At 72.4% G+C, this 111783-nt stretch carries 101 protein-coding genes and 7 pseudogenes (2 of these 108 running past the window's edge); 50 read left to right on the plus strand and 58 right to left on the minus strand.

From position 1 onward, the window contains the following. Together ACFWA7_RS02890 and ACFWA7_RS02895 are read left to right on the plus strand one after the other, a co-directional pair. Positions 1–447, plus strand: partial view of an NmrA family transcriptional regulator gene (locus ACFWA7_RS02890; RefSeq protein WP_385820480.1) — the 3' end only. It extends 456 nt beyond the left edge of the window; 447 of the gene's 903 nt are visible here — the last part of the coding sequence; its start codon lies off the left edge, out of view; it ends in the stop codon at positions 445–447. A gap of 225 nt (positions 448–672) precedes the next feature. Beyond that, the gene (locus tag ACFWA7_RS02895; RefSeq protein ID WP_385533281.1) at positions 673–1551 is read left to right on the plus strand and encodes a sigma-70 family RNA polymerase sigma factor; all 879 of its coding nucleotides are present in this window, start codon (positions 673–675) and stop codon (positions 1549–1551) included. Positions 1552–1586: 35 nt separating this feature from the next. On the opposite strand, the gene ACFWA7_RS02900 is transcribed toward ACFWA7_RS02895, so the two are convergent. Next, entirely contained in the window at positions 1587–1898 is a 312-nt protein-coding gene (locus ACFWA7_RS02900) for a 4a-hydroxytetrahydrobiopterin dehydratase (RefSeq protein ID WP_371655595.1), read from the minus strand. A 78-nt stretch (positions 1899–1976) separates the two neighbouring features. On the opposite strand from ACFWA7_RS02900, the gene ACFWA7_RS02905 reads away from it, so the two are divergent. Further along, entirely contained in the window at positions 1977–2990 is a 1014-nt protein-coding gene (locus ACFWA7_RS02905) for an NAD-dependent epimerase/dehydratase family protein (RefSeq protein WP_385533275.1), read from the plus strand. A gap of 7 nt (positions 2991–2997) precedes the next feature. Here ACFWA7_RS02905 and ACFWA7_RS02910 read toward each other — a convergent pair whose 3' ends face one another. After that, positions 2998–4110 (minus strand): sensor histidine kinase, encoded by a 1113-nt coding sequence (locus ACFWA7_RS02910; RefSeq protein ID WP_385533272.1) that lies wholly within the window; start codon positions 4108–4110, stop codon positions 2998–3000. Between the two features lies 1 nt (position 4111). After that, a complete protein-coding gene (locus tag ACFWA7_RS02915) occupies positions 4112–4873 on the minus strand; it encodes a response regulator transcription factor (protein WP_385820483.1) in 762 nt (253 codons plus the stop codon). 116 nt (positions 4874–4989) lie between these two features. Between ACFWA7_RS02915 and ACFWA7_RS02920 the strand changes: the two genes are divergently transcribed. Genes ACFWA7_RS02920 through ACFWA7_RS02930 form a run of 3 tightly spaced genes read left to right on the plus strand, consistent with a single transcriptional unit; the run spans position 4990 to position 7036 of the window. Next, positions 4990–5709, plus strand: a complete 720-nt coding sequence (locus tag ACFWA7_RS02920) for a glycosyltransferase family 2 protein (RefSeq protein ID WP_385533267.1) — start codon at positions 4990–4992, stop codon at positions 5707–5709. Then, entirely contained in the window at positions 5706–6380 is a 675-nt protein-coding gene (locus tag ACFWA7_RS02925) for a DUF2064 domain-containing protein (protein ID WP_385820485.1), read from the plus strand. Before ACFWA7_RS02920 ends, ACFWA7_RS02925 begins: the two co-directional genes overlap by 4 nt. After that, entirely contained in the window at positions 6377–7036 is a 660-nt protein-coding gene (locus ACFWA7_RS02930; RefSeq protein ID WP_385820487.1) for a class I SAM-dependent methyltransferase, read from the plus strand. The genes ACFWA7_RS02925 and ACFWA7_RS02930 overlap by 4 nt, the downstream gene beginning before the upstream one ends. A 65-nt stretch (positions 7037–7101) precedes the next feature. Here ACFWA7_RS02930 and ACFWA7_RS02935 read toward each other — a convergent pair whose 3' ends face one another. From ACFWA7_RS02935 to ACFWA7_RS02945, 3 genes are read right to left on the minus strand one after another with little or no spacing between them, the layout of a single operon-like run. Next, positions 7102–7791, minus strand: coding sequence for a putative Ig domain-containing protein (locus ACFWA7_RS02935; RefSeq protein ID WP_385820489.1), 690 nt, complete (start codon positions 7789–7791; stop codon positions 7102–7104). Between the two features lie 34 nt (positions 7792–7825). Then, positions 7826–8230 (minus strand): hypothetical protein, encoded by a 405-nt coding sequence (locus ACFWA7_RS02940; protein WP_385820491.1) that lies wholly within the window; start codon positions 8228–8230, stop codon positions 7826–7828. Continuing rightward, positions 8230–9390 (minus strand): molybdopterin-dependent oxidoreductase, encoded by a 1161-nt coding sequence (locus ACFWA7_RS02945; RefSeq protein ID WP_385533255.1) that lies wholly within the window; start codon positions 9388–9390, stop codon positions 8230–8232. The genes ACFWA7_RS02940 and ACFWA7_RS02945 overlap by 1 nt, the downstream gene beginning before the upstream one ends. Positions 9391–9562: 172 nt before the next feature. Between ACFWA7_RS02945 and ACFWA7_RS02950 the strand changes: the two genes are divergently transcribed. Beyond that, entirely contained in the window at positions 9563–10945 is a 1383-nt protein-coding gene (locus ACFWA7_RS02950) for a glycosyltransferase 87 family protein (protein WP_385820612.1), read from the plus strand. Between the two features lie 3 nt (positions 10946–10948). After that, positions 10949–11752: a helix-turn-helix domain-containing protein gene (locus tag ACFWA7_RS02955; protein ID WP_385533252.1), complete on the plus strand. Its 804-nt coding sequence runs from the start codon at positions 10949–10951 to the stop codon at positions 11750–11752. On the opposite strand, the gene ACFWA7_RS02960 is transcribed toward ACFWA7_RS02955, so the two are convergent. Continuing rightward, positions 11742–12122 carry a nuclear transport factor 2 family protein gene (locus ACFWA7_RS02960; RefSeq protein ID WP_385533249.1) on the minus strand — a complete coding sequence of 127 codons (381 nt, stop codon included), beginning with the start codon at positions 12120–12122 and terminating at the stop codon, positions 11742–11744. The genes ACFWA7_RS02955 and ACFWA7_RS02960 overlap by 11 nt on opposite strands. Before the next feature lie 154 nt (positions 12123–12276). Here ACFWA7_RS02960 and ACFWA7_RS02965 point away from each other — a divergent pair. Together ACFWA7_RS02965 and ACFWA7_RS02970 are read left to right on the plus strand one after the other, a co-directional pair. Continuing rightward, a pseudogene (locus tag ACFWA7_RS02965) lies at positions 12277–12937 on the plus strand (beta-galactosidase); the annotation flags it as partial. A 265-nt stretch (positions 12938–13202) separates the two neighbouring features. Then, positions 13203–14279 (plus strand): type III polyketide synthase, encoded by a 1077-nt coding sequence (locus ACFWA7_RS02970; RefSeq protein WP_385533247.1) that lies wholly within the window; start codon positions 13203–13205, stop codon positions 14277–14279. Positions 14280–14292: 13 nt separating this feature from the next. On the opposite strand, the gene ACFWA7_RS02975 is transcribed toward ACFWA7_RS02970, so the two are convergent. From ACFWA7_RS02975 to ACFWA7_RS03005, 7 genes are all read right to left on the minus strand, one after another. After that, a complete protein-coding gene (locus ACFWA7_RS02975) occupies positions 14293–15891 on the minus strand; it encodes an alpha/beta fold hydrolase (RefSeq protein WP_385820493.1) in 1599 nt (532 codons plus the stop codon). A 156-nt stretch (positions 15892–16047) separates the two neighbouring features. Further along, positions 16048–16194: a hypothetical protein gene (locus ACFWA7_RS02980; protein ID WP_385533241.1), complete on the minus strand. Its 147-nt coding sequence runs from the start codon at positions 16192–16194 to the stop codon at positions 16048–16050. A 62-nt stretch (positions 16195–16256) separates the two neighbouring features. After that, positions 16257–16589: a hypothetical protein gene (locus tag ACFWA7_RS02985; RefSeq protein WP_385533238.1), complete on the minus strand. Its 333-nt coding sequence runs from the start codon at positions 16587–16589 to the stop codon at positions 16257–16259. A gap of 74 nt (positions 16590–16663) precedes the next feature. Beyond that, positions 16664–16855: a hypothetical protein gene (locus ACFWA7_RS02990; protein WP_385820622.1), complete on the minus strand. Its 192-nt coding sequence runs from the start codon at positions 16853–16855 to the stop codon at positions 16664–16666. Between the two features lie 73 nt (positions 16856–16928). Then, a complete protein-coding gene (locus ACFWA7_RS02995) occupies positions 16929–18326 on the minus strand; it encodes an amino acid permease (protein WP_385533232.1) in 1398 nt (465 codons plus the stop codon). 634 nt (positions 18327–18960) lie between these two features. Further along, positions 18961–19455, minus strand: a complete 495-nt coding sequence (locus ACFWA7_RS03000) for a GNAT family N-acetyltransferase (RefSeq protein ID WP_385533572.1) — start codon at positions 19453–19455, stop codon at positions 18961–18963. Between the two features lie 56 nt (positions 19456–19511). Further along, complete coding sequence (locus ACFWA7_RS03005; protein ID WP_385533229.1) at positions 19512–20528, minus strand: hypothetical protein; 1017 nt, start codon at positions 20526–20528, stop codon at positions 19512–19514. A 463-nt stretch (positions 20529–20991) separates the two neighbouring features. Here ACFWA7_RS03005 and ACFWA7_RS03010 point away from each other — a divergent pair, with 463 nt between their 5' ends. The 5 genes from ACFWA7_RS03010 to tgmC all read left to right on the plus strand — a co-directional run bounded on the left by ACFWA7_RS03010 (position 20992) and on the right by tgmC (position 24317). Next, positions 20992–21360: a hypothetical protein gene (locus tag ACFWA7_RS03010; RefSeq protein WP_385533226.1), complete on the plus strand. Its 369-nt coding sequence runs from the start codon at positions 20992–20994 to the stop codon at positions 21358–21360. Beyond that, positions 21357–21722, plus strand: coding sequence for a hypothetical protein (locus tag ACFWA7_RS03015; RefSeq protein ID WP_385533223.1), 366 nt, complete (start codon positions 21357–21359; stop codon positions 21720–21722). The genes ACFWA7_RS03010 and ACFWA7_RS03015 overlap by 4 nt, the downstream gene beginning before the upstream one ends. A 209-nt stretch (positions 21723–21931) precedes the next feature. Further along, positions 21932–22243, plus strand: coding sequence for a putative ATP-grasp-modified RiPP (gene tgmA, locus ACFWA7_RS03020; protein WP_385820496.1), 312 nt, complete (start codon positions 21932–21934; stop codon positions 22241–22243). After that, positions 22240–23190 (plus strand): ATP-grasp ribosomal peptide maturase, encoded by a 951-nt coding sequence (gene tgmB, locus ACFWA7_RS03025; RefSeq protein ID WP_385820498.1) that lies wholly within the window; start codon positions 22240–22242, stop codon positions 23188–23190. Before tgmA ends, tgmB begins: the two co-directional genes overlap by 4 nt. After that, complete coding sequence (gene tgmC / locus ACFWA7_RS03030) at positions 23187–24317, plus strand: ATP-grasp peptide maturase system methyltransferase (protein WP_385820500.1); 1131 nt, start codon at positions 23187–23189, stop codon at positions 24315–24317. Before tgmB ends, tgmC begins: the two co-directional genes overlap by 4 nt. A gap of 94 nt (positions 24318–24411) precedes the next feature. On the opposite strand, the pseudogene ACFWA7_RS03035 reads toward tgmC, so the two are convergent. Beyond that, positions 24412–26537: pseudogene (locus ACFWA7_RS03035) on the minus strand (phage holin family protein). A gap of 96 nt (positions 26538–26633) precedes the next feature. After that, positions 26634–27038, minus strand: a complete 405-nt coding sequence (locus ACFWA7_RS03040; protein ID WP_385533209.1) for a hypothetical protein — start codon at positions 27036–27038, stop codon at positions 26634–26636. 270 nt (positions 27039–27308) lie between these two features. Here ACFWA7_RS03040 and ACFWA7_RS03045 point away from each other — a divergent pair, with 270 nt between their 5' ends. Next, positions 27309–28079, plus strand: a complete 771-nt coding sequence (locus tag ACFWA7_RS03045; RefSeq protein WP_385533206.1) for an MBL fold metallo-hydrolase — start codon at positions 27309–27311, stop codon at positions 28077–28079. Further along, complete coding sequence (locus ACFWA7_RS03050; RefSeq protein ID WP_385533569.1) at positions 28079–28735, plus strand: DedA family protein; 657 nt, start codon at positions 28079–28081, stop codon at positions 28733–28735. The genes ACFWA7_RS03045 and ACFWA7_RS03050 overlap by 1 nt, the downstream gene beginning before the upstream one ends. A gap of 83 nt (positions 28736–28818) precedes the next feature. On the opposite strand, the gene ACFWA7_RS03055 is transcribed toward ACFWA7_RS03050, so the two are convergent. Further along, positions 28819–30033 carry an aminotransferase class I/II-fold pyridoxal phosphate-dependent enzyme gene (locus ACFWA7_RS03055; protein WP_385533203.1) on the minus strand — a complete coding sequence of 405 codons (1215 nt, stop codon included), beginning with the start codon at positions 30031–30033 and terminating at the stop codon, positions 28819–28821. Positions 30034–30160: 127 nt separating this feature from the next. Next, entirely contained in the window at positions 30161–30868 is a 708-nt protein-coding gene (locus tag ACFWA7_RS03060; RefSeq protein WP_385820502.1) for an ANTAR domain-containing response regulator, read from the minus strand. Between the two features lie 70 nt (positions 30869–30938). Here ACFWA7_RS03060 and ACFWA7_RS03065 point away from each other — a divergent pair, with 70 nt between their 5' ends. After that, positions 30939–32141 carry a PAS domain-containing protein gene (locus ACFWA7_RS03065; protein ID WP_385820504.1) on the plus strand — a complete coding sequence of 401 codons (1203 nt, stop codon included), beginning with the start codon at positions 30939–30941 and terminating at the stop codon, positions 32139–32141. On the opposite strand, the gene ACFWA7_RS03070 is transcribed toward ACFWA7_RS03065, so the two are convergent. After that, the gene (locus tag ACFWA7_RS03070; RefSeq protein WP_385533194.1) at positions 32053–32886 is read right to left on the minus strand and encodes an RNA polymerase sigma factor SigF; all 834 of its coding nucleotides are present in this window, start codon (positions 32884–32886) and stop codon (positions 32053–32055) included. The two genes, ACFWA7_RS03065 and ACFWA7_RS03070, sit on opposite strands and share 89 nt — an antisense overlap. Before the next feature lie 250 nt (positions 32887–33136). Here ACFWA7_RS03070 and ACFWA7_RS03075 point away from each other — a divergent pair, with 250 nt between their 5' ends. Further along, the gene (locus tag ACFWA7_RS03075; protein ID WP_385820506.1) at positions 33137–33616 is read left to right on the plus strand and encodes a CBS domain-containing protein; all 480 of its coding nucleotides are present in this window, start codon (positions 33137–33139) and stop codon (positions 33614–33616) included. Between the two features lie 6 nt (positions 33617–33622). Here the strand turns inward: ACFWA7_RS03075 and ACFWA7_RS03080 are convergent, their stop codons facing one another. Further along, positions 33623–34213: a TIGR03086 family metal-binding protein gene (locus tag ACFWA7_RS03080; protein WP_385533188.1), complete on the minus strand. Its 591-nt coding sequence runs from the start codon at positions 34211–34213 to the stop codon at positions 33623–33625. Positions 34214–34287: 74 nt separating this feature from the next. On the opposite strand from ACFWA7_RS03080, the gene ACFWA7_RS03085 reads away from it, so the two are divergent. Further along, positions 34288–35883, plus strand: coding sequence for a bifunctional phosphatase PAP2/diacylglycerol kinase family protein (locus tag ACFWA7_RS03085; RefSeq protein ID WP_385820508.1), 1596 nt, complete (start codon positions 34288–34290; stop codon positions 35881–35883). Positions 35884–35901: 18 nt separating this feature from the next. Here the strand turns inward: ACFWA7_RS03085 and ACFWA7_RS03090 are convergent, their stop codons facing one another. After that, the gene (locus tag ACFWA7_RS03090) at positions 35902–36660 is read right to left on the minus strand and encodes an MBL fold metallo-hydrolase (RefSeq protein ID WP_385820510.1); all 759 of its coding nucleotides are present in this window, start codon (positions 36658–36660) and stop codon (positions 35902–35904) included. Positions 36661–36887: 227 nt separating this feature from the next. Here ACFWA7_RS03090 and ACFWA7_RS03095 point away from each other — a divergent pair, with 227 nt between their 5' ends. After that, positions 36888–37697, plus strand: coding sequence for a class I SAM-dependent methyltransferase (locus tag ACFWA7_RS03095; RefSeq protein ID WP_385533179.1), 810 nt, complete (start codon positions 36888–36890; stop codon positions 37695–37697). A gap of 24 nt (positions 37698–37721) precedes the next feature. Then, positions 37722–38069 carry a VOC family protein gene (locus tag ACFWA7_RS03100; protein WP_385533176.1) on the plus strand — a complete coding sequence of 116 codons (348 nt, stop codon included), beginning with the start codon at positions 37722–37724 and terminating at the stop codon, positions 38067–38069. A gap of 121 nt (positions 38070–38190) precedes the next feature. On the opposite strand, the gene ACFWA7_RS03105 is transcribed toward ACFWA7_RS03100, so the two are convergent. The 4 genes from ACFWA7_RS03105 to ACFWA7_RS03120 form a co-directional block, all read right to left on the minus strand. Next, positions 38191–40161 (minus strand): DUF5107 domain-containing protein, encoded by a 1971-nt coding sequence (locus tag ACFWA7_RS03105; protein ID WP_385820512.1) that lies wholly within the window; start codon positions 40159–40161, stop codon positions 38191–38193. Positions 40162–40294: 133 nt separating this feature from the next. After that, positions 40295–40903, minus strand: a complete 609-nt coding sequence (locus ACFWA7_RS03110) for a GNAT family N-acetyltransferase (RefSeq protein ID WP_385533170.1) — start codon at positions 40901–40903, stop codon at positions 40295–40297. A gap of 65 nt (positions 40904–40968) precedes the next feature. After that, the gene (locus ACFWA7_RS03115; RefSeq protein ID WP_385820514.1) at positions 40969–41406 is read right to left on the minus strand and encodes a YdeI/OmpD-associated family protein; all 438 of its coding nucleotides are present in this window, start codon (positions 41404–41406) and stop codon (positions 40969–40971) included. Between the two features lie 64 nt (positions 41407–41470). Continuing rightward, positions 41471–41719 carry a lipopolysaccharide assembly protein LapA domain-containing protein gene (locus tag ACFWA7_RS03120; protein ID WP_385533164.1) on the minus strand — a complete coding sequence of 83 codons (249 nt, stop codon included), beginning with the start codon at positions 41717–41719 and terminating at the stop codon, positions 41471–41473. Between the two features lie 205 nt (positions 41720–41924). Between ACFWA7_RS03120 and ACFWA7_RS03125 the strand changes: the two genes are divergently transcribed. Beyond that, on the plus strand, positions 41925–42665 hold the full coding sequence (locus tag ACFWA7_RS03125) for a GntR family transcriptional regulator (protein WP_385820517.1): 741 nt from the start codon (positions 41925–41927) through the stop codon (positions 42663–42665). Positions 42666–42697: 32 nt separating this feature from the next. Beyond that, positions 42698–43789: an adenosine deaminase gene (locus ACFWA7_RS03130; protein ID WP_385533158.1), complete on the plus strand. Its 1092-nt coding sequence runs from the start codon at positions 42698–42700 to the stop codon at positions 43787–43789. A gap of 30 nt (positions 43790–43819) precedes the next feature. Here ACFWA7_RS03130 and ACFWA7_RS03135 read toward each other — a convergent pair whose 3' ends face one another. Genes ACFWA7_RS03135 through ACFWA7_RS03150 form a run of 4 tightly spaced genes read right to left on the minus strand, consistent with a single transcriptional unit; the run spans position 43820 to position 48952 of the window. Then, complete coding sequence (locus tag ACFWA7_RS03135) at positions 43820–44767, minus strand: LD-carboxypeptidase (protein WP_385820519.1); 948 nt, start codon at positions 44765–44767, stop codon at positions 43820–43822. Continuing rightward, positions 44764–46785, minus strand: coding sequence for a prolyl oligopeptidase family serine peptidase (locus ACFWA7_RS03140; protein ID WP_385820521.1), 2022 nt, complete (start codon positions 46783–46785; stop codon positions 44764–44766). The genes ACFWA7_RS03135 and ACFWA7_RS03140 overlap by 4 nt, the downstream gene beginning before the upstream one ends. Positions 46786–46800: 15 nt before the next feature. Continuing rightward, positions 46801–48126 carry a M20/M25/M40 family metallo-hydrolase gene (locus tag ACFWA7_RS03145; protein WP_385533149.1) on the minus strand — a complete coding sequence of 442 codons (1326 nt, stop codon included), beginning with the start codon at positions 48124–48126 and terminating at the stop codon, positions 46801–46803. Beyond that, complete coding sequence (locus ACFWA7_RS03150) at positions 48119–48952, minus strand: M55 family metallopeptidase (protein ID WP_385820523.1); 834 nt, start codon at positions 48950–48952, stop codon at positions 48119–48121. Before ACFWA7_RS03150 ends, ACFWA7_RS03145 begins: the two co-directional genes overlap by 8 nt. Before the next feature lie 178 nt (positions 48953–49130). Here ACFWA7_RS03150 and ACFWA7_RS03155 point away from each other — a divergent pair, with 178 nt between their 5' ends. After that, a complete protein-coding gene (locus tag ACFWA7_RS03155) occupies positions 49131–49982 on the plus strand; it encodes a lytic polysaccharide monooxygenase (protein ID WP_385820525.1) in 852 nt (283 codons plus the stop codon). Between the two features lie 67 nt (positions 49983–50049). Here the strand turns inward: ACFWA7_RS03155 and ACFWA7_RS03160 are convergent, their stop codons facing one another. The 4 genes from ACFWA7_RS03160 to ACFWA7_RS03175 form a co-directional block, all read right to left on the minus strand. Next, positions 50050–50775, minus strand: coding sequence for a class I SAM-dependent methyltransferase (locus ACFWA7_RS03160; RefSeq protein WP_385533140.1), 726 nt, complete (start codon positions 50773–50775; stop codon positions 50050–50052). Positions 50776–50880: 105 nt separating this feature from the next. Further along, the gene (locus tag ACFWA7_RS03165) at positions 50881–53322 is read right to left on the minus strand and encodes a SpoIIE family protein phosphatase (protein ID WP_385533138.1); all 2442 of its coding nucleotides are present in this window, start codon (positions 53320–53322) and stop codon (positions 50881–50883) included. 134 nt (positions 53323–53456) lie between these two features. Beyond that, positions 53457–55925: an MFS transporter gene (locus tag ACFWA7_RS03170; RefSeq protein ID WP_385533136.1), complete on the minus strand. Its 2469-nt coding sequence runs from the start codon at positions 55923–55925 to the stop codon at positions 53457–53459. Positions 55926–56236: 311 nt separating this feature from the next. Beyond that, positions 56237–56680: an SRPBCC family protein gene (locus ACFWA7_RS03175; protein ID WP_385533133.1), complete on the minus strand. Its 444-nt coding sequence runs from the start codon at positions 56678–56680 to the stop codon at positions 56237–56239. A 165-nt stretch (positions 56681–56845) separates the two neighbouring features. On the opposite strand from ACFWA7_RS03175, the gene ACFWA7_RS03180 reads away from it, so the two are divergent. From ACFWA7_RS03180 to ACFWA7_RS03190, 3 genes and pseudogenes are all read left to right on the plus strand, one after another. Then, positions 56846–57886, plus strand: coding sequence for an Rv2578c family radical SAM protein (locus ACFWA7_RS03180; protein WP_385820527.1), 1041 nt, complete (start codon positions 56846–56848; stop codon positions 57884–57886). A gap of 47 nt (positions 57887–57933) precedes the next feature. Continuing rightward, positions 57934–58335, plus strand: coding sequence for a RidA family protein (locus ACFWA7_RS03185; RefSeq protein WP_385533127.1), 402 nt, complete (start codon positions 57934–57936; stop codon positions 58333–58335). A 23-nt stretch (positions 58336–58358) separates the two neighbouring features. Next, a pseudogene (locus ACFWA7_RS03190) lies at positions 58359–58757 on the plus strand (GNAT family N-acetyltransferase); the annotation flags it as partial. Positions 58758–58837: 80 nt separating this feature from the next. Here the strand turns inward: ACFWA7_RS03190 and ACFWA7_RS03195 are convergent. After that, positions 58838–59413, minus strand: a complete 576-nt coding sequence (locus ACFWA7_RS03195) for an adenylosuccinate lyase (RefSeq protein ID WP_385820529.1) — start codon at positions 59411–59413, stop codon at positions 58838–58840. 369 nt (positions 59414–59782) lie between these two features. Here ACFWA7_RS03195 and ACFWA7_RS03200 point away from each other — a divergent pair, with 369 nt between their 5' ends. The 9 genes from ACFWA7_RS03200 to pssA all read left to right on the plus strand — a co-directional run bounded on the left by ACFWA7_RS03200 (position 59783) and on the right by pssA (position 70631). Next, positions 59783–61564: a 3-hydroxyacyl-CoA dehydrogenase family protein gene (locus ACFWA7_RS03200; RefSeq protein WP_385820531.1), complete on the plus strand. Its 1782-nt coding sequence runs from the start codon at positions 59783–59785 to the stop codon at positions 61562–61564. A 115-nt stretch (positions 61565–61679) separates the two neighbouring features. Next, entirely contained in the window at positions 61680–62495 is an 816-nt protein-coding gene (locus tag ACFWA7_RS03205; RefSeq protein WP_385533119.1) for a TetR family transcriptional regulator, read from the plus strand. A gap of 392 nt (positions 62496–62887) precedes the next feature. After that, positions 62888–64225, plus strand: a complete 1338-nt coding sequence (gene ccrA, locus ACFWA7_RS03210; RefSeq protein ID WP_385533116.1) for a crotonyl-CoA carboxylase/reductase — start codon at positions 62888–62890, stop codon at positions 64223–64225. A 14-nt stretch (positions 64226–64239) separates the two neighbouring features. Beyond that, positions 64240–66252 (plus strand): protein meaA, encoded by a 2013-nt coding sequence (locus ACFWA7_RS03215; protein ID WP_385820533.1) that lies wholly within the window; start codon positions 64240–64242, stop codon positions 66250–66252. Further along, positions 66249–67208 (plus strand): HpcH/HpaI aldolase/citrate lyase family protein, encoded by a 960-nt coding sequence (locus ACFWA7_RS03220; protein WP_385533111.1) that lies wholly within the window; start codon positions 66249–66251, stop codon positions 67206–67208. Before ACFWA7_RS03215 ends, ACFWA7_RS03220 begins: the two co-directional genes overlap by 4 nt. A gap of 4 nt (positions 67209–67212) precedes the next feature. Continuing rightward, a complete protein-coding gene (locus ACFWA7_RS03225; protein ID WP_385533108.1) occupies positions 67213–67740 on the plus strand; it encodes a MaoC family dehydratase in 528 nt (175 codons plus the stop codon). A gap of 2 nt (positions 67741–67742) precedes the next feature. Continuing rightward, positions 67743–68948, plus strand: a complete 1206-nt coding sequence (locus ACFWA7_RS03230; protein ID WP_188272373.1) for an acyl-CoA dehydrogenase family protein — start codon at positions 67743–67745, stop codon at positions 68946–68948. Positions 68949–69133: 185 nt separating this feature from the next. Then, a complete protein-coding gene (locus ACFWA7_RS03235) occupies positions 69134–69790 on the plus strand; it encodes a phosphatidylserine decarboxylase (protein ID WP_067166206.1) in 657 nt (218 codons plus the stop codon). Further along, on the plus strand, positions 69777–70631 hold the full coding sequence (gene pssA, locus ACFWA7_RS03240) for a CDP-diacylglycerol--serine O-phosphatidyltransferase (RefSeq protein ID WP_385533103.1): 855 nt from the start codon (positions 69777–69779) through the stop codon (positions 70629–70631). The genes ACFWA7_RS03235 and pssA overlap by 14 nt, the downstream gene beginning before the upstream one ends. 274 nt (positions 70632–70905) lie before the next feature. On the opposite strand, the gene ACFWA7_RS03245 is transcribed toward pssA, so the two are convergent. Further along, positions 70906–72060 carry a glycerate kinase gene (locus ACFWA7_RS03245; protein ID WP_385820535.1) on the minus strand — a complete coding sequence of 385 codons (1155 nt, stop codon included), beginning with the start codon at positions 72058–72060 and terminating at the stop codon, positions 70906–70908. 207 nt (positions 72061–72267) lie between these two features. Between ACFWA7_RS03245 and ACFWA7_RS03250 the strand changes: the two are divergent. The 6 genes and pseudogenes from ACFWA7_RS03250 to ACFWA7_RS03275 all read left to right on the plus strand — a co-directional run. Further along, positions 72268–72684, plus strand: a pseudogene (locus ACFWA7_RS03250) (BCCT family transporter); the annotation flags it as partial. Beyond that, a pseudogene (locus ACFWA7_RS03255) lies at positions 72660–73038 on the plus strand (NUDIX domain-containing protein); the annotation flags it as partial. The pseudogenes ACFWA7_RS03250 and ACFWA7_RS03255, both read left to right, overlap by 25 nt. Before the next feature lie 74 nt (positions 73039–73112). Continuing rightward, complete coding sequence (locus ACFWA7_RS03260) at positions 73113–73514, plus strand: CU044_2847 family protein (protein ID WP_385539530.1); 402 nt, start codon at positions 73113–73115, stop codon at positions 73512–73514. 3 nt (positions 73515–73517) lie between these two features. Then, positions 73518–75767: a trypsin-like peptidase domain-containing protein gene (locus ACFWA7_RS03265; protein ID WP_385539528.1), complete on the plus strand. Its 2250-nt coding sequence runs from the start codon at positions 73518–73520 to the stop codon at positions 75765–75767. Next, positions 75764–76717, plus strand: a complete 954-nt coding sequence (locus ACFWA7_RS03270; RefSeq protein ID WP_385820537.1) for an AAA family ATPase — start codon at positions 75764–75766, stop codon at positions 76715–76717. Before ACFWA7_RS03265 ends, ACFWA7_RS03270 begins: the two co-directional genes overlap by 4 nt. Positions 76718–76719: 2 nt before the next feature. Next, positions 76720–80103, plus strand: a complete 3384-nt coding sequence (locus ACFWA7_RS03275) for an SAV_2336 N-terminal domain-related protein (RefSeq protein ID WP_385820539.1) — start codon at positions 76720–76722, stop codon at positions 80101–80103. Positions 80104–80122: 19 nt separating this feature from the next. On the opposite strand, the gene ACFWA7_RS03280 is transcribed toward ACFWA7_RS03275, so the two are convergent. The 14 genes and pseudogenes from ACFWA7_RS03280 to ACFWA7_RS03345 form a co-directional block, all read right to left on the minus strand. Beyond that, positions 80123–80620 carry a methylated-DNA--[protein]-cysteine S-methyltransferase gene (locus ACFWA7_RS03280; protein WP_385820541.1) on the minus strand — a complete coding sequence of 166 codons (498 nt, stop codon included), beginning with the start codon at positions 80618–80620 and terminating at the stop codon, positions 80123–80125. Between the two features lie 11 nt (positions 80621–80631). Then, complete coding sequence (locus tag ACFWA7_RS03285; protein WP_385820614.1) at positions 80632–82101, minus strand: DNA-3-methyladenine glycosylase 2 family protein; 1470 nt, start codon at positions 82099–82101, stop codon at positions 80632–80634. Between the two features lie 622 nt (positions 82102–82723). Then, entirely contained in the window at positions 82724–83254 is a 531-nt protein-coding gene (locus ACFWA7_RS03290) for an O-acetyl-ADP-ribose deacetylase (RefSeq protein ID WP_385820543.1), read from the minus strand. Next, positions 83251–84666 carry a phytoene desaturase family protein gene (locus tag ACFWA7_RS03295; protein WP_385820545.1) on the minus strand — a complete coding sequence of 472 codons (1416 nt, stop codon included), beginning with the start codon at positions 84664–84666 and terminating at the stop codon, positions 83251–83253. Before ACFWA7_RS03295 ends, ACFWA7_RS03290 begins: the two co-directional genes overlap by 4 nt. A gap of 141 nt (positions 84667–84807) precedes the next feature. Further along, complete coding sequence (locus ACFWA7_RS03300) at positions 84808–85644, minus strand: inositol monophosphatase family protein (protein ID WP_385539518.1); 837 nt, start codon at positions 85642–85644, stop codon at positions 84808–84810. A gap of 69 nt (positions 85645–85713) precedes the next feature. Next, a pseudogene (locus tag ACFWA7_RS03305) lies at positions 85714–86132 on the minus strand (gamma-glutamyltransferase); the annotation flags it as partial. 4 nt (positions 86133–86136) lie between these two features. Continuing rightward, positions 86137–86289, minus strand: a pseudogene (locus ACFWA7_RS03310) (cytosine permease); the annotation flags it as partial. Positions 86290–86391: 102 nt separating this feature from the next. Further along, positions 86392–87390 carry a TIGR03842 family LLM class F420-dependent oxidoreductase gene (locus ACFWA7_RS03315; protein ID WP_385539516.1) on the minus strand — a complete coding sequence of 333 codons (999 nt, stop codon included), beginning with the start codon at positions 87388–87390 and terminating at the stop codon, positions 86392–86394. Between the two features lie 16 nt (positions 87391–87406). Next, positions 87407–88813: a dihydropyrimidinase gene (gene hydA / locus ACFWA7_RS03320; RefSeq protein WP_385539514.1), complete on the minus strand. Its 1407-nt coding sequence runs from the start codon at positions 88811–88813 to the stop codon at positions 87407–87409. A 124-nt stretch (positions 88814–88937) separates the two neighbouring features. Next, complete coding sequence (locus tag ACFWA7_RS03325) at positions 88938–90221, minus strand: aspartate aminotransferase family protein (protein WP_385820547.1); 1284 nt, start codon at positions 90219–90221, stop codon at positions 88938–88940. After that, positions 90218–91060 carry a nitrilase-related carbon-nitrogen hydrolase gene (locus ACFWA7_RS03330; protein WP_385539511.1) on the minus strand — a complete coding sequence of 281 codons (843 nt, stop codon included), beginning with the start codon at positions 91058–91060 and terminating at the stop codon, positions 90218–90220. The genes ACFWA7_RS03325 and ACFWA7_RS03330 overlap by 4 nt, the downstream gene beginning before the upstream one ends. 118 nt (positions 91061–91178) lie before the next feature. Further along, complete coding sequence (locus ACFWA7_RS03335) at positions 91179–91700, minus strand: HAD family hydrolase (protein ID WP_385820549.1); 522 nt, start codon at positions 91698–91700, stop codon at positions 91179–91181. Positions 91701–91746: 46 nt separating this feature from the next. Then, complete coding sequence (locus ACFWA7_RS03340) at positions 91747–93126, minus strand: hypothetical protein (RefSeq protein ID WP_385539507.1); 1380 nt, start codon at positions 93124–93126, stop codon at positions 91747–91749. 179 nt (positions 93127–93305) lie between these two features. After that, positions 93306–94547 carry an alginate lyase family protein gene (locus tag ACFWA7_RS03345; RefSeq protein ID WP_385820551.1) on the minus strand — a complete coding sequence of 414 codons (1242 nt, stop codon included), beginning with the start codon at positions 94545–94547 and terminating at the stop codon, positions 93306–93308. Between the two features lie 158 nt (positions 94548–94705). Between ACFWA7_RS03345 and ACFWA7_RS03350 the strand changes: the two genes are divergently transcribed. Then, positions 94706–94957 carry a helix-turn-helix domain-containing protein gene (locus tag ACFWA7_RS03350; RefSeq protein WP_101390849.1) on the plus strand — a complete coding sequence of 84 codons (252 nt, stop codon included), beginning with the start codon at positions 94706–94708 and terminating at the stop codon, positions 94955–94957. Between the two features lie 136 nt (positions 94958–95093). Here ACFWA7_RS03350 and ACFWA7_RS03355 read toward each other — a convergent pair whose 3' ends face one another. After that, a complete protein-coding gene (locus ACFWA7_RS03355; RefSeq protein WP_385539503.1) occupies positions 95094–95561 on the minus strand; it encodes a winged helix-turn-helix transcriptional regulator in 468 nt (155 codons plus the stop codon). 140 nt (positions 95562–95701) lie between these two features. Here ACFWA7_RS03355 and ACFWA7_RS03360 point away from each other — a divergent pair, with 140 nt between their 5' ends. From ACFWA7_RS03360 to ACFWA7_RS03370, 3 genes are all read left to right on the plus strand, one after another. Continuing rightward, the gene (locus ACFWA7_RS03360) at positions 95702–96871 is read left to right on the plus strand and encodes a thiolase family protein (protein ID WP_385820553.1); all 1170 of its coding nucleotides are present in this window, start codon (positions 95702–95704) and stop codon (positions 96869–96871) included. A 71-nt stretch (positions 96872–96942) separates the two neighbouring features. Beyond that, on the plus strand, positions 96943–97710 hold the full coding sequence (map, locus tag ACFWA7_RS03365) for a type I methionyl aminopeptidase (RefSeq protein WP_385539499.1): 768 nt from the start codon (positions 96943–96945) through the stop codon (positions 97708–97710). Between the two features lie 199 nt (positions 97711–97909). Then, a complete protein-coding gene (locus ACFWA7_RS03370; protein WP_385539497.1) occupies positions 97910–98566 on the plus strand; it encodes a DUF4360 domain-containing protein in 657 nt (218 codons plus the stop codon). Positions 98567–98639: 73 nt separating this feature from the next. Here ACFWA7_RS03370 and ACFWA7_RS03375 read toward each other — a convergent pair whose 3' ends face one another. Together ACFWA7_RS03375 and ggt are read right to left on the minus strand one after the other, a co-directional pair. Further along, positions 98640–99347, minus strand: a complete 708-nt coding sequence (locus ACFWA7_RS03375; protein WP_385539495.1) for a glycoside hydrolase family 75 protein — start codon at positions 99345–99347, stop codon at positions 98640–98642. A 167-nt stretch (positions 99348–99514) separates the two neighbouring features. Next, positions 99515–101311, minus strand: coding sequence for a gamma-glutamyltransferase (gene ggt, locus ACFWA7_RS03380; RefSeq protein ID WP_385820555.1), 1797 nt, complete (start codon positions 101309–101311; stop codon positions 99515–99517). A 104-nt stretch (positions 101312–101415) separates the two neighbouring features. On the opposite strand from ggt, the gene ACFWA7_RS03385 reads away from it, so the two are divergent. Further along, positions 101416–102159, plus strand: a complete 744-nt coding sequence (locus tag ACFWA7_RS03385; RefSeq protein WP_385820557.1) for a hypothetical protein — start codon at positions 101416–101418, stop codon at positions 102157–102159. On the opposite strand, the gene ACFWA7_RS03390 is transcribed toward ACFWA7_RS03385, so the two are convergent. The 6 genes from ACFWA7_RS03390 to ACFWA7_RS03415 form a co-directional block, all read right to left on the minus strand. After that, on the minus strand, positions 102098–103354 hold the full coding sequence (locus tag ACFWA7_RS03390) for a cytochrome P450 (RefSeq protein WP_385820559.1): 1257 nt from the start codon (positions 103352–103354) through the stop codon (positions 102098–102100). The genes ACFWA7_RS03385 and ACFWA7_RS03390 overlap by 62 nt on opposite strands. A gap of 66 nt (positions 103355–103420) precedes the next feature. Continuing rightward, positions 103421–103912, minus strand: coding sequence for a hypothetical protein (locus ACFWA7_RS03395; RefSeq protein ID WP_385539489.1), 492 nt, complete (start codon positions 103910–103912; stop codon positions 103421–103423). Further along, positions 103909–105378, minus strand: a complete 1470-nt coding sequence (locus tag ACFWA7_RS03400) for an ATP-binding protein (RefSeq protein WP_385820561.1) — start codon at positions 105376–105378, stop codon at positions 103909–103911. Before ACFWA7_RS03400 ends, ACFWA7_RS03395 begins: the two co-directional genes overlap by 4 nt. Then, positions 105375–106058: a response regulator gene (locus tag ACFWA7_RS03405; protein ID WP_385539485.1), complete on the minus strand. Its 684-nt coding sequence runs from the start codon at positions 106056–106058 to the stop codon at positions 105375–105377. The genes ACFWA7_RS03400 and ACFWA7_RS03405 overlap by 4 nt, the downstream gene beginning before the upstream one ends. 98 nt (positions 106059–106156) lie before the next feature. After that, positions 106157–107797 (minus strand): murein biosynthesis integral membrane protein MurJ, encoded by a 1641-nt coding sequence (gene murJ, locus ACFWA7_RS03410; protein WP_385820563.1) that lies wholly within the window; start codon positions 107795–107797, stop codon positions 106157–106159. Continuing rightward, entirely contained in the window at positions 107794–108951 is a 1158-nt protein-coding gene (locus tag ACFWA7_RS03415; protein ID WP_385820565.1) for a lipid II:glycine glycyltransferase FemX, read from the minus strand. Before ACFWA7_RS03415 ends, murJ begins: the two co-directional genes overlap by 4 nt. Positions 108952–109172: 221 nt before the next feature. On the opposite strand from ACFWA7_RS03415, the gene ACFWA7_RS03420 reads away from it, so the two are divergent. Together ACFWA7_RS03420 and ACFWA7_RS03425 are read left to right on the plus strand one after the other, a co-directional pair. Continuing rightward, complete coding sequence (locus tag ACFWA7_RS03420; protein ID WP_385820567.1) at positions 109173–110423, plus strand: Ig-like domain-containing protein; 1251 nt, start codon at positions 109173–109175, stop codon at positions 110421–110423. A gap of 109 nt (positions 110424–110532) precedes the next feature. Next, positions 110533–111783: the 5' portion of an alpha/beta fold hydrolase gene (locus ACFWA7_RS03425; protein WP_385820569.1), read on the plus strand. The gene runs 336 nt beyond the window's last position; the window shows 1251 of its 1587 coding nt (coding positions 1–1251); the start codon lies at positions 110533–110535; its stop codon lies beyond the right edge, outside the window.

Genomic DNA, 111783 nt, shown 5'->3' on the forward strand with positions numbered 1-111783 from the left:
AACTTCAGCGAGGGCGCGATGACGGAGGGCGTGCTCGCGGGCGAGATCCCGTTCCCGGCGGGCGAGACGGCCGAGCCGTGGGTGGACGCCGACGACATCGCCGACGTCGTCGTCAAGGCCCTCACCGAGGACGGGCACGCGGGGCTTGTTCATGAGTTGACGGGTCCTCAGCTGCTGACCCTCGCCGAGGTCGCGGCGGAACTGTCGGCCGCGACCGGCCGGGCGGTGCGGTATGTGCCGATGTCCGGGGCGCAGTACGCGGAACTGCTGGTGCAGTACGGTCTCGACGAGGGGGAGGCGCGGTGGCTCGCGGAGCTGTTCACGACGCTGCTCGACGGGCACAACTCCTCGACCACGGACGGCGTCAAGCGCGTCCTGGGCCGTGAGCCCAGGGCGTTCGCGGACTTCGCGCGGGACGCGGCGGCGGCCGGCGACTGGCAGGGCTGAGCCCGGCGTCGAGCACGCCTCCAGTACCCCTCCAGCGCCTCACCACCCGCCTCAACTGTTGATCTCAGGCCAAGTGGCCGAAACTTGCCGTGACCAACACCACGCCCTCCGTGAGCGTCCGATTACCGCAATCGGGGCCTGCCGTCGGGTAGCCGCCATTCCTTCGGACTAGGTTTTCGTCTGTCACCGCATTGACGACACGCCGCAACGAAGGAAGCTGAACCGATGGACGAGAACGAATCCCTGGCGGAGCGTTTCGAGGAGAACCGCCCGCGCCTGCGGGCGGTCGCCTACCGGATGCTCGGCTCACTGAGCGAGGCGGAGGACGCCGTCCAGGAGGCCTGGTTGCGGGCGGCCAGCTCCAGCGAGGGTGTGGAGAACCTGAGCGGCTGGCTGACCACGGTCGTCTCGCGGGTCTGCCTCGACATGCTGCGCTCGCGCCAGGCCCGGCGGGAGGATCCGCTCGACGTCCATGTGCCCGACCCGATCGTGGACCGCCCGGACCGGGTGGACCCCGAGCACGAGGCGCTGCTGACCGACTCGGTCGGGCTCGCCCTGCTCGTCGTCCTCGACACCCTGGCCCCGGCCGAGCGGCTGGCGTTCGTACTGCACGACATGTTCGGCGTGCCGTTCGAGGAGATCGCGCCGATCGTGGACCGCGCCCCGGCGGCCACCCGGCAGCTGGCCAGCCGGGCCCGCCGCCGGGTGCAGGGCCGGGCCGTCCCCGACCCGGACCTGAACCGGCAGCGCAAGGTCGTCGACGCGTTCCTCGCGGCGGCGCGCGGCGGCGACTTCGAGGGCCTGCTCGCCACGCTCGACCCGGACATCGTGCTCCGGGCCGACTACGGGCCGGGCTCGCTCACCCCGTCCAAGACGGTGCTCGGCGCCCACGCCGTGGTCCAGAACGCGCTGTCCTTCGCCCAGTACGCCCAGTTCGCCCGTCCGGCGCTGGTCAACGGCGCCATGGGGGTGGTCAACGCCCCGGAGGGCCGGACGATGGCGGTGCTCGGCTTCACCGTCCGGGACGACCGCATCGTCGAGATCAACATCCTCGCCGACCTGGAGCGCCTGGCCGCTGTCGACGTGGCGGCGCTCGACGCCTGACCCCGGCGCCTCCCGGGGCCGTGAGCCCCGGGAGGTCAGCCCGCGCCGTGGCCGGAGGCGATCGCCTCGACGCGGTGGGCGAGCTCGAAGTCCTTCTCGGTCACCCGGCCGCCCGCGTCGTGGCTGTTCACGGTGAGCGCCACCGTGTTGTAGCCGAGCGTCAGGTCCGAGTGGTGGTTCAGCTCGTCCTGGATCTGGGCGATATGGATGACCATCGCGGTGGCCGCGAAGTGCGAGGCGAGCCGGTAGGTGCGGGCGAGGCGCTCCTCGCCGTCCGGGACCGACCAGCCCGGCAGTTCGCGCAGGCGGTCCTCGATGTCCTTCTGCGACAGCGGCTCAACGGGCATGGCCGGACTCCTTACGAGGTGGTGACGGTGCGGGGTGGAGCGCGGCATCTCCGGCTCCGTCTCCGTAGCGTCGCCCTTATGCGTGTACTTGTCACGGGAGGCGCGGGCTTCATCGGCTCGCAGATCGTCTCGGCCCTCTCCGCCCGGGGCCATGAACCAGTCGTCCTGGACCGCGCGGTCCGGCCCGGCGACGACGTCCGCGACCGGGAGGCGGTCACCAGGGCGCTGCGCGGCGTGGACGCCGTCTGCCACCAGGCCGCGATGGTCGGCCTCGGCACGGACTTCTCCGACGCGCCCGACTACGTGGCGTGCAACGACCTCGGCACGGCGGTGCTGCTCGCCGTGATGGCCGAGGGGGGCCCGCGGGACCTGGTGCTCGCCGGGTCGATGGTGGTGTACGGGGAGGGGCACTACGAGTGCCCGCGCCACGGCCCCGTACGCCCCGGGCCCCGGCCGTACGAGGAGCTGGCGGCCGGGCGCTTCGAGCCGCTGTGCCCGCGCTGCGGCGCGGAGCTGGCGCCGGGCCTGGTCGGTGAGGACGCGCCCGCGGACCCGCGCAATGTGTACGCCGCGACCAAACTGGCCCAGGAGCATCTGACGGCCGCCTGGGCGCGGGCCACCGGCGGCCGTGCGGTGTCGCTGCGCTACCACAACGTGTACGGGCCGGGGATGCCCCGCGACACCCCGTACGCGGGGGTCGCCTCGTTCTTCCGCTCGGCCCTCGCGCGCGGCGAGGCGCCCCGGGTCTTCGAGGACGGCCGCCAGCGCCGGGACTTCGTCCACGTACGCGATGTGGCCGAGGCGAACGCGGTGGCCCTGGAGGCCCTGCACGAGCGCCCGCCGGGGACCCTCACCGCGTACAACACGGGCAGCGGGACCCCGCACACGGTGGGCGAGATGGCCGAGGCGCTGGCCGGGGCGTACGGCGGGCCCGCGCCGGTGGTGACGGGCGAGTACCGGCTCGGGGACGTCCGCCACATCACGGCCGACTCGGCGCGGCTGCGGGAGCAGCTCGGCTGGCGGCCGGCGGTGGGGTTCGCGGAGGGGATGGCGGAGTTCGCACGGGCGGAGCTGCGCCCGGCCACCGGCTGACGTTTCGTCAGGAACGGGCCGCCGGGAGGACCAGTTCGAAGCGGCAGCCGCCGTGCACGTTGTGGACGGCGGCGCTGCCCGCGTGGGCCTCGACGATGCCCCGCACGATCGCGAGGCCCAGGCCCGCGCCGCCCGGCGGGGTGCGCGCCTCGGTGCCGCGCCAGCCGGTGTCGAAGACGCGGGTCAGATCGTCGTCGGGGATGCCGCCGCAGCCGTCCGTCACCGAGAGCACCACCGACTCCGCGCGCGCCTCGGCCGCGACCGCGACCGTGCCGTCCGCCGGGGTGTGCCGGATCGCGTTGACCAGCAGGTTGGCCAGGACCCGGGTCATCTCCTTGCCGTCCACCTCGACCGGGACCGGCTCGACACGCTCGCCGACCAGCCGTACGCCGTGTTCGCGGGCGAGCGGGTCGGCGCCCGCCAGCGCGTCCCCGACCAGGTCGTGGACGGACATCCGGGCCGGGTTGAGGGTGAGCGCGCCGGCGTGGATGCGGGAGAGCTCGAAGAGGTCGCCCACCATGCCGTTGAGTCGCTCGACCTCGGTGCGGATCTGCCGGAAGTAGCGCTCGGGGTCCTTGGCCATGCCGTCCTCCAGGGCCTCGGCCATCGCCCGCAGCCCCGCGAGCGGGGTGCGCAGATCGTGCGAGATCCAGGCGACGAGCTCGCGGCGGGAGGTCTCCAGAGCGCGTTCGCGCTCGCGGGAAGCGGAGAGCTTGGCGCTGGTGGCGGCCAGCTCGCGGCTGAGCGCGGCGAGTTCGGCGGTGGCCGGGCCCGCGGGCGCGGCAAAGCTGCCGCCGTCGCCGAACGAGCGGGTGGCCAGGGCGAGTTGACGGCTGCTGGCGACGACCCGGTGGCCCAGGATGAGCGCGGTGGCGAGCGAGACGGCCGCGGCCATCGCGATGACCAGGGTGACGACCTTCAGGTCGTGCGAGGACAGGAACATCTCCCAGGCCACCGCGAGCGTCCCGGCGAGCATCGCGCTGACCGCGACGGCGGCCACCACGGCGAGCGAGGCGGTGACCGAGCGGTGGCGCAGCAGACGCAGCGCGAGGGCCCCGAGCAGGCCCGCGGCGGCGGCGCCCAGGAACGCGTACACGGCGATGAGCAGGACATCGCTCACGTCAGACCTCCTCTCCGGCGAGGCCCGTGCCTTGCGGCTCACCCTCGCCCTCACCCGCGCCCTCGCCCGCGCTCTCCGCCTCGAAGCGGTACCCGACGCCCCACACCGTCCGGATGAGCCTCGGCTTCGCCGGGTCGTCCTCGACCTTGCCGCGCAAGCGCCGCACATGGACGGTGACGGTGGACAGGTCACCGAACTCCCAGCCCCACACATCACGCATCAGCCGCTCGCGGGTGACGGCCTCGCCCGGGTGGCTCATCAGATAGGCGAGGAGGTCGAACTCCCGCAGGGTCAGGGCGAGTTCGGCGCCCTGCTTGGCGGCGCGGCGGGCGGCCGGGTCCAGGACGAGGCCCGCGCGCCGCACCGGCGGTCCCGGCCGGGCGGCGGCGGCCCGGCCGCGGCGCAGTACGGAGTCGACGCGCAGCACCAGCTCGCGCGGGCTGAACGGCTTGGTGACGTAGTCGTCGGCACCTATCTCCAGGCCCAGGACGCGGTCGTCCTCGTCGCCGCGCGCGGTGAGCATGATGACCGGTACGGGGCCGGTGCTCCGCAGCGTGCGGCAGACCTCCAGGCCGTCCATGCCCGGCAGCATCAGGTCGAGGACGACGAGATCGGGCCATCGCGCACCGGCCGCGCGCAGGGCGGCGGGGCCGTCGCCGACGTGCTCGACCTCGTACCCGGCGCGTTCGAGGTAGCCGGTGACCACCTCGGCCACCGTCGGGTCGTCGTCGACGACGAGGATGCGGGACTGGGCGTTGTGCATGGCGACAGCGTCGCATCCGGCGGGTCCCCGCGTCGCCACCCGGATGGCCGACCCGGGACGACGTCCCTGTTTCGTAAGAACCCGAAGTCCCGATTTGTCCGCCGCGCCTTCGTACCGTGAGGGGCGTGACCGACTCGATCCCCACGACGGTGGACGTCGTACTGCCCTGCCTCGACGAGGCCGGGGCGCTGCCCTGGGTGCTGGCCAGGATCCCCGAGGGCTGGCGGGCCGTCGTCGTCGACAACGGCTCGACGGACGGCTCGGCCGAGATCGCCCGCGCGCTCGGCGCGACCGTGGTGCACGAGGACCGGCGCGGCTTCGGCGCGGCCTGCCACGCCGGGCTGCTCGCGGCCCGGGCCGAGTACGTGTGCTTCTGCGACTGCGACGGCTCGCTCGACCCCGGACTCCTCGCGCCCTTCGTACGGGAGGTGGCCGCCGGTGACGCCGACCTCGTCCTGGGGCGGCGCAGGCCCACCGCGCGCGGGGCCTGGCCACCGCACGCGCGCGCCGGGAACCTGGCCCTGTCCAGGATGCTGCGCCGCCGCACCGGGCTGCGCCTGCACGACCTGGGCCCGCTGCGGGCGGCCCGGCGCGCGCCGCTGCTCGCGCTCGGCGTCGCGGACCGGCGCAGCGGCTATCCGCTGGAGATGGTGGTGCGCGCGGCGGACGCCGGATGGCGGGTGCGCGAGCACGACGTGCCGTATCTGCCGCGCACCGGCAAGTCGAAGGTGACCGGCACCTGGCGGGGCACCTGGCAGGCCGTACGGGACATGCGCGCGGTGCTCGCCCTGCCGCCCGGGCCGTCGCTCCCCGCCACGGCGGCGGGTGCCCGGTGACGGGGCGGGGCGCGCCGGTCACCCTCCTGGTGATCGCCAAGGCGCCGGTGCCGGGCCGGGTCAAGACGCGGCTGACCCCGCCGTACTCCCCGGAGGAGGCCGCGCGGATCGCCGAGGCCGCGCTCGCCGACACGCTGGACGTGGTGCTCGCCGCACCGGCCCGGCGCCGGGTGCTCGTCCTCGACGGGGCGCCCGGTCCGTGGCTCCCGCCGGGCATTGAGGTCGTCCCGCAGTGCGCGGGCGGCCTGGACGAAAGGCTGGCGGCGGCCTTCGCGCTCGATCCGGGTCCGGCCCTGCTCATCGGCATGGACACCCCGCAGGTGAGCCCGGCCCTGCTGGCGCCCGCCCTGGCCGGCTGGGGGCCCGGCGAGGCGTGGTTCGGCCCGGCGGCCGACGGCGGCTTCTGGTCGCTCGGCCTGACCGCCCCCGACCCCGCGCTGCTTCGCGGGGTGCCCATGTCCGTCCCCGAGACGGGCGCGGTCCAGCGTCGGCGGCTCGTGGGCGCGGGGCTCACCGTGCACGAGCTGCCGCCGCTGCGGGATGTCGACACCGCGGCCGACGTGGGTGAGGTCGCGGCGCTCGCGCCGGGCGGCCGGTTCGCGCGGGCCGTGGCCGCGTGCGCGGGCGGCTCCTTCACGGCGGTCGCCGGGGCGCGGGGCGACGCGCGATGACCACGACCGCCGTGCCCGCCGCACTCGCCTGGCGGGCCGATCCGTACACCGCCGCCCTGCGCAGCGGGCGAGGGCCGCTGTTCCTGCACCGCCAGGACGGGTGGCTGCTGCCCCTTGAGGTGGAGCGGTGGTGTGCGGCGCCGGACCCGGCCGACCTGACCGTGCTGCGGCGGTGCCGGGGCGCCGCGCTCGACATCGGGTGCGGACCCGGGCGTCTGGTGGTGGCGCTGGCCTCGCTCGGTACGGCCGCGCTCGGCGTCGACGTGAGCCCCGAGGCCGTCCGCCGCACCCAGCGCTCCGGCGGCAGCGCCCTGTGCCGGTCGGTCTTCGACCCGCTGCCCGGCGAGGGCCGCTGGCAGACCGTGCTCCTGCTCGACGGCAACGTCGGCATCGGCGGCGACCCGGCCGCGCTGCTCGCACGGGCGGCCCAACTGGTGCATTCCGATGGGCAGTTGATCGTGGAGGCGGCGCCCTTCGACGTGGACGAGCGCGTGGAGGTGCGGGTGGCCGACGGCCGGGGCGCCTTCGGGTCGGGCTTCCCCTGGTCGCGGCTCGGCACCGCCGCGCTGCTGCGGTACGCGCACGCCACCGGCTGGCGGGCGGCCGAGCGGTGGACGGCCGCCGGGCGCCCGTTCGTCGTGCTGCGCCGGACGTGAGTGCGGGGGCGCGGGCCCGGACTCTGGGTGGGAGTCCGGGCCCGGCCCCTTTCACCGTGGGGGGATCAGCTGAGGTTCAGCGCCGTGTCGTCGACGACGAACGACGTCTGCAGGCTGGAGTCCTCGGTGCCGTTGAACTTGAGGGTCACCGTCGACCCGGCGAGCGACGACAGGTCGAAGGTCTTCAGCGCGTAACCGGAGTTCTTGTTGAGGTTGGAGTAGCTGGCCAGGGTGGTCGAGCCGGCCGTCACCGTCAGCTTGTCGTAGGCGGTGGAGGTGGTCGACTCGCCGGTGTCGATGTGCAGGTAGTACGTCAGCGTGGCGTGGCAACCCTGCGGGATGGTCACCGTCTGGGAGAGCGAGTCGGTGTGCGTCGACCCGTAGCCGTCCAGCCAGGCCTTCCATGAGCCGGAGTGCGCGGGCTCGCTGCTGCTGTTGTCGATCACGCCCGCCGTGGCCGACCAGGGCGCGGCCGAGCCGGTCTCGAAGCCGGGGTTGCCGAGCAGCTGGGCGGGCCGGCAGCCGCCGCCGGGCTGGGTGACGGTCCAGCTGAACGAGGTGCTGCCGGTGGCGGTGGTGGTGTCCCGGGCGGTGACGGTGACGCCGGAGGTGCCGGCGGCCGTCGGGGTGCCGGAGATCAGGCCGGTCGAGGAGTTGATGGACAGGCCCGCCGGGAGACCCGTGGCGCTGTACGTCAGACTCTGGCGGTCGCTCCCCCGAGTTCTCGGCTTCGCTCGAACAGGGGGGACCCCCATCCGGCGGAGCCGCGCTTGTCACAGCCCCGCGCCCCTAACGGGGCCCCCGGCGTCGCCCGGCCTGCACTCGCCTGACGACCAGCACCAGCCCTGTCGCGATCGCGACCACCCCCAGCAGCACCAACCAGTTGCGCACGTAATCCAGCGGCAGCACCGTCGCATTGTTGTGCGGGCCGGGGCGCAGGATGTCCGGGAGGGCGATCGCCGTGAGGCAGCCGGCGGTTACCAGGGCTGCCCGCAGCGGGCCGCGCACCCCGGGGCGGGCCGCCGCCACGCCCAGGCCGACGAGCAGCACCAGCGGTGCGATCAGCCCGTCGTGCAGCACGATCGCCCCGACCAGCCACACCGCCACGTCCCACGGTGACTGCGCCCACACCAGCGACACCCCGAGCCCCATGGTGGCGACCCCGAGCGCGCCCACCGCGTACCGTCCCACCATCACCGCACCTCCAGTCGCGTGACCCACTTGGTCTGGAGCACCCCGGGCCGGTTGGGGGCGATGACGCGGGCCGGGTAGCCGTGGTCGGGGGTGAGCACCTGCCCGTTGAGCCGCAGCGCGAGGAGGGTGAGCGGGTCGCGCGCGTAGGTGCGGCCCATGTCCATCACGCGGTACGCGCCGTGCTGTTCGAGCGAGACGACCCGCAGCGCGGACCCGGGCGCCCCGGCCCGCTCCGTGAGGTCCTTGATCCGTACACCGGTCCAGTGCGCGTTCTTGCTCCACCCCTCGACGCACGCGATGGGCAGCTCCACCTCGTACTGGGGCAGCGCGGCCAGTTCGTCGAGCGTCAGCTCGTACGGGCGCGGCCCCAGCACCGTCAGCCGCCAGGCCGCCGTGTCCACCCGGGTCGTCCCCGCGGCCGCCGCCGTGCGGTTGACGGGCAGGCCAAGCGGGCCGTGGCCGGGGTGGCGGGGTGCCAGCAGGTCGAGGTCCGCCAGCGGGGTGAGGGACTGGCCGACGGTCGTCACGGTGACCGCACCCACCGCCACCGCGAGCCCGGTGAGCAGCGAGCGCCGGTCGGGCGCGCTCTCCGGCTCCGTCGGCAACGCGCGCGTGGCGGCCGAGCGCCGCCACCAGTACGCCTTGATGTCCGGCCACTTCACCGCCAGGTGCAGCAGCAGAGCGCCGGTGAGGAGCCAGCCGACCGCGAAGTGGACGGGAACGAAGCTGAACGGCCACGGGTACCACTGCACGGTGTTGAGCAGCCCGGTCAGCAGCTCGAAGACCGCGCCCGCGACGAGCACCGCCACCGAGAGCCGCTCCAGCGCATGCCGTACGCCGTTGAGCGCGGGCCACACGAACAGCTTCGGGTAGACGGTCCACAGCTTGCCGAAGAGCAGCGGGATCGCGGCGATGCCCACCCCCACGTGCAGGCCCTGGTTCAGCCGGTATCCCCAGCTGGGACGGGCGGGCAGGTCGTCAGCCAGCCAGCCCGGCGGGTGCTGGAGGTAGTGGCTCAGCACGCCGGTGACCATGCAGACCAGCATGGCCACGCCGAGCAGCCTGCCGATCGCCGTCGCCGTGCGCCTGTCGTGCAGCCCGCCCCTGAAGGACGGCAGCAGCGCCGACGGCGGCGGGGGAAGCGGGAGTCGTGACTTCATGTCTCCATGACATCCCCGGAGCGCCCTGAACAGGGCTCCTGACACCTTACGGTTCACGGACGCGTCGTGCGCTGGGCCGTCCGGGCACCTGTCGGCCTGCGAATGTGGACGGGTGATCGCTCCGCGTACCACCACCGCCCCGGCCGCCCCGCCGGCCGACGCACCGGCCGCCCTGCGCCGCTCGGCCCCGACGGCCGTGCTGCTGGCCGCGCTGACCGCCGTGCTCGTCCTGACGGTCGTCGAGGACGGCTACTACTTCCACCCGGGCACGCTCTCCTGGTGGTATCTGGCCTGCTGGCTGCTGTTCGCGGCGGCCGCCCGGTCGCTGCGCCGGGCCCCGGCCCGCCACCGGACCGGTCTGGTCCTGGCGGGCGGGGTGCTGGTCGCGGCGACCGGCCTGGCGGCGCCGCCGACCACCAGCACGGACATGTTCCGCTACGCCTGGGACGGCCGGGTGCAGGCGGCCGGGATCTCGCCGTACGACCACGCCCCCGCGGACCGGGAGCTGGCCGGGCTGCGCGACGACTGGCTGTTCCCCAGGGGCGCGGCGTGCGAGGGCCCGGACCGGGCCCGGTTCGGCGAGCCGGACCGCTGCACCCGCCTCAACCGCCCCAAGGTGCACACCATTTACCCGCCGGTGGCCGAGGCGTACTTCCTCGGCGTCCACGGGCTCTCCCCCGTCGCCGCCCGCCACAAGCCGCTCCAGCTGGGCGGCGCCGTGCTCGCCGTCGCCACCACGGGCGTCCTGCTGCTGGTCCTGCGGCGGCGCGGGGACGACGTGACACGGGCGGCGTACTGGGCGTGGTGCCCGGCGGTGCCGATCGAGGCGGTGAACAACGCGCACGTGGACGGGCTGGCGGTGCTGTTCGCGGTGGCGGGGCTCGGCGCGGTCGCGGTCCGCCGCCGGGCGGCCGGGGGCATGCTGATCGGCGCCGGGACCGCGGCGAAGATGCTGCCCGCCGTGGTGCTGCCGGGTGCCCTCGCGGGCGTGCTGGCGGGGCGCCGCCCGGACTGGCGGCGCGCGGCGACCGTCCTCGTCCCGGCCACCGTGTGCGTGGCGCTCTCCTACCTCCCGTACGTCCTCGTCTCGCACGCGTCCGTCTTCGGCTATCTGGGCGGGTACGCGGAGGAGGAGGGGTACGACGACGCGTCCGCCCGCAGCCGTTACGGGCTGCTGCGGCTGGTCCTCCCGGACTCCTGGGCACTGCCCGCGGCACTCGCCCTGGTGGGGCTCGTCGTCCTGTACGTGCTGCGCCGGGGCGATCCGGAGCGCCCCTGGAGCGGCGCCCTGCTGGTCCTCGGCTGGGCGTTCTGCCTGATGACGCCCGGCTATTCGTGGTACGCGCTGCTGCTCGTCGCGCTGGTGGCCCTGGACGGCCGCTGGGAGTGGCTGGCGGTCGCCGCCGCGGGAGCCGTCTGTTACGTGACGGCGTGGGCGATGCCGCACTCCTTCGACATCGTCAGGACGAGCGCGTACGCGGTGGCGACGGCGATCGTGCTGGCCGGGTGGGGGGTGCGGCGCCGGGCGCTGTCAGAGGCCCGGGTTAGTGTCTGAGGTATGACGACAACTGCCGCGATCGACACGGGAGTAGGGCCGATGCTGCGCGGCTGGCGCGAGCAGCGCAGGATCAGCCAGCTGGAGCTGGCCCTGCGCGCCGACTCGTCCGCGCGGCACATCAGTTTCATCGAGACCGGCAGGTCGCGCCCGAGCCAGGAGATGATCCTGCGCCTCGCCGAGCACCTGGAGGTGCCGGTCCGCGAGCGCAACGCCCTGCTGCTGGCGGCCGGCTACGCACCGCAGTTCGCGGAGACGTCCCTGGACGACCCGTCCATGGGCGCCCTGCGCGAGGCCATGGAGCGGCTGCTGCGGGGGTACGAGCCGTTCCCCGCGCTGATAGTCGACGGCACGTATACGGTCCTCGCGGCGAACCGGGGCATCGCGATGCTCGCCGAAGGGGTGCCCGAGCGGCTGCTCGCTCCCCCGCTCAACGCGATGCGTCTGACCCTCCACCCGCAGGGCCTGGCGCCGCGCATCCGCAATCTGCGCCAGTGGCGCGGCCATCTGTTCGAGCAGATGGAGCGCCAGATCGCCCTGATGCGCTCGGACGCCCTGCGCGAGCTGTACGAGGAGGTCGCGGCGCACCCCGTGCCCGAGGCGGCGGACGAGGACACCTCCGACCACGCCGTCTTCCCCTTCGCGCTCCCGCTGCGCATCGAACACCGGGGCACGGTCCTGTCGTTCATATCGACGATCGCCACGTTCAACACACCGATGGACGTGACCGTCTCCGAGCTGGCCATCGAGACGTTCCTGCCGGCCGACCCGGAGACGTTCGCCTACCTCCAGTCGTTCACACCGTAGGCGGTACGCGGTCGAGGAATCCGGCCACGGTGGCGACCCGGCCGTCCTCGGCGAGCGTGATCACATCGGACCCGGCGACCGGCGCGGACCCGTCCGCGACCGAGACCAGCTCCCAGCGGAACCGGGCCAGGTCGTGGTGCCCGTCGACGGCCCCGTCCAGGCGGAACTCGAAGCCGGGGAACTGGGCGTGGGCCCCGCCGATCACCGCGGCTATGGCCTCGTGCCCGGTGACGTCGGCCAGCGGGTCGGTGTAGCTGCCGTCCGCGCTCCAGGCGGCCTCGACGGCCTTGGCCAGCTCCTCGGCCGAGCCGGTGGCGTTCCACGCCTCGAAGTAGCGGGCGACGGCGGTCTCGTAGCGGTTGTCGGACATGGAAATCAGCCTCCGGAAAGGACGGGAATCAAGGACTCAAACGGTGGTGGAACCGGGCCCCGGCCGGAGTGCGCCGCCCGGGACCCGATGGCTCCACCTTGCCCTGCGGGGGTGGTGGGGGTCGATTACGTGCGAGGTAATGCGGCCCGCCGCGGCCCTCGGCGCCATGGCGGTCACCGGGTTGCGCCTCGACGTATGGCGCGCGCGCCCACCGACAACGACGAAGGCGCGCCCTGGCAGCCCGATCTGCGGCACGGGCCGCGCTGGCGCGAGTTGGGGCTGTTCCGTATGCAACACCGTCCGGGCGCGGCGGAGTTGACCGGGGACGCGCTGGTCGTGCGCACCCGTGTGGCCCCGGCGGCTGCCCGAGGTGGTGCCCGTGAGGCCGAACCGGATGCCGAGCCGGGGCAGCGGCACCCGCCACTCACCCTACGGTGTGACCTCGGCGGTCGGACTGTGGCAGACGGATGCGGACGCCCTCCAGACACCGTACGTCCGGCCGCAGGAGAACGGGGCCCGGGCCGGCGTCCGTTGGGCGGAGATCGGGGGGCTGCGCGTCGAGGGCGACCCGGAGTTCTGGTTCACCGCACGGCGCTGGACGACCGAACAGCGCGATGAGGCACGGCACTTGACCGGTCTCGTCCCGGGCGACACGGTCTGGGTCCCGCTCGACCACCGCCAGCACGGCATCGGCTCCCAGTCGTGCGGCCCGGGTCCAGCTTCCACAGCACCAACTCCACCCGGAACCGTCAGGGTTCACCTTCACCTTCACCTTCACCTTCACCTTCTCCGAACCCTGCGAACTCTCCGACTGACAGGGCGGACGAGATCGCGCGCGGGCGACCCCGGGTCGCCCGCGCGCCTCGCGCTGCCCGGGCCTCCTCCGTCCCCCGTTCGGCCGTACCGCGTCACCCGAGTGAGCTACCCGCTCCGGAATCTCCCTCTAATCGGTTAATTACCCCGATCAAGAACATGCGCATGACCATGCTCGGGGATACCTGACAGGCACACGACCGCACACCCCTGGAGCACCCGCGTGGAAACCGCAGGCGTCTGCCCGGCAGGAGACAAGGAAGTTCCATGGCCACCCTGTGCCGCCCCTCAGTAGCCGTACCCGACCATGTGATCACGCAGGAGGAGACGCTCGCTCTCGCCCGTGAGACGCATGCCGACCATCCCCAGCGGGACCTCGTCCTGCGCCTCATCCAGAACACCGGGGTCCGTACCCGCCACCTCGTGCAGCCGATCGAGGAGACCCTGCTCCACCCCGGCTTCGAGGAACGCAATCTGCTGTACGAGACGGAGGCCAAGGCCCGGGTGCCCGATGTCGTCAAGCAGGCACTGGTCCACGCCGAGGTGGAGGCCAAGGACATCGACCTGATCGTCTACGTCTCCTGCACCGGCTTCATGATGCCTTCGCTGACCGCCTGGCTGATCAACACCATGGGGTTCAGGAGCGACACCCGGCAGCTGCCGATCGCCCAGCTCGGCTGCGCCGCCGGAGGCGCGGCGATCAACCGCGCGCACGACTTCTGCACGGCGTATCCGCGCTCCAACGTACTGATCGTGTCCTGCGAATTCTGCTCGCTCTGCTACCAGCCGACCGACATCGGCGTCGGCTCGCTGCTCTCCAACGGTCTCTTCGGCGACGCGATCTCGGCGGCCGTGGTGCGCGGTGAGGGCGGCACCGGGATGCGGATCGAGCGCAACGGCTCGCACCTGGTGCCCAACACCGAGGACTGGATCTCGTACGCCGTGCGCGACACCGGGTTCCACTTCCTGCTCGACAAGCGCGTCCCGGGCACCATGGAGATGCTCGCTCCCGCACTCAAGGCGCTGGTGGCGCAGCACAGTTGGGAGATCCCGCAGATGGACTTCTTCATCGTCCACGCGGGCGGGCCGCGCATCCTGGACGACCTGTGCCACTTCCTCGACCTGCCGCCGGAGATGTTCCGCTTCAGCCGGGCCACCCTCACCGAGCGCGGCAACATCGCCAGCTCCGTGGTCTTCGACGCGCTGGCCCGGCTCTTCGACGAGGGCGGCGCGGCGGACGGGGCGGGCGGGCTCATCGCGGGCTTCGGCCCCGGGATCACGGCCGAGACGGCGATCGGGCGATGGGCCACAGCGGCCCCGATGGCGGCGGCGATGAGCAACTGACCACCCGCCGCGTTCAGTGCTCCGGGGGCGTCTCGCGGGCGCAGGACGTCCCCTCGGCGGGCAGTACGCCGTCGAGCAGGAAGGCGTCCGCCGTGTCGCGGACGCACTGCGAGGCCGTGTACCCGCCGTGCCCCTCGCCCTCGTAGCTGAGGACCACGCCTTTGCCCAGGTGGCGGGCGGTCTCCGCCGCCCACCGGTACGGAGTGGCGGGGTCGCCCCTGGTGCCGATGAGCAGCACGGGCGGCGCGCCGGTCTTGTCTATCTTGCGGATGTAGTCCGTACCGGCGGGCCAGCCCGTGCAGGAGATCGCCGCGCCCACCTGGTCCGGGCCGAACATCGGGGAGGCCTTGGCGAACTTCTGCTCCAGTGAGGCGAGTTCGGCGGCCGGGTCCTTGGCGCGCACCGGGTCGTCGGCGCAGTTGACCGCGAGGAGCGCCTCGCGGCTGTTGTCGTCGTCGGCGCGGTCGCCCTGCGCGTCCTCCCCCGCGAACTGCTTGTTGATCTCGTCGAGGACGGCCGGGTCCCCCTTGTCGTGGAGGGTGGCGATGCCCTGAGCGAGGGCCGGCCACAGCTGCTCGGCGTAGAGCGAGTTGGTGATCGCGGTACGCAGGTCGCCGGAGGTGAAGTCGGCGCCGGAGGCGGTTCTGGCGCTCTTGCGGTCGAGCTGGGCGACGGTCGCGTCCAGCGTGCTGGTCGCCTTGGCGGTGCTGGCGCCGAGCGGGCACACGGCACCCTGGGCGGCGCAGTCGGACAGGAAGGTGTCCAGGCCCTTCTGGAACGCCGTGGCCTGGGCGAGCGCCGACTGCGCCGCGTCCGCCGTCAGCGAGTCCACGGCGTCCAGGACCATGCGCCCGGTCCGCTTGGGGAACTGGGCCGCGTAGACCGCGCCGAGCCGGGTGCCGTAGGAGATGCCGAAGTAGTTCAGCTTCTTGTCGCCGAGCGCCTGGCGCAGCACGTCCAGGTCGCGCGAGGCGTTGACGGTGCCCACGTGCGGCAGCAGCTCGCCGGTGACCTTGCGGCACTCCTGGGCCACCGCCTTCAGCTCGTCGACGAGCTGGCTCCGGCCCTCGGCGTCGTCGGCCGGGGCGCCGTCCGAGGAGCTCTCGATGTCCTGCTCGGCCTTGGCGCCGCAGTGCACGGGTGCGCTGCGGCCCACTCCCCGCGGGTCGAAGCTCACCAGGTCGTACGCCGCGGCGAGCCGCGCGGTGTCCGCCGTGAAGCTGCCGAGGCCCTTGAGGCCGGACTCGCCGGGGCCGCCGAAGTTGAAGACGAGCGAGCCCTTGGGGGCGGTCGCGGAGGCCGCGCCGCCCGGCGAGGCTGTGCCCGCCTCCGTGCCCGTGCCGGTGGGGCCCTCGCCCGACTCGGCCGCCCGTACGCGGGCCACCGCCAGCGCGATCGTGCCGGCCTCGGGCCGGGCGTAGTCGACGGGCACGGTCAGCTCGGCGCACTCCATGCCCTTGGGGGCGTCCTTGACCGTGCAGCCGCCCCAGGTCAGGTGCTGGGTGTAGAAGCGGGTCAGATCAGGCTTGCGGCCGCCCGCCGCGGCCGGGACCGTCAGGGCGAGCAGCGCCATCGCCGCACCGGCGGCGCCCGCTGTCGTACGTCCGCGCATGGCAGACCTTTCGGTCGGGGTGCCCCCGCAGCAAACGTAAGCCGCCGAACGGAGTACCGCACGACGGATCGCCCACCGTCCTCACTCTCTGTGAGAACACCAGGTCACCAGGGCGGCGGCCGGATCCCGTCCACCGCCCTGCCGTGGCGGCCCCGGCTACTTGCCGTGCGGGTCCGCCGGGGGTCGGCGCTGCTCCTCTCCGGGGTCGGGGACCTCGCGTTCGGGGGTCGCGGGGGCCGGTCGGATCCGGGCGGCCTCGGCGCGCAGCATCGCGTTGAGCGCCGCGAAGGGGTCGATGGGCATGGCTGAACCACCTCGCTGTGCTGGTGAGTTGAGTACCGCTGAGCTCGCTGAGCACGGAACTCTCAGCAGCGCAGCACCACACAGCGCGTGGCATCGGGGGAAGTGGGCCGCACCCGGCCCGGCCCGCCGGGCCCGCGGAGGACGGGCCGGGGCGCCATCCGTACGGAACGGGCGCCCGGCGCCGGGCGGCTCGCGCGGGCCGCCGCCGGTGGCGCGGGCGCACCCTCGTCCGGCTGCTCCTCGCCCACCGGGCCCGGCACCGCCGACGACACGGCCGCCCGGTCCGGGGCGGGCGGACCCGCCGTCTCCGCCCCCGGCGCCGCCCCGAGCAGCGCGGCCACCACGAGCAGCACCACGACGGCGCGGCGCAGGGCGGCGAGGGGAACGGGCGGCATGCCTGAACCCTGCCCGTAAAAGCCCATGACCTGCCCGGATCCGGGCGAGATCCCCCCTCCCGGGTGAATGCCCGTCAGCGCACCCGGAACTCCGGCCCCTTGGGGGTGAACGGCAGCGCCCCGCCCTGCGGGTGCCGGACCGCAGGACGGTTCCGCCGCGTCCGCGCACCCGTACCCGCCCGGCGATCCCGGCCGGGGGAAGGAAGCGCGCGTCGCGGATCGGTGGCGATCCGGTCGTAGACCTCCTCGGCCGACAGCCCCTTCAACCCCGGGTCCTACAGCAGCCCTTCGGGCATCTGCCCACGCCCGCCTCGGCGGCCGGCCGTTGATGACACTCGCTTACACGCGGGCGCTCTCCCGTACGGACTGCTCGGGGAGTTCCGCCGCGTCCTCCCGCGCACGCTGCTTGCGGGCCGCGAGGACCGCGTACACCAGCACGCCCGCGAAGAGGAACAGCACGCCCTGGTAGACCGCCGCGTAGCCGGAGCCGGCGACCAGCCACAGCGAGAAGGCGGCGGCGAGGGAGGCGAGCAGTCCGTCGCGGATCAGGCGGCCGCGGTGGACCCGGTCGGCGCGGCCGGAGGCGAGGAAGTAGATCTGGGCGGCGGTCGACAGGAGGTAGGGGACGGTCGCCGTGAAAGTGGTGACCAGGACCAGCATCTCGAAGACGCCCTTGGCGCCCGCCGTGTAGTTGTAGACGGTCAGCGACGAGGCGAGGACGACCGTGACCAGGACGCCGACGGTGGGCACGCCCCGGCTCTTGCGGGCGAAGGCCTTGGGGAACAGCCCGTCCCGGGCCGCGGCGTACGGGGTCTGGGCGCTCAGCAGCGTCCAGCCGTTGAGGGCGCCGACCATGGAGACCAGCGCGGCGACCGCGACCGCGGTGCCGCCCCAGGTGCCGCCGAACATGGCGTCGACGGCGTCGGTGAACGGCGCGGTGGAGGTCACCAGGCGGTCGTGCGGCACGGTGCCGAAGACCGAGAGGGTGCCCAGGAGGTAGATCACGGCGGCGCCGATGGTGCCGAGGATGGTGGCGCGGCCGACGTTGCGGCGCGGGTCGCGGACCTCTCCCGCGCTGACCGCGGCCGACTCGACGCCGAGGTAGCTGAAGAGCAGGATCGCGGCCGAGGCGGAGACGGCGCCCATCGCGCTGTGGTCGTCGGCCTGGAGCGGGCCGAGGTTGGCCGGGTCGAAGAAGAAGAGCCCGCCGACCGCGACGAGCAGCAGCGGCGCGAACTTCAGTACGGTGGAGACCAGTTGCACCGCGCCCACGTAGCGGGTGCCCGCGAGGTTGGCGAGCGCGGGGAGCCACTGGAGCGTCAGCGCCGCCGCGATGGTCGCCGCCTTGTTCCCGTGCACGGGTATCAGTACGTCGAGGTAGCCCACGGCCGCCACGGCGAGCGCCGCGTTGGAGACCCAGGTGGTGATCCAGTACGACCAGGCGGCGAGGAACCCGGCGAAGTCGCCGAACGCCTCGCGCGCGTAGACGTAGGGTCCGCCGGTCTGCGGCAGCCGCTCGGCGAGGCGCCCGAAGACCAGCGCCAGCGCGATCGCGCCGACGGTCAGGACCGCGAAGGCGAGCAGACTGATGGTGCCGAAGGGGGCGACCGACGCCGGCAGCAGGAAGATCCCGCCGCCGATGATGTTGCCCATGACCAGAGCGGTCGCTACTGGGAGGGACATCCGAAACGTGTATGGCTTGGAAACTTGCAGGTCAGGGGACGTTTCGGGCGTCATGGGTCGCCTCGTGAGCATGGCGGGGTGGTGCCTCTCGTGGTGCCGATCGTCCGATTGGTGCCGGACGCCTGCATATGGTCCGTGACGTTCGCCCCTGGCTCAAGTTGCCGTGGATTCTCTCGCGCGACCCCGCGCGGACGCTGGATCATCCGCTACATGGGTGGTCCTGCACGGAGATTCGACGCCGGACCTCGCCTACGTGTTTCGGAACACACCTGTAGTCACAAAGGACCGACGTCCCTACCGAAGTGGGACCAAGGTAAGAAAGCCGGCAGGCATGTTCCATGCACCACCTGTACCGCAGCGCGTCATCATGTCGGCGCGCCTGAGTCGCGACGGCGACAAGTCCACCTCCATCGAGCGGCAACTGAACGTTCTCCGGACGTGGGCTATCGACTGGCAAGCCCGTCGAGGATCACGACACCGGCGAGTACAAGCTCTTCATGGACGAACCTCACCTCGCCTACGGGGAGTGGTCAGCCGTCCTGGAGGTCCTGAAGGGCAAGGAGAAGAAGCCGACCCGGCAGAGGAATGAGGCCGCCCTGCTGTCCACGGTGTCTGGCTGCGGGAACTGCCTCGGGCCCCAGTACCGGAACCGGGACACGGTTCACAGCCGGGGCAAGGTCTACCGACCTCAGAGGGACCTACGGGTACTCCGCGCCATGCACACCAACCAGGGAGACTCGGGTGCTGGCTGCACCACTCCGATTTCCTCGTAACCCCAGCCTTCGTAGAGCCTCATCACCTTCCCGTCACCTGCCGCGGGGTTCACCATCAGCGTGGTGTGCGGCTCGACTCGATGCCTCATAAGCTCGTCGTGCATCTGGCGGGAGACCCCTATGCCGCGCCACGACGGGACGACACCGATCTCCTTCACTGCAATCGCGTCCTTGGCCGTGTAGCGGCCCGGAGCTGGAGTGGACATCCGCTTCCACCAGCGATCACCAGGCGAGACAGTGTTGCCGTAGGCGAAGCCGACAGGCTCGCCCGTGGCGGAATCGTGTGCCGTCGCAGCAGCCCAACCAGGCTCCGCCCCGTGACGATCAAGCCTCTCCAGGAACACGTCCAACCGATAGTTCGGGTGCTCCAGGAGATCAGCGCGTACCTGGCTGTACAGCTTCCCGAGCATTTCCCTGACCTGTGGCGTGTAGGAGGTGTGGTGACGCAGGCTGACCGTACGGGCTGTCACTGGAGACTCTCCTCGACCTGAATGGTGTAGTTCCGCCAGACGGCAGTATGAGGGCTCCTGGGTGCGACCTCCCGGAGACGGCTCCCGAACCTCTTTAGCATTCCGATCACCCTGGGGTGGCCGGACGCGGAGTCGGTCGGCACCCGCATCGCGGTCGAGATCGCTGCTTCGAGATCCCCTTGTTCGAGCTGGGCGCGGGCGAGCCGAGCTGTCGCGATGGCACGCGACCGATGCATGTGCGGCCGAAGAACGGCGAGGCAGCGGTGGCCGTGAGCTTCGGCTTCCTCCCACTCCGCCAAGCTGAGGTAGGCGGACATGGCCAGGGAGTTGATCTCCGCCTCGTCGTAGAAGGCCAGCAGCCATGGCGGCCTTCCTGGGTCATCGGCCCGGTCTGCACGGTGCCAGGCTTCTTCTGCCTGCCTGAACGAGCGACGTGCCGCCCTAGCGTCCCCGGCGACAGCATGGATTGCCCCGTGCCGCGCCAGGCCCAGCGAAGCGAACATTGGGTCTCGCCGCACGATTCCGAGGTTCCTCGCAACCATGTTCGCGGCTTCGGCCTCGCCAGGCCGGCTCATGTGTCGGTACATGGTCCCGCTGTGCGACCAGATGCGGAACTGAATGGCGTGGTCACCGGACATCGCGGCGATGGGCTGTGCCTGCCTCATGTGCTGCTGGGCGTCCTCGAAACGGCGCCCGTCGATTGCGGCCCACAGAGCTGAGGATCGGAACCCTGCCGCGCAACTGTAAAGGGCCCCACGCACCCTCTGAGACGTCGTTCCGACCGTTAGAAGCCTCAGCGCTTCGTCGGACAGGCGAGCCGCCTCTTGCTCGATGCTCAGCTGACCTCCGTGTCTGTGATCGGAGGCGATGATCTCTGCGAAGCTCTGCCTGACCTTGGCCACATCGGACATACCCACCCGGCGCGGAGCGACCCTCGCAGCCGAGGTCGAAACCCCGGCCACCGCGGTCGCAGCGACGACGGACGCAGAGGTCACGAACTTACGGCGTTCCACTGGCGGCTCCCGACGCTGCTTGGCTGTAGTGCGGCTTCGCCGCTTGAACCCTAGATCAGCGGCACTTTTGCCCGAGACCAGTTCAAGCGCCCGAAGCTGAACCGACTTGGGACATCTCACGCGTCCGGACCGCCAAGCACGGATATTGGAGTCGTCCAGGCCCCCGATGCGTCCAGTCAGTTCCCCGACTGCTCGATTGACCAGGTCGGCAACGTCTTTGGACGATAACTTCTGGTCTTCCATCCAAGCCACAAGTGCGCCGTTTGACACTGCTTCCACACCGTAACGGTAGCCCTTCCAAGCTGCCCACCGCAGGTAAAAGAGCAGTCAAATCACCCTAGTCGATGGGACGTTGAAACATCTTGTTCGCCCTACCCGCCTTTGCGATGCGGGCGTTCACTGTGTGTCAGCTGGAACGGACCCTTCATCGACTCCCGGAGCGAATGGCTGAGGTGTCGACCAGGTGCGGACCTACGAGTGCCATCCGAGCAGCGAGACAGGCAAGTTCAACCCCAGGAAGCGAGCGACTATGCCCCCGCAGCGCACCCTCCCGAAGCGCGCCCCCGCTCAGAGCCAGATTCATTCGGAGCACGTCTCCCAGGAGCGTGCACAGCTCGCGTACACCACTCTGTACCGCCTCCTCCTGTCGGCCGGGGTGAACCTGCGCCACATGAGCTTGAAGGCTGGTGATCTGGAGAAGCCCGTAATCAGTCTCGGTCTGTGCGACATCCCGGCCGTCGAGCGGCTGATCAAGTACTTGGAACAGGTGGATCGACCGGTAGTGGCCGCTACCACCGGCGAGGAGGCGGAGTCCTCGAAGGAGGCGCCGTGAGCTTCGCTGTGGGAGCCAAGGTCCGGGACCACACCAGGTCTACGGAGGGGAAGATCTGGAAGCGCACGGGTGCGCTCCTCCACCTGCAAGACTCGAACGGATACACCTGGTCCGCCCTGGAGCACCGCTGCACCTTGGTCGAGAACGCGAGTGGTGAGCGGGTGAGCTTCCCTCCAAACACGAGGCCGCAGAGCTGCACGCCGGATCAGATGAAGGTCAATGACTACGTTCGGCTCGACGACAAGTGCTACCGAGTCGAGGACATGCGGAGCAAGGGCGGAGCCACGGGCCGAGTCCTCATCCTCGACGGGTACGGCCCATGGGTGATGACTGACACCCGACAGATCTTCCGACCTGTCTGATCACAAGACTCCTCGCCCCGGATCAGCCTTGTTCGTAACGGCACGGACAGGTCTGAGGGAAGGACCCGAGATCATCACCCGTTGCGGGGTGAGGGCAGTTCCCTGCCCCCTTCGAGACGCCAACGGACGTCACACCACACGGCTTTCGTAGGGGGCAGGTCAGCTCCAAAGCTCGGCTGTAAGCAACCCACCGACCATGGAGGAAAGTGATGTTCGTTCATTCGGATCGGATTCCGCAGGGGACGCCGCACCCCAATGGCATCAGTACGCCCGTCCCGTGGGGGGTGCGCCGGATGGCCCCGTACCCCGCGTTCGCTCCCAGTTACGCGACGGTGAAACTGGACCCGGCCACTCAGACCGGCCGGTACTTCGACCAGGCCGGCAAGCCGCTGATGATGCCGGGCCACGGCACGAGCTCGGGCACCAACCCGTCCACGAACACGGGTAACCCCTCGGACGGCAGCAGCGGTGGTGGCTCCGGTGGCGGAGACTCTGACACGGGTAACGACACCGACCAGTGACAGAACTCGGTCCGGTGCTGGTCGTCACCAATCTGGACGACCCCACGGCCGACTTGGTGATTGAGGAGCTGCACGACCGGGGTACCCCGGTCGTGCGGTTCGACTCGGGGGACTTCCCCACCACCTTGTCGTTCGCGGCTCACATCACGTCTCACGGCATCCGGGGATCACTGACGACGCCCACCCGCACTGCGGATCTCACCCAAATTCGCTCGATGTACTACCGCCGGCCCTCGGGTTTCGCCTTCCCGCACCTGGACGAACAAACGGCTCGCTTCGCGATCACGCAGGCCCGCTATGGCTTGGGTGGAGTGATGGCCTCGCTGCCCAACTGCCTGTACGTGAACCATCCGCACAGGATCGGGGACGCCGAGTTCAAGCCCTCCGGCCTCGCAGCAGCCGTCGCGAGCGGGTTCCGGGTCCCCGCGACACTGATCACTTCTGACTCGATCGAGGCCCGTAAGTTCATCAGCCAGTACCAGCGGGTGATCTACAAGCCCCTCGCCACGCCGCTGTACCGGCTCGACGGAGTGTCCTCGACGGTGAGGGTCGAAGAGGTGACTGCCGAGGAGATCGACGACTCTGTCTCCGGCACGGCCCACCTCTTCCAGCACCGTGTCGAGAAGGCTGCAGACGTGCGTCTGACCGTCATCGGTGATGAGACCTTCGCAGTCCGCATCAACTCTGACCTTCTGGACTGGCGCACCGACTACTCGAAACTGACTTACTCGGTAGTCGAGTTGCCTCCTGGGGCCGAAGCGTCGATCCGCACATACCTCAACCACTTCGGGCTGGTCTTCGGCGCATTCGACTTCGCCATCGACAGCGTTGGGCAATGGTGGTTCCTGGAGTGCAACCCGTCCGGCCAGTGGGCTTGGCTGGAGCCGGAAACGGGGCTGCCCATGACTGCGGCCATGGCGAACCTGTTGGAGAGGAAGACGACATGAGCGACCAGGAACAGGGGCTTCGCCTCCGGCTCGCGAAGACGTTGACGGCTAGCGCCCACCTGCGCACGCAGCCCTGGCGAGACGCGGTGGAGGCGGTACCTCGGCACGAGTTCATTCGTGGTGGGTTCTTCGACAGGATCGACGGAAACGGACCTACGGCCTGGACACCGATCATGCCTGATGCTCCGCTGTGGTTGGAGCGCTGCTACGAGGACGAATCCCTGGTCACTCAGATCGCCGGCACGATCGTTCCCGGCGATCTACGGGGCGAAATCATGCGGGCTCCCACCTCCTCCAGCACAATGCCGGGTCTGGTTGTCCGCATGTGGGAAGACCTACAGGTGGAGGACGGCGACCGGGTCCTTGAAATTGGTACTGGCACGGGCTACTCCACTGCGCTCGGCTGCCACCGCCTGGGCGACGAGCGGGTTACCTCCGTCGAGGTCGATCCTGGAGTATCCGGCCGTGCCGGAACCGCACTCGCACAGTGCGGTTGTCATCCTCACCTCGTCGTGGGTGACGGCCTTGCTGGGTATGCAGACAACGCACCCTATGACCGGGTGATCGCCACGTGTGGGCTCGTATCTCTACCGTACGAGTGGATCGAGCAGACACGGCCCGGCGGGGCCATCTTGGCAACTCTCGGCGGGTGGATGTTTTCTTCTGAGCTTGCCCGGCTCACAGTCAAGGAGGATGGGACGGCATCGGGGTCGTTCCTCGGTGGACGGATCTCGTTCATGCTGGCTCGCCCTCAATCACCTCCCCCGCTCGGGCTGCTGCCTGACATCGACCAGGGCGAGGAGCGGGTAGCCGCTCTGGGAGCCGACGTGATCAACGACTGGGACACACGGTTCGTCGCTCAAGTCGCGGCACCCGGCGCGCAGCGCATCAGCCTCGACCGCGATGGTCGTACGGAACACGTACTGGTGGATGTGGCTGACGGGTCATGGGCTGCACTCTCCGAAACTCATGGGCGCTGGATTGTCCGCCAGGGGGGCCCTGCCCGGATCTGGGACGACATCGAGATGTACGTCGTCCTTTGGCGCGAGGCAGGTTCACCGACCCTGGACAAGTTTCAGGTCTCGGTTACCCGAGAGAGCCAGAAGATCACCTGGCCCAAGCTCTGAGCGGCAGCGCCATGCGGAAAACCCCCTCCGGAGAGGGGGCCTCTCTCCGTGCCGAAACCCGTTCATGTTCGGGTACGGAGGGCCCTGCTCAAAATCACGCGGATTTGTCCCGCAGAGCCACCCCCTCAACCGGAAAAGGTCCTTCCGCTTCGGCCTCGGACCGGGGAATCTGCGTGGCGGGGGAAACCGGCACCTGCGGCCCCAGGCACTCGCGCAGCCACCTCCGCAGCACGTGGTGCACCTGCTCGGCGCCCACCAGCTGCCCGTGACCGGCGACCGGCGCCGACAGGTCGCGCGGCCACAGCAGGAACGGGTGCGCCTGCTCGCCGCCGAGTCCGCCGTGCGAGCCGATCTGCTCCTCGAAGGCGTGCACCTCACCGGTGACCGGGTCGTACATGGAGTTGACCATGATGTCGGCGGTGTGCGGGAAGGTGTCGGTGCGCCGCACGGCCTCCGCCGCGCCGGGCCCGAAGCCGGTCAACGGGCCCTTCCCGTCCTCCAGCTCGCAGACCGGCACCTCGTGGACGCGGTCCGTGCCCGCGCCGCCGATGACCACCGCGCCGTGCTCCTCGCTGCGCACCAGGAGGAACCCGATGCCGGGATGCCCGGCGAGGGTGCGCAGGAGCGCCGGGTGGCGGCGGTCGATCTCCTCGCGGCTGAGCCGCCAGCCGGTGTCCGGGAAGGAGACGAGCCCGAGGTTGCCGGAGGCGAGCACGACCGGGTCGGAGGCGGGCCCCGGCTCCCCGTTCTCCGGGACCGGCCGGTGCAGCGCCACCCGCACCGCGTCCCGCGCCTCCGCGCCGCTCTTGGTGCGCCCGGCGCTGCGCGGCACGGGCAGCCCGCACCCGGCCCGCACCAGGTCCTTCAGGGTCAGCCCGTAGGCGCGCGCGAACGTCTCGCCCGGGCTCTGCCCGTGGTCGGAGAGCAGGACGATCCGGTACGCGCGCGGGGCGTGCTCCGCGACCCTGTCGATCAGCGCGATCGACCGGTCCAGGCGCTCCAGGACCTTCTGGGCGTCCCGGCCGCGCGGCCCGGAGTGGTGGGCCACCTCGTCGTACGCCACCAGGTCGGCGTAGACGGCGGTGCGCCCGGCGAGCATGTCCCCGATCACCGCCGCGACCACCACATCGCGCTCGACGACGGTCGCGAACGCCCGGATGAACGGGTAGAGCCCGCCGCGCCGCACGCGCGGCGCGTCCCCGCGCAGCCGGGCGCGGGTGGACTGGCCGATCTCGCGGCCGGCCTCGGCGACGAAGGAGAGCGCGGTGCGCACCGCGTTGGCCGGGTCCGAGAAGTACGCGAAGTAGCCCGCCCGGGACCGGTTGCGGCGGCCGCGCCGGGCCGCCATCGACAGGACCAGGGCGAGCTGGTCGGCGCCGCCGGAGAAGAGGTTGCCGCGGCTGGCGCCGTCGACGGTGAGCAGCCCGCCGTCGCCGGTGCGCTCGACGGCCCGGCGCTGGAGCTCGACCGCGGAGGCCGGACGGTTGGAGACCATCAGCTCGCCGGTGTCCTTCTCGTACCACCGGAAGGCGGGCACGTCGAAGGTGCAGCCGTGCAGGATGCCGAGCTGGCTGGCGCCGGTCTGGCTGGACCAGTCGGTGCGCCACGGGGTGAGCCGGTGGGTGCGCTCCAGCCAGCCGGCGACGGTCGGCATCAGGCCGGCGCCGACCGCGTGGCACAGCACGTCGTGGCCGACGCCGTCGAGCTGGAGGAAGACCGTGCCGGGCGGCTCGGAGCCCCGGTCCTCGTCGCCGCGCGGCGGCGGCGCCGGTCGGCCAGGCGCGAGAGTCTGCGCCGGTAGGCGTTGTCGTCCCGGACCGCGAGCGCGGTGGAGGTGGCGGAGGCGACGGCCGACATCACGGCGGCCACCACCACCGCGGTCTCCGGCTGGGCCGCGCCGCGCCCGCTGGGGATCAGGCTCAGCGCGATCAGCAGCAGCGAGCCGTTGAGGAAGAACACCAACAGGCCCAGGACCAGGGCCGGGACCAGCAGGAACGCGCGCACCACCAGCGGCCACACCAGGGCGCTGAGCAGACCGAACGCCCCCGCGCCCCAGGCGGCGGTGAGCGCGACGCGGGTGATGCTGTCGCCGCCCGCGGACTTCAGCCGGAAGTCGGGCAGGATCCCCGCGAGCGCCATCATCGTGAGGGTGGAGACCGCCCACACCACGATCACCCGCACCAGGGCGCTGCCCGCCGTCCGCCATCGCCCTGTGCTCACGCCGCTCGTCACTGCCTCTCGCCCAGTCGTTCCCTCCCAGCGTGTCACAGGGGCGGAAACCGGCCGACGATTTTGTTTTCGCGGGCGGCGGCCGGGTCAGCAGCCGTCGTACCCGGCGGTCGGCATCGAGAGCCTGCGGTGGATGTGGGCCTTCCTGGCCGCGTCGTACGCCGGTTCGTCCAGCCCGGCCGTCTCCAGCCGCACCCCGCGGCGCTCGCACTCGGCGGAGAAGTCCGGCACGGACGTCAACGCCCGTTCGAGGACGCGCTCGTTGGGCGCGACGAAGAGGTCCACCTGGCCCGCGTCCACGTCCGCCCACAGTCCGAGGTGGTCGGGGCGCAGGCCGTAGAAGAGCAGCTGCCGGGTGACCACGTACCCCTTGTCGGCGGCCCAGCGCGCGCACATCTCGTGCTGGCTGCGGGTGTCCACCAGGAAGGGGTCCAGGTCGAGTTCCTCCAGCGGGGTCAGACTGGCGATCGCCGCCACTCGCACGTCACCCATGACCGACCCCCATGCCCTTCGTTTGTGGTGCCGACCCTACTCCTGGTTCACGGCGGCGAGGAGTAGCCGCATGAGTGGCAGATCTTCCAGCCGTCCTGGGTCACCGCGAGTATCCCGCCGCAGCGCGGGCACTGCTCAGAGTGCATGATCATGCCGGGCCTTCCCTTCGTGGACCGATGCCTGCCCCGGGCCCCGTCCTGTGCGCCCCCGCGACACTTAGGCTCGTACACAACAGCGCGCACGGTGGACTTCGAGCGGAGGAGATTTCGGGTGCCGGTGGAGATCACCTGGTGGGGTCATGCCACCTGCACGGTCGAGGACTCCGGGGTGCGGGTGCTCACCGATCCGCTCTTCACCCGGCGCCTGGCGCATCTGCGCAGGCGGCGGGGGGCGGTGCCGCCGCCCGAGGCCGCCGTCGCCGAGGTGGTCCTGGTCTCGCATCTGCACTCCGACCATCTGCACCTGCCCTCCCTCGCCCGGCTCGCGCCCGGCACCCGGCTCGTGGTGCCGCACGGCGCGGTCCGGGCCGTGCCGGGGCTGCACAGGCTCGGGCTGCGCCTCACCGAGGTGCGGGCCGGGGATGTGGTCCAGGCAGGTGGCCTGCGCATACGGGCCGTCAGCGCACGCCACGACGGGCGGCGGCTGCCGTTCGGGCCGCACCGCACGCCCGCGCTCGGCTATGTCATCGAGGGCCGCGCCCGCACCTACTTCGCCGGGGACACCGGGCTCTTCGACGAGATGGCCGAGGAGGTCGGGCCGGTCGACGTGGCCCTGCTGCCGGTCGGCGGCTGGGGTCCCTGTCTCGGCCCGGGGCACCTGGACGCGGGCCGGGCCGCCCAGGCGCTGGCCCGGCTCGGGGCGCGGGCGGCGGTGCCGGTGCACTACGGCACGTACTGGCCGATCGGGCTCGACGGGGTGCGCCCGCACGAGTTCCACGCGCCCGGCGACGACTTCGTCCGCCACGCGGCCCGGCTCGCACCCGGGGTGACGGTGCACCGGCTGGCGCACGGCGAGAGCGTACGGCCCGAGGTCGCCCGGTGATCGCCGCGTTCCTGGCGCGGGCGGCGGGCCAGGTGCCGCCGGAGTCGACGCAGCAGGCGCTCGGCTATCCGTCCCTGTTCGCCCTGGTGGTGCTGGGCTCGCTGGTGCCCGTGGTGCCCACCGGGGCGCTGGTGTCGACGGCCGCGGTGGTCGCCTTCCACCAGACGGCCTGGTTCTCGCTGCTGCTGGTCTTCGCGGTGGGCGCGCTCGCCGCGTTCCTGGGGGACATCGGCCTGTACTGGCTGGGGCAGCGCGGGGTGCGTTCGCGCGGCGGGTCGCGGTGGCTGGCGGCGCTGCGGGAGCGGGCGGCGCCGGACCGCCTGGAGCAGGCCCAGGAGAAGCTGAACCGGCACGGGGCGGCGGTCCTGGTCCTGTCCCGGCTCGTCCCGGCGGGGCGGATCCCGGTGATGCTGGCGTGTCTGCTCGGCGAGATGCCGTTGCGCACGTTCGTACGCGGCGACCTGCCCGCGTGTGTGGCCTGGGCCGGTGCGTACGGGCTCATCGGCATCCTGGGCGGCTCGCTCTTCCCCGAGCCGTGGCAGGGCGTGGTGGCGGCGGTCGTCATGACGCTGCTGATCAGCGCGGGCCCGACGGTGTGGCGCAGGCTGCGGCACGGGGCGCAGGCCGAACCGGCGGAGGCCCCGCACCCGAAGTAGCCCCGGACGCGCTCGGGCGGCCGGCACGCGCGAAGAGCCGACCGGCGGGCCCATGCCGGGCGCTCCGATGGCCCCGGCGCCGGTCACAGCCCGTCGAGCGCCTCCCTGAACGCGGCCAACGCCCGCTGTACATGCGGCAGTTCCAGCGGGTGAGCCGCGTCCAGCGTCCGCGCGCACTCCTCCTCGGTCGCCCCGAGCAGCGGCCGCGTGGCGAGCCGGGCGCGCAGCGCGCCCAGTTCGTCGCCGAAGCGGTGGCCGCCGGGGGCGGGGGCGCCGAGCCGGCCGGTCAGGTACTCCTCCAGCTCCATCGAGTCGGTGACCCCGCGCGCGGCCAGCCGGTTGCGGAGGGGGCCGAGGTCGGCGTAGAGGTGGCGGCCCGCCTGCGGGGGCCGGGCGAAGGCCCCGGCGGAGAGGACCGCGCGGTGGGCCGCCTCGGCGAGGGTGCCGTGCAGGGCGGCGGCCCGGCCCATCCGGACCGCGACCGGGTCGGGCTCGCCCAGGGCGTAGGCGGCGGCCTCCGCGACCGGGCCCGCCACGACCGAGCCGAGGGCGGTGAGGACATCGAGGGCGCGGGCCCTGGCCTCGCCACCGCGCTCGGTGGCCGGGAAGCGGGCGACGGCGGCGGGCCATCCGGCCGGGGTGAGCGCGCCCGACAGATCGGACAGGACGGTGACGTCGTCGGGGCACATCTCGGCGGGGCTGAACAGGACCGTGTCGTGCGGGTGGTGCAGGGTGTCGCGCCAGGTCTCGTCGCTGATGATGTGCAGCCCCTCCCCCACGGCCGCCTCGCACGCCTCCCGTACGGTCTCGGGCGGCGCGACCGTCGCGGTCGGGTCGTCGGCGACGGAGAGCACCAGGAGCCGGGGCACCCCGCCCTCGGTGCGCACCCGGCGCACGGTCTCCAGGAGGGCGTAAGGGTCGGGGACGCCGCCGCACTCGGCCGGGGTCGGCACGTGGTAGGCGGGCCGCCCGAGCAGCCGGGCCTGCGGGGTCCACCAGGCCGGGCAGGGGCGGGGCAGCAGCACGTCGCCCCCGTACGAGGCGAGCAGGGCGAACAGGAGCGGCTGGGCGCCCGGCGCGGCGGCCACCAGCTCGGGGTCGCCGCGCAGTCCGCGCCGCCGCCAGTAGCCGCAGGCGGCCTCGCGCAGCTCGGGTCCGCCGCCGGGCGGTTCGGGGCCGGTGCGCTCGGCGGCGCCCGCCAGGACCGCGGCCAGCTCGGGCAGGACGGGCAGCCCGGTGCCGGGCGCGGGCGGTCCGTAGCGGACGGGTCCCCGGCCTTCCGCCACCGTCCCGTGCATGCGCCGCCTCCTTCGCACCCCGCCGTCCGCCGTTTCGGCCCCTGAGCCCTTTATACGGAGGTTTGCCCGGCGGCGCCGCTCCGCATGCGTACGCGGACGTGCCGGACGGGTCCCGGGCGGGCGGCGGTCAGGCGGGGCGGGGGACGGCCGCGAGCCTGTCCTCCAGGCCGCGGCCCTTGGTGCGGACCACGCCCTCGGCGACCTCAAACAGCTTCCGGTTGGCGTGCTGCGAGACGGTGCGCAGTACGGCGAAGGCCTCCTCCGCGTCGCAGCCGAGCACATGCATCACGATGCCGCTGGCCTGGTCGATCACCGGGCGGGAGCGCAACGCCGTCTCCAGTTGCTCCACCTCCGCAAGGGCCGCGCGGTAGCGGCGGTCGCGGACGAGGCCCGCGGTGGTCTCCTCGCCGAGGATGCTCACCGGGCCGCACACGGCCTCGTCGAGCGAGCCGGGGCGGAAGCTGTAGAGGCTGAGGGTGACTTCGACGCCGGAGCGACGGAAGGGAAGGGTGACACAGGACCGTACGCCCGACTCCAGGGCCAGGGCGCGGTAGCCGGGCCAGCGGCTCTCCGTCAGCAGGTCCTCGGTGTCCACCGGGGCGCCGACGTCCAGCGCGGTCGGAATGGGCCCGTCGCCGCAGGCCAGCTGGACGTTCGCGAGGGGCGCGAGGTCCGGGTGCGTGGCGGTGACCCGGCTGTCGGGTCCGCTGTCGGCGATGGTCGCCACGGCGCCGCAGGAGCCGGGCGCACAGCGCACCGACTGCTCGGCGAGCCGGGAGAGCCGGCCCACGGGGGAAGCGGAGTGCGGTCGTTGACGTTCCGGCTCGCAGAGCATGGGAAACCTCCTGACCCGCGCCTTCCCTGCCCCCGGTCCGGGAAACGGTCCGAGCGGCTAACTTGCTGGTATGACGCGGACGGCGGACGACTTCGGCGAGGAACTGGCGGACTTCGTCAGACGGGTGGGCGAGCTGCGCACCGCGCGCTCGCAGTCCGACGGGGAGCAGCTGACCGTCCTCGACGCCGCGCTCTTCGAACTCCAGCACGTGGTCGACCAGTTGTGGCCCCGGTACGAGCAGTTCGCCGCCGGGGCCGCCGGCGCGCCCGGCTCGCCGGGCGACCGGCAGGAGAGGCTGCTGCTCAAAGCGCTGTTCCAGCGGCTTCCGCTGCCGGTGGCGCTCGTCGACCGCGAAACCGTGGTGCGCAGGCTGAACTTCGCGGCCACCGGGCTGACCGGGGCCCGCGCCGGGTACGCGACCGGGCGGCCGCTGGCCGCCCTGCTGATGCCGGGCGACCGTGCCGCCTTCCGCTCGCAGGCGGCGGCCGTGGCCCGCGGCGAGGGCGACCGGGGACTGACCGTGCGCCTCCAGCAGCGCCCCGGGGAGCCACTGCTCGCCACCCTGACCGCGCTGCGGCCGCCGGACGAGCCGCACCCGGGCGTCCTGGTGGTCTTCCAGGCGGGGATATCCCCGGCGGCCTCGGCCGCCGCCCCGCCGCCCGAGGTGCCCGATCTCGCCGAGTCGACGCGGCACGCCCGGCTGATGGACCTGGTGGACACGATGGCGGCGGCGCTGCTGCGGCTGCCGCCCGGCGACCGCACCGAGGTGCTCGCCACCGCCGCCCGGGTGCTGTGCGGGCGCTTCGCGCAGTGGGTGGTGGCCGATGTGGTGGAGGGCGGGCTGCGGCGCGTCGCCGTGCTCGGCCCGGCGGCCGAGGAGGACTCCGTGCTGCGCCGCGCGGTCGCCGGGCAGGACCCGGCCCGTGCCCCGCTGGTCGCGGAGGCGGCCCGAGCCGGGGCGACGTCGCTCCAGGTGCAGCCGGAGGACACCGGCGGGTTCGGCCACGATCCCTCGGGCGCGCCGGTCCTGGCCCGCGCGGACGTGACGTCCCTGCTGTGCGTGCCGCTCGGCGCGCCCGGCCCCGTACAGGGCGTGCTCACGCTCTTCCGTACGGGGCCGGCCCGGCCGTTCTCCATGGCCGAGGCCCAGGCGATGGACGTGATGTCCCGTCATATGGCGCTGGCTATGCGGCGTCCCGCTCCATCTGGTGATGAGCCGCCGGAGCCTGCTCCCGCAGGGCCTGATCCCGCAGCCGAGTGCAGCAGCGAGTGATCAGCCGGGAGACGTGCATCTGGGAGATGCCCAGGTCCTCGGCGATCCTGCTCTGCGTCATGTCGCGGAAGAACCGCATGTAGAGGATCTGCCGCTCCCGCGGCGGGAGGCGGCGCAGCCCCGGTTTGACGGCCTCGCGGTCGACGACGATGTCGAGCGCCGGGTCGACCGCGCCCAGGGAGTCACTGAGGCTGTATCCGTCCTCGGCACCCGGAAGTTCGGCGTCGAGGGAGAGCGCGGAGAAGCTTTCGAGCGCTTCGAGACCGGCCTTGACCTCGTCCTCGGTCATCCCGGTGTGCGCGGCGATGTCCGCCACGGAGGGGTTGCGGGTGCCGGCGGTCTGCATGAGCTCCTGGCGGGCGGCGCGGACCCGGCCGCGCAGGTCCTGGACCCGGCGGGGCACGTGCAGGGTCCACATGTGGTCGCGGAAGTGGCGCTTGAGCTCGCCGGTGATGGTCGGCACCGCGAAGCTCTCGAACGCGGCCCCGTGCTCCGGGTCGTACCGGTCGACTGCCTTGACCAGCCCGAGGGCGGCCACCTGGCGCAGGTCGTCGAGGGCCTCGCCCCGATTGCGGAACCGGCCGGCCAGCCGCTCGGCCATGGGCAGCCAGGCCCGGACCAGGTCCTGGCGCAGCGCGTGCCGTTCGGGGCCGTCGGGCAGGGCGGCCAGCCGCGCGAAGGCGGCGGCGGTGTCGGGGGCGTCGTCGTGCGGGTGCTTCGCTGTGGCCTGTGCGTGAGTACGCATGCGGGGGACAGCTCCCTGAACGGTGGAGTCGGATGGTGGTCACCGCTGGGAGGGCTGCGCCGGGTGCCCCGGCCGACGGCACGGGCACGCCCGGAGCGGACAGCCGCTCCCACGGACGTGCCTCCGGTCCGAAGCACGAGGTGCGCCTGCCCGGGTCCACACACTCCAAACACCCCGTGTCCGGGCATGGACGGAACGGGGCGGGGTACTGCGGCGGGACGGAGCCGAGAGGGAGACGAGGCGGACAGCGATGGCACGGTACGTCCGGGAAGTCATGACGGCGGGTGTCGCGGCCGTACGGCCCGATGCCTCGCTGGTCGAAGCGGCCCAGCTGATGCGCGCCCAGGACATCGGGGACGTGCTGGTAACGCGGGGCGACCAGCTGATCGGGGTGCTCACCGACCGGGACATCACCCTGCGCGCGGTGGCCGACGGCGCCGACCCGCCGGCCGTCAGCGTCCAGTCCGTGTGCACCCGTTCACCGGTGTGCGTGGGCCCCGACGACGAGCTGGTGACGGCGGTGCGGCTGATGCGGCGGCACGCGGTGCGCCGACTGCCGGTGGTCGAGGGCGGGCGGCCACTGGGCATGCTGAGCCTCGGGGACGTCGCCGCCCGTCAGGACCCCCGCCCGGCGCTCGGGGACATCAGCCGGGCCGCCCCGCGGACCTGGCCTCAGGTGCCCCGGCAAGGGGGGCCGGCCGACCGGTCCGGCCCCCCTCAGCCGTTCTGATCCGCCTCAGGCGGACCGGCCCAGCATGGCGAGCAGCCGCGTCTGGGCGTCGGCTTCCGCGGGCACCTTCACGGGCGCGTCGAACATGCTGCGGGGCAGCTCGTCGGCGTACCCGCCGAACTCCCGCGCCGCCGCGTCGACCAGGGCGTCCGGCAGCCGCTCGTCCGCGCCGATCGCCCGGGAGAGGTCCCAGGCGTGCACCACCGCGTCCGCCACCATCTGCGAGCAGTACGCGGCGGCGGGCGTCTTGCCGTACGAGAGGTGGACCGTGCCGTCGAGCGCGCCCGGCCCGGCGAACGCGGCCACCGCGGCGGCCCGCGCCGACTCCCACACGCCCACCGGGTCCGCGCCGAGCACATCGCCGTCGAAGGCGTCCCCGACGTCGGCGATGGTGCGGCCCTCCGCGACCAGCGGCGGCACCCACAGCTGCTCTACGGCCAAATGGCTGACGAGGTCCCGCACCGACCACTCGGCGCACGGCGTGGGCAGGTCCCACTGGTCGGGCCGGACTGCGTGGACACGGGAGCCGAAGAAGGCGACGGCCTCGCGGTGGCGGTCGAGGAGCTGGGCGTGAGCCGCGGACGCAGGGGAATCCATGGGGCAACTCTTCCGGACGGGGGCGTAAGGCTCAAGCACGGATTGCGCTGACGGCGGGCGGGTACCCATGGGCCATGTCTTTTCCGTCTCTGCCGTCTCTGCCGTCCTTCCCGTCCCTGCCGTCCTTGCCGTCCGTACCGTCCCTGCGGCCCGTCTCCGCCAAGCGGGCCATCCGGTCCACCGGCCTGCCCCGCCGGCTGAGCGCCCACGACCTGGCGCTGTTCCGGGTGGCCGCCGACCGGAACTGGCCGGGTGCCCGCGCCGTGCTGCCGCGGCTGAGCCGGGCCGCCGACCACGGGCTGCTGTGGTTCGGCGCCGCAGCCGCGATGGCGGCCACCGGCTCGCCCCGGGCGCGGCGGGCGGCGCTGCGCGGGGTGGCCTCGCTCGCGCTCGCCTCGGCGACCGTCAACACGGTGGCCAAGCGGTCGGTGCGCAGACCCCGGCCGCTACTGGAACTGGTGCCGCTGGTACGGCAGTTGAAGAACCAGCCGATCACCACGTCCTTCCCGTCCGGGCACTCCGCGTCGGCGGCGGCCTTCGCGACCGGGGTGGCCCTGGAGTCGCTGGGCTGGGGCGCGGTGGTGGCTCCGGTCGCCTTCTCGGTGGCCGCCTCCCGGGTGTACACCGGGGTGCACTATCCGGGCGACGTGCTGGTGGGCGCGGCCCTCGGCGTCGGCGCGGCCTTCGCGGTACGGGGCCTGGTGCCCACCCGGCGCCAGTTGCCCGCGCCCGGGCGGCCGTACACGGACGCGCCCGCGCTGCCCGGCGGCGAGCACCTGGTGGTCGTGGTCAACGAGGCCTCCGGCACGTCCGCCGCGAAGGCCGCCGCGGTGCGCGACGCGCTGCCGCTGGCCGAGGTGGTGGAGTGCGCCCCCGAGGACCTGACGGCGACGCTCGACAAGGCGGCCCGGCGCGGCCGGGCGCTCGGGGTGTGCGGCGGCGACGGCACGGTGAACCGGGCGGCGGTGGCGGCCGCCCGGCACGGCGTCCCGCTCGCGGTGTTCCCCGGCGGCACCCTCAACCACTTCGCTTATGACCTGGGCATCGAGGAGGTGCAGGACACCGCCCGCGCGCTGGCCTCGGGTGACGCCGTCAAAGTGGACCTCGGCCGGTTCACACCCGGCCCCGGCGGCGATGCCGCCGGGTACTTCGTCAACACCTTCAGCCTCGGTGTCTACCCGGAGCTGGTGCGGCTGCGCGAGCGCTGGTCGCCCCGGATCGGCGGCTGGCCCGCCGGGGTGCTCGCGGCGTACGAGGTGCTGCGCGGCGAGCGGCCCCTGGAGGCTGAGCTGAGCGGCACACCGCACGCGCTGTGGATGCTGTTCGCGGGCAACTGCATCTACCAGCGCCTCGGCCCTGCCCCGGCCCACCGCTACGACCTGGCGGACGGGCTGCTCGACGTCCGCCTGGTGCAGGGCGGCCGGCTGCCCGGGCTCCGGCTGCTCGCGGCCGCGCTCGCCGGGCCGCTCAGCCGCTCCCCCGTCCACGCGGCCCAGCGGATGCGCCGACTGCGCATCGGCGGGCTCGCGCCGGGCACGTCGGTGGCGTACGACGGTGAAGTCGCCCACATAGACGGCGAGTTGACGGTCGACAAGCTGCCCGAGGCACTGACGGTGTACCGGCCCGTGACGCGGGGGCCGGGCAACCGGCCGCCCGCGTACGACCGTTGAACGGGCCCAGGACCTGTCCTAGTCCGTGAAGGTCGCCCCGGGCTTCAGCAGCCGCAGCCGCTCGCTGAGCCCGGCGGCGGCGAAAGCCTCGGTCAGGGTGTCCGCGCCCTCGCTGAAGTGGCCCCAGTGCTCGAAGTGGAGCGGCACCACATGGCGGGCACCCAGGATCTGGGCGGCCTCGGCGGCGGCCTCGCTGGTCAGGGTCAGCGGGGCGCCGTCGAAGAGCGGGGTGCGCGCGGCCCCGGCGAAGAGCACGGCCACGTCGACCGGGCCGAACCGCTCGGCCACCGCGCGGACGTGGTCCAGCGAGGCGTTGTCGCCGCTGACGTAGACGGTCGGCACCGCGTCGCCGTGCAGGACGAAGCCGGTGACCTCGCCGGCCAGTGCCTCGGCGCCCTCGGGCCCGTGCAGCGCGGGCACACCAGTGATCCGCAGCCGCTCGCCGAGCTCGTACGTCTCCCAGTTGGGCAGCGCCGTCACGGCGTCCCCGAGCCTGCCGTGCGCGGCGGGCGTCGACAGGACGAGCGGCACCCGGGCCAGGTAGGCGCGCCCCGACTCGTCCAGGTTGTCGGGGTGCTGGTCGTGTGAGAGCAGCACCGCGTCCACGGCCCCGGTCTCGTCGGCCTCGACCGCGGGTCCGGCCGTCTTGACCAGCTTGCGGTCGCCGATCGGATAGTCGCCCGGGGCGTCGAAGGTCGGGTCGGTGACCAGCCGGAAGCCGCAGATGTCCACGACGGCGGTCGGCCCGCCCACGTACCGGATCGATACCTCACCCATGATGCCCTCCCAAGTGATCATTCTTGCTCGGCAGGGGTAACGCACCCGACGCTACGGCTTGTTCCACCCCCGGCGGTAGTGGCGACTCGACGGCGCGCGGCTGCCCCGGAGCGCGCCCGGCGGGCGGACCCGCGCTGTCCATATGGCGAAACGCAGGTCTCAGCATCCGACACGGCGGCGTACGGTGGCCGTACCCACCGCGAGAACGTCGAGAGAGGGAGCCGGTCATGCCGAAGGAGACCGCCGTCTACACCCACGGCCACCACGAGTCCGTACTGCGCTCGCACAGTTGGCGCACCGCCGCCAACTCCGCCGCGTACCTCATCGGTGAACTCAAGCCGGACGCCCGGGTCCTGGACATCGGCTGCGGACCCGGCACCATCTCCGCCGACCTGGCCGCACTGGTCCCGGACGGCCAGGTCACCGCCGTCGACGCGGCGCCCGGCATCGTCGAGCAGGCGCGCGCGTACGCCGGGGAGCGCGGGCAGCTCAACATGGCGTTCGCCGTCGCGGACGTCCACGCCCTCGACCACCCCGACGACTCCTTCGACGTCGTCCACGCCCACCAGGTGCTGCAACACGTGGGCGACCCCGTCCAGGCGCTGCGCGAGATGCGCCGGGTCACCCGGCCCGGCGGTCTGGTCGCGGTGCGCGACAGCGACTACGGCGCCTTCACCTGGTTCCCCGAAGTCCCGGCCCTGGACGGGTGGCTGGAGCTGTACCACCGGGTCGCCCGGGCCAACGGCGGCGAGCCGGACGCCGGGCGGCGGCTGCGGTCCTGGGCGCGCGAGGCCGGGTTCACCGACATTGCCTCCACCGCCTCGACCTGGTGTTTCGCCACACCCGACGAGCGCGCCTGGTGGAGCGGACTGTGGGCGGACCGCACGGTGGCGTCCTCGTACGCGCGGCTCGCGGTGGACGGAGGACACGCCACCGAGGCAGCCCTCGCGGCGATCGCCGAGGGGTGGCGGACGTGGGGCGCCGACGACGACGCGTGGTTCATGGTCCCCCACGGCGAGATCCTCTGCCGCGTGTGACCGTCACCAACTAGGCTCGTGGGTATGGAGATCCTCGGAACGACACTGCGCATCTGCGTCGACGATCTGGAGACCTCGGTGGTCTTCTACGAACGCCTCACCGGAAGCAAAGCCCTGCGCTTCGAACGCGGCGGAGTGTCGGTCGCCGCGGTCGGCTGCTTCCTGCTGATGAGCGGTCCGGAGTCGGAGCTGGAGATCCTGCGCAAGGTTTCGGCCACGATCGCCGTCAAGGACGTCGACGACGCCTACCGCACCCTCACCGGGGTGGGCGCCCGCGTCATCGCGGGCCCGGTCCCCACCCCGGTGGGCCGCAATCTGATCGCGGTACACCCGGACGGCGCGGTGTTCGAGTACGTGGACCACAGGGGGTAGTTCCGGGGGATGCGCCCCCCCCGCGGGGCGCCCCTTCAGGGGCGCGGGGCTGTGACATCGTGCGGCTCCGCCGCGTGGGCGCGACCAGCCCACCACGGTCCGCACCCGAAAACCGCGCCCCCTAGAGCGTCTCCGGCCGCATCCGGTAGTCATACCGTTCCGGCAACGGCTCATCCGTGATCCGGGCCCACACCTCGCCCAGTATCTCCGCGCCTTCACGCAGATCAGCCACTTCGAAACCCTCGTCGAAGACAGCTCGCGCCCCCGCCAAGTCCCCCTCGGCGAGCAGGAGTCGCGCCTCCAGAAGCCGAAACGCACCACGCCCCTGCACAGGGGGCCGGAGCCGGCCCCACACCGCGCGGGCATCCGCCGGGCGCCCCGCGCCGAGCAGCGCCCCGATCGCCTCCCGCCCCAGCGCGGCGGTCGCCGCAACCCAGCGCTCCCCGTCCCGCCTCTCCGCGCACAGGTCGTCGAACGCCTCCGCGTACAGCGAGGCGGCCCGGTCCGTGTTGCCCGCGAGCCGGTCCGCGACGGCCAGGCAGCGCAGCAGCGGCCAGCGCGAGGGGGCGAGCGGAAGCCCGCGCTCCCAGCTGCGTACCGCCTGCGCCCGGTCGCCCGCGTGCCACTGCGCGACCCCGAGGTGGTACTCGGTGAGCGGGGAGGCGGGCGCCGTCTCCAGCATGTCGCGCCAGTGCGGGGCCACCAGGGTCGGCCCGGGCGGGACGACCCGGCGCGGCTCGGGCAGCGCCCCGGCGTGCAACAACTCCAGCCAGGGCGCCTGCTCTTCGCCGAGCGTGGCCTCGGCGAACGGCGTCCCCGGCAGCTTCAGGCTCCCCCGCAGCACTTCGAGCGCGCCCCACCCGGACCCGGTGGCCAGCGACTCGGTGGGCTCGGTGTCGGCGTACGGGCGCCAGGCCGCGTACGCCTCCTCGACGCGCTCACGCGGCAGTACCGCCTCCAGCCGCCCCGCCACCTCGCCGCGCGCCGCCGGCCAGTCGTCGCCGTGCACGGGCTCGGGCGCGGCGGCGAGCGGGCCGTACGCCTCCAGCCAGGCGAACTCCGCGCCCGCCTCCAGCGGAACGTGCTCCAGCTGGGTGCGCGCCAGACCCGCCTGGATCTCCGCGTAGCCGGCGGTCCCGGGCTCGGTCAGCCACTCCTGCCAGCGCCGCCCGCCCCGGCCCGAGCCCCACAGGAACAGCTTGCGCCCCCGCAGCAGATCGGTCGACGTCTGGACCAGGCCCTGCCCGGAGGCGTCGAGCGAGGCGATCCAGCGGCGGGCGCCGTCGGGCACCTCGTAGAAGTAGTCGGCGGGATACTCGCCGCGCAGCGGATACGTACGGTCGGCGCCGTCCCACCCGGGGACCGGCACCTGCCGCAGCGTGCGCGCGTATCCGAAGTACCAGGCCCGGTCGGCAGGGGCGAGGACGCGGGTGCGCTCGCCCTCCTCCACGGCGATGTTGGACCACCAGTAGACGGGCGCGGTCCGCTCGTGCGGGTTGCGGACGCGTACACCCACGTACAGGAAGTCGGAGTCCTCGGGCAGCCAGAGGTCCACCTGGAACGGCAGGTCGCGCAGCCGCTCCCACTCCCACAGGCGCAGCATCTCGCCGCCGTCGGGGGCCGGGACGGTGGCCGCGTGCACCGGCGCGCAGGAGAGGGCGGTGTGGCCGGTGGCGCCGATGTTCCACTCGATCCCGCCGGAGAACCAGGCGCCGTTCAGGGCGAAGTCGGCGGGCTGCAACACGGGGTTGACGTAGAGGAGTTCACGCCCGGTCGGCTTGTGGAAGAGGGAGCGGATCCGGCCCCCGAGGCCGGGCAGTACGGTGACGCGCAGCCGGGAGTTCTCCAGGACGAGGGTGTCCAGCTCGGTGGGGGTGCGCTCACGGCCGTAGCCGTCGAGGATCCGTACCGGGAGGACCGTCTCCAGCGGCTCGTAGCCGATCTGCCGGGCCATGTCGCGCGGCAGGCCTTCGCGGGCGCTCTCGTCGAGGGCGTGCATCTCGTCGAGCGGCCGCAGCGCGGGCAGCGGGTTGGGCTGCCCCAACGGGGCGGCGGGCAGGGTCAGTACGGAACGTCGCACGGTCGTGGCCAAGACAACCTCATTCCCTCGCGCGGTCGGCCACCCCGTCCTTGCGGCCGCCCCGTGACCATGGAACACGGCGCGCGCCGCACTGACCAGAGCATCCCCTGGTCAGGATTGCGCAAAGGCATCCGCCCGGCGGGAATCAGCGCGGCTCGACCATCTCCGCCGTGATCGCCCAGCGTTCGTGGTCGCGCCAGGCGCCGTCGATGAAGAGGAAGTCCGGCGAGAAACCCTCCAGTCGGTATCCGGCGCGGCGCACCAGGCCGACGGAGGCGACGTTGCCGGGCTGGATGTTCACCTCCAGGCGGTGCAGGCCGAGCGTGGCGAACGCGTACCGGGTGACCAGGTCCAGCCCTTCGCCCATCAGCCCGCGCCCGGCGGCGTGCGCGAAGGCGCCGTAGCCGAGCGCCCCGCTCAGGAACGCGCCCTGGACGACGTTGTTGATGTTGATGAACCCGGCGATCCGGTCGTCCGCCCGCGTGCACACCAGGAACCCGTACCGGGCCGGGTCCTCCATCAGCCGCCCCGCGTACGTCGCGTACGCGTCGGGGTCGGTCGGCGGGAAGAGCCACGGCGCGTGCAGGGACCGGCTCTCCCGCGCGAGCGCGGTGAACTCCCCCGCGTCGTCCTGCGTGAAGTGCCGGATGCCCACGCGGGGGCCCTCGGCCAGGTACGTGATCTTGTCGGGCACCGGGTCAGGGTACGGGGCCGGCGGGCGCCGGGAGAGAGGGCGGGCCCGGCGGGGGGACATCCGGGTCCCCGTGCGGACGTGGGAGTGCGAAGGGCGGGCGGAGCCGGGGGCAGTCGCAGCCGGCGTTACTTGCCCCTGAGCGACCCGACCAGCTTGTCGATGCGCCGCTGCCGCGTCTCGGGGCTCTTGGCGCTCTCGATCTCCCCGACCTGCTTGCGCTTGAGGCTGAAGGCCATCCGCTCGTACGCCCCGCGCAGCGCGGGGTCCGCGTCGAGCACGGCCGCGAGGTCGTCCGGTGCCTCCACCACACGCGGCTCGTCGTCGAGCTGGAGGTCGACCTCGATCTCCTCGCCCAGGTCGACCCCGCTCGCCTCCCGGTTGGCCGCGCTGATGCCGATGAGGATCTGGCCGCGCATGGCGGCGACCCTGGTGCGCCAGGAGTGGCCGTTGATCGCGACGACCACCGGGGGCCGCTTGCCCTGCCCGAGCTCGTCGACGACCTCCTGCGGCACCTCGACGCCCAGCGCGTTCCCGGACGGGATGACCGTGGCCTTGAACTTCATGCTCGCACTCCTCGTCCGTGCCGTGTGTCGTCTCAACCAGCCACGATATACCGGGAGTTGCCGATCATTTGCCCCGCCGGCGGATGAAGTAGCCGCCGCAGATCACCCCGACCACGAACACCGCGAGCAGCGCCAGACAGAGCGGCATGGAGACCTCGGGGATCAGCAGCCGGATCCTGACCTGGCGGGTGTTCTCGAAGATGAAGATCAGGGCGAGGACCGCGATCGTGACGACCGCGATCCGTGACGGCGTGAGGGCGCCCCCGAACCCCGTGCCGCCCTTCATCCCGCCCGGCGCGTCCTTGGGGCTCATGACCCGGCCCTTTCTGGGGGTGGTACCGGCGTGCGTGCCGTCGAGGGGTGGTGGCACCCCTTCCGTACAGGATGGACGGGTCCCGTACGGGAAGGTGCCTCGAAGCGGGCCGTACGGGTGAGCCGGGCATCCGGGCCCGGCCCGGGGCCGCCGCACACCCGAGCCCGCCTTGTCAGACAAGTGGCGGCCGGGCCATGCTTGCGCCATGGCAGTCAGCGGACAGCAGCGCAGGCCGGTCGTCGCCCTGTACGAGCGGATCGCCGACGCGATCCACGACGGCACCTATCCGCCGGGCTCCACCCTGCCCTCGGAGCCCAGGCTCGCGGGCGAGCTGGGGGTGAGCCGCCCGGCGCTGCGCGAGGCGCTGCTGCTCCTCCAGGAGGACGGGCTGCTCTCGGTGCGCCGGGGTGTGGGGCGGACCGTCAACGACCACCCGCCCCGGCGCGGCTTCGAGCAGCTCCAGCCGCTGGAGGAGCTGCTCGGCACGGGCGGCCCGGTACGGGTGCGGGCCCTGCTGCGCAGCGTCGAGGAGCCGACCGACTTCACCACCCAGCATCTGCTCCCCGCCGCCGGTGCGGAGCTGCGGTTCTGGGAGACGGTGCTGGTCGGGGAGGCGCTGGCGGTGGCGCTCTGCCATGAGTGGGCCGCTCCCCAGGACGTGCTCGAACGGCTGCACCCGGCGTTCGCCGCCGCCCTGGCCGACGAGCCCGCCCGCTCGATGCTCGCGGTGCTGACGGACGCCTCCCGGGGCGTGCCGCTGACCGCGCACAGCGGGGTCACGGCGACCCTGCTCGGACGCCGCCGGGGCGAGCAGCTGGACCGCCCGGCCGACACCCCCGCCGTACTGATCACGCAGGTCGTACGGGTGGAGGGCACCCCCGTCCTCGCCGCCAAGCACATGCTGCCGACCGGGGCCCCGGCGCTGCCCGTACTGCAGAGCTCCTAGCGCCAGCGGCCGAGGCTGTACACTCCCCGGTCATGCACTTGTCTGACAACCTCGCCGCCCAGCCCGTCGCCGACTGGATACGCCGCGCGCCCAAGGCCGTCCTCCACGACCACCTCGACGGTGGTCTGCGCCCCGCCACGATCGTCGAGCTGGCCCGCGCGTGCGGCTACGAGAGCCTGCCGACCGAGGACCCGGCGGCGCTCGCGGTCTGGTTCCGCGACGCGGCCGACTCCGGCTCCCTTGAGCGCTATCTGGAGACCTTCGCCCACACCTGCGCGGTGATGCAGACCCGCGAGGCGCTGGAGCGGATCGCGGCGGAGTGTGCCGAGGACCTGGCGGCGGACGGGGTCGTCTACGCGGAGGTGCGGTACGCGCCCGAGCAGCACCTGGAGCGCGGGCTCACCCTCGACGAGGTCGTCGACGCGGTGAACGCCGGGTTCCGCGAGGGCGAGCTCCGCACCGGCGGCCGGATCACCGTCCGCGCCCTGCTCACCGGGATGCGCCACACCGACCGCTCCCTGGAGATCGCCGAGCTCACCGTGGCCCACCGCGACCGCGGAGTGGCCGGCTTCGACATCGCGGGCGGCGAGATCGGCAACCCGCCGGCCCGCCACCTCCCCGCCTTCCAGCACCTGAAGCGGTCGAACTGCCACTTCACCATCCACGCGGGCGAGGCCGTCGGCGCGGAGTCGATCCACGAGGCCGTGCAGATCTGCGGCGCCGAGCGCGTCGGCCACGGCGTGCGGATCACCGACGACATCACGGTGCACGAGGACGGCACGGCCGACCTCGGCCACCTCGCCTCCTACCTGCGCGACAACCGCGTCGCGCTGGAGGTCTGCCCGACCTCCAACCTCCAGACGGGCGCGGCCAAGGACTACGCCTCGCACCCGATCGACCTGCTGCGCCGCCTCGGCTTCCGGGTCACCCTCAACACCGACAACCGGCTGGTCTCCGGCACCACCATGAGCGAGGAGTTCCAGCACATGGTGGACGCCTTCGGCTACGGGCCCGAGGTGTTCGAGCAGTTCACCGTCGCCGCCGTGGAGGCCGCGTTCCTGCCGCTGCCGGAGCGCCGCCGCATCATCGACGAGCTGATCCGCCCGGGCTACGCCGCCCTGTAGCGGACGGCGTACGCCTCCGTCGCGTACGCGCTACACCAACGCGGGCACCTCCAGCGTGAGCGTGCCCGCGTCGGCGTCGAGCACCGCGGGCACCCCGAGCGGCATGGTCAGCGAGGGGGTGCAGTGGCCGAAGCCGAAGTGCTCGACCACCGGCACCCCGAGCGGGACGAGCCGGTCGTACAGCACGGCCCGCAGCTTCTCGTACGGCCCGCACTCCTCCCAGGAGCCGAGCGCCACCCCGGCGACCCCCTCCAGCCATCCCGAGCGCAGCAGCTGGGTGAGGATGCGGTCGATCTGGTAGTCCTGCTCGCCGACGTCCTCGATCAGCAGCAGTCCACCGCGCGCCGACGTCCTGGCGTGCGGGGTGGCGAGGCCGGCGCCGAGCAGGGCGAGGCAGCCGCCCACGGTGACCCCACGGGCCCGGCCGGGCACCATCGGGCGCGCGCCCGCCGGGCCGAGGGTGAGGGCCGCCTCGGGCTCGAAGAGCGTGGTGCGCAGCGAGCGCTGGGTCGGGTCGTCCTTGAGGAACGTCTCGGCCGACACCATCGGCCCGTACAGGGTGGAGAGCCCCATCCGTACCGCGAACGCCTCGTGCAGCGCGGTCACGTCGCTGTAGCCGACGAACACCTTGGGCCCGGCGGCGCGCATCGCGCTCCAGTCGAGCAGGTCCACCATGCGCTGGGCGCCGTAGCCACCGCGTGCGCAGAGCACCGCGTCGACGGACGGGTCGCACCACGCCTCCTGGAGGTCTCGCGCCCGGCCCTCGTCGCTGCCCGCGAGATAGCGGAACTCCGGGTGCCGGTCACGGACATGGGGCATCACGACCGGTTCGAGGTCCCAGCCGCGCAGGATGTCCAGACCCGTGTCGAGCCGCTCCCCCACCACCGGCCCACTGGTGGCGACCACCGCCACCCGGGCGCCGGGCCGCAGCCGGGAGGGCCGGGTGAGCGGGGTGGGGGCGTGGTGCGTCGAGGTCACTTCTTCAGCTCCAGGAGGGGGACGTCGGGCCGGTCGATGCCGAACGTCTGGGCGTACAGGGAGAGTTCGGCCTCCAGGGCGCGGACCATGGTGTCCGCCCGGCGGAAGCCGTGTCCCTCGCCCTCGAAGGCGATGTACGCGTGCGGTATGCCGCGGCCCGTCGTTCTGGCCAGGAACCGTTCGCACTGTACGGGCCGGCAGATCACGTCGTCGAGTCCCTGGAGCAGCAGGAACGGCACGCTGATCCGCTCCGCGTGGTTGATCGGCGAGCGCTCCGCGTACCGGCCGGGGAGGTCGGCGAGGGGCCCGATGAGGGACTCCATGTACTGCGACTCGAAGTCGTGCGTGCCGTCGTCCGACGACCAGTCGGTGAGGTCGAGGACCGGGTAGATCACGGTGCCGCAGGCGTAGACATCGGTGGTGGCGAGCGAGGCCGCCGAGGTCCAGCCGCCCGCGCTGCCGCCCCGGATCGCGAGCCGCCGGGGGTCGGCGGTGCCCTCGTCGGCGAGCGCCCGGGCCACGGCCGCGCAGTCCTCGACGTCGACGACGCCCCACTGCTCGCGCAGCCGGTCGCGGTACTCCCTCCCGTAGCCCGTCGAGCCGCCGTAGTTGACCTCGGCGACGCCGATGCCGCGCGAGGTGAAGTAGGCGATCTCCAGGTCGAGGACGAGCGGGACCTGGCTGGTCGGGCCGCCGTGCGCCCAGATCACGTACGGCGGGAGCTCGTCGGCGGGCGCCACCCGGTCGGGGTGGTGCGGCGGATAGACCAGGGCGTGGATGTCGCGGCCGCCCGGACCGGTGAAGGTACGGATCTGCGGCTCCGGGTAGTACGCGGGGTCCACCGGGTCGTCGTGGTCGCGCCCTACGACGCGGGTGCGGCCCGAGCGGGTGTCCAGCTCGACGACCTCGGCCGCCGTGCGCGGGCTCGCGGCGACGCCGACGACCCTGCTGCCGTGCACCGCGAGCGTGCAGTGCCAGGCGGTCCAGGGCCCGGCCGCGTCCACGACCTCGCCGCTCTCCGGGTCTAGGATGCCGAGCGCGGTCGCACCCCTGCCGTGGACCACGGCGATCAGACCGTTCTCCAGCGGGTGGAACCAGCGGCGGCCGAGCTGCCAGAGCGGCCCGCCGAACTCCTCCTCGCGCGGGCAGAGCGGCACCGCATCGCCTTCGCGGTCCGCCGGGTGGGAGGAGGGCGGGACCCCGGGGGCAGGGTCGGCGCGGTAGAGGTTCCACCAGCCGGTGCGGTCGGAGGAGAAGAGCAGCCGGCCGTCGGGCGCCCACTCGACCTGGGCGACGGACTCGCCGGGCCCGCCCGCGACCGGCCGCGCCCCTTCGAAGACCCCGTCGTCGCCGATGTCCGCGAGGATCAGCTCGGTGCCGTCCCACGGCATGTTCGGGTGGTCCCAGGCGAGGTAGGCCGCGCGGGAGCCGTCCGGGGAGAGCCGGGGGCCGGTGACGAAGCGGTGCCGCCCGTCGGACAGCTCACGCACCCGGCCGCGGTCCTCGGCCGCCGAGCCGTCCAGGGGCACGGCCGCGAGCACCCGGCGCACATCGGTGGGCGCGTCGCCGGTGAACTCCTCAAGGACGCACCAGACTTCGCCCCGCCCGGTCACGAGCACCGGGTCGGCCCAGCGCAGCCCCTCCCCCACCGCCGAGAGCGGGGTGAGCGGCCGCGGCTCTCCTGCGCCGTCCGGCTCGTACGCGTACAGGCACTGGTCGGGGAAGTGGACGAAGACCACGAGCGGGCCCCCGGAGCCGCGCGGGACGGCGGCCCAGGGCCGGCCGCCGTACTCGATGACCCGGGTCCGTACGTTCCACGGCGCGGGCAGCAGCGACTGCGCGGCGCCGTCCGCCCGGCGCCGGACCAGGGCGCGGCGGCCGCCCTCGGTGGGGCGCGGCTCGGTCCACCACACCTCCTCGCCGACGACTCCGACGAAGTCGGGCGCCCCGTCGCGGCTGGCGGCGAGCTCGGCGTCGATGGGTGACGGCCAGGTTCCGTAAGGCCCGATGGGCACCATGTCTTCCAACTCCCCCTACGCGGAGCGCAGATAGTGATCGAGGACGCGCACGCCGAAGTGGAGCGCGTCCACCGGGACCCGTTCGTCGACGCCGTGGAACAGCGCCTGGTAGTCGAAGCCGGGCGGCAGTCTCAGCGGCGAGAAGCCGTAGCCGGTGATGCCGAGCCGGGAGAACTGCTTGGCGTCGGTGCCGCCGGACATGCAGTACGGCACGACATGCCCCTCGGGGGCGAACTTCTCTACGGCGGCGCGCAGTTTGGCGTACGTCGGGGAGTCGACCGGGGCCTGGAGGGCGACCTCCTTGTGGTGGAACTCCCAGTCGACGTCCGGGCCGGTGAGCCGGTCGAGCGTGTCGCGGAACTCGTCCTCGCCGCCCGGCAGGACCCGCCCGTCCACATACGCGGTGGCATGCCCCGGAATCACATTGATCTTGTAACCGGCTTCCAGGATCGTCGGGTTGGAGCTGTTGCGCACGGTCGGCTCGACCAGGGCGGCGGCCGGGCCCAGCTTGCCGAGGAGCTCGTCCACGTCGAAGCCGGGAGCGGCCGGGTCGGCGTCGATCCCGTACAGCGCGGCGAGTTCGGCCAGGGCCGCCCGGACGGTCGGGGTGAGGCGGACCGGCCACTGGTGCTCCCCGATCCGGGCGATCGCCGCGGCCAGGCGGCTGACGGCGTTGGCCCGGTTCACCTTGGAGCCGTGGCCCGCCCGGCCGTGCGCGGTGAGCTTCAGCCAGCCGGTGCCGCGCTCGCCCGCCGCGATCGGGTAGAGCTCCATGCCGCGGTCCGCGTGGAAGGTGAACGCGCCGGATTCGCTGATGCCTTCGGTGCACCCCTCGAACAGGCCGGGGTGGTGGTCGGCGAGGAAGCCGGATCCGTCGATCGCGCTGGCCTCCTCGTCGGCGGTGTACGCGATGACGATGTCCCGGCGGGGGCGGACGCCCGCGCGCGCCCAGGCCCGTACGACCGCGAGGACCATCGCGTCCATGTTCTTCATGTCCACTGCGCCGCGCCCCCACACCACGCCGTCGCGGACCTCCCCGGAGAAGGGGTGCACGGTCCAGTCGGCGGGCTCGGCGGGCACCACGTCGAGGTGGCCGTGGACCAGGAGGGCGTCGGCGGAGGGGTCGGTGCCCTCGATGCGCGCCACCACGTTGGTGCGACCCGGCGTCCGCTCCAGGAGGGTGGGCTCCAGACCGGTGTCGGCCAGCCGCTCCGCCACGTACTCGGCGGCGGGGCGCTCGCGGCAGTCCCCGCCGCCGCGGTTGGTGGTGTCGATCCGGATGAGCTCCGAGGTGAAGGTCACCACTTCGTCCAGCGCCCGCCCGTCGATGTGCTCAGCCATACTGCTCCTCCACCGCGGCCGAGACGATCGTGGTGACCGCCTTGAAGGTGCGGATGCCGTCGTACATGGTGTCGCTGGTGTAGGCGACGCGGCGCTCCCCGGTCCGCTCGGCGCCGGGGACCACCGTGGCGGCCATCGCCAGGTGCTCCGCGTCGAATTCGAGCTCGACGGTGAACGGCCCGCCGCGCGCCGGGTCGTGACGCACCGCCAGGCCTGCGGCCAACTTGGCGGCTGCCCTGATGTCGGCGGCCGTGCGCGCGGGGGTGCGGCACACCGCCGCGTACCGCGAGACGTGGTCCTTGACCGCCACCTTGTGCGCCCCCGGTGCGTACCCCTCCGCGTCCGTGCAGGTCAGGTCGTCGCCGGTGACCAGGACCACCGGCACCCCGTACTCCGCGGCCACGTGCGCGTTGAGCAGACCCTCGCTCGCCCGGGCCCCGTTCAGCCAGACGCCCGTGATGGAGTTGGCGAGATAGGTGTGCGCCAGCACCCCTTCGGTGCCCGCGCCCGTGTGGTAGCCGACGAACGCGATCCCGTCCACGTCACCGTGCTGCACGCCCTCGACCATGGACAGCGACTTGTGCCGGCCGGTGAGCATCTCCACGCGCTCGTCCAGTCGCTCCAGCAGCAGATTGCGCATGGACCAGTGCGCCTCGTTGATGAGGACGTCGTCGGCGCCGCCGTCGAAGAAGCCCAGCGCCGCCGCGTTCACATCGGACGTGAACAGGGCGCGGCAGCGCTCCCACTGCGGGGTGCCCGGCAGCACATCGGCGGGCCAGGTGACACCGGTCGCGCCCTCCATGTCGGCGCTGATGAGGATCTTCATGCCACGAAACCGTACGCGTCGCGGAACGCCCTCACCAGCCCTGTGGAAAACCCCGGGCGCGTGTCCTCGGGCGCCTCCGCCGACGGTTCGTGGACCAGCCAATTGGTGCAGACCTCTTGCATGTTGGTCCAGACCAATGCCAGCCTCTGGTCCGAACCAGCTGAGAAGGAGCCCCCACATGTCCGTACGACGCACAGCAGCCTCGCTCGGTGTTCTCGGTGTGGCGTCCACGTCACTGCTCTCCGTCGCCGGCTCGCCCGCCGCCGCGCACGGCGCCGTGTTCAACCCGGTCAGCCGGGTCGCCGCCTGTTACGCGGAAGGCCCCGAGACCCCCAAGTCGGGGGTGTGCAAGGACCTGGTCGCCGACTCCGGCACCCAGCCGCTCTACGACTGGAACGAGGTCAACATCGCCAATGCCGACGGGCACCATCAACAGCTCATCCCCGACGGCAGGTTGTGCTCGGCCAACCGCGAGAAGTACCGCGCGCTGGACTGGGCCCGCACCGACTGGCCGGCCACCGGCGTCTCGGCCGGCTCCTTCGGGTTCAAGTTCCGGGTGACGGCCCCGCATTCGGGGACGATGACGCTCTACATCACCAATGAGGGCTTCGACCCGACGAAGCCGCTGAAGTGGTCCGACCTGGATGCCCAGCCGGTCGCCACGTACGCCACGGCGAGGACCTCCACCGACGGCTACTACAACTTCACCGGGAACCTGCCCGCGCGCACCGGCCGCCACATCATCTACAAGGTCTGGCAGCGCAACGACAGCCCCGAGGCGTTCTACAGTTGCTCGGACGTCGTGTACGGCAAGGCCGCACAGGCGGCCGCGCAGCCCCTCGCGCCCAGCAAGCAGAGCATCGAGGCGGGGGCGTCCAAGTCCACCGTCAGCCACCAGGGGCACGGCGGCGGCACGCCGTCGAAGGACTCGTTCGCCCTCGGCGCGGCGGCGCAGCCCGTCGCGGCGGTCTCCATGGCGGGCGTCCTGGCCGGCGGTGTGCTGCTGCTGCGCCGGCGCAAGGACTCCTGACCCCGCGCCGGCGCAGGGACACCTCACGCGCTCCGGCGCGGCGGGCCTCCTGACCCGCCCTCCGGGCTCACTCGGCGCGCCCCACCACCCACCACTTGGAGGGCAGCGCGATCCGGGTGCCGTCCGGCCGGTACTCGGTCGTGGTCAGCGGCAGTTCGCCGCGGGCCACGACCGTGAGACGGGCCGCGGCGAGCAGGGCGGGCACGGCCGCGTCGGCCACCTCGCCCGGGGTGAGGCCGTGGGCGAAGACGGGGCGGAGCTTCGGCGGCGCCCCTGCGGGGTCCTGGACGAGGCCCATCAGGACCGGCTTCGCCGCCTCCGCGAGCTCCACCAGGAACGCCCGGCCCTGCGTCCCCACCAGCGTGGCGACGGCGTCGGCCAGGGGCTGGCGGTCGGCCGGTTCGCACTGGTGGAGCACCCCGCGCACATACACATTGGCGTCGCCGAGGCGCGCGTGCAGCTTTTGGACGGCCTTCTCGTCGGTCGCGTCCAGCTGGTCGAACCGGACCCGCCCGTCCGGGTCCTGGCTTCTGGCCCGTTCCACCGCGGCGGGCGAGAGGTCGACGCCGACGACGCTGTCGTAACGGTCGGCGAGGAAGCGGGCCTGGGTGCCGTTGCCGCATCCCAAGTCGACTATGGGCAGGGCCAGATCGGCCAGATGGGGTTCGAAGAGCGCCAGGTGGGGGCCCGCCGTCAGGGCCGGTTCGGCGTCCCAGAACACCGCGCCCGTCTCGTCGGGCGCCTCGTTCCAGAACCCTTCCCAGGCGTCCTTGTACCGACTCGTCACGCTCATGACCGACTCCCCAGGCTGGCACGCACAGTGTCAAGATCGGTCTATCGCTCCGGGGGCACGCCGACAAGCTCCCGGCGCGATCGTTCACCCCGCGTTCGAGCCGGTTCAGCGCCTCGTGCGCCCCCTGCGCGGCAGCGACACCTCGAACCACACGGTCTTGCCCTCGCCCGTACGGCTGGTCCCCCACTCGCGGGCCAGCCGGCTCACCACCCGCAGTCCGCGCCCGGCCTCATCGAGCGGTCCGGCGTGCAGCAGCATCGGAAGCGTGTGGTCGTCGTCGACCACCTCACAGCGCAGTGACTCGGCCCGCACCATCCGCAGCCGCACCTGGTGGCTGTGCGCATGCCGTACGGCATTGGTGACGACCTCGCTGACCAGCAGCTCCACGGTCTCCGCCACCTCATCGAGGCCCCAGTCGCGCAGCTGGTCACCGACCAGGCGGCGGGCCCGGGCCACCTCGCGCGCGTCGATGGCGAGCGGCCAGTCGGCGACGTCCTCGCGCGCGATGCCGTTGAGCCGGGCCATCAGGAGGGCGACGTCGTCCTTGCGCCCGCCCCGCGTGTTGAGGGCGCGGATTATCGTGTCGCAGGCGTCGTCCATGGAGGCGGCCGGGTGCGCGGCCGACTCGCAGAGCGTCGCGAGCCCCACGCCGATGTCCTCGCCCCGCATCTCGACCAGGCCGTCGGTGCACATCACCAGCCGGTCGCCCGGCTCGACGCGTACGCGCGCGGTCTCGAACGGCACCCCGCCGACGCCGATGGGCGCCCCGGTCGGCAGGTCGAGCAGCTCGCTGCGGCCGTCGGCGGCGCGGACCAGTACCGGGGGCACATGGCCCGCGTTGGCCATGAGGAGCTCGCCCTCGATGGGGTCGTAGACCGCGTACAGACAGGTCGCCAGATAGTGCTCGCCGAGCCGCTGGGCCAGGTCGTCCAGGTTGCGCAGGAGCTGGGCGGGCGGCAGGTCGAGGGCCGCCATGGTCTGTACGGCGGTGCGCAACTGGCCCATCATCGCGGCAGAGTTGAGGCCGTGGCCCATGACGTCCCCGACCACGAGGGCGATCCGGGAGCCGGGCAGCTTGATCGAGTCGAACCAGTCGCCGCCGACCCGGCCGAGCAGGGTGCCGGGCAGATAGCGCGTCGCCGTGTCGCAGCCGGTCATCCGAGGGGTGACCTGCGGCAGCATCGAGTCCTGGAGGGTCTCCGCGACGCTCTCCTGGTACGTGTACATCCGGGCGTTGTCGAGCACGAGCCCTGCGCGTGCGGCGAGTTCGGCGCCGGTCACCCGGTCCATGTCGTTGAACTCGGCCCGCTCCGCGTGGCGCAGCAGGATCATGAAGCCGAGCACCACATTGCGCGCCTTGAGGGGAACCACCAGCATCGACCGGCCGTTGATCAGAGGCCGGATGTCGCGCTTTTCGAACTGCGAGGCGATGGCGGTGCCCATCTGCTCGCTGATGCGCGGGACGAGCACGGGCTCGCCGGAGGTCATGCACTGGAAGAAGGGGGTGTGCGCGGGGAACGGCATGGACTCGCCGACCGGTACGACGTCGTCCCACCGCCCGGGTGCGTCGACGTGCTCGACGGCGACCCGGTGCCACATCGTGGTCTCGTCCGGCGGCCCGTCCGGGAACCCCTCACCGGCGATGACCTGTTCACGCAGATAGGTGCCCGCGACATCGGTGAAGCGCGGCACCACGGCGGCGCTCACCTCGTGGATCGTCCGGGACAGATCGAGGGAGGAACCGATGCGGCCACTGACCTCGTTGAGGAACTCCAGCCGCTCGCGCACGGCGGCGTATTCGAGGTCCTGCTCGAACTCGGGAGCGGGCGCGAGGCCGGCGGCGGCCGGTGCCTGCCCGCCGCCCTGGGCGGCCCTGCGCTCGGCCCGGCGGGGCACACCCCAGTCGGGCGTCACGGGCACCCGGTCGTGCTGGCTGAACTCCAGGACGGGATAGCCGAGTTCGAGCACCTGCGAGACGATCCGGGAGCTCTCGCCGACGCTCATGCTGGGCAGGATCTCGGGCAGCCGACCGGCCAGCTCCTCGGCTCCCTGGAACTCGGTGTGCAGCGCGAAGCCCGGTGCTATCCGCTCCACGGCACCACGGCCCGGCCCCGGGTGCTCGGCATGCAGCTGCCGCGCGTCCGCCGCCAGCACCAGGAGCCGCTCGGTGCCCGGCCCGACCAGCGGATACGCCCACCAGAGCACATCGACGCGAGGCCGACCGGCATCCGAGAGGGTGGCTCGCCCAGCCGTCGGGTACGAGGTCAGGCCGTTGAGCGAGGCGTCCAGGCCCGGGCCGAACGTGTCGTAGGCGTCCAGCTCCCGCAGGACGTCGCCGGGCCGGTCCTCGCGCAGCGCGCCGGAGACCGGCAGCAGATCGAGGGCGGACCGGCCGACCGCCTCCTCGCGGGCGGGTCCGAAGAGCCGGCGCGCACCGGTCGACCAGTGCGAAACCAGCCCGTCGCCGTCCACGACGATCACGGCAAGCGGAATCCGTCCGGCCACGGCGGACTGCCGCGGCAGCGTCGGCGGAGTGCCACTGTCCATGGGTGGAGGCTCCTTCCCCGCCGCAAGGATCTGCGGCTGTGCCACCTACCGTACGGCCATGCGCAGGCCCCGCGCGGGGCAACGCCGGAATAGGGCGCGCGCCCACGTGTACTGGGCAATTGGTTGAAGAATAGTCAGTCCTCGTGGCCCAGCTGGAGGTCGCGCTCGGTGCGTCCGCCGCCCGCGACCTGGAGCACCGTGGCCACCGGTGGATACCCGGCCGCGATCACCGTGTACTCGCCGGACGAGAGGTCGACGAAGCGGAAGGTGCCGTCGGGGCCGGTGGTGAGGGTGTCCACCACGTTCCCGCCGGCGTCGAGCAGCGTCACACGCGCGTCCTCGACCGGCCGTCCGCCGCTGGCCCTGACCGTGCCGCGCAGCACCGCGCCGCCCGCGAGCTCGATGTCCTGCCGGGTCTCGCGCGCGGACTGGACGCTCACCGGGAGCGCGGCGGGCCTGAAGGCGGGCGCGCCGGCGGCCAGGGTGTACTCGCCGGCCACCAACTCGCCGATCACATAGGCACCTTCGCGCCCGCTGCGGGTGCTGGCGACTACCTCTCCGCGTACGTCGGTGAGCGTGACGGCGGCGTCCCTGACCGGGGTGCCGTCGGCCGTGATCACCACACCGGCGAGCCGTCCGGCGCCGCCGAGGACCACGTCGAGCTCGACCGGGCGCTCGCCGACGGTCACCGAGACGGCCTGCGGCTGGTGTCCTCCGGCCGCCGCGATCAGGACGTAACTGCCGGCTCCCGGCACGCTCAGCGCGTACCGCCCGTCCTCGCCGCTGCCGCCGCGCCCGACCTGCTGCCCGCGCACGTCGACGAGGGTGAGCGCGGCGCGCGGCACGGTGGACCCGTCGCTGTGCTGGACCGTTCCGCAGACCGGAACTCCGCTGGCGTACGGGGCGTTGGACGTACGGGCGTGGGGCACGGGTGCCGGTTCGGCGGCGGGGGCGGTGGGGGCGTTCTGGGACACCAGCGGTTTCTCCTTGAGGAAGAAGGCGAGCAGGAGGCCGAGCACGAGCACCGGCACCAGATAGAGGAAGATCCGCGGCATCGCCTCGGCGTACGCGCGGATGTAGCCGTCGCGCAGGGCGGGCGGCATGGTGTGGACCAGCTGCGGGGTGATCGACTCGGGGTCGGGGAGGCGGGCGCCCGCGGGGAACTGCTCGGTGAGGGAGTGGGCGAGGCGGTTGGTGAACAGGGTGCCGAAGACGGCGGCCCCCACGCTGCCGCCGATCTGCCGGAAGTAGTTGTTGGCGCTGGTGGCGGTGCCCAGGTCGGCGGGGTCGGCGGCGTTCTGCACGGCGAGGATGAGTACCGGCATCACCAGGCCGATCCCGATGCCCAGGACGGCCATCCAGACGCTGTAGTCGAGCCGGGGGGTGTCGGTCTTCAGCCGGGAGAGCAGCCACATGCCGACGGCCGAGGCGGCGCTGCCGAGCACCGGGTAGATCTTGTAGTGGCCGGTGCGGCTGATGAGCTGCCCGGAGATGATCGAGGCGGCGACGATGCCGCCCATCATGGGCAGGACGAGGAGCCCGGACTCGGTGGCGCTGGCGCCGTCCACCATCTGGAGGAAGGTCGGCAGATAGCTGGCCGCGCCGAAGAGCGCGACGCCGATGACCGCGCCGACCAGACCGGAGATGTTGAAGACGGAGTCGCGGAACAGCCGCAGCGGGATGACCGGTTCGCGCGCGTAGTTCTCGGCCACGACGAAGAGCAGGGCCGTGCCGAGGGCTCCGGCGGCCAGCCCCAGGATGGTGCGCGAGCCCCAGGCGTACTCCGTACCGCCCCAACTGGTCAGCAGCACCAGGCAGGTCGAGGCGGCGACGAGGAGGAGCGAGCCGAGGACGTCCAGGCGGGGGCGGGCCGCGGGCCGGGGCAGTTTGAGGACGACGGCGATGACGATGAGGGTGACCAGGCCGAAGGGGACGTTGATGTAGAAGCACCAGCGCCACGAGGCGTGGTCGGTGAAGAAGCCGCCGAGCAGGGGTCCGGCCACGGAGGCCAGGCCGTAGACGGCACCGATCAGGCCCATGAAGCGGCCGCGTTCGCGGGGCGGCACGATGTCCGCGATGATCGCCTGCACGCCGATCATGAGCCCGCCGCCGCCCACTCCCTGGACGGCGCGGAAGGCGATGAGCTCGTCCATGGACCGTGACCAGCCGGCCAGCGCCGAACCGATCACGAAGACGACGATGGCGAACTGGAAGACGGGCTTGCGGCCGAACAGGTCACCGAGCTTGCCGTAGATGGGCAGCCCGATGGTGGAGGCCAGCAGATAGGCGGTGACCGCCCAGGAGACCTTGTCGAGGCCGTGCAGATCGCCGACGATCTTCGGCAGCGCGGTCGCCACGATCATCTGGTCGAGCGCCGCGAGCAGCATGGTGAGCATCAGGCCGAGGAAGACCAGCCGCACCCGGCGCGGGGTGAGCCCCGCGGGGGCCCCGTACGGGCCGTCCACGGGCGCCGGGACCGGCGGTTCGTCCACCGGCACCGCGTCGGAGAACTCCGGGGCCGGCTCCGTCGCGGCCCGCCTCCAACGCCGCTCCCCCGAAGGCCCGTTCTGCGCCGGGTCCTTCACCAGAGTGATCCCGCCCACGTCTGCTCCCCTCGCCGCGCCGCCTGATTCGCCTGCGCGGCGTACATACTGCGCGTCGGGAGCTAATAGGGAGCAAGCGGAAGAGGAGGGGCGGGGGCGCACAACTCGCCCTGGAGGGGCGCGTGTCCACCGCCCCATCAGCGTGTTTCACACCGCCCGGGACGCGCGGGCGCACCACCGGGGCGCCGTGAAAACCACTCGAACCGGTGACCGCGGCCGGGAACGGGCAGGGGCTGTCCGCCGGCCCCGGCCTCCTTCCCGGCCGATCCCTCGATCTAGTTCCCGACCTACTTCTCGACCTACTTCCCGACCTACTTCTCGACCTCGGCGGCGAGCTTGTCGAGCACCGTGTCGTAGATGCGGTTGAGGCCCTTGGGGGCGAAGGTCTTCTCGAAGAAGCCGCCGATGCCGCCGGCGCCGTTCCACACCGTGGTGACGACGACCTTGGAGCGGCCCTCCCCGGCCGGGGTGACGGTCCAGGTGGTGACCATCGACGAGTTGCGGTCCTTCTCGACGAGCCGGCCCTCGGTCGGCTCGGAGACCTCCATCAGGCAGTCGCGCACGCGCTTGCTGGTGGCCTGGAGCTTCCAGTGGACGAGGGTGCCCTCGCCGTCGCCGCCCTCGCGCACCTGGTACTCGCTGAAGTGCTCGGACAGGAGCTTGGGGCGGCTGTCCTTGTAGTCGGCCACGGTGTCGAACACCGTCTCCGGGCTCGCCGCGATGATCCGCTCCGTGGTGGCCTCGACCTGCGCCATGGCTCTTCCTCCAGCACTCGTGACATCCGGGGGGTGCGCCCGGATTCGGGGTGGGCAAAGCCAATCACCTCCGGTGCGGGCCCCCAAATCGGGGGTTGCTGCGATCATGGGAACAGATGTTCTATTCTGAGGTCAGTGCTACGGAAGAGGCCCGAGGAGGCGTGTATGCGCTGGGACAATCTGGCCGAGAACGATCCACCCAGGCCGGGCGCGGCCGGTACGGCCGCGCTGTTCGACGCGGACGCGGTGGTCACCCGCACCTTCGACACCCCCGAGTTCCGCGGGGTCACCTTCCACGAGGTCCGCGCGCGTTCGATCGTCAACCGGGTGCCCGGGGTGTCCCGGATGCCGTTCGAGTGGACCGTCAACCCGTACCGGGGCTGCACGCACGCGTGCGTGTACTGCTTCGCCCGCAAGACGCACAGCTATCTCGACCTCGACACCGGGCTCGGCTTCGACTCGCAGATCGTCGTCAAGGTCAACGCGCCCGAGCTGCTGCGCCGCCACCTCTCCTCCAAGCGGTGGCAGGGCGCGCACATCGCCATGGGCACCAACGTCGACTGCTACCAGCGCGCCGAGGGCCGCTACCGGCTGATGCCGGGGATCATCGAGGCGCTGCGCGACCACGCCAACCCGTTCTCCATCCTCACCAAGGGCACGCTGATCCTGCGCGATCTGGAGCTGCTCCGGCAGGCCTCCGAAGTCACCCGCGTCGGGATCTCCGTCTCCGTGGGGTTCGTGGACGACGCGCTGTGGCGCACGGTCGAGCCGGGCACGCCCGCGCCCGAGCGGCGCCTCGACGCCGTACGGACGCTGACCGAGCACGGCATCGGCTGCGGGGTCCTGATGGCGCCGGTCATCCCCTTCCTCGGGGACCACCCCGACCAGCTGCGCGCCACCGTCCGCGCGATCGCCGCCTCTGGCGCGACCTCGGTGACGCCCCTGGTGCTGCATCTGCGGCCGGGGGCGCGCGAGTGGTTCATGGGGTGGCTCGCCGAGCACCATCCGTCTCTGGTGCGGCGGTACGAGCGGCTGTACGCGGAGGGTGCGTACGCGCCGAAGTGGTACCAGCGCCGGATCACCCGCCAAGTACACGACCTGGCCACCGAGTTCGGCATCGGACCGGCGCACCGGGGCGCGGCCCGGCGCATTCCGCAGCGCGTGGAGCCGGAACCGGCCGGTCCGACCCAGCTCACCCTGCTCTGACCGGAACCCGGCACCCGATTGTCAGTGGCATGGTTCAGGATGGGCGCATGACTTCGCTCACGCACATCGCCACCCCTGACGGCGTCGCACCCGGCGTCAACTACAGCCATGTGGTCTGGGGCACCGGCCGGTTCATCGCGATATCCGGCCAGTGCGCCTTCGACGAGAAGGGGAACGTGGTCGGGGAGGGCGACCCGGTGGCGCAGGCGCGGCAGATCTTCGAGAATCTGCGCCGCTGCCTGGAGGCCGCCGGGGCGACCTTCGACGATGTGGTGAAGCTGACCGTCTTCGTCACCGACATCGCCCATCTGCCCGCGATCCGCGAGGCGCGGGACGAACACCTCGACAGCGGCCGCCTCCCCGCCAGCTCGGCGGTGCAGGTCGTGTCGCTGTTCCGTCCCGAACTCCTGATGGAGATCGAGGCGTTCGCGGTGATCGCCGACCGGTGAGCGCCCCTGTGCGCGTACGGGACATGGCCGAGGCCGACTGCGAGGCGGTCGCGGCCGTCCGTATCGAGGGCTGGCGCACCGCCTACCGGGGCCTGATGCCGCAGACACATCTGGACGCCCTGAGCGTGGAGCGGGACGCCGAGCGCCGCCGGGAGCAGCTGGCCCATGGCGACGGCTCGGTCGTCAACGTGGTCGCGGAGCGGGCGGGCGAGGTGATCGGCTGGGGGTGCTTCGGGCCGTACCGGGAGGACGGCGGCGGGCGGACCGCCGACGGTGAGGTGTATGCCCTGTATGTGCGCCCGGACCACTGGTCCACGGGCGCCGGGCGGCTGTTGACGGCCGAGCTGACCGCCCGCGCGGCCGACGCCGGGTGTCCGCGCCTGCTGCTGTGGGTCCTCAAGGCCAACGGCCGGGCCCGGCGGTTCTACGAGCGCGCAGGCTTCGCCCCGGACGGCGCCGAGGAGGACTTCGTCGTGGACGGGGTCGCGGTGCCCGAGGTGCGTTACGTGATGCGTCTGAGCGCCACGGCGGCCGCCGAGGCGAGGCGCGGGCGGGCCAGTGCCGTCTCCAGGACCTCGGCCGCCCTTTTGTCGCCCAGCGCCCCCAGCCCCTCCACACAGGCCAGCGCCACCCGCCAGTAAGGGGTGTCGGGCGAGAGCAGTGGCCGCAGGGTGGTGATCAGCGCCGGTACGGACTCAGGGGCGCGCAGCGCGGTGAGCAGCCGCACCGGGTGCAGGGCGTACGCGGTGCGCAGCTGGTTGGTGGCGAGCGCGGCCGCCGCCCGTGCCGTGCGCGGGTCGCCGAGCCGGGCCAGGGCGTGCGCGGCGGAGACACAGCGCTCCGGGTCCCGGTGGTTGAGCAGCAGCACCAGCGACTCGAAGGCGCGCCGGTCCCCCGCGCAGCCGAGCCGGAAGGCCGCGATCTCCCGTGCCCACAGAGGCCGTTCGCGCTCGGTGAGCACGGCCGCCAGCTCGTCCTGGTCCCGGGTCGAGAGCAGCCGCTCGTACGCGGACACCGCGTCCGACGCCCTGGCCTCGCCCCGCAGCCGGTCCGCCAGGGACCGCAGCTCCTCGTCCATGCGGGAAGCGTAGTGGCCCGTCGCGGGAGGGGGAGGGGTCCCGCCGGGAGCGGGGGCGAGCCAGATCACATGGACTCCTTACCCCCGCCCTATGGCGCGCTCGTTACTCACCAGTTAATCTCAAGTGAGCGGGTACCCCCCGCGAACTCCGGTGGCCTGGTGACGCAGCCACCGCGAGTGTTTCGTCGGTTCGGCAGTTTCACGGTGTGGCCCCGGGACCGGGTCCGCCGGCCCTCAGCACCACCACGACACATCTCCCGCACGCCGTGCGCCGCTCTGCGCACCCGCGTCTTCGTTGACGCCTCGCGACAGCCGGATGCCGGTCGCGTGCGCCCTCTTCTCAGCCGTCACTCACCCTGGAGTCCCGTGATGGACACCCCCCTGAACACCGTCGCCGTGGTCGGTCTCGGCACCATGGGCACCGGCATCGCCGACGTGCTCACCCGCGCGGGCCGCGAGGTCATCGGCATCGACATCAGCGAGCAGGCCGCCCGCCGGGCCGTGGCCTCCCTGGAGGCGTCCACCGCCCGGGCCGTGGCCCGCGAGCGCATCACCGAGGAGGAGCGGCGCGACATCCTCGCCCGGTTCCGCACCTTCACCGACCTCCAGGCGGCGGCCGACGCCGACCTGGTCATCGAGGTCGTGCCGGAGTCGTACGAGCTCAAGCAGCAGGTGTTCGCCGCGCTCGACGCCATCGTCGCGCCCACCACGATCCTGGCGACCGGCACCAACGCCCTCTCCGTGACCCGGCTCGCCGCCGAGTCGTCCCACCCCGAGCGCGTCCTGGGTCTGCACTTCTTCAACCCGGCCCCGGCGATGAAGCTGGTCGAGGTGGTCTCCTCGGTGCTGACCGCGCCGCCCGCCGTGGAGGCGGTCACCCGGCTCGCCCTCGACCTCGGCAAGGAGCCGGTCGCGGTCGGCGACCGCCCGGGCTTCCTCGCGGACGGGCTGCTCTTCGGCTACCTCAACCAGGCCGCCGCGATGTACGAGTCGAAGTACGCCTCCCGCGAGGACATCGACGCCGCGATGAAGCTGGGCTGCGGACTGCCGATGGGCCCCCTGGAACTGCTCGACCTCATCGGCATCGACACCGCCCGTACGGTCCTTGAGGCGATGTACACCGACTCGCAGGACCGGCTGCACGCCCCCGCGCCCATCCTCGGCCAGCTCGCGGAGGCGGGCCTGACCGGCCGCAAGGCGGGCCGCGGTTTCTACACGTACGAGGGCCCGGGCAGCTCGGCCGTGGTGCCGGACGCGCAGACGCGCGCCACCGCGGCGGGCACGAGCGTCGGCCGCGAGATCCGCTCGGTCGGCGTGGCCGGGTCCGGGACCATGGCCTCCGGCATCGCGGAGGTCTTCGCCAAGGCCGGGTACGCCGTGGTGCTCGCCGCGCGCGGCCTGGAGAAGGCCGAGACCGCCAAGTCCCGTATCGCCAAGTCGCTTTCGCGCTCTGTCGACAAGGGCCGGATGACGGCCGAGGCCCGCGACGAGACGCTCGCCCGCATCACCCCGGCTGGGGCCCTTGAGGCATTCGCCGAGGTGGACCTGGCCGTCGAGGCGGTGGCCGAGGACCTGGGGGTCAAGCAGCAGCTGTTCGCCTCCCTGGACAAGATCTGCAAGCCGGGTGCGGTGCTCGCCACCACCACGTCCTCGCTGCCGGTCGTCGCCTGCGCCCGCGCCACCTCGCGCCCGCAGGACGTCATCGGGATGCACTTCTTCAACCCGGCGCCCGCGATGAAGCTGGTCGAGGTGGTCCGCACGGTCCTGACCTCGGACGAGGTGCACGCCACCGTCCGCGAGGTCACCGCGAAGATCCGCAAGCACCCGGTGGACTGCGGGGACCGGGCCGGGTTCATCGTGAACGCGCTGCTCTTCCCGTACCTCAACAACGCGATCAAGATGGTCCAGGAGCACTACGCCACGCTCGACGACATCGACGCCGCGATGCGGCTCGGCGGCGGCTACCCGATGGGTCCGTTCGAACTCCTCGACGTGGTCGGCCTCGACGTCTCCCTGGCCATCGAGAAGGTGCTGCACGCCGAGTTCCGCGACCCGGGCCTCGCGCCCGCCCCGCTCCTGGAGCACCTGGTCGCGGCCGGGTGCCTGGGCCGCAAGACGGGCCGTGGATTCCGCGAGTATGCCCGGCGCTGAGCCGTGGGGCTCCCCCGTCCACCGGCCGGGGGAGGGCTGGGGCGGCCTGCTCGATCCGTCGGGCGGTCCGCCCCCGCGAGCGCGACTTCCTGCGCATATGCAGTACGTTCGGTCCATGCCCCAGCCCGCTGCCTCATCGAAACGGCCGACCCGAACGTCCGCCACGTCCGACGCCCCGGAAAGTGCCGCCGGCAGCCGCGCGGCCGCCCAGCGGCTCAAAATGCGCCGCGAGCTGGCGGCCGCGGCGATGGAGCTCTTCTCGGCCAAGGGGTACGAGGCCACCACGGTCGACGAGATCGCGGCCCGCGCCGGGGTCGCCCGCCGCACCTTCTTCCGCCACTTCCGCTCCAAGGAAGAGGCGATCTTCCCCGACCACGACGACACCCTCGTACGGGCCGAGGCGGTGCTCAACGCCGCGCCCCCGCACGAGCATCCGCTGGACACGGTGTGCCGGGGGATCAAGGAGGTCATGAAGATGTACGCCTCCTCCCCCTCGGTCTCCGTGGCGCGCTACAAGCTGACCCGTGAGGTGCCCACCCTGCGGGAGGCGGAGATCGCCTCGGTGGCCCGCTACGAGCGGCTCTTCACGCGCTATCTGCTCGGCCACTTCGACGAGAAGGACCACCACGCCGGCAACGACGACCCGCTGCTCGCCGAGGTGGCCGCCTCCGCGGTCGTCACCGCGCACAACCACGTGCTGCGGCGCTGGCTGCGGGCCGGCGGCCGGGGCGATGTGGAGGCCCAGCTCGACCACGCCTTCGCGATCGTCCGGGACACCTTCGGCTCCGGGATCGGGGCGGGGCGCACCGCCGAGCCGAAGCCCGCCGCGTCGGTCTCCACCAGCGACGAGGTACTGGTCGCGGTGGCTCGTACGGACGCGCCGCTGGACGAGATCATGCAGTCGATCAAGAAGGCGCTCCGGCAGCGCTGAAACAGTACGTAACCCGTACACAACGGACGAAAGCCGCCCCACCAGGGCGGCTTTCGTCGTTTCCGGAGCGCCTCCGGAAACGGAATCGATCGATCATCGCTCATCCGTGCAGGTCATTACGCAATTGAGAGAAATTGTTGGCACGCAGTGTCTTGCCGACTGGCACCGCGTGCCATACGTTGATGTTGTCCGGGCGGCCGGCGTGCAGAGACCTTTCGTACGCCGGCTGTCCCCGCAAGCTTCCCCAGCGAGCGCGCCCGGACGCCTGCGTCACAGGCACCCTCCCGCGCCCACCAGGCGCCGCCGATCCCGTAGTACCGCCGAACCGACGGCACACCTCCACAGCAGCAGTCCCCTCAGCGTTCCCAACGCGCTTCGCCGGAGGCAACACCGTGAAGGAAATCCTGGACGCGATTCAGTCGCAGGACAGCACCGCCGCAGACATCGCGGCTCTGCCCATCCCCGAGTCGTACCGCGCGATCACCGTGCACAAGGACGAGACGGAGATGTTCGCCGGGCTCGCCACCCGGGACAAGGACCCGCGCAAGTCGATACACCTCGACGAGGTGCCGGTGCCCGAACTCGGCCCCGGCGAGGCCCTGGTGGCCGTGATGGCCTCCTCGGTCAACTACAACTCGGTGTGGACGTCGATCTTCGAGCCGGTCTCCACGTTCGGGTTCCTGGAGCGCTACGGCAGGCTCAGCGAGCTGACCAAGCGCCATGACCTGCCGTACCACGTCATCGGCTCGGACCTCGCGGGCGTGGTCCTGCGCACCGGCCCGGGCGTGAACGCGTGGAAGCCGGGCGACGAGGTCGTCGCGCACTGTCTGTCGGTGGAGCTGGAGTCCTCCGACGGCCACAACGACACGATGCTCGACCCCGAGCAGCGGATCTGGGGCTTCGAGACGAACTTCGGCGGCCTCGCCGAGATCGCGCTGGTCAAGTCGAACCAGCTGATGCCGAAGCCGGACCACCTGAGCTGGGAGGAGGCGGCCTCGCCCGGGCTTGTGAACTCCACCGCCTACCGCCAGCTCGTCTCCCGTAACGGCGCCGGGATGAAGCAGGGCGACAACGTCCTGATCTGGGGCGCCAGCGGCGGACTCGGCTCGTACGCCACGCAGTTCGCGCTGGCCGGCGGCGCCAACCCGATCTGCGTGGTCTCCAGCCCCGAGAAGGCCGACATCTGCCGCGCCATGGGCGCCGAGGCCGTCATCGACCGCAACGCCGAGGGCTACAAGTTCTGGAAGGACGAGCACACCCAGGACCCGAAGGAGTGGAAGCGCTTCGGCAAGCGCATCCGCGAACTCACCGGCGGCGAGGACATCGACATCGTCTTCGAGCACCCCGGCCGCGAGACCTTCGGTGCGAGCGTCTACGTCACGCGCAAGGGCGGCACCATCACCACCTGCGCCTCCACCTCGGGCTACATGCACGAGTACGACAACCGCTACCTGTGGATGTCCCTGAAGCGCATCATCGGCTCCCACTTCGCCAACTACCGCGAGGCCTGGGAGGCCAACCGCCTCATCGCCAAGGGCAAGATCCACCCCACCCTCTCCAAGGTGTACTCCCTGGAGGAGACCGGGCAGGCCGCCTACGACGTCCACCGCAACCTCCACCAGGGCAAGGTCGGCGTCCTCGCCCTCGCCCCCCGTGAGGGCCTCGGCATCCGCGACCACGAACTCCGCGCCAAGCACCTCGACGCCATCAACCGCTTCCGCAACATCTGAGCACGGAGCGACATATGACTGAGCGTCAGAAGGACCGGCCCTGGCTCATGCGGACGTACGCCGGTCACTCGACCGCCGAGGCGTCCAACGAGCTCTACCGGCGCAACCTCGCCAAGGGCCAGACCGGCCTGTCGGTCGCCTTCGACCTGCCGACGCAGACCGGCTACGACCCGGACCACATCCTCGCCCGCGGCGAGGTGGGCCGGGTCGGGGTCCCGGTGTCCCATCTCGGTGACATGCGCCGGCTGTTCCAGGACATCCCCCTGGAGCAGATGAACACCTCGATGACCATCAACGCCACCGCGATGTGGCTGCTGGCCATGTACCAGGTGGTCGCCGAGGAGCAAGGCGCCGACATCACCCGGCTGCAGGGCACGACGCAGAACGACATCGTCAAGGAGTACCTGTCGCGCGGGACGCACGTCTTCCCGCCCGGTCCGTCGCTGCGGCTGACCACCGACATGATCACGTACACGGTCAACCACATCCCCAAGTGGAACCCGATCAACATCTGCAGCTACCACCTCCAGGAGGCGGGGGCCACCCCGGTCCAGGAGATCTCGTACGCGATGTCCACCGCGATCGCCGTGCTCGACGCGGTGTTCGCGTCCGGGCAGATCCCCGAGGACCGCAAGGGCGAGGTGGTCGCGCGGATCTCGTTCTTCGTGAACGCGGGTGTCCGGTTCATCGAGGAGATGTGCAAGATGCGGGCGTTCGGCCGCATCTGGGACAAGGTGACGCGCGAGCGGTACGGCATCGAGGACGCCAAGCAGCGCCGCTTCCGCTACGGCGTCCAGGTCAACTCGCTGGGTCTGACCGAGGCGCAGCCGGAGAACAACGTCCAGCGGATCGTGCTCGAAATGCTGGCCGTGACGCTGTCGAAGGACGCCCGCGCGCGGGCCGTCCAGCTCCCCGCCTGGAACGAGGCGCTCGGCCTGCCGCGCCCCTGGGACCAGCAGTGGTCGCTGCGGATCCAGCAGGTCCTGGCGCATGAGAGCGACCTCCTGGAGTACGAGGACATCTTCGCCGGGTCGCACGTCGTCGAGGCCAAGGTGGACTCGCTGGTCGAGGAGTGCCTGGCCGAGATCGACCGGATCCAGCAGATGGGCGGCGCGATGGCGGCCGTCGAGTCCGGCTACCTCAAGTCGCAGCTGGTCTCCTCGCACGCCGAGCGCCGGGCGCGCATCGAGGGCGGCGAGGAGAAGATCATCGGCGTCAACTGCTACCAGTCGACCGAGCCCAGTCCGCTCACCTCCGACCTGGACACCGCGATCATGACGGTCGACCCGGCGAACGAGGCGCGGGTGGTGGCCAAGCTCCACGAGTGGCGCGACAACCGGGACGAGACCCGGGCGTCGGAGGCGCTGGCGGCCCTGAAGAAGGCGGCCGCCGGGTCCGAGAACCTGATGGCCGCGACCCTGGAGTGCGTCCGCGCGGGCGTCACCACGGGCGAGTGGTCATGGGCGCTGCGCGATGTCTTCGGCGAGTTCCGGGCACCGACCGGGGTCTCCTCGGCCCCGGTCGCGGTCCCGGCCGAGGCGGGCACGCCGCTGGCGCTGGTGCGCGAGAAGGTCACCCGTACGGCCGATGAGCTGGGAGCGGGCCGGCTGCGGCTGCTGGTGGGCAAGCCGGGGCTCGACGGGCACTCCAACGGGGCCGAGCAGATCGCCGTACGCGCGCGTGACGCCGGTTTCGAGGTGGTCTACCAGGGGATCCGGCTGACCCCCGAGCAGATCGTCAACGCCGCCCTGGCGGAGGATGTGCACTGCGTGGGCCTCTCGATCCTGTCCGGCTCGCACGCCGAGCTGGTCCCGGACGTGCTGGGGCGGCTGCGCGAGGCCGGCGCCCACGACATCCCGGTGATCGTCGGGGGGATCATCCCGCCGGCGGACGCCGAGGAGCTGTGCAAGGCGGGTGTGGCCGCCGTATTCACCCCGAAGGACTTCGGTATCACGGAGATCATCGGCCGTATCGTCGACGAGATCCGGAAAGCGAACAAGCTCGACCCTCTGGAGGTCCCCGCATGACCGTCAACCGTCTCCGCCCGCGCCGTTCGTGCCTCGCCGTTCCGGGCTCGAACCCGCGCTTCCTGGAGAAGGCGCAGGGACTCCCCGCCGACCAGGTCTTCCTGGACCTGGAGGACGCCTGTGCGCCGCTCGCCAAGCCGGAGGCCCGGCACACCATCGTCAAGTTCCTGAACGAGGGCGACTGGACCGGCAAGACCCGGGTCGTGCGGGTCAACGACTGGACGACCGAGTGGACGTACCGCGATGTCGTGACGGTCGTCGAGGGCGCGGGGCAGAACCTGGACTGCATCATGCTGCCGAAGGTGCAGACCGCCGAGCAGATCGTCGCGCTGGACCTGCTGCTCACCCAGATCGAGAAGACGATGGGCTTCGAGGTCGGCAAGATCGGCATCGAGGCGCAGATCGAGAACGCCCAGGGTCTGAACAACGTCAACGAGATCGCGACGGCCTCCCAGCGCGTCGAGACGATCATCTTCGGCCCGGCCGACTTCATGGCGTCGATCAACATGAAGTCGCTGGTCGTGGGCGAGCAGCCGCCCGGTTACCCGGCGGACGCCTACCACTTCATCCTGATGAAGATCCTGATGGCCGCCCGCGCCAACAACCTCCAGGCGATCGACGGCCCCTACCTCCAGATCAAGAACATCGACGGCTACAAGGCGGTCGCCCAGCGCGCCGCCGCCCTCGGCTTCGACGGCAAGTGGGTGCTGCACCCCGGCCAGGTCGAGGCGGCCAACGAGGTCTTCTCGCCCTCGCAGGAGGACTACGACCACTCCGAGCTCATCCTCGACGCGTACGAGTACTTCACCTCCGAGGCCGGCGGCAAGAAGGGCTCGGCGATGCTCGGCGACGAGATGATCGACGAGGCAAGCCGCAAGATGGCGCTGGTCATCTCGGGCAAGGGCCGGGCGGCCGGTATGCAGCGCACGTCGAAGTTCGAGATCCCGGAGGCGTAACACCATGCAGTTCGGCCGCACCTACGAAGAGTTCACCGTCGGGGACGTGTACAAGCACTGGCCCGGGAAGACGGTGACCGAGTACGACGACCACCTGTTCTGTCTGCTCACCATGAACCACCACCCGCTCCACATGGACACCAACTATGCGGAGAAGACGACCGACTTCGGCAGGAACGTCGTCGTGGGCAACTACATCTACTCGCTGCTGCTCGGTATGAGCGTGCCGGACGTGTCCGGCAAGGCGATCGCCAACCTGGAGGTCGAGTCGCTCAAGCACGTGGCGCCGACCTTCCACGGCGACACCATCTACGGCGAGACGAAGGTCCTCGACAAGACGCCCTCCAAGTCCAAGTCGGACCGCGGGATCGTCTACGTCGAGACCAAGGGCTACAAGCAGGACGGCACGCTGGTGTGCGTGTTCCGCCGCAAGGTGATGGTCCCCACCGAGACGTACATCAAGGAGCGGGGCGGCGAGCAGCCCGGCCGCCCCGAGCTGCTGGACATCTCAAAGAGTGAGCAGGAGAAGTAGCCATGGCCCGTCTCGCGCAGACCGCCGGTCTGACCGACGTCCAGCAGGAAATCCTGGCCACCGTCCGGGACTTCGTCGACAAGGAGATCATTCCGGTCGCGACGCAGCTGGAGCACAAGGACGAGTACCCGACGCAGATCGTCGAAGGCCTCAAGGAGCTCGGCCTGTTCGGGCTGATGATCCCCGAGGAGTACGGCGGTCTGGGCGAGTCGCTCCTGACGTACGCGCTGTGCGTCGAGGAGATCGCGCGTGGCTGGATGTCGGTCTCCGGCATCATCAACACGCACTTCATCGTGGCGTACATGCTCAAGCAGCACGGCACCCAGGAGCAGAAGGACACCTTCCTGCCCCGGATGGCCCTGGGCGAGGTGCGCGGCGCGTTCTCGATGTCGGAGCCGGCGCTCGGCTCGGATGTGTCGGCGATCACGTCCAAGGGCGTCAGGGACGGCGACGAGTACGTCCTGAACGGCCAGAAGATGTGGCTGACCAATGGCGGAACGTCATCGCTCGTCGCCGTTCTGTGCCGGAGTGACGAAGGACACCCGGAGGGCACCGCCCCCCACAAGTCGATGACGACCTTCCTGGTGGAGAAGGAGCCCGGCTTCGGCGAGGTCCGGCCCGGTCTGACCATCCCCGGCAAGATCGACAAGATGGGTTACAAGGGCGTCGACACGACCGAACTCATCATGGACGGACTGCGCATTCCGGCCAATCGGGTCCTCGGCGGGGTCACCGGCCGAGGGTTTTACCAAATGATGGACGGAGTCGAGGTCGGCCGTGTGAACGTCGCGGCGCGTGGCTGTGGCGTCGCTCAGCGTGCATTCGAACTGGGTGTCTCGTATGCCCAGCAACGTCACACTTTCGGCAAAGCGATCGCCCAGCACCAGGCCATTCAGTTCAAGCTGGCCGAGATGGCTACCAAGGTCGAGGCCGCTCATGCCATGATGGTCAACGCAGCACGCAAAAAGGACTCCGGGGAACGAAACGACCTTGAGGCAGGGATGGCGAAGTACCTCGCCTCCGAGTACTGCAAGGAGGTCGTGGAGGACGCCTTCCGTATCCACGGTGGCTACGGCTTCTCGAAGGAGTACGAGATCGAGCGCCTGTACCGCGAGGCGCCGATGCTGCTCATCGGTGAAGGTACCGCCGAGATCCAAAAAATGATCATTGGGCGTCGGCTTCTTGAGGAGTACCGATTCCAGGGTTGATTGCCGCTTTTAGGTCGGTTCGGCCGCGAAGAACATCACACCCTGTAGGCGTTTCCTGAGGGCTTCCGGCCGACCGACTCGGCTTCTGGCTTTCCCAGTTGCGGCTCGCAACCGATAGCATCGCTGGTAAACCAGCCGCCGTCCCCCACTTGCCAGCGCGGCATCATCCGCTACGAAGGTCATCCATGCCCCACAGCCAAACCTCTGCATCTCGCGACGGTTTCCTCCAGGGACGTCTTGCTCGCGGAGCATCGCCGTGGCTTCTGCCGACCGTCGCCACCGCAGCCCTCAGCCTCGCCCGCGCGCGCCGCTCCGGCGCCGCCAAGGCCGTGGCCGTACCCGCCACCGCGCTCGCGGCGGGCATGCTGTGGTTCTTCCGCGACCCCGAGCGCGAGATCGCTACCGGGCGGGTCATCTCCCCCGCCGACGGCGTGGTGCAGAGCATCATGCCGTGGAAGGACGGGCGTACCCGCGTCGCGATCTTCATGAGCCCGCTGAACGTCCACGTCAACCGTGCGCCCCTGGCCGGCACGGTGACGTCCGTCGAGCACGTGCCCGGCGGGTTCGTTCCGGCGTTCAACAAGGAGAGCGAGAACAACGAGCGCGTTGTCTGGCACTTCGACACCGAGCTCGGTGACATCGAGATGGTGCAGATCGCGGGTGCGGTGGCGCGGCGGATCGTCCCCTACATCCCCCAGGGCACCAAGGTGGAGCAGGGCGAGCGCATCGGTCTCATCCGGTTCGGCTCCCGGGTCGACATCTATCTTCCGGAGGGGGTCGAGGTCGCTGTCGAGGTCGGGCAGAAGACCACTGCGGGGGTGACTCGAATTGACCGTGATTGATCCGGACACCCAGACCGACTGGGTGCCGGGCGCGGACGCCGACGACGACGCGGAGGAGATGCCCCTCTCCCTGCGGCTGTCGATAGCGGACACCCTGACGCTCGGCAACGCGACCTGCGGGTTCATGGCGGTGTACTTCACCACCACCGGAATCCTCATCCCGCACCTGTCGGGCAGCTCCGAGACCGGCATGGCGCGGCACTCCGCAGCGACCGCCGTGATCCTGATGCTGCTCGCGGCGATCTTCGACCTCTGCGACGGCCTGGTCGCGCGGAAGCTGCGCAGCTCGCCGATGGGCGCCGAGCTGGACAACCTCTCGGACCTGATCAGCTTCGGGCTCGCCCCGGCGTACTTCGTCCTCGTGTACGGCATGGTCGCCGACGACGCGCACCAGCGGGTCGCGGCCGTGGCGGCGATCACGGTGCTGCTCGCGGTGGTGCTCAGACTCGCGCGGTTCTCCTGCGTGACGATGAAGGACGGAATGTTCCAGGGCATGCCGAGCCCCTTCGGCGCGCTCACGGTCGTCTCGATCGTGCTCCTGGAGCTGCCGTTCGTCCCGACGCTGCTCGCCGTCATCGGGGTGGCGTGGCTGATGGTCAGCCGGGTCGAGTACCCGAAGCCGCGGGGCATCCTCGCGGTGGCCATGCTCAGCTGGATCGTGGGCGCGATGGGGCTGCTCGCGGCGTGGGCGTTCGACGCGCCGGGCGGCCAGCTGCTCCTCCAGACGGGCTGCGTGCTGCAGGTCGTGCTGGGCGCGGTGATCCCCCTGTTCGCCACGGCCCGCCGGGTGAACTCGATCCGCGACAACCGCCGTGAGGCGCGGGCGGCCCAGCTGCCGTAGCGCTTCGCGTTGTGCCTGTACCTGAAGGGCCCCGGACCACTTGGTCCGGGGCCCTTCTTGCCGTGCCGGACGGCTGGGGTGCCCACCAGGGGCGCGGGGAACCGCGCGACCAGCCCCCACCGGGCGGCGGACGAAGAACAGCCCTTGCGGCCGCGGACCGTGCGTGGCCGAGCGCGCGGTTCCCCGCGCCCCTAGGGGGGACCGGGCTGGCCGGCATGCCTCAGGGGACGCGGGGAACCGCGCGAGCAACCCGCTACGGTCCGCAGGCGTCCGCTCAGCTCAGGAAGTCCTTCGCGATCTGCTCCGCCACGCGCTCCAGCAGCGGCCCCGCCTGCGCCATGCAGCGCGCCGGGTCCGGCTCCAGGGCCGTGAGGGGGTACGCCCGGCGGATGCCCGCCGTGCCGAGGGCCTCCGGGAGCAGGGCCAGGCGGCCGCAGACCGCGACCACCTCGATGCCGGCCGCCCGGGCCGCCGCCGCCACGCCCGCCGGAGCCTTGCCGTGCAGGGTCTGCTCGTCGAGCGAGCCCTCGCCGGTGATCACCAGGGTGGCCCGGGCCAGGGCCGGGGCGAAGCCGAGGACGTCCAGCATGACCTCGATACCCGGCCGGAACGTGGCCCCCAGGGCGACCAGCGCGCCGTAGCCGATGCCGCCCGCCGCGCCGGCGCCCGGGGCGAGGGCCGCCTCGGCCGCACGGGCGCCCACGGACGCCTCCAGGACCTCGGCGAAATGGCCGAGCGCCGCGTCCAGGGTCGCCACGTCCTCGGGCGTGGCGCCCTTCTGCGGCCCGTACACCGCGGGCGCCCCCTTGGGCCCCGTGAGCGGGTTGTCCACGTCGCTGGCCAGGACCAGGCCGACCGAGGCGAAACGGGGGTCGAGGCCGGAGAGGTCCGCCGTCGCCAGCGTCGCCAGGGGGCCGCCGCCCGGCGCCACGGGCTCGCCCGCCGCGTCCAGGAAGCGGGCGCCGAGCGCCGCGAGCATGCCCGCGCCGCCGTCCGTGGTGGCGCTGCCGCCCACCCCGAACACGATGGTGCGCGCGCCCGCGTCGAGCGCGGCGAGCAGCAGCTCGCCCGAGCCGTACGTGGTGGCGGTCAGCGGGGCGAAGACGCCGTCGGGGAGGTGCTGGAGGCCGGACGCCTCCGCCATCTCCACCACGGCCACCCCGTCCCGTACCGCGAAGGCCGCCGTGACCGGGGTGCCGAGCGGGCCGGTGACCCGGGCCTCGCGGCGGGCGAACCCGGCCGCGACCGCCGCCGCGACCGTGCCGTCGCCGCCGTCGGCGACCGGCAGGGTCTCCACCGCAAGGCCGGGGACGACCCGCCGCAGCCCGGCCGTCACCCGCTCCGCGACCTGTACGGCCGTGAGCGAGCCCTTGAACTTGTCCGCCGCCACCAGCACGCGCGCGGCTTCGAAAACTGCTCCGTCCGTCACTTGCTAATCCCTTGCTGTCGAACAGGCAGTCGCGCCGCTCCGACCCTATCCGCCGCACGCGCCCCTGCCCATAGGTGTCATGTACGGCGGGACGGCGGGCCACCCCACGAAACCTCCAGAGCGCGAACCATGCTGGGGCGCCATGAGCACGGATTCGATCGGCCATTCCGGCTCCGGCGCCCCGCCCGGCGACCCGGCCGCGGTGGTGGCCGTCTCGCCTGGGCCGCGCTCGGCAAGCACTCCTTCGACAGCGCCTCCGCCACGGCCCTGGCCCGGGTGCTCGCCTGCTTCGCCCGGCTGTTCGTGATCGCCGCCGAGACGTTCCTCCTCCTGTGCGTGGTGCTCGCGCTCAGCCGGTACGGGCGGATCCGGCCCGGCACCGACGACTGCGAGCCCGAGTTCACCGACCTCGCGTGGATCGCGATGATGTTCTGCGCGGGCATGGGCATCGGCCTGATGTCCCACGGGGTGGGCGAGCCGCTCACGCACTACCTCACCCCGCCGCCGGCCGGTGGCGCGGCGCCCCGGACCGGCGACGCGGCGCGCACGCCCCTGGAGTACTCGTTCTTCCACTGCACGCCCACCCCCTGGGCGATCGACGGCACGGCGGGGCTCGCCCCGGCGGCACGATCGAGTCCGACCAGGGCGAGACCCCCCGCCAGGCCGCCCGGCGCGAGACGCTGGAGGAGATCGGCCTGGACGTGAGCCCCGGACGGCTGCTCGCGGTCGACTGGGTGCCGGGCCCGGACCGGGCCACCGATCGCCGCGTACGTGTACGACGGCGGCGGCCTCCCCGAGGAGCGGCTGAGGGCGATCCGCCTCCAGGAGGAGGAGCTGCTCGACTGGCGGCTGGTACCGCGCGAGGAGATCACCGCGTATCTGCCGGGCCGGCTGGGCCACCGGGTGCTCGCCGCGCTCGACGTGCTGACGGCGGGGGCGGGTATGGCGGAGCTGGAGAACGGCCGAACGGTGGGCTGACGACCACTGGATCTACGTCATCGCATTCCGTCAACCATGCTGCCCCCGAAGCCGGTTGGCCCCACAATATCCCCGTGCCGCATGACGACTACATGGAACTCATCCTCGACGACGGCGCCCGGGTCAGAGTCGAGCTCACGCCCGTCGGCGGACCGAGAACGACGGCCCCGGCAGCGGACGACGACCTGCCGGGCGGGGTAGGCGGGGCGACGCCCGTCGGGCGCGGCCGCGAGCGGGTCGCCGCGCTCGCCACGGACACGCTCGCGGCCGTACTGCGACCGCTCGGACCCTTCCTCCAGCAGGTGCACGACTCCGTACGGGGCATCCCCGACCCGCCCGACTCCCTCGACGTCTGCTTCGGCCTCCAGATCGGCCAGGACCTCAAGCTCGGGATCGTGGGCGCCAACGGCCAGGCCAGCATGACCGTCTCGGCGACCTGGCAGCTGCGGCCCGACGGCGCCGACGGCGGCAACTGAGCCGTGGGCTGGTTCAAGGCGCCGGGCGCGGACCCGTCGGCCGACGCGCGCGGCGCGCTGGTGCGGGTGCTCTCGGCCGACCGGGGGCGGACCGCCGGCGCGGGCGTCTATCTCGCCGGCCGCAGACTGCTGACCTGCGCACACGTCGTCAACGCCGCGCTGGGCCTGCGGATGCTGAGCCCGCGCGACCCGGGCGCGGTCACCCTCGACGTCTCCTTCCCGGCGCTGGCCGCGGGCGCCGCCGACGCCCGGCAGGCGCGCCTGGTGGCCTGGGTGCCGCCGCGCGCCGCGCACCACCAGGGGCCGGTGGCCGACGGCTCCCTGGAGTGGGGCGGCGACCTGGCCGTACTGGAGCTGGACGAGGAACCGCCGCCCCCGGTGGGCCCGGTGCGCTGGCTGGACATGCGGGCCGGGCAGCTGGTGCGGGCCTGGTACGGCGGCGGCCAGCCCTTCTCGTACGCGGACGTCCAGGTCGGCTCGTGCGACGGGCGGATCGGCTATCTCGACGGCAGGCTCTCCGGTGCGGCCGTCGACGACGGATACAGCGGCGGGCCCCTGTGGTCACCCGCCGACGGCGCCGCGGTGGGGCTGGTGATGGGCAGGATCACCCCGCCGGGCGGGTCTTTCGACACCCAGCACACCGTGCGCCGCAGCTGGGGCCTGACCTGGCAGTCGGTCCGGCAGGAGCTGTTACGGGTCGGGGCGGCCCCGGACCCGGCGCCACCGGGTGCGGGCGAGCCCGCCGGCGCGGCGGGCGACGAGTCGGTGCGGGACATGATGGCCGGCCCGCTGCACGCCCTGCTGGGCGATCCGACCGTACGGGCGGCGCACTCCACCGCGCTCGGGGCGGCCCTCGGTCTGCGCACCCGGGCGGACGGGACGGCCCCGTCGGTGGAGGAGCTGGCGGTGCTGCTGTGTACGGTCGAGCGCGCGCTGCCCACGCTGGCCGAGTCGCTCGCCCCGTCCCTGACCGACGCGCGGGGCCGCGCCCAGCTGGACCGGCTGCTCGCGCTCGGCCGGCTCACCGACGCGGCCGGGCTGCTCTCCGTCGCCGAACACCGGGCGCTGCTGGTGAAGTGGGACCATCTCACCCGCCAGGACCCGGGGCTGCTCCCCCGGGCGGCTACGGCGGCGCTGCCCTATGTGGATCTGCCCCGCTCGCTGACGGCCGCACGGCTCGACCCCGACGACGTGCCGGGCGCGGTGCGCGAGCTGGAGGAGTGGCCCGGCGACGGCTCGCCGGTGCCGGACGAGACGCCCCGGCTGCCCGCCCTGCTGCGGGTCGTGGAGTACGCGGCCGCGGAGACCGGAGGCATCGCCTGCGAGGCGCTCCAGGACTGGAGCGGCCGGGTCGCGACCAGGCTCGGCATCCACCTCTCGGCCCTGGGCGAGCGCCGGGCGGACGCGGCGCGCTGGTCGAACCGGTCGGCCGGCACCGGAGTCCGCGTCCTGGTGGAGCTCAGCCGCCACCCCAAGGACCCGGCCGACCGCTACCGGTGCGCGGTGTGGCGGATGCGCGCCGACGGCACGGCCGCCCGCGCCGCCACCGGCACCGAACGGCCGCGCACCGGGCGGGAGATCGCCCGGCTGGTGCGCGAGGTGGCCGGGGGCGCGGAGGGCGCCGGGCAGAACGTGGCGCTGGTCGCTGTGTCCGTCGCCCCGGACGCGCTGCACCTGGCGGTGGACGAGTGGGACGGGGCGAGCGCCGACGAGTTCTTCCCTGCGCCGCTGGGCGAGGACTTCCACCTCGTACTGCGCTGCCCGCAGATCAGACGCCGCTCGCGCACCGGCGCGGGCGACCTGAAGCGCCGCTGGGGCGCCCGGCACCAGAGCGAACCGCTCGTCGCGGACCACCGGATATCCGACGAGATGGAACTCATCCGGCTGCTCAAGACAACCCACTACGACGCCGCCCGCGTCATAGTGCACGGGCCCCCCGGCAGCCGGACGCGGCTGCTGCACTTCTGTCTGGCCATGGGGGTGCCGATCGTCCTGTGGGACCGCGCGGCCGGGGAGCCGGGTGACGCCGCCCGGCTCGACGGGGCGAATCCGTACGGCCCCGTCGACGAACTCCCGGAAAGAGTCCGGCACTTCAGGGTCCGCGCCTATATGGACCCGGAGGTGCCCGCACGGCCGGCGCTGGTGTGGGAGGACGCCGGGCTGCCGCTCCCCGACGAGCTGCAGCTCGCCGACCCCTCGCTGGGACCGGAAGGAATCGCCCGCCCCTCGGAAGGAACGGATCAGGCGACATGACGGAGAACGACGGGTGGCGGCTCTTCCGCGGCGACCGCACGGCCCGGGAGGTGGTCTTCCCCGAGGCGCCGCCATGGCGGCAGTTCGCCAACGGCGCCCCGGGGACGCGGGTGCGCCACCGCCCGTATCTGATCGGCCGCACCGAGGCCGACGTGGTGAGCGCCGCGCTGCATCTGCGCCGCCCGCTCCTGGTCACCGGGCACCCCGGCACCGGCAAGTCCTCGCTGGCGCACGCCGTCGCGCACGAGCTGTCGCTCGGCCCGGTGCTCCAGTGGCCGGTCAACAGCCGGTCGGTGCTCAAGGACGCGCTGTACGGGTACGACGCCATCGGGCGGCTGCGCGAGACCCATCTGCGCCAGGAGCGCGGCGCGCCCGAGCCCGACATCGGCACCTTCGTCCGCCTGGGGCCGCTGGGCACCGCGCTCGTCCCGCGCGAGCGGCCGCGGGTCCTCCTGGTCGACGAACTCGACAAGGGAGACGTCGATCTTCCCAACGACCTGCTGACGGTGTTCGAGGAGGGCGAGTTCGAGATCCCCGAGCTGTCGCGGCTGCCGGAGGCGCAGTCCGAGGTGCCGGTGCTCACCCATGACCCCGAGGGCGGACGGGTCACGGTCACCCGCGGCGTGGTGCGCTGCCGCGAGTTCCCGGTGGTGGTGATCACCAGCAACGGCGAGCGGGACTTCCCGCCCGCGTTCCTGCGGCGCTGCGTCCGCCTCGATCTGCCGGATCCGGACGAGGAGCGGCTGCGGGACATCGTGGCCGCGCACCTGGGCGAGCGGGCCCTCGAAGGCGTCGACGACCTGCTGCACGCGTTCCTGAACCGCCGGGCGCCGGGTGAGCTCGCCACGGACCAGCTGCTCAACGCCGTGTTCCTGCGCAAGGGCGGGGTGAACCTGAACGCCGAGGGCCTGCTGGACGCGGTGCTCCACCGGCTGGGCGGATCGGTCTAGCCGTGCCGCGCGCGGAGCCCTCCGACGCCCTGGCGGGACTCGCCGCCCTGGTGGGCCACGAGCTGTCCACGCACGAGCTCCTGGACACGCTGTGGCTGGCCGCCCGGCTGCCGAGCGGCGCCGCGGCCCCGCTGGCGAGCGCTCTGGCGCCGGACCGGGTGCGGCAGCCGGGCCCGGGGGCGTGGGCGGGGCCGCCGACACCGCCCGAAGGCACGGTGGTGCCGCCCGGGCTCGGGGAGGGCGACGCCAAGGAAGGGGCCGGCTCCCAACCGCCGCTCCCCACCCAGCTGTTGGGCGCCCTGCACGCGGCGGCGGCCGCCCGCGGCGCCCCCGAGTTCACCGGCGCGACCGCCTCCCCGCGCGGCCCGGAACGCGGCGCCGGGGCGCTGCCGGTGCGGGTGCCCGAGGAGAAGGCGCTCGGCGACGGGGAGCTGCGTCTGAGCCGGTCCCTGCGGTTGCTGAAGCAGCCCCATCCGGGCTCGCACTTCTGGGAGTTCGACGAGGAGGCGACCGCCACCGCGATGGCCGAGAGCGGCCTGCCCGACGTGGTGCTGCGGCCCGCGCGGCGCCGCTGGCTGGATCTCACCCTGCTCATCGACGACGGCCTCTCGATGCTGCTGTGGCGCAGGCTCGCCACCGAACTGCGGTCCGTCTTCGAGCGGCTGGGCGCCTTCCGCGACATCCGGGTGCACGGCCTGGACGCCCGCTCGGACACCGCGCCCGGCCTCAAGGTGCGCCCCTTCGACCCCGGCGGGCCGCTGCTCTCCCCCGCGTCCGCCGCCGACCCGTCGGGCCGCACCCTGGTCCTGGTGATCAGCGACGGGGTGGGGGCGTGCTGGCGGGACGGGCGGATGCACACCGCCCTGGAACGCTGGGCCCGGCAGGGCCCGACGGCGGTGGTGCACGCGCTGCCCTCCCACATGTGGGACGCCTCGGGCATCCGCGCGGAGCAGTGGTCGGTGACGACGCGGCGGCGCGGCGCGGCCAACCACACCTGGGAGGTGACCGACCCGCTGCTGCCGCCAGGCCTCGGCGACCGCTTCCCGGGGGTGCCCGTCCCCGTACTGGAGCCGTATCCCCCGGCCGTCGCCACCTGGGCGCGTCTGGTGGCCTCGCCCGGGGCCAGCGCGGAGCTGCCGCTGCTCGCGCCGCCGGGCGTGCGCGGCCTCCGGGGCGAGGCGGCCACCCGGGGCACGGACCCGGCCGACGCGGTGCTGCGGTTCCGGGACGCGGCCTCCCCGCAGGCGTACCGGCTCGCCGCGCACCTCGCGGCCATCTCGCCGCTGACGGTGCCGGTGATGCGGCTGGTACAGGCAGCCGTGCCGTGGCACTCGGACACCGCGCACCTGGCCGAGGTGTTCCTCGGCGGGCTGATGCGCCAGGCCGAGCCGCCCGGCGCCGGACTCCCCGCCCAGCACCGCCGCTTCGGCTTCCTCGACGGCGTCCAGGAGATCCTGCTCGACACCGCCTCCCCGATCGACCTGCTGCGCACCACCCGCGCGGTGACCGACCGCCTGGCCACGCTGGTGGGCCGCTCCCCCGACTTCCCGGCCTGGCTCGCCCACCCGTCGGGGACGGGCGAACTCCTGCCGGGGACAAGGCCGTTCGCCTGGCTGGAGGACCGGCTGCTGACGCATCTGGGCGCCCGTCCGATGGCGTCGGTGCCGCCGCCCCCGGCGGTCACCGAGTACGAGGAGGTGCGGCTGCCGTCCGGTCTGGACAGGGCGCCGTCCTGGCTGCCGCTGCGGCTCCAGGACCTGCACGGGCTGGGGCCGTACGCGCTGCTGATGCGCCAGGACACCGGCACCAAGCCCGTCGCGTACATCGGCGCGGACATCGACGGCCAGGAGGTGCTGCTGCGGGTCGCCCACACCTCGGACCCGCCCGTCGCCCGCGAGCTGCTCGCCACCGAGTACCGGGCGCTGCGGCGGATGGACGGGGTGTACGCGCCGGGGGTGCTCGCCAGCGACCTCGACGAGAGCACGCCCTGGATCGCGCTGCGGCTCGACACGCTCAGCACCGGGCTGCCCGCGCCGACCCTGCGCGCGGTGCTCCAGGCCGCCGGGCCGCTGCGCGACTCCTCGCTCCTCGCCTGGCTGGGCTGGAGCCTGGCGCGGGCGGTCAACCGCTGCCACCGCAGAGGGCTCGTCCACGGTTCGCTCACGCCCGGGACGGTCCTCGTCACCGAGCGGACGCTGCACATCATCAGCTGGGCGTCGGCCCGGATCGACGGCGCCTCCAGCGCGTCCTCGCTGGTCATGCCCAGCAACTCGCCCTACCGGGCGCCCGAGGTGACATCGTGGAGCGAGTCCCGGATCGCCGCCGGCGATGTGTACGCGGTCGGCACCATCCTGCTCGAAGCCGTGACCGGGCGGCACTGGCGCTGGTACGAGCACGACGTGCTGCGCCACCACCCGGAGTTCCGCCGCCTGGAGGAGAGTCTGCGCGATCTGCTGCTGCGCTCGGTGGACGAGGAGCCCGAGGCCCGGCCGACCGCGCGGGAGATGGCCGAGGCGTTCGGCGCGCTGATGATCATGCCGGTGGAATGGGACGAGGAGGACGACGCCGAGGCCGCGGCCGACGCCGAGGCCGCCCCGGAGGACGATTCGGTCCGCGAGGAGTGGATCCGGGCGATCCGGGCGCCGCTGCGCCAGCCGTTGCGGATCGCGGTCCTCGGGGTCAAGGACCGGGCGGGCTGCACCACGACCACCACCGTGCTCGGGGCGATCCTGGCCGAGCAGCGCCAGGAGCGGGTGCTCGCCGTCGACACGGACCGGCACGCGGGCAGCCACATCCACATCGCGCGCCGGGTCTACCGGGCCACGGCGGCCCGGCTGGCCGAACTGGCCCACTCCGCCCCCGAGGTCACCGGCTTCGAGGTGCTGCGCCTCTTCCTCTCCCAGCACCGCTCCGGGCTGATGGTGCTCGCCAACGACTCGGTGTCCCATCCGCCGGCGGCCGGCCAGTTCTCGGACCAGGAGTACCGCACGGTCGCGGAGGTGACGGCGCCGTACTTCGACATCACGCTCGCCGACACGGACAGGTTCCCGCAGGCGATGCTGGAGCTCGCCAACCGGGTGGTGATCGTCTCCCGGGCCGACCCGGCCGGGGTCACCCAGGCCCAGCAGGCCGTCGACCGCCTGGTGGCGCTGGGCCGCCCCGACCTGGTGGCGGAGGCCGTGGTCGTCCTCAACCACAGCCGCCCGGCCGCCGGCTGGACCCTGGACGCGGCCACCATCCGCAGCCTCAGCTCGCGCTGCCGGGGCGTCCTCACCATCCCCCGCGACGGCCATCTGACGACCGGCAGCACGGTGGAGCTGTCGTGGCTGGCGCCGGAGACGTACAAGGCGTTCCTGCGCCTGGGCGCGCTGCTCATGGGCGACTGAGGGCGGTCGGCTGGTGAGGTCAGAACAGCGCGTCCTCCCCCGCCCCCTTCTCGAAGGCCAGCAGCCGCTGCTTGCGGTCGAGGCCGCCGCCGTACCCCGTCAGGCTTCCCTTGGAGCCGATCACGCGGTGGCAGGGGACGATGATGCCCACCGGGTTCTTGCCGTTGGCCAGGCCCACGGCGCGGGAGGCGCCGGGGTTGCCGAGCAGCTGGGCGAGTTCGCCGTACGAGCGGGTCTCGCCGTACGGGATGTGGCGCAGCTGATCCCAGACCGCGCGCTGGAAGTCGGTGCCGCGCAGGTCGAGGTCCAGGTCGAAGTCGGTGAGTTCGCCCGCGAAGTACGCGCCGAGCTGGCGGATCACCTCGGGGAACGGGCCGCCGTCGTCGGGTTCGCCGAACGTCTCCTGGGGCGGGCGGTGGCGCTGGTTCTCCATGTAGAGGCGGCTGAGCACGCCGTCCTCGGCGACGAGGGTGAGCGGGCCGTACGGGCTGTCGGTGACGGTGTGTGTGGTGGTCATCGTGAACGTCCTCACGCAGGGAGGTTGTTGATGGGGTGGTCGTCGGTGGCCCAGAGGTACTGGACGGCGTAGGCCCGCCACGGGCGCCAGGCGGCGGCGCTCGCGGTGAGGGCGGCGGGCGAGGAGGGCAGGCCGAGCGACTGGGCCGCGCGGCGCACTCCCAGGTCGGAGGGGAGGAAGGCGTCCGGGTCGCCGAGCGCCCGCATCGCGATCACCTCGACGGTCCAGGGGCCGAAGCCCGGCAGCTCCAGGAGCTGGGCCCGCGCCCGGTCCCAGTCGGTGTCGAAGCCCAGGGGGATACTGCCGTCGGCCAGGCCCGCGACCAGTGTGGTGAGGGTGGCGCGACGGCTGCGCGGCAGGGCCAGGGCCTCCGGATCGAGCCCGGCCAGCGCCTGCGATGTCGGAAACAGATGGGTGAGGCCGCCCGCCGGGTCCTCGACCGGCTCGCCGTGCGCGGTCACCAGGCGGGCCGCGTGGGTGCGGGCGGCGGCCGTGGAGACCTGCTGGCCGAGCACCGCCCGTACCGCGAACTCCGCCGCGTCGACGGTACGCGGCACCCGGCGGCCGGGAGCCTTGTCGACCAGCGGGGCGAGCAGCGGGTCGGCGCGCAGCCGGTCGTCGACGGCGACCGGGTCGGCGTCGAGATCGAGCATCCAGCGGCAGCGGCTGATGGCGATGGTGAGGTCGCGCAGATCGCTGAGCGAGAGCAGACAGCCGATGTGGTCGGGCCCGGGGATGAGTTCGACGATGCCGTGCCCGTACGGCAGGGAGAGCGTGCGGCGGTACGCGCCGCCGCGCCACTCCTCCACGCCGGGCACCGCTGTGGCGGCCAGATGCCCGAAGAGGTTGTCCGGGTTGAGCGGGGCGCGGTAGGGCAGCCGCAGGGCGATCGAGCCCGGGGCCTGGCGGGCGACGCCCCGCGCGGCGCGGGCGCGCAGCTCGGTGGGGGCGAGCGCGAAGACCTCACGGACGGTGTCGTTGAAGGTGCGCACCGAGGCGAAGCCCGCCGCGAAGGCGACGTCGGCCATCGGCAGGGCGGTGGTCTCGATGAGGATCCGGGCGGTCTGGGCGCGCTGGGCACGGGCCAGGGCGAGGGGTCCGGCGCCCAGCTCGGCGCGGAGCTGGCGCTCGATCTGGCGGGCGCTGTAGCCGAGCCGCGCGGCGAGCCCGGACACGCCCTCGCGGTCGACGACGCCGTCCCGGATGAGCCGCATGGCGCGGGCCACGGAGTCGGCGCGCGCGTTCCACTCCGGCGAGCCGGGCGTGGTGTCCGGACGGCACCGCTTGCAGGCCCGGAACCCGGCCTGCTGGCAGGCGGCGGCGCTCGGATAGAAGGTCATGTTCTCGACCTTCGGCGGCACCACCGGGCAGCTGGGCCGGCAGTAGATACGGGTGGTGAGCACGGCAGTGAAGAACCACCCGTCGAAACGGGCGTCCTTGGACTGGACGGCCCGCACGCAGCGCTCGGTATCGGTGTGCATGGCGGCGGGGGCCGCGGGGGCGGCGGGATTCATGGGTCAAGGATCGGCTATGGGGAGGGGGTGTCGCTGGCAGGAATCCGACATCTACCTTCGGTGGGCTGCGGTGGGCTGGGCTGCGCCGGTCCTTCGGCTGCGGGCCGGTAGTGGCTGATCGCGCAGTTCCCCGCACCCCCAAGGGGTTGGGGGTGCGGTCGCCTGGTGCATCTTCGGCTGCGGGCCGGTGGGGGCTGATCGCGCAGTTCCCCGCGCCCCCAAGGGGTTGGGGGCATGGCGACCGAGAGGCTGATGGGGGTCGGAGCCCCGGCCGTCGAGAGGCTGCGGGGGGCCATCCCTGGCCACCGAAGGCCGCAGGGGCGGCACCAAGTGCTCCTGGGCTTTGCAGCCCCTTTAGCCACGCCCCCCAGGGGCGCGGGGAACTGCGCGACCAGCCCACGAGAGCCCGCAGCCGAACAACCACTCCCGGGAGGGGGCGCGGGTAACCGCGCGACCAGCCCACACCGACCCGCGGCCGAACAACCACTCCCGGGAGGGACTGCCGCACCCCAGGACCGACCCGAGGCCCAACCCCCAGGGGCGCGGGGAACCGCGCGATCAGCCGCATACCGCCCGCAGCCGAACAGTCCTACCCCACCGCCTCCTCGAACGCCCGATACGCCCCCTCGTCGAACAGCACGAAACGGACCTCCTCCACAGACCCAGCCGCGGCAGCGGCCTCCCGCACCGTGCGCACAGCGATGCGCGCCCCGTCGTCCAACGGCCACCCATAAATCCCCGTGGAGATCGCCGGGAACGCCACCGTCCGCGCCCCCAACTCCCCGGCCACCCGCAGGGATTCGCGGTAGCAGGAGGCGAGCAGGGCCGAGCGGTCCTCGTCGCGCTGCCAGACCGGGCCCACGGTGTGGATCACCCACCGCGCGGACAGCCGGCCGGCAGTCGTGGCCACGGCGCGCCCGGTCGGCAGTCCCTTGCCGTAGTGGGAGGCGCGCAGCCGACGGCACTCGGCCAGGATCTCCGGCCCGCCCCGGCGGTGGATCGCGCCGTCGACCCCGCCCCCGCCCAGCAGCGAGGAGTTGGCCGCGTTGACCACCGCGTCCACGGACTGGTCCGTGATGTCGCCCCGGACGAGCACGATCCGGGGGCGCGAAGCACTCATCGCCGGTCAGCCTTCCGCAGAGCCCGCCAGACCGCCTTGGCCGCGTTGTGCCCGGACATGCCGTGCACCCCGGGGCCGGGCGGGGTGGCGGAGGAGCAGAGGAACACCGACGGGTGCCGGGTCGTGTACGGGAACAGCGACAGGGTGGGCCGCAGCAGCAGCTGGAGCCCGCGCGCCGCGCCGCACGCGATGTCGCCGCCCACATAGTTGGCGTTGTGCGCCGCGAGCTGCGGCGGCCCCGCCGTGGCGCGCGCGAGCACCCGGTCGCGGAAGCCGGGCGCGAAGCGCTCGATCTGGCGCTCGATCGCGTCGGTGAGGTCGCCGTCCCACCCGTTCGGCACGTGTCCGTACGCCCAGAACACGTGCTTGCCCTCGGGCGCCCGCGAGGGGTCGACGAGGCTGGGCTGGGCGGTGATCAGGAACGGGGTCTCGGGGGCGGTGCCCCCGGACGCCTGGCTCAGCGCGGCGCCGATCTCGCGGCTGGACGGGCCGATCTGCACCGTACCGGCCCGGCGCGGCTCGGCCGCGGTCCACGGCACCGGGCCGTCGAGCGCGTAGTCGATCTTGAAGACGCCGGCGCCGTACTTGTACCCCTCGTACGCCCGGCCCAGGCCCGCGATCCGGGCGAGCGCGGTCGGTGAGGTGTCGAAGACGTACGCGCGGGCGGGCGGCAGGTCGTCGAGCCGCTTCACCTCGAAGCCGGTGTGGACCGAGCCGCCCAGGTCGCGCAGGTACGCGGCGAGCGCGTCCGAGATCGACTGCGAGCCGCCGCGCGGCAGCGGCCAGCCGTTCTCGTGCGCGGCGAGCGCGAAGACCAGGCCGACCGCGGAGGTCGCCACCCCGGTCAGCGGGGCGATGACATGGCCGACGAGCCCGGCCATCAGGGCGCGCGCCCGGTCGTCCCGGAAGCGGCGCATCGTCCAGGCGTACGGCGGAACACCGTCGATGCCGAAGCGCGCGAGGCCGATCGGGTCGCGGGGCAGGGCGCTCAGCGGCAGCGACATGAAGTCGCGCGCCAGGACGTCCCACTTGCCGATGTACGGCGCCACCAGCCTGCGGTACGTGCCCGCGTCGCGCGGGCCGAACGACGCGGCGGTCTCGGCGACCGAGCGGGCGAGCACGGCCGCGGTGCCGTCGTCGAAGGGGTGCGCCATGGGCAGTTCGGGGTGCAGCCACTCCAGCCCGTACCGGTCGAGCGGCATCCGGCGGAAGGCCGGGGAGCCGATGCCCAGCGGGTGCACGGCGGAGCAGGGGTCGTGGCGGAAGCCGGGGAGGGTGAGCTCCTCGGTCCTGGCGCCGCCCCCGATGGTGTCCTTGGCCTCGAAGACCTCAACGGACAGACCGCGCCTGGCCAGTTCGACCGCGGCGGTCAGTCCATTGGGCCCCGCCCCCACGACGACGGCATCGAGCATCGACGGCACCTTGGACTCCTCACGCCCTTGTGGCCAAGGCACCCAGCATATTCCGGGCCACGGACAATCAGGTCCGGGGTGGGCACGGTTGCGGCAGGAGGCCGCGTGGTGACCCGGGGGCGGGCGCCCGACCGCGCCCGCTCACTCCCCCGCCAGCAGCCCCCGCACCCGCTCCGCCGTCGCCGCGTCCCGGGCGGCCGTGAACGGCAGTGCGTTGCCGCCGGTTATCCGGAACGGCTCGCCCGTCACGGTCGTGTGGGCCCCGCCCGCCTCGGTCACCAGGAGCAGGCCCGCCGCATGGTCCCAGGCGAGTTCCCAGGAGAACGCGACCGCGTCCAGCTCGCCGCGCGCGACCGCCAGGTATTCGAGCCCGGCCGAGCCGCACGGGCGCGGGCGGACGCCGTCGGTGCGCAGCCCTAGCAGCGCGCGCTTCTGGTCCTCCGTCGTGTAGTCCGGGTGGGAGGTGGCGACCTCGATCACCGCGCCGGGCGCGGGCGCCCCCGACCGTATCGCCTCGCCGTTGAACGTCGCGCCGCGGCCGCGGACCGCGACCGCCATGACGTCGAGCGCCGCCCCGTACGTCCACGACGCCAGCACCTCGCCGTGGTGGGCGAGCGCCACCAGCGTGCAGAAGCCCTCCTCGCCGCGCACGAACTGGCGGGTCCCGTCGACCGGGTCGACGATCCACACCGGCGCGTCGCCGCCCAGTGCGTCGTACACCGACGGGTCGGCCGCGACGGCCTCCTCGCCGACGACGGCCGAGCCGGGCAGCAGCTCGGTCAGGGCCTCGGTCAGGAACTCCTCGGCGCGCCGGTCGGCGACCGTCACCAGGTCGTGCGGGCCGCTCTTCTCCAGGACCTCGTGCGCGGCGAGCTGGCGGAAGCGCGGCATGATCTCGACGGCCGCCGCCTTGCGGACCGCCTCTTCGACGTCGGACGACCGGTCTTCCAGAAACTCTGTGAGCAACCCTTCGATCATGCGTCCAGCAAAACATGCCCCACTGACAATCGGCGAACACGGTCCCAACCCCGGGCGTCATCGAGGTAACCCCTCGCGCCAGATGCGCCGGGCCGCCTCGATCTGCCGCACCCGGCCGTCGCCGGTCGCGGACGCGCGCGCAGGGGCGGACTCCGCGAGGACACGGCGCCAGGTCCGCGCCAGGGCCGGGTTGCGCAGCAGCCGCCCCGGGCGCGGGGCGCGGCCGCCCGGCAGATACACCGCGGCCGAGGAGTGCCACTCGCTCTCGAAGAGCGCGCGCACGCCGTCCACGGGCTCCCCGACCCGACCCGCTCGACGGGCGGATGCCCGTCCTCGGCGTATCCGATGGCGTACTTCAGTACGTCGGCGAGCGGTTTGGTGCCGTGGTCGCGCAGCAGGAGCATCCAGGCGTCGAAGGCGCCGGGCACGGCGGCCGCGAGCGGGCCGGTGCCGGGCACCAGGTCAAGGCCGAGCGAGCGGTAGTGGGCGGCCGGGGATGTTGTGCGCCATGCCGACCCAGAGGGCGGCGAAGTTGTACGTGGTCCAGCGGCGTTCCTCGGGTGGCACCGGCCGGAGGTCGTCGTTGACGAAGCGGCTGTCCTGCGGGGCGGTGTCCGTCGGTATCGCGGTGTCGGTGATGGGCAGGCCATTCGTTCGGGGGACGAGGAGGGAGGGCGAACGGGCCGTGGGAGGGGACGGGGTACGGGAACGGGGGCGCCCGGTGCGGGCCGGGCGCCCCCGAACGGCTCAGCTGAGCGCCGGGATCACCCGCTCCCCGTACGCGTCGATGACCGCTTCCCGTGCGTCGTGCATCGCGTACACCGCGAACTGGTCGACACCCAGGTCGCGCAGCGCCTTCAACTTCTCGATGTGCGCCTCGACGGGGCCGAGGAGGCAGAAGCGGTCGACGATCTCGTCGGGGACGAAGGCGGTGTCCGGGTTGTCGGTGCGGCCGTGGTGGCTGTAGTCGTAGCCCTGGCGCGCCTTGATGTAGTCGGTGAGCGCGTCCGGCACCAGGCCCGAGTGCTCGCCGTACCGCGACACCAGGTCCGCGACGTGGTTGCCGACCATGCCGCCGAACCAGCGGCACTGCTCGCGGGCGTGGCCGAGGTCGTCGCCGACGTAGGCCGGGGCGGCGACGCAGATGGTCACGGAGGCGGGGTCGCGCCCGGCCTCCACGGCGGCCGTGCGGACCGCCTTGACCATCCACTCCGTCAGGAACGGATCCGCGAGCTGGAGGATGAAGCCGTCGGCCTTCTGCCCGGCGAGCGCCAGCGCCTTCGGCCCGTACGCCGCCATCCAGACGGGCAGCTTGCCGTCCCTGACCCAGGGCAGCTTCAGACGCTGCCCGTCGACCTCGGCCTCGCGGCCCTCCGCGAGCTCGCGGATGACGCCGATGGCTTCGCCGAGGCGGGCCAGGGTGTTGGGTTTGCGCCCGGCGACGCGCATCGCGGAGTCGCCGCGGCCGATACCGCAGACGGTGCGGTTGCCGTACATCTCGTTGAGGGTGGCGAAGGTCGAGGCGGTGACCTCCCAGGTCCTGGTGCCCGGGTTGGTCACCATCGGGCCGACGTGCATCTGCCGCGTGTGCTCCAGGATGCGGCTGTAGATGACGAACGGCTCCTGCCAGAGGACCGCCGAGTCGAAGGTCCAGCCGTAGCGGAAGCCGTTGCGTTCCGCGCGGCGCATGAGGCCGACGACGGTCGAGGCGGGCGGGTCGGTCTGCAGGACGAGTCCGAAGTCCATGTGGTGCTGCTCCTGGTTACTGGCCGAGGTACTGGGAGGTGGCCCGCGGGGTGTAGAGGCCGTGTCCGGCCCGTCCGGTGAACTGCCGTTCGTGGACGACGAGTTCGCCGCGCGAGAGGACCGTCTCGACGCGGCCGGTGATCCGCCTGCCCTCGTACGCCGAGTAGTCCACGTTCATGTGGTGGGTCTCCGCGGAGATGGTCTGTTCGGCGTGCGGGTCGTAGATGACGACGTCGGCGTCGGCGCCTGGTGCGATGGTGCCCTTCTTCGGATAGAGCCCGAACATCCGCGCCGGGCTGGCGCAGGCGATCTCGATCCAGCGGCGCCGGGTGAGGTGGCCGTCGAGCACCGCCTGGTGGAGCAGGTCCATCCGGTTCTCCACGCCCGGCAGACCGTTGGGGATCTTGGAGAAGTCGCCCCGGCCGAGCTCCTTCTGCCCCACGAAGCAGAACGGGCAGTGGTCGGTGGAGACCACCTGGAGGTCGTTGGTGCGCAGCCCCCGCCAGAGCGCGGCCTGGTGCTCCTTGGGCCGCAGCGGCGTCGAGCAGACGTACTTGGCGCCCTCGAAGCCGGGCTCGGCCAGATTGTCGGTGGAGAGGAACAGGTACTGCGGACAGGTCTCGCCGAAGACCGGAAGTCCCTTGTCCCGGGCGGCTGCCAGCTCGGCGACCGCCTCCTCGGCCGACACATGGACGACGTAGAGCGGCGCCCCGGCGACCCGGGCCAGCTGGATCGCCCGGTGGGTGGCCTCGGCTTCGAGCAGGGCGCGGCGCACCTCGCCGTGGTGGCGCGGATCGGTGCGGCCCGCGGCGAGCGCCTGCTCGACGAGGACGTCGATCGCGATGCCGTTCTCGGCGTGCATCATGATCAGCCCGCCGTTGGTGGCCGAGCGCTGCATCGCCCGCAGGATCTGCCCGTCGTCGCTGTAGAAGACGCCGGGGTACGCCATGAACAGCTTGAAGGAGGTGACGCCCTCCTCCACCAGCAGGTCCATCTCCTTGAGCGTGTGCTCGTTCACATCGGAGAGGATCATGTGGAACGCGTAGTCGATCGCGCACTTGCCGTCCGCCTTGGCGTACCAGGCGTCCAGGCCCTCGCGCAGCGCGTGGCCCGGCGACTGCACGGCGAAGTCCACGATCGTGGTGGTGCCGCCCCAGGCCGCGGCCCGGGTGCCGGTCTCGAAGGTGTCGGAGGCGAAGGTCCCGCCGAAGGGGAGCTCCATGTGGGTGTGGGCGTCGACTCCGCCCGGGATGACGTACTTGTCGGTCGCGTCGATCGTACGGCCGGCGCTCCAGCTCTGCGCCGCGCTCGACCCGTGCGCGGCCAGGGCGGCGATGCGGCCGTCCTCGATCAGTACGTCGGCGTGGATCTCGTCGGCGGCGGTGATCACCAGACCGCCGGTGATCAGGGTGCGGGTACTCATGGGTGGTGCTCCCTTTCGTACACGTACGAGCGCTCCGTGGAGGGGGCGCGGTGTGCTTCGTCTGCGGGCCGTCCGTGGCTGGTCGCGTCACGCGGCGGAGCCGCACGGTCACGGCCCCGCGCCCCTAACTGACACTCCGCAGGGCCCGTTCGAGGACCGCGGCGCCCTCTTCCGCCTCCGCGACGGTGAGCGTCAGCGGCGGGGCGATCCGCAGCACGCTGGTGCTGTGCCCGCCGCCCTTGCCGATGAGCAGTCCGCCCTCGCGCGCCGCCTCCAGCACGGCGGCAGCGGCCTCCGGATGGGCCTCGTCGGTGCCCGGCTTCACCAGCTCGATGCCCGCCATCAGGCCCCGGCCGCGCACCTCACGTACGAGGGGGAGCTGGGCGGCGACGGCCCGCAGCCGCTCCATGAGCAGGCCGCCGACGCGGCGCGCGTTGCCCTGGAGGTCGTGTTCGACGAGGTACGAGAGGTTGGCGAGGCCGGCGGCCATGGTGACCGGGGAGCCGCCGAAGGTCGAAATGGAGTTGGCGTCCAGGCAGTTCATGATGCGGGCGCTCGCCACCACACCGCCGACGGACATGCCGTTGCCGATGCCCTTGGCGAAGGTGAGGATGTCCGGCGGGCCGTTCTCGGCGTGCGCCTGCCAGCCCCAGAAGTGGTCGCCGGTGCGGCCCCAGCCGGTCTGCACCTCGTCGCTGATCCACAGGATGCCGTGCCGGTCGAGGACCTCGCGGAAAGCGGCGTAGAGCCCGTCGGGGGGCGAGGTGAAGCCGCCGACGCCCTGGATGGGCTCGGCGATGAGCGCGGCGACCTCGCGGGTGTGCCCGAGCAGGTCTTCGAGGTCGGCCACACAGGCGTTGATGAACTGACCGTCGCTCAACTCCGCGTAGGGGCCCCGGGAGCGGACGCCCCCGTGCACGTACAGCGTCTGCAGCGGCGACAGGCTCGTCGGGGACCAGGCGCGGTTGCCGGTGATGCCGACCGCGCTGAACGAGCGGCCGTGGTAGCTGTTGCGCATCGCCAGGATCTGGTTGGAGCCGCGGTGGGCGGTGGCGAGCAGCAGCGCGGTGTCGTTCGCCTCGGTGCCGGAGGTGGTGAAGAAGACCCGGGCGTCCGGGATGCCGGAGAGGTGGGCGATCCGCTCGGCGAGCTCCACCATCGGGCGGTTGAGGTAGAGCGTCGAGGAGTGGATGATCCGCCCGGCCTGGTCGGATACCGCCTTGGTGACCTCGGGCAGGGCGTGGGCGGTCATGGTGGTGAGGATGCCGCCGAAGAAGTCGAGATACCGCTTGCCCTCGGAGTCCCAGACGTGGCGGCCCTCGCCGTGGGTGATCTCGATCGGGTGCCGGTAGTAGAGCGCGAGCCAGTCGGGCAGGACAGCGCGGTGGCGGTCGAAGAGGGAGGTCACGGCTTCACCAGCCCTTCGTAGGCGTCGGGCCGCCGGTCGCGGTAGAACGCCCACTGCTGGCGCACCTCGTCGATGAGACCGAAGTCGAGATCGCGGACGAGGAGCTCCTCCTCCTTGTCGCTGGCGGGCTCGCCGACGAACTGGCCGCGCGGGTCCACGAAGTAGCTGGTGCCGTAGAAGTCGTTGTCGCCGTACTCCTCGCGGCCGACCCGGTTGATGGCGGCGATGAAGTACTCGTTGGCCACCGCCGAGGCGGGCTGTTCCAGCTGCCAGAGATAGGCCGAAAGTCCACGCGAGGTGGCCGACGGGTTGTAGACGATCTGGGCGCCGTTGAGGCCCAACTGCCGCCAGCCTTCGGGGAAGTGGCGGTCGTAGCAGATATAGACGCCGACCCGGCCCACGGCGGTGTCGAAGACCGGCCATCCCAGGTTGCCCGGTTTGAAGTAGTACTTCTCCCAGAACCCCTTCACCTGGGGGATGTGGTGCTTGCGGTACTTGCCGAGGTAGCTGCCGTCGGCGTCGATCACGGCCGCGGTGTTGTAGTAGAAACCGGAGCCCTCGATCTCGAAGACCGGGACGACGATCACCATCCCGGTCTCGCGGGCGAGCTCCTGCATCCGCCGCACGGTCGGCCCGTCCGGCACCGGCTCCGCCCACCGGTAGTGCTCGGGCTCCTGCACCTGGCAGAAGTACGGGGCGTTGAAGACCTCCTGGAATCCAATGATCTTCGCACCCTGCCGGGCCGCCTCGCGGGCGTGTTCCTCGTGTTTGGCGATCATGGATTCGGTATCGCCGGTCCAACTGGCCTGGACCAGTGCGGCGCGGACAACAGTGGCCATGAGCTGCTCCTTAGACGGGCCGTCAGCCAGGCATCCACACGCGTAGACCGCGTGTGGAGAGACCGTAGAGCCCGTCACGCACCGTGGCAAGACCATCGCCGTTACGCCACGAAGTCGATCACATTTCCCTCGGTACGGGGGCGGGCAGCCGGGCCCAGTTGCCCCGCCGGGCATGCCTCAGCAGCACCGGGTCGTCGCCGACGACCACCGGGTTGCCCACCTCGGCGAGCAGCGGGAGATCGGCCGCCTCGTCCGCGTACGCGTAGCAGTCGGCGGCGAGCAGGGCGTGCTCGCGCAGCAGGGCGCGGGCCGCGTACCCCTTGCCCTGGCCGGTCATCGGGGCCCTCGGCCGGGCGCAGAGCACGGCATCGGCGCCCAGCTCGCGGGCGACGGGCGCGACGGCCCCGGCGGACGACGGCGTCACCAGGACCACCAGGTGCCCCCGGGCGGCGTGGTCGTGCAGCGCCGCGAGGACCGGCGCGTGCCAGAGACGGCCGAGCGGCGGCCCGGGGCCGTCGTGGTGCGGCTCGGGCAGCTCGGGCACGGCCAGGAGCGTGCCCTCGACGTCGAAGAACGCGGCGGCGGTGGGCGTACACGGCGGACGCGTACGCGGCTGGGCTGTGCGGGAGTCCATGTCCATCGGTACGGACCCTGCCCAGCCGCGCCCTCACCTCAATCCAGCATCTTCAACGTTCTGTTGCAATTCTGGCCACCCGGAAGGCATGGATGACGTCCCGTCGCCGCCCCTCGGAGACCGCACCGGCGGCGGCCAGCAGCTGCGGCCCCAGCCGCGCCGGGGCGTGCGCGGCCAGCTGTGCCGCGTCCTCCGGCGTGCGGACCCGGACGAAGGCGCTCAGCAGTGCGTCCGCCTCGCGCTCGCGCCCGGCGTCACCCAGAGCGAGCACCGCGTCCGCGATCTGCCCGGCGGGCCGGGACACACCCTGGCGCAGCAGCCGGTGACAGTCGGCGCCCTGCCCGGCGGCGGCGAGCGCGGCGGCCGCCGCGGCCAGCCGGTCGGGCGGCAGCGAGGCCGCCTCCCACAGCAGGGTGGCCCAGTCGGCGCCCAGGCCCGCGCGGTGCAGTTCGCCCGCGAACAGCGGCAGCAGGGCGGCGGGTCCGGCGGCCGCCTCGCACAGCACGGCGTGCGCCTCGCCGGTGCGGCCCCGGGCGCGCAGCCGGACGAGCCGGACGACGGCTTCGCGCACGCTCCGGCGCCGTTCGCGGTCGTCCGCCCCCTCCTCCGGCTGCGGCTCGCTCTTCCCCCGGGCGTGCTCGGGGTGTCTGCGGGTGTGCCAACCGCCGCCGAACCGGGCGCCGGTGGGCGCGGCGGCGGCGACCGGCGGCAGTAAGGGGCCGCCGTCCTCCGCCTCGGCCCCGCCGTCCTCCAGTCCGGCGAACCTGGCCCCGCGCGAGGTGCGCCGCGCGGCGGGCCGGGGCGCGGGTACCCGGGGCGCCGGGTCGGTTGCCGCGGGTCCGGCGGGGAGGTCGGGCACTCTGGGCACGCCCGGCCCGCCGGGTTCACCGGGTTCACCGGGACCCCTCTCCCCCTCGGCCGACCCCCTGGGCCGCGCCACCGCCCGATCGCTGAACCAGCCCCGCGGGACCTCCGGGCCCAACGCGGTGATGCGGGCGCGCAGTTCCGCGCAGCGCGCTGTCGCCCGGGCCAGGTCGTCCTGGATCCAGGCCAGTTCGTCCGGGGCGGCGCCCGGCAGGCGGTCGGCCGCGTACGCCTGCTCGCGGAGCATCAGGGCGAGCCGTTCGCGCAGCGCCTCGCGGCCGCCCGGGCGGGCGTCGTACGCGGCGGCGGCCGCGTTGTGCAGCGCCTTCGCCCGTACCGTCTCACGGGCCACCGCCTCCGGGCCGTGCGTCGGCGCGAGGTCCTGGAGCAGCGATTCGACCACGTCCCAGGGCGGGATCTCCCTGCCGTCGAGACAGGCCGCCATGCCGTCGGGGTCGCGCCGCCAGAAGACGCCGCACCAGCCGCCGTACCGGTCGAGCAGGGCCGCCATCCGGCCCATGTATTGCACGAACACCCCGATGTCCACCGGGAGTTGATTAACCGTCATAGCGCAATCCCCCAACCGCCGACTGAACCCCCACGGTCCGTGGGCATTCGATACCCGCCGCATTGCGCCCGTGTTACGCCGAGGTCTTCGCCGCGATACCGGCGTATGGCCGCGCGCCGAACGGGGTGGTGATGGAAGAAGTCGCGCGCCCCCCGACCGCACCCAACGCGCCCCGCCGGTCACACCGCCGAAGCCCGCCCCGGGTTGTCCGCGTGCGTCAGCGTCTCCCAGGCCACGAACAGGTCGTCCGTCCCCGACGGGCGCTGCCGCTCGGCGAGCTTCTCGGTCTCGGGGAGCTTCAGGTGCATCCGGTTGCGCAGGTGGTTGAGGGCGACCTCGACGTCCGGCCCCATCGTGCGCTCCACCTTGCCGCCGCACAGCCACCGCGGGGCCACCTCGCCCAGCTGGTAGCGGGCGTGGAACTCCAGGGCGGCCCGCAGTCGCTCGGCCGTGGGCCCGTACAGGTCGACGCCCTGCTGCCAGGCGGTCTCCGCGATGTGCCCGGAGGCGGCCAGCGAGTAGCCGATGTGCATGAAGTTGCGGCAGGTCTCCTGGCCGAGCCCGTCGGCGTAGGTACGCTGCCCGAACCAGTACGTGGCCAGCTTCTCCGGGGTGTCCATCGTGCCGCCGGGCGGCGGCTTGGGCAGCTTCCCGTCGGACCCGAGGTAGAAGTAGGCGGGGACCCGCGCCCGGTAGCGGCCCAGCGACTCGGTGAACAGTTCGCGGTCCTCCAGGAACACCGCGATCCCGATGGCCGCGTCGGTCATCGCCAGTTCCCAGTTCCCGTTGTAGTCGGGGACCTTGGCGGTCACGGCGGGCAGATAGGCCTTGCGCAGCATCCACTTGAAGCGCTGGACGTCCGCGGCGCCCCACCTCGGGTAGCCCGCGTGCACGATGTCGGCGGCGCGCGCCCACGACGAGCCCGCCCAGGCGGTCTGCAGGCCCGCGTTGCCCTCGGTGTGCTCCTTCATCACCTTCGCCCAGCCGTCCATGATCTCGACGGCCTTGCGGGCGTGCGCCTCGTCGCCGTCGACGGACCAGAGCAGCGCCTGGGTGTACGCGGCGATCGCGTCCTCGCGCTCGGCCAGACACGAGGGCGGCCCGGCGTTCGGCGGACAGGGGACGATCTCGGCGGGGTGCGCGGTGTACGCGAGCGAGCCGTACCGGCTGGTCCGCATCTTCTCGTACGCCGAGCGCCAGGGCTCCCGCCCGGCCCGCACCCTCGCCCGTACGGTGTCCAGCTGGTTCCTGCCGATCACCACACCGGGGTGGTGGAAGGCGGACACGGCGTCCTGGCCCGCCGAGATGGCCGAGACACGGGAGGCGGGGGTGCAGGCGACGGGGGCGCAGACGCCGAACGCGATGAGGGTGGCGAGGGCGGCGGTGCGGCGGGGCCACTTCGGGGCGGGCTGCTTGAGCACGCTTCCACGGTGGGGCCGCCCACCGCGGGACGCAGGATCTGTTGGGCCGACCGGCCCCCAGGGGCGCGGGGCTGTGACATGTGCGCTCCGCCGCGTGGGCGCGACCAGCCACGACGGTCCGCAGCCGGACGAAGGGGTTACGGGACTAGACTCGCCCCATGGTCCGCACCCCTCTCACCCCAGAAGAGCGCGAGCGCGGCGAGCGGCTCGGCCGATTGCTGCGGGCGGCGCGCGACGGGCGCAGCATGAGCGAGGTCGCCGCTGCCGCCGGGCTCTCCGCCGAGACTCTGCGCAAGATCGAGACCGGCCGCGCCCCGACCCCGGCGTTCTTCACCGTGGCCGCGCTCGCCTCCGTACTCGGACTCTCGCTCGACGAGGTCGCCGGGCACTGCACGCCGCTGGCGGCGTAAGGACTCCGCCGGTGGCGATTCGGCTGCGGACCGTGCGGGGCCGGTCGGGCCCGGGCGGCGGAGCCGCACATGTCACAGCCCCGCGCCCCCAGGGGGCTCGACCAGCCGGGGTTGCGTCGGGCCGGCCACGCGCGCATCAGCCCGCCTCCGCGCCCTCCTGCGTCCACCCCGCCACCTGGAACCGCGGAGTGACATCGCGCCGGTGGACCTCCTCGCCGCAGGAGCGGCACATGATGGTGGGGTCCAGGTCCGCGCCGCAGGTGTGCCGCCACACCGTGGGCGGTACGTCCGCCAGGTGGCGGTCGCCCCAGCGCATCAGCATCAGCAGCACCGGGCGCAGCTCCTGCCCCGCCTCGGTGGCCCGGTACTCGTACCGGGCAGGCCGCTCGTTGTAGAGCACCTTCTCCAGGACGCCCGCGTCGACGAGCCGGCGCAGCCGGGCGGTGAGGATGTCGCGGGGGGCGCCCACGTTGCGGGCGATCGCGTCGAAGCGGTGCACGCCGAAGAAGACCTCGCGCAGGACGAGCAGCGCGTACTTCTCCCCCACGACCGCGAGCGCGTCGGCGATCGAGCAGGGGCGGGCGTTCTTCTGCGACGTCGTCATGGCTCCACGGTAAGCCAGGAACGGCAGTGCATTGGATTTTCCAACCCAGCGAGTTACAGTGAATCCAGTTTTCCAACCTACTCGCGGGTAGTGGCACGGGTAGGACCCGAGCAGGACCGATCAGAGCCGAGGAGCACGCGATGCGTGACGCCGTGATCGTGGAAGCGGTCCGTACCCCGACAGGAAAGGGAAAGCCGGGCGGGGCGCTCTCCCGGACGCACCCCGTCGAACTGCTCGCCCACACCCTGCGCGCCCTCGTCGAACGCAGCAGTGTCGACCCGGCGCTGGTCGACGACGTGATCGGCGGCACCGTCGACCAGGTCGGCGAGCAGGCGATGAACACCACCCGGTACGCCTGGCTCTCCGCCGGGTTCCCGGACACCGTCCCCGCGACGACCGTGGACCGCCAGTGCGGCTCCTCGCAGCAGGCCGTCCACTTCGCCGCCCAGGGCGTGCTCTCGGGGGCGTACGACCTGGTCGTGGCCTGCGGGGTCGAGTCGATGAGCCGGGTGCCGATGTGGTCCAACGTGCCGGCCGGCAAGGACCCGTTCGGCCCGGGGGTGGCCGCCCGCTTCCCGGAGGGCCTCGTCCCCCAGGGCATCAGCGCCGAGCTGATCGCCGCGAAGTGGTCGATCGGGCGGGAGCGGATGGACGAGTTCGCCACCGCCTCGCACCAGAAGGCCGCCGCGGCCTGGGACGCCGGACTCTTCGACGCCGAGACCGCGCCGATCGCCGGGCTGACGCGGGACGAGTCCGTACGCCCCACGACGACCCCGGAGATCCTCGCCGGGCTGAAGCCGTCCTTCGTGGACCCGCACTTCGCCGAGCGGTTCCCGCAGATCGACTGGTCGGTGACCGCGGGCAACAGCAGCCCCACCAACGACGGCGCCTCCGCCGTCCTGATCACCTCCAGCGAGACCGCGGCGAAACTCGGGCTGCGTCCGCTCGCCCGGCTGCACGGTTTCGCGGTGACCGGCTCCGACCCCGTCCTGATGCTCACCGGAGTCATCCCCGCCACGGAAAAGGTGCTGCGCAAGGCGGGACTCGGCCTCTCCGACATCGACCTCTTCGAGGTCAACGAGGCCTTCGCGAGCGTGGTGCTCGCCTGGCAGCAGGAGACCGGCGCCGACCTCTCGAAGGTCAATGTGCAGGGCGGCGCGATCGCGCTCGGCCACCCGCTGGGCGCCAGCGGCACCCGGCTGATGACCACGCTGGTGCACGCGATGCGCCGGCGCGGGGCGCGCTACGCCCTCCAGACCATGTGCGAGGCGGGAGGACTCGCCAACGCCACGATCCTGGAATCCCTCTGACGCCCTCTCAGCCCGCGCCACCCGCACGAGCGCCTGCGTGACCACTCCACCCGACCGGTATAGTAATTGGAATGGTAGAGATCAAGACGGATATACAGATGGACGCGATGCGCGAGGCCGGGCGGGTGGTCGCGCGGGCGCTCGCGGCGGCCCGGGACACGGCAGACGTCGGCGTCAGCCTGTTGGACATCGACACGGCGGCCCATGAGGTGCTGCGCACGGCGGGCGCCTCCTCGCCGTTCCTCGGCTACCACCCGGACTTCGCCCCGGTGCCGTTCCCGGCCGTCGCCTGCGTGTCCGTCAACGACGCCATCGTGCACGGCATCCCGGACGGCTACCTGCTGCGCGACGGCGACCTGGTCAGCGTCGACTTCGGCGCGGTCCTGGACGGCTGGGCCGGGGACTCGGCGATCAGCTTCACGGTGGGCCGGGCGCGGACCGAGGACGTGCGGCTGATCTCGACGGCGTACGAGGCGCTGGAGGCGGGCATCGCCGCCGCGGTCGTGGGCAACCGCATCGGTGACATCGCGCACGCGATCGGCAAGGTGTGCCGGGGCGCCGGATACGGCATCCCGGAGGACTTCGGCGGCCATGGCATCGGCCGCCATATGCACGAGGACCCGGGGGTGCCCAACGAGGGCCGCCCGGGCCGGGGCATGGCGCTGCGGCACGGCATGGTCCTGGCGATCGAGCCGATGCTGATCGCGGACGGCACCGACGGGTACTACCCGGCCACGGACGGCTGGACCCTGCGCACGATCACCGGTGTCCGCGCGGCGCACGTCGAGCACACGGTCGCCGTGACGGAGACGGGCCCGCGGATCCTCACTCGGCTCTAGACACTCGGCTGGTCGGTTGAGGGCGTCAACTTCCTTGCCGTGGCCGGAAGTCGGCGCCCTGATCGAGCCACCGGGAGGGGCCCGGAACGGCCGCACCCTGGCTGGTCCGTACCTGTCCCGGAAGGTGACGTTCTGCTGTCATGGTCCCGCCAACCCCCCACAGGAGAACCGGGCTGGCGACATGACCGAAGGGAGCGTCATGTTCAACGCACTGGCCATCGGCGGCGCGGCCGCCGTCCTTCTGGCCGCCCCGCTCAGCGCGTCCGGCCACACCCCCGGCGGCTGGGGCACCCCGCCCCCCGACAAGATCGTGATCGACCTCGTGACCGTCAACGGCTCGGGGTGTCCGGCGGGCACGGCGGCCGTCGCGGTCTCACCGGACAACACCGCGTTCACCGTCACGTACAGCGCCTACCTGGCACAGGTCGGCAAGGGTGCCTCGCCGACCGACATGAGGAAGAACTGCCAGCTCGCGCTGAACGTCCACGTCCCGCAGGGCTTCACCTACGCGATCGCCTCGGCCGACTACCGCGGCTTCGCCCATCTGGAGAAGGGCGCCACGGCGCAGGAGCGGGCGAACTACTACTTCCAGGGCATGTCGCAGACGGTCTACGCCACGCACCCGTTCAAGGGACCGTTCTCCGACGACTGGCAGACCAACGACACCACGGACGTCTCCGCCCTCGTCTACAAGCCCTGCGGTGAGGAGCGCTATCTGAACATCAACACCGAACTGCGGACCGGGGCCGGCACCTCCGACACGGTCAACACGACCAGCTTCATCAGCATGGACTCGACCGACGCCAGCATCAACACCATCTACCACTTCTCGTGGAAGGTGTGCCCGCCGAAGTAGCGCGCACGCGGGCCGCCCGGCGCAGCGCGGGCGGCCCGCACCCCGTCAGTTGTCAGCGATCGGTTGTCGGCGATCAGTTGTCGGCGATGAACTTCTTGGCGAGGTCGTCGCCGAGGGAGACCGCCGCACTGTGGCTCTCGATCGGCTTCGTCTGCGAGTCCTTGAAGAGGATGTACGTGACACCGGACTCGGCGCCGCCGGTGGCCGGGTCGGGGTTTATCCCCAGCGCCTTGGCGGTGGCGTAGGACGCCTCGCCGATGATCTTGGAGGGGCCGCTGTCGCCGACCACCGCGTACTCGACCTTGTTGTTGTAGATGACGGCGACCACACCACCACCCTTTATCCCGGCCGAGGAGTAGTTCCAGATCGAGCTGGAGCTCGGCACGACGACATAGGGCAGCTTCTCGGCGCTCAGCGGTTTGCCGTTGGACTGATGGAAGGCGGTGTCGCCCTGGAACCACGGGTCGGTGCTGGGGTTGCAGGCGGTGGTGGCCTGGCCGTCGCAGTCGACGTCCAGGTCCGCCTTCCAGAACACGGCGCCGTTCTTTCCGCAGACCGGGACCGTCGCGGCGCTCTCGCTGTCGGTCCTGTACTTGCCGCTGGAGATCTGCGAACAGTTCTTCACCTTGGACAGCAGGTCGGCCGCACTGACCGAGCCCTCCTCGGTACGGGTGGGGGCGTTGGCGGCGCGGGCCGCGTCCTGGGCGGTGGCGGGGAGGGCCGCCGTGGCGAGCAGGGCGGCGCCGGATGCGGCGGCGAGGGCGAGCGTTCGAGTACGCACGTGGGGGCCCTTCTGTTAGGAAAGTTTCCTTACCTGACGCGAACAATCTGGTCCGTTTGCATGAGCGCATCAACCCCGGTCACATCAAATGAAACGCGACCCCCGTCCCCTGAGGGACGAGGGCCGCGCCCGCTTCACCCGCCCGGCGGATGGATTCTGACGATGTGTCACCCAGCTGGGCGCACCACCATCGCCGAACCGCCGCCGCGCCGGACCTTCTCGGCCGCCGCCACCCAGCGGCCGTCACTGAGCCGTTCCACCCCGGTCGCCGCGCCGATCACCGGGTTGAGTGTGAACGCCTGTCCCAGCGCCTCCAGTTGGGCCCGCAGCGGGCCGTTGTAGAGCTCGGGCTCCAGCTCCGTCTTCGCCGCGTTGCGCTGGCTGGCGCGCGGGGCCGCGATGGAGTCGACCAGCGACAGGCCCCGGTCGAGGTGCCCGACGAGCGACTGGAGCACCGTGGTGATGATGGTCGCGCCGCCCGGCGAGCCGAGTGCGAGCACCGGCCTGCCGTGCCCGTCGAGGACGATCGTCGGCGACATCGAGGAGCGCGGCCGCTTGCCCGCGCCCGGCAGGTTCGGGTCGTGGACGGCCGGGCTCGCCGGGGCGAACGAGAAGTCCGTCAGCTCGTTGTTGAGCAGGAAGCCCCGGCCGGGGACGGTGATGCCGCTGCCGCCGGTCTGCTCGATGGTGAGCGTGTACGAGACGACGTTGCCCCACTTGTCGGCCACCGTCAGATGCGTGGTGTTCTCGCCCTCGTACGTGGTGGGCGAGGCCTGTCCTGAGGTGGCGCACGGCGCCGGGTGGCGGGGGTCGCCGGGCGCCAGCGGGCTGGTCAGGGCCTTGGTGTCGCTGATGAGACAGGCCCGCGCGTCCGCGAACCCCTGCGAGAGCAGCCCCTTGGTCGGTACGTCCTCGAAGGCCGGGTCGCCCACCCAGCGGCCCCGGTCCGCGAAGGCCACCCGGGTCGCCTCGATGTAGCGGTGCAGATACTGGACCTCGGACGCCTTCGACAGGTCGGTGTGCTCAAGGATGTTGAGCGCCTCGCCGACCGTGGTGCCGCCCGAGGACGAGGGCGCCATGCCGTAGACCTTCAGGCCGCGGTAGTCCACCTTCGTCGGGGCCTGGCGCTTGACCGCGTACGACCGCAGGTCCTTCGCGGTGAGGTCGCCGGGGCGCGCGAGGCGGGGCGAGCCGGATGCGACGGGGGGTTTGCGGACGGTCCGTACGATGTCGCGTCCCAGGTCGCCGCGGTAGACGGCGTCGACGCCCTCGCGCGCCAACTGCCGGTAGGTGCGGGCGAGATCGGGGTTCTTCAGCTTCGATCCGACCACCGGCAGCTGTCCACCGGGCAGGAAGAGCTTCGCGGTGTCCGGGAAGTCCGCGAACCGCGCCTGATTGTCGGCGGTCTGCTGGCGGAAGGTGTCGTCGACGGTGAAGCCGTCGCGCGCGATCCGCTCGGCGGGCTCCAGGAGCCGGCTCAGCGGCTTGGAACCCCAGGCGTCGACGGCCGCGTCCCAGGTGGCCGGGGTGCCGGGGGTGCCGACGCTGAGCCCGCTGGTCACCGCGTCCGGGAACGGGAGCGGCTTGCCGTTCTCCAGGAACAGGGACGAGGTGGCGGAGTGCGGCGCGGTCTCGCGGCCGTCGATGGTGTGCACGGTGCGGGACTTGGCGTCGTAGTAGACGAAGTATCCGCCGCCGCCGATGCCCGACGAGTACGGCTCGGTGACGCCGAGGGCGGCGGCCGTGGCGACGGCGGCGTCCACCGCGTTGCCGCCGTGCTTGAGGACGTCGATACCGGCGGCGGTGGCGTCCACGTCGACGCTGGCGACGGCGCCCCCGTAGCCGATCGCCTCTGGCGTCTTGACGGGCGGTGGCGCGGTTCTCGGCGGGGCGGCCGCGACCGAGGTCGCCACGGCCGCGGCGACGGCTAGCAACGAGAGACTGCGGACGGCGGAGCGACGCATGCGTACCTCCTGGGTGCGAATGTCCGCGCAGCGTAACGCCGCACCCGCCGTCGCGTCAGGACCGTCTCGAACACCGCGCCGGACTCCCGCTAACATGCCCGCCCATGGACGACGACGTGCGCAACATCGTGCTGGGAGTGGTCGCCGCGGGCATCAGCGCCGCCCTGGGCTGGCTCACCCGCACCTATCTCTGGAACCGAAGGCTCCGCCGCAAGCAGGCCTTCTTCGGTCTGCCGACCCACTCCGAGTGCCTGCTCGTCGTCAACCGGGACGCGGGGACGGAGGGCGCGGTGCACCGGTTCGACGTGTTCGCGCTCCTCGAACTCGCCTCGCTCATCACGGACTGCGGGGCCCACGCCCGGATCGTCCAGCACGATCTGACACAGCAGGGCTTCGGGGAGCGCACCGAGTTCTGTCTGGGCGGCCCGTACTCCAACCGCCGTATGGCGGCGCACCTCTCCGCGCTGCTGCCCGGAGTGACGATGAACGTGGACACCGAACCCGGCCCGGACCGGGGCTCGTTGACCATCGGCGGCGAGAAGTACCGGGTGGAGGGCGGGGTCACCGAGTACGTGATCCTCGCCCGGGTCACCGCGGGCCAGGACCGGCGGCCGGTGTTCCTCTTCTGCGGCCAGCGCGCGATAACCAACCAGGCGGCCACCCGCTATCTCGTCCGCAACCAGGAGAAACTGGCCCGCAAGCACGGCAACGGCACCTTCTGCCTGCTCCTGAAGGTCGTCAACTCCCTTGCGTACGGCCCGGACGTGGTGGAGGTCGTCGCCGACGTCACCCGCGCGGCCCTGACCCCGGCCCCGACAGCCGGAGCGGCAGCGACTTCACCCCGTTGATGAAGTTGGAGACCAGCCTGCGCGGCGGCCCGGCGAGCGCAGGGCCGGGCAGCAGCCGCAGCGCCTCCTGGTGCAGGACGCGCAGCTGGAGCCGGGCGAAGTGGGCGCCGAGACAGATGTGCGGGCCTTCCCCGAACGAGACGTGGGGGTTGGGCGTACGGTTCAGGTCCAGGCGCTGGGGGCGGGTGAAGACGCGCTCGTCGTGGTTGGCCGAGGCGTGGAAGACCACCACCTTGTCGCCCGCGCGAATCCGCTGCCCGGCGAGCACGGTGTCCCGGGCGGCGGTGCGGCGGAAGGTGAGGACCGGCGGGTGCCACCGCAGCAGCTCCTCCACGGCCGTGCCCAGGGGCGCCTCGCCCTCGCGCAACGCCCGCCACTGCCGCGGATGCTCGGCCAGCGTCAGGAAGCCGCCGGGCGCGGCACTGCGCACGGTGTCGTTGCCCGCCACGGTCAGCAGGAAGAAGAACATCTCCAGCTCGGCGTCGGCCAGTTCGGAGTGCGCCAGCGCGGTCATGACGTCGTCGGCGGGCTCGCGCCGCTTGTACGCGGCGAGCTCCTGGGCGTACCCGAACATCTCGCGCAGCATCGCGGGCGAGCGCGGGTTGACCGGCCGCCCGTCGGGGCCGAGCACCGGCGGCTCGTCCGGGTCCTGGTAGCCGATGACCCGCTCGGTCCATTCGAGGAGCAGCCCCCGGTCGCTGCCGGGCACCCCGAGCAGATCCGCGAGGTTGAGCAGCGCGTAGTCGTCGGTGACCTCGGTGACCAGGTCGAAGACCCCGTCCTCGGCGCCGTCGCGGGCCGCGCCGAGCAGGGTGCGCGCCCGGGCTCGTGTCGCCGCCGCGAACCGGTCGGTGCGGCGGGGTGTGAAGGCGCGGCTCACCACGCGCCGCAGCCTGCCGTGGTCGGGTCTGTCCTGGTTGAGCATCATGCGCCGGATGAACGGCAGGTCGTCGGGGTCGGGGTCGCGGATCTGGGTGGCGCCGAGCAGGGAGGAGTAGGTGACCGGGTCCTTCAGCACCCGTACGACGTCGGCGTGCCGGGTGACCGCCCAGAAGCCGGGTCCGGCGGGCCAGCCCAGCACCTCGTACTCCTCCTGCCAGGCCACCGGGTGCCGCTCGCGCAGCTCCCGGTAGTCGTCGTGGGGCGGCCCGGCGGCGTACCGGCGCGGGTCGAAGACGTCCGGCAGATCACTCATCGCACCAAGGTGACGGCAACCGGACGCCCGCGGCAAGGCCGCCCCGCCGGGCGGGCGCCCGACCGGTCAGAACCGGCAGCGCTCGGGAGCGAGACTGGTGTCGCTGCCCCGCAGGACGACCGTGACCGCACGGCTCTCCGCCGTCGCGTGGGCCGCGGTGCACGCCAGCTGCTGCCGGGCCACGGCGGAGAAGTCGCGTACGGGGCGGGTCAGCGTGACCCGTACGGTGGTGTCGTCCACGTTGACCGCCACTGCGCCGTAGTAGTTGGGCACGTCGGAGGTCAGCCCCGCGTCCCGGTCGGCGTCCGTGGGGCCGTCGAGGAGCATCAGGACCGCCCCGCCCGGGGTCTCCTTCTCGTCGGTGGCCCGGATGACGGGCAGCACTCCGTCCGGGCCCTTGAGGTAGACGGCCGCGCCGCCATGGGCGGCGTCCGGTGCCGTCTTCACGATCGCCGGGTCGCCCACCTCCACGACCTCGGAGGGCCGCACCCCGCATCCGGCCGGCGCCAGCACGGCGGGCAGCAGCAGCGCGATCGCGCCGGTCCTCGACCGCCTCATGACACCGGCTCCGCGACGGGCGGCCGCAGCGGCAGCTCGACGGTGAACACCGCGCCGCCCGCAAGGTGGTTGGCGGCCCGGACCGTGCCGCCGTGCAGCCGTACGTTCTCCTGGGTGATCGCGAGGCCGAGGCCGCTGCCCACCGAGCGGGTACGGGCGGCGTCGGCCTTGAAGAAGCGGTCGAAGATGTGCGGCAGGACGGCCGGGGCGATCCCGGGCCCGCCGTCGTGGACCTCGGTCACCACCCGTACACCCTCCGGCCGGTCCTCGACGCGCAGGGTCACCCGGACCGGCGCGGCGCCGTGCCGCAGTGCGTTGCCGACGAGGTTGGCGACGACCACGTCGAAGCGCCGGGGGTCGAGCATCACCCGTATCCCGGTGGGCAGTTCGGCCGTGACCTGCTCTTCCCAGCGCCGGCGCTGGAGCGTCTTGGCGATGGTCTCGGCCACGTCCACCTCGTCGAGGTTGAGCTCGGCGGCCTTGGCGTCGAAGCGGGAGATCTCCATCAGGTCGTCGACGAGCGTGGCGAGCTTGCCGGTCTCGGCGGAGACGAGCCGCACGGCGGCGGCCGTGTCGGGGTCGAGCCGGTCGGCGTCCTCGTCGAGCACCTCCGTGACGGCGAGCATCCCGGCGAGCGGGGTGCGCAGCTCGTGCGAGACGTCGGCGGCGAACCGGCGGGCCCTGGCCTCGGCCTTCTGGAGCTCCTCGACGGACCGCTCCAGCTCCTTGGCCGACTCGTTGAACGTCCAGGCCAGATCGGCCAGTTCGTCCGATCCCTTCACCTCGATACGGGTGTCGAGGCGGCCCCTGCCCATGCTGCTGGCGGCCCGGCGCAGATCGCGCACCGGCCGCAGCACGCTGCGCGCGGCGAGCAGCGCGGGCACCAGGGCGATGGCGAGCGCGGGCAGCGCGCCGTCGCGGGCGGCGCTGACCATCGCCTGGATGTTGTCGTCCTCGGCGCTGAGCGGCATCACCACGTACATCGTGATCCCGCTGGGCTGCCCCGGCTGCTGTCCTTCCACGCCGAGCATCACCGGCATGCCCACGGTCAGCCAGGGCTGGCCGTCCTTCATCACCCGCTGGAAGGTGCCGTGCGGATTGGCGTGGGCGCGGCGGCGCAGGTCTTCGGTGAGGATGCCGGACGTGGTCTGGCTGACGTTGGAGGCGCGCAGCGTGCCGTACTCGGCGTACACGAACCAGGGGCGCGGCTTGCCCTGGCGGCCCACGGTGAGGCTGAGTTCGCGCAGCGAGGTGCGGCTCATCGGCAGCTTGACCGTCTGGGCGGCGATCTGGTCGCGCAGCTGGGCGACCGCCGTGTCCTGGGCCTGCTGGAGGATGGCCGAGCGGGCCTCCTGGTAGATGAGGGTGGCGGTGGTGCCCGCGGCGATCACGGCGACCAGGAGGAAGGCACCCACGAGGCGGGCCCGCAGACCGAGCCGCCCGGCCCGCTTGAGCGCGCGTATCACCGCAGCGGACCGAAGCGGTAGCCGAAGCCGCGGACGGTCTGGATGTAGCGGGGGCTCCCCGGCATGTCCTCTATCTTGTGGCGCAGCCGCCGTACGCACGCGTCCACCAGCCGCGCGTCGGCGTGGTAGCTGTGCTCCCACACCGACTCCAGGAGCTGCTGGCGGCTGAAGACCTGCTCCGGCGAGGCCGCGAGGTGCAGCAGCAGCTTCAGCTCGGAGGGGGCGAGCGGCAGCCGCTCGCCCGACTTGGCGGCGGTGAGACCGGCCCGGTCGAGGGCGAGTTCGCCGTGGAACTCCAGTCCGGGCCGGCCGCCGGGGTCGGTGAGGCGCCGCAGCACGGCCCGGATGCGGGCCTCGATGACCTCGGTGCGGGCGGGTTTGACGATGTAGTCGTCGGCGCCCGCCTCAAGCCCGACCACCACGTCGAAGTCGTCGCCGCGCGCGGTGAGCATGATGATCGGCAGCTGGCTGGTCTCGCGGATGCGGGTGCAGACCTGGACGCCGTTGATGCCGGGCAGCATCAGGTCCAGGAGGACGAGTTCGGGCTGGAAGGTCTTGAGCGCCGCGAGCCCCGCCTCGCCCGTCTCGGCCGCGCGCACCTCGTGACCGCGTCGGCGCAGACCGAGCTCGACCCCTTCCCGTACGGAGGGGTCGTCCTCTATGAGCAGCACGCGTGGCATGAGCGTCAGTATCCCAGCTGTCTCAGGGGTCTCGGATGTCGCAGGGGTATCACTTGTCACAGAGGTCTCGGAGGATGTGCGGGCGGTCGCGGGGCCGGTCAGCGTTTCCGGCCGCCCCGCAGTTTGCCGATCACGTCGTTGATCCCGTCGAGCCGCAGCGGCCGCGCGAGGAGCGCGACCGTCACGAGCAGCACGGCAGCTCCGGCCCCGGTCGCCGCGAAGTCGCCGAGCCCCTCGGCCGCGCGGGCCGCCGCGTACCCGAGCAGCGCGGCGGGTACACAGCCGAGCAGCAGCCGGCCGTGGACGGCGAGCGTGGGCGAGCGCAGCAGCCCGGCGCCGCCGCCGATCCTGCGGTCGAGGGTGTACGCGGTGACCGCCCACCCGGCGAACAGGGCGAGCGAGTACGCCCCGGCCATCCCCGTGACCGCCCAGCGCGCGGGCAGCAGCACATAGGCGAGGGCGGACAGGCCCGCGTTGCACCCGGCGATCACCAGGTTGAGGACGAACGGGGTGCGGGTGTCGCTCATCGCGTAGAACCCGCGCGAGAGCACGTACTGCCCGGAGAAGGCGATGAGCCCGGGCGCGAACGCCATCAGCATCCCCGCCATCACCGCCACGTCGGCCGGGGACGTCCTGCCGTACCCGAAGGCCGCGCCCATCAGCCAGGGCGCCAGTGCGAACAGCGCGCAGGCGGCCGGGACGATCATCGCGGCGCTGGTGCGCAGCCCGTGGGAGAGGTCGCGCCGCACCGCCGCCGGGTCCTCGTCGGCGGCGGCCCGGCTCATCCGGGGCATCAGCGCGGTGAGTATCGAGACGGTGACGATGCCGTGCGGCACCACCCAGAGCATGTACGCGTTGGTGTACGCGGTGTAGCCCGCGCCGCCGGCGACGCCCTGGTCGTGGGCGCGCTGCCCGGCGGTGGTGGAGAGCCGGGTCACCACCCAGTACGCGAGCTGGTTGGTCAGGACGAGGAGCATCAGCCAGCCCGCCGAGCGCAGCGGGCGGGTGATGCCGGTGCCGCGCCAGTCGAACCGCGGCCGCCAGCGGAACCGGGCCGCGCTGAGCGCGGGGACCAGTGCGAGCGCCTGGACGGCGATCCCGGCGGTGGTGCCCCAGCCCAGGATCTTGGTGTCGGTGGCGCTCAGGGTGGCGCCGGAGGTCCCGGCGGTCGCCAGATAGAGGCCGAACACCGCTATCACGACGAGGTTGTTGAGGACCGGCGTCCACATCATCGCGCCGAACCGGTCGCGCGCGTTGAGGACCTGCCCGAAGAGCGTGAACAGGCCGTAGAAGAGGATCTGCGGCAGGCAGTAGCGGGCGAAGGCGACCGTGAGGTCCCGCTGGGAGCCGGTGTAGTCGGTGTAGAAGTCGACGATCTGCGGTGCGGCGAACACCGCGAGGGCCGTCATGGCCACCAGGGCTGCGGTGCACGCGGTGAGCAGCCGGTCGGTGTAGGCGGCGCCGCCGTCGGTGTGCTCCTTGGCGGCGCGGACCAGCTCGGGCACGAAGACCGCGCTGAGCGTGCCGCCTATGAGCAGGGTGTAGAGGATGTTGGGGATGTTGTTGGCGACGGCGAAACCGTCGCCGACGAGCTGGACGCCGAGCGCGGCGGCCACGACCGCCGACCGCACGAAGCCGGTGGCCCGCGAGACGATCGACCCGGCGGCCATGACCGCGCCGCTGCGCGCCAGGGACGCCTTGGCCGCGTGGCGGGGCCCGGCGTGGACGGGGGCGGTCACCGGCGCGCCAGATAGGCCTGGAACGCGCGGTAGAGCGCGTGGTTGGCGGTGCCGCTCATCGGTGTCTCCCACTCCCCCAGGGTCTCGACCACCTGCCCGCCGGTGCCGAGTTTCCAGCGCAGCAGACCGAACGGGCGATCTTGTGGATCAAGGGTGGAGGGTACTCCGCGCATGTCGTAGACGTCGGCGCCGAGCGCGTGGGCGTCGAGCATCATCTGCCACTGCAGGGCGTTGCTGGGGCGCACCTCGCGGCGGTGGTCGGCGGAGGCGCCGGTCTGGTACCAGACCCGCCGGCCGGCCGTGATCATGGTGTGGGCGGCCAGCACCTCGCCGCCGTGGACGGCGAGGTAGAGGCGCATCCGGCCCGGCTGCTCGGCGTTGAGCACCGCGTACTGGCGCTCGTAGTACGCCAGGGACCGGCCGAGCCGGAAGCCGTCGCGCTCCTCGGTGATCCGCAGCAGCCGGTAGAACTCGGGCAGGTCGGCCGCGCCCGCGGTGACGACCTCGACGCCCGCCTTCCTGGCGGCGCGCACATTGCGGCGCCACTCCTGGTTGAGGCCGGACCACAGCTGGTCGGGGGTCCGCCCGGCCAGCGGCACCTGGAAGACATGGCGCGGCTGGGCGTCGGCGTCGCCGTCGTCGCCCCCGCAGCGCCGCCAGCCGCGCGCCCGCAGCCGCTCGGCGACGGCCGAGCCGAGCGGGTCCACCTCGGTGGCGAGCACATCGCCGACCTTGCGGCCCGGCCCGGTCGCGGACTTCAGCAGGGCGGCGTCCCAGCGCCGGTAGGCGGGCGAGGGTCCGATGCGTACGGCGAAGGCGCCCGCCCGGCGCAGATGGCGCAGCAACGGCCCCAGCCAGCGGTCGATTTCGGGGTCGGCCCAGTCCGCGACCGGCCCCTCGGGGAGGTAGGCGAAGTATTTCCGGGTACCCGGGAATTGCCGGTAGAGCACGAGGGCCGCACCCTTCAATTCACCCGTGTCAAGGTGCCAGCCGACCCTTTCCGCAGACCATTGGTCCTTCACCTCGGCCCACGAGGGGTGCTGCAGGAAACTCACGCCGGTGCGGCCCGCCAGATAGGACCGGTACTCGGCGACGGAGAGACCGCGCACCCGCAGATCCTGGTCGCGGTCGCCGGTCACGAGCAGTGCGGACACGTGGGTGACCTCCAAGTACGCCCCGCCTTCGGTGCCGCGGGGATGCACAGGATGCTCACAGCGGTCCATGACCGGGCCGCGCGGCGCATGTGACCGGACGGTGACAGTTCCTCTGCGGTCCTCGTCACAAAGGAATTCCCGAGATTCCCCGCGTTTTCCGCAACCTAGAGTCGAGTTACCGACTCTCTCCTATGGAGAAGATTGCTACGGAGGTTTTCCAGTTGAGCCGCATACGCCGCCACACCCCGCTCCGCCGCCGCCCGGTCCGTAACGCCGCGATCGCCGGCACCGCGGTCCTCGCCGCAGCTCTCACCGCCTGTTCGGGCGGCTCGGGCGGCTCCGGCGACGGCAAGGGGGGCGCCGATCTCGCGGGCGCCAAGAAGGCCCAGATCTCGGTCAACCTGACGGGGCAGCAGGCGAAGGCGGGCGAGCCGGTGAAGGTCACACTGACCTCCGGGAAGCTCCAGCAGGTCACGGTCACCGACGCCAAGGGCGGGAAGCTGGCGGGGAAGATAGCCGCCGACGGCAGGACCTGGACCTCGGACCGGGTGGCCGCACCCGGAAGTACGTACGCGATCGAGGCCAAGGACGACAAGGGCTCCACCGCCAAGGCCGGCTTCGCGACCGTCGCCGCCGACAAGGTGAACAAGCTGTCCCTCGCACCCGGCAAGGACACCACGGTCGGCGTCGCCCAGCCGCTGTCGATCGTCTTCGACCACCCGGTGAAGAACAAGGCGGCGGTGGAGAAGCAGCTCAAGGTGACCACCTCGGACAACACCGTGGGGGCCTGGGGCTGGATGGAGGACTACTCGGGCAAGTCCCGGGCCGACTGGCGGCCCAAGGACTACTGGAAAGCCGGGACGAAGGTCACCCTCGAAGCGGACCTCAACGGTGTCGACTCGGGCGGCGGCTGGTTCGTCAAGGACTACAAGACCGGCTTCACGGTCGGCAGGAACCAGGTCATCAAGGTCGACCTCGACAACCACCGCCTCAAGCTGTACCGCGACGGCGCCGTGGTCAAGGACATCCCGGTCTCGGGGGGTACGCCGGGCGGCGACAAGCGGTCCTGGCGCGGCAAGGCCGTCCTGATGGCGAAGGAAGGCACGATCAACATGAACTCCGAGACGGTCGGCCTCGGCAAGGCCTACAACAAGATGGTCGACTACTCGATGCGGCTGACCTGGTCCGGGATGTACGCGCACGCCGCGCCCTGGAACGCCCCGTACTTCGGCAACACCAACCACAGCTCCGGCTGCATCGGCATGAGCGACGCCAACGCCAAGGAGCTGTACGGCACGGTGCAGGTCGGCGACCCGTTCGAGATCACCGGCGACGAAACCAAGGGCACCCAGGCGCTCAACAACGGCTACGGCGAGTGGAACCTCAGCTGGGAGCAGTGGCAGCAGAAGAGCGCCCTGACCGGCGCTTCTACCGGGGGCAACTCAAGCGCCGCTGGTGCCGCGAGCAACTGACAACTCGTCCAATAATCGTTACCCACGCGTAACTTACCGACCAGTTACTTCCGGTAAGGCTCCCGGTTAGCGTCAGTTTAGTTTGCAACGACGCAACGGGGAGCTACTCATGGGACATCCGCGCATGGCCACCGCCGCAGCCGTCACGGCGGCGGCCCTCTTCGCCGGCGCCGCCTTCGGCCTCGCCCCATCGGCCCAGGCCGCGCCGGTGAAGGCCGCGCCGGCGGCGGCCGCCACCGGTGTCTCCTTCCATGACATCCCGGGGTCGGACGGGATCACCCTCAAGGGCAACGTCTTCACACCCGCCGGGGCCAGGGCCGGTGAGCGCTACCCGCTGATCGTCTTCCCTGCCAGCTGGGCCTCGCCGCAGATCGAATACATCGCCCAGGCCCAGAAGCTCGCCGACGCGGGCTACACCGTGGTCAGTTACACCTCCCGGGGCTTCTGGCTCTCCGGCGGCGAGATCGAGGTCGCGAGCCCGAAGGACAGCGCCGACGTCTCGGCCGTCATCGACTGGGCACTGACCCACACCCCCGCCGACCCGGACCGCATCGGCCTGGGCGGCGTCTCCTACGGCGCGGGCATCAGCCTCCTCGCCGCCGCGCACGACAAGCGCGTCAAGGCCGTCGTCGCGATGAGCGGCTGGGCCGACCTCATCCAGTCGATCTACAGCGGCCGCACCCAGCACCGCCAGGCCGCCGCGATGCTCGGCGTCACCGGTGCCCTCACCGGCCGCCCCGGGCCCGAACTCCAGCAGACCCTCAAGGACTTCCTCGGCTCGAACCTGGCCAAGGAACAGGACATGATCGAGTGGGGCCGCAAGCGCTCGCCGATCACCTATCTGGATGACATCAACCGCAACGGCGCCGCCATCATGCTGGGCAACGCCTGGGGCGACACGCTCTTCCCGCCCAACCAGTACGCCGACTTCTACACCAAGCTGACCGGCCCCAAGCGCCTGGAGTTCCGCCCCGGCGACCACGCCACCGCCGAGGCCACCGGCCTGCTCGGCCTGCCCAACGACGTCTGGACGGACGCCCACCGCTGGTTCGACCACTACCTCAAGGGCGACGCCAACGGCATCGACAAGGAGCAGCCGGTCCAGCTCAAGTCCCGCACCGACGGTTCCTACGAGGGCTATCCGAGCTGGCAGGCGGTCGGGGCGGCCAAGGAGAAGCTGCCGCTGGGCGGCTCGAAGCGGATCTTCGCCAACGTCGACTCGGGCGCCGACGGCGGCATCCTGTTCCTCTCGAACATCCTGGACCAGTTCACCAAGCTCCCGCCGATGGCCTCGATCCCGCTGCTGCCGCGCGCGTTCGCGGCGGTCTGGCAGTCGGAGCGGTACGACACGCCGCACCGC

Source organism: Streptomyces sp. NPDC059994, from assembly GCF_042737755.1.
Lineage (GTDB): Bacteria > Actinomycetota > Actinomycetes > Streptomycetales > Streptomycetaceae > Streptomyces.

Excerpts from the sequence above, each read along its gene's own strand:
- ACFWA7_RS02895 (WP_385533281.1), top strand. The coding sequence starts at position 673 with ATGGACGAGAACGAATCCCTGGCGGAGCGTTTCGAGGAGAACCGCCCG.
- ACFWA7_RS02900 (WP_371655595.1), bottom strand. The coding sequence starts at position 1,898 with ATGCCCGTTGAGCCGCTGTCGCAGAAGGACATCGAGGACCGCCTGCGC.
- ACFWA7_RS02905 (WP_385533275.1), top strand. The coding sequence starts at position 1,977 with ATGCGTGTACTTGTCACGGGAGGCGCGGGCTTCATCGGCTCGCAGATC.
- ACFWA7_RS02915 (WP_385820483.1), bottom strand. The coding sequence starts at position 4,873 with ATGCACAACGCCCAGTCCCGCATCCTCGTCGTCGACGACGACCCGACG.
- ACFWA7_RS02930 (WP_385820487.1), top strand. The coding sequence starts at position 6,377 with ATGACCACGACCGCCGTGCCCGCCGCACTCGCCTGGCGGGCCGATCCG.
- ACFWA7_RS02935 (WP_385820489.1), bottom strand. The coding sequence starts at position 7,791 with ATGGGGGTCCCCCCTGTTCGAGCGAAGCCGAGAACTCGGGGGAGCGAC.
- ACFWA7_RS02940 (WP_385820491.1), bottom strand. The coding sequence starts at position 8,230 with ATGGTGGGACGGTACGCGGTGGGCGCGCTCGGGGTCGCCACCATGGGG.
- ACFWA7_RS02945 (WP_385533255.1), bottom strand. The coding sequence starts at position 9,390 with ATGAAGTCACGACTCCCGCTTCCCCCGCCGCCGTCGGCGCTGCTGCCG.
- ACFWA7_RS02955 (WP_385533252.1), top strand. The coding sequence starts at position 10,949 with ATGACGACAACTGCCGCGATCGACACGGGAGTAGGGCCGATGCTGCGC.
- ACFWA7_RS02960 (WP_385533249.1), bottom strand. The coding sequence starts at position 12,122 with ATGTCCGACAACCGCTACGAGACCGCCGTCGCCCGCTACTTCGAGGCG.
- ACFWA7_RS02970 (WP_385533247.1), top strand. The coding sequence starts at position 13,203 with ATGGCCACCCTGTGCCGCCCCTCAGTAGCCGTACCCGACCATGTGATC.
- ACFWA7_RS02975 (WP_385820493.1), bottom strand. The coding sequence starts at position 15,891 with ATGCGCGGACGTACGACAGCGGGCGCCGCCGGTGCGGCGATGGCGCTG.
- ACFWA7_RS02980 (WP_385533241.1), bottom strand. The coding sequence starts at position 16,194 with ATGCCCATCGACCCCTTCGCGGCGCTCAACGCGATGCTGCGCGCCGAG.
- ACFWA7_RS02985 (WP_385533238.1), bottom strand. The coding sequence starts at position 16,589 with ATGCCGCCCGTTCCCCTCGCCGCCCTGCGCCGCGCCGTCGTGGTGCTG.
- ACFWA7_RS02995 (WP_385533232.1), bottom strand. The coding sequence starts at position 18,326 with ATGACGCCCGAAACGTCCCCTGACCTGCAAGTTTCCAAGCCATACACG.
- ACFWA7_RS03000 (WP_385533572.1), bottom strand. The coding sequence starts at position 19,455 with ATGCTCGGGAAGCTGTACAGCCAGGTACGCGCTGATCTCCTGGAGCAC.
- tgmA (WP_385820496.1), top strand. The coding sequence starts at position 21,932 with ATGTTCGTTCATTCGGATCGGATTCCGCAGGGGACGCCGCACCCCAAT.
- tgmC (WP_385820500.1), top strand. The coding sequence starts at position 23,187 with ATGAGCGACCAGGAACAGGGGCTTCGCCTCCGGCTCGCGAAGACGTTG.
- ACFWA7_RS03040 (WP_385533209.1), bottom strand. The coding sequence starts at position 27,038 with ATGGGTGACGTGCGAGTGGCGGCGATCGCCAGTCTGACCCCGCTGGAG.
- ACFWA7_RS03055 (WP_385533203.1), bottom strand. The coding sequence starts at position 30,033 with ATGCACGGGACGGTGGCGGAAGGCCGGGGACCCGTCCGCTACGGACCG.
- ACFWA7_RS03060 (WP_385820502.1), bottom strand. The coding sequence starts at position 30,868 with ATGCTCTGCGAGCCGGAACGTCAACGACCGCACTCCGCTTCCCCCGTG.
- ACFWA7_RS03065 (WP_385820504.1), top strand. The coding sequence starts at position 30,939 with ATGACGCGGACGGCGGACGACTTCGGCGAGGAACTGGCGGACTTCGTC.
- ACFWA7_RS03070 (WP_385533194.1), bottom strand. The coding sequence starts at position 32,886 with ATGCGTACTCACGCACAGGCCACAGCGAAGCACCCGCACGACGACGCC.
- ACFWA7_RS03075 (WP_385820506.1), top strand. The coding sequence starts at position 33,137 with ATGGCACGGTACGTCCGGGAAGTCATGACGGCGGGTGTCGCGGCCGTA.
- ACFWA7_RS03080 (WP_385533188.1), bottom strand. The coding sequence starts at position 34,213 with ATGGATTCCCCTGCGTCCGCGGCTCACGCCCAGCTCCTCGACCGCCAC.
- ACFWA7_RS03085 (WP_385820508.1), top strand. The coding sequence starts at position 34,288 with ATGTCTTTTCCGTCTCTGCCGTCTCTGCCGTCCTTCCCGTCCCTGCCG.
- ACFWA7_RS03090 (WP_385820510.1), bottom strand. The coding sequence starts at position 36,660 with ATGGGTGAGGTATCGATCCGGTACGTGGGCGGGCCGACCGCCGTCGTG.
- ACFWA7_RS03095 (WP_385533179.1), top strand. The coding sequence starts at position 36,888 with ATGCCGAAGGAGACCGCCGTCTACACCCACGGCCACCACGAGTCCGTA.
- ACFWA7_RS03100 (WP_385533176.1), top strand. The coding sequence starts at position 37,722 with ATGGAGATCCTCGGAACGACACTGCGCATCTGCGTCGACGATCTGGAG.
- ACFWA7_RS03110 (WP_385533170.1), bottom strand. The coding sequence starts at position 40,903 with ATGTCCCCCCGCCGGGCCCGCCCTCTCTCCCGGCGCCCGCCGGCCCCG.
- ACFWA7_RS03115 (WP_385820514.1), bottom strand. The coding sequence starts at position 41,406 with ATGAAGTTCAAGGCCACGGTCATCCCGTCCGGGAACGCGCTGGGCGTC.
- ACFWA7_RS03120 (WP_385533164.1), bottom strand. The coding sequence starts at position 41,719 with ATGAGCCCCAAGGACGCGCCGGGCGGGATGAAGGGCGGCACGGGGTTC.
- ACFWA7_RS03125 (WP_385820517.1), top strand. The coding sequence starts at position 41,925 with ATGGCAGTCAGCGGACAGCAGCGCAGGCCGGTCGTCGCCCTGTACGAG.
- ACFWA7_RS03130 (WP_385533158.1), top strand. The coding sequence starts at position 42,698 with ATGCACTTGTCTGACAACCTCGCCGCCCAGCCCGTCGCCGACTGGATA.
- ACFWA7_RS03140 (WP_385820521.1), bottom strand. The coding sequence starts at position 46,785 with ATGGTGCCCATCGGGCCTTACGGAACCTGGCCGTCACCCATCGACGCC.
- ACFWA7_RS03145 (WP_385533149.1), bottom strand. The coding sequence starts at position 48,126 with ATGGCTGAGCACATCGACGGGCGGGCGCTGGACGAAGTGGTGACCTTC.
- ACFWA7_RS03150 (WP_385820523.1), bottom strand. The coding sequence starts at position 48,952 with ATGAAGATCCTCATCAGCGCCGACATGGAGGGCGCGACCGGTGTCACC.
- ACFWA7_RS03155 (WP_385820525.1), top strand. The coding sequence starts at position 49,131 with ATGTCCGTACGACGCACAGCAGCCTCGCTCGGTGTTCTCGGTGTGGCG.
- ACFWA7_RS03160 (WP_385533140.1), bottom strand. The coding sequence starts at position 50,775 with ATGAGCGTGACGAGTCGGTACAAGGACGCCTGGGAAGGGTTCTGGAAC.
- ACFWA7_RS03165 (WP_385533138.1), bottom strand. The coding sequence starts at position 53,322 with ATGGACAGTGGCACTCCGCCGACGCTGCCGCGGCAGTCCGCCGTGGCC.
- ACFWA7_RS03175 (WP_385533133.1), bottom strand. The coding sequence starts at position 56,680 with ATGGCGCAGGTCGAGGCCACCACGGAGCGGATCATCGCGGCGAGCCCG.
- ACFWA7_RS03180 (WP_385820527.1), top strand. The coding sequence starts at position 56,846 with ATGCGCTGGGACAATCTGGCCGAGAACGATCCACCCAGGCCGGGCGCG.
- ACFWA7_RS03185 (WP_385533127.1), top strand. The coding sequence starts at position 57,934 with ATGACTTCGCTCACGCACATCGCCACCCCTGACGGCGTCGCACCCGGC.
- ACFWA7_RS03195 (WP_385820529.1), bottom strand. The coding sequence starts at position 59,413 with ATGGACGAGGAGCTGCGGTCCCTGGCGGACCGGCTGCGGGGCGAGGCC.
- ACFWA7_RS03200 (WP_385820531.1), top strand. The coding sequence starts at position 59,783 with ATGGACACCCCCCTGAACACCGTCGCCGTGGTCGGTCTCGGCACCATG.
- ACFWA7_RS03205 (WP_385533119.1), top strand. The coding sequence starts at position 61,680 with ATGCCCCAGCCCGCTGCCTCATCGAAACGGCCGACCCGAACGTCCGCC.
- ACFWA7_RS03215 (WP_385820533.1), top strand. The coding sequence starts at position 64,240 with ATGACTGAGCGTCAGAAGGACCGGCCCTGGCTCATGCGGACGTACGCC.
- ACFWA7_RS03220 (WP_385533111.1), top strand. The coding sequence starts at position 66,249 with ATGACCGTCAACCGTCTCCGCCCGCGCCGTTCGTGCCTCGCCGTTCCG.
- ACFWA7_RS03225 (WP_385533108.1), top strand. The coding sequence starts at position 67,213 with ATGCAGTTCGGCCGCACCTACGAAGAGTTCACCGTCGGGGACGTGTAC.
- ACFWA7_RS03230 (WP_188272373.1), top strand. The coding sequence starts at position 67,743 with ATGGCCCGTCTCGCGCAGACCGCCGGTCTGACCGACGTCCAGCAGGAA.
- ACFWA7_RS03235 (WP_067166206.1), top strand. The coding sequence starts at position 69,134 with ATGCCCCACAGCCAAACCTCTGCATCTCGCGACGGTTTCCTCCAGGGA.
- ACFWA7_RS03270 (WP_385820537.1), top strand. The coding sequence starts at position 75,764 with ATGACGGAGAACGACGGGTGGCGGCTCTTCCGCGGCGACCGCACGGCC.
- ACFWA7_RS03280 (WP_385820541.1), bottom strand. The coding sequence starts at position 80,620 with ATGACCACCACACACACCGTCACCGACAGCCCGTACGGCCCGCTCACC.
- ACFWA7_RS03285 (WP_385820614.1), bottom strand. The coding sequence starts at position 82,101 with ATGCACACCGATACCGAGCGCTGCGTGCGGGCCGTCCAGTCCAAGGAC.
- ACFWA7_RS03290 (WP_385820543.1), bottom strand. The coding sequence starts at position 83,254 with ATGAGTGCTTCGCGCCCCCGGATCGTGCTCGTCCGGGGCGACATCACG.
- ACFWA7_RS03295 (WP_385820545.1), bottom strand. The coding sequence starts at position 84,666 with ATGCTCGATGCCGTCGTCGTGGGGGCGGGGCCCAATGGACTGACCGCC.
- ACFWA7_RS03300 (WP_385539518.1), bottom strand. The coding sequence starts at position 85,644 with ATGATCGAAGGGTTGCTCACAGAGTTTCTGGAAGACCGGTCGTCCGAC.
- ACFWA7_RS03315 (WP_385539516.1), bottom strand. The coding sequence starts at position 87,390 with ATGGACTTCGGACTCGTCCTGCAGACCGACCCGCCCGCCTCGACCGTC.
- hydA (WP_385539514.1), bottom strand. The coding sequence starts at position 88,813 with ATGAGTACCCGCACCCTGATCACCGGCGGTCTGGTGATCACCGCCGCC.
- ACFWA7_RS03330 (WP_385539511.1), bottom strand. The coding sequence starts at position 91,060 with ATGGCCACTGTTGTCCGCGCCGCACTGGTCCAGGCCAGTTGGACCGGC.
- ACFWA7_RS03335 (WP_385820549.1), bottom strand. The coding sequence starts at position 91,700 with ATGGACATGGACTCCCGCACAGCCCAGCCGCGTACGCGTCCGCCGTGT.
- ACFWA7_RS03340 (WP_385539507.1), bottom strand. The coding sequence starts at position 93,126 with ATGACGGTTAATCAACTCCCGGTGGACATCGGGGTGTTCGTGCAATAC.
- ACFWA7_RS03350 (WP_101390849.1), top strand. The coding sequence starts at position 94,706 with ATGGTCCGCACCCCTCTCACCCCAGAAGAGCGCGAGCGCGGCGAGCGG.
- ACFWA7_RS03355 (WP_385539503.1), bottom strand. The coding sequence starts at position 95,561 with ATGACGACGTCGCAGAAGAACGCCCGCCCCTGCTCGATCGCCGACGCG.
- ACFWA7_RS03360 (WP_385820553.1), top strand. The coding sequence starts at position 95,702 with ATGCGTGACGCCGTGATCGTGGAAGCGGTCCGTACCCCGACAGGAAAG.
- map (WP_385539499.1), top strand. The coding sequence starts at position 96,943 with ATGGTAGAGATCAAGACGGATATACAGATGGACGCGATGCGCGAGGCC.
- ACFWA7_RS03370 (WP_385539497.1), top strand. The coding sequence starts at position 97,910 with ATGTTCAACGCACTGGCCATCGGCGGCGCGGCCGCCGTCCTTCTGGCC.
- ggt (WP_385820555.1), bottom strand. The coding sequence starts at position 101,311 with ATGCGTCGCTCCGCCGTCCGCAGTCTCTCGTTGCTAGCCGTCGCCGCG.
- ACFWA7_RS03385 (WP_385820557.1), top strand. The coding sequence starts at position 101,416 with ATGGACGACGACGTGCGCAACATCGTGCTGGGAGTGGTCGCCGCGGGC.
- ACFWA7_RS03390 (WP_385820559.1), bottom strand. The coding sequence starts at position 103,354 with ATGAGTGATCTGCCGGACGTCTTCGACCCGCGCCGGTACGCCGCCGGG.
- ACFWA7_RS03395 (WP_385539489.1), bottom strand. The coding sequence starts at position 103,912 with ATGAGGCGGTCGAGGACCGGCGCGATCGCGCTGCTGCTGCCCGCCGTG.
- ACFWA7_RS03405 (WP_385539485.1), bottom strand. The coding sequence starts at position 106,058 with ATGCCACGCGTGCTGCTCATAGAGGACGACCCCTCCGTACGGGAAGGG.